The 115343-nt window shown below is 40.2% G+C and carries 106 protein-coding genes and 5 pseudogenes; 97 read left to right on the top strand and 14 right to left on the bottom strand.

Going from position 1 to position 115343, the window contains the following annotated elements; genetic code table 11:
* Positions 1 to 24: 24 nt before the first annotated feature.
* Positions 25 to 336: a hypothetical protein gene (locus HMPREF0848_RS07180; protein ID WP_002889294.1), complete on the top strand. Its 312-nt coding sequence runs from the start codon at positions 25 to 27 to the stop codon at positions 334 to 336.
* The gene (locus HMPREF0848_RS07175) at positions 333 to 875 is read left to right on the top strand and encodes a CvpA family protein (protein WP_008535618.1); all 543 of its coding nucleotides are present in this window, start codon (positions 333 to 335) and stop codon (positions 873 to 875) included. The genes HMPREF0848_RS07180 and HMPREF0848_RS07175 overlap by 4 nt, the downstream gene beginning before the upstream one ends.
* 101 nt (positions 876 to 976) lie before the next feature.
* Here HMPREF0848_RS07175 and HMPREF0848_RS07170 read toward each other — a convergent pair whose 3' ends face one another.
* On the bottom strand, positions 977 to 3325 hold the full coding sequence (locus tag HMPREF0848_RS07170) for an endonuclease MutS2 (RefSeq protein WP_008535617.1): 2349 nt from the start codon (positions 3323 to 3325) through the stop codon (positions 977 to 979).
* Between the two features lie 149 nt (positions 3326 to 3474).
* Here HMPREF0848_RS07170 and HMPREF0848_RS10260 point away from each other — a divergent pair, with 149 nt between their 5' ends.
* The 10 genes from HMPREF0848_RS10260 to HMPREF0848_RS10945 all read left to right on the top strand — a co-directional run bounded on the left by HMPREF0848_RS10260 (position 3475) and on the right by HMPREF0848_RS10945 (position 13161).
* Positions 3475 to 4125, top strand: coding sequence for an AfsA-related hotdog domain-containing protein (locus HMPREF0848_RS10260; protein ID WP_008535616.1), 651 nt, complete (start codon positions 3475 to 3477; stop codon positions 4123 to 4125).
* The gene (locus HMPREF0848_RS07160) at positions 4118 to 5488 is read left to right on the top strand and encodes an MFS transporter (protein WP_008535615.1); all 1371 of its coding nucleotides are present in this window, start codon (positions 4118 to 4120) and stop codon (positions 5486 to 5488) included. Before HMPREF0848_RS10260 ends, HMPREF0848_RS07160 begins: the two co-directional genes overlap by 8 nt.
* A complete protein-coding gene (locus tag HMPREF0848_RS07155) occupies positions 5485 to 6462 on the top strand; it encodes an NAD(P)-dependent alcohol dehydrogenase (protein ID WP_008535613.1) in 978 nt (325 codons plus the stop codon). The genes HMPREF0848_RS07160 and HMPREF0848_RS07155 overlap by 4 nt, the downstream gene beginning before the upstream one ends.
* Before the next feature lie 68 nt (positions 6463 to 6530).
* Positions 6531 to 6968 (top strand): RrF2 family transcriptional regulator, encoded by a 438-nt coding sequence (locus HMPREF0848_RS07150; protein WP_008535612.1) that lies wholly within the window; start codon positions 6531 to 6533, stop codon positions 6966 to 6968.
* A gap of 11 nt (positions 6969 to 6979) precedes the next feature.
* Positions 6980 to 7651, top strand: coding sequence for an HAD family hydrolase (locus HMPREF0848_RS07145; protein ID WP_008535610.1), 672 nt, complete (start codon positions 6980 to 6982; stop codon positions 7649 to 7651).
* Positions 7651 to 8019 carry a carboxymuconolactone decarboxylase family protein gene (locus tag HMPREF0848_RS07140; RefSeq protein WP_008535609.1) on the top strand — a complete coding sequence of 123 codons (369 nt, stop codon included), beginning with the start codon at positions 7651 to 7653 and terminating at the stop codon, positions 8017 to 8019. Before HMPREF0848_RS07145 ends, HMPREF0848_RS07140 begins: the two co-directional genes overlap by 1 nt.
* Positions 8020 to 8023: 4 nt before the next feature.
* Positions 8024 to 8617: a histidine phosphatase family protein gene (locus HMPREF0848_RS07135; RefSeq protein ID WP_037609080.1), complete on the top strand. Its 594-nt coding sequence runs from the start codon at positions 8024 to 8026 to the stop codon at positions 8615 to 8617.
* A gap of 103 nt (positions 8618 to 8720) precedes the next feature.
* On the top strand, positions 8721 to 11360 hold the full coding sequence (gene polA, locus HMPREF0848_RS07130) for a DNA polymerase I (protein ID WP_008535607.1): 2640 nt from the start codon (positions 8721 to 8723) through the stop codon (positions 11358 to 11360).
* A 424-nt stretch (positions 11361 to 11784) separates the two neighbouring features.
* Complete coding sequence (locus tag HMPREF0848_RS07125) at positions 11785 to 12885, top strand: DUF6287 domain-containing protein (RefSeq protein WP_008535606.1); 1101 nt, start codon at positions 11785 to 11787, stop codon at positions 12883 to 12885.
* A 147-nt stretch (positions 12886 to 13032) separates the two neighbouring features.
* Positions 13033 to 13161: a hypothetical protein gene (locus HMPREF0848_RS10945; RefSeq protein ID WP_021152579.1), complete on the top strand. Its 129-nt coding sequence runs from the start codon at positions 13033 to 13035 to the stop codon at positions 13159 to 13161.
* Positions 13162 to 13182: 21 nt separating this feature from the next.
* Here the strand turns inward: HMPREF0848_RS10945 and mutY are convergent, their stop codons facing one another.
* Positions 13183 to 14334 carry an A/G-specific adenine glycosylase gene (mutY, locus tag HMPREF0848_RS07120; protein ID WP_008535605.1) on the bottom strand — a complete coding sequence of 384 codons (1152 nt, stop codon included), beginning with the start codon at positions 14332 to 14334 and terminating at the stop codon, positions 13183 to 13185.
* A gap of 1148 nt (positions 14335 to 15482) precedes the next feature.
* Between mutY and rpsF the strand changes: the two genes are divergently transcribed.
* From rpsF to rpsR, 3 genes are read left to right on the top strand one after another with little or no spacing between them, the layout of a single operon-like run.
* Entirely contained in the window at positions 15483 to 15773 is a 291-nt protein-coding gene (gene rpsF, locus HMPREF0848_RS07115) for a 30S ribosomal protein S6 (protein ID WP_002884188.1), read from the top strand.
* A gap of 21 nt (positions 15774 to 15794) precedes the next feature.
* Positions 15795 to 16313 (top strand): single-stranded DNA-binding protein, encoded by a 519-nt coding sequence (locus tag HMPREF0848_RS07110; RefSeq protein ID WP_002889274.1) that lies wholly within the window; start codon positions 15795 to 15797, stop codon positions 16311 to 16313.
* A 41-nt stretch (positions 16314 to 16354) separates the two neighbouring features.
* A complete protein-coding gene (gene rpsR / locus HMPREF0848_RS07105) occupies positions 16355 to 16594 on the top strand; it encodes a 30S ribosomal protein S18 (protein WP_000068664.1) in 240 nt (79 codons plus the stop codon).
* 155 nt (positions 16595 to 16749) lie between these two features.
* Here the strand turns inward: rpsR and HMPREF0848_RS07100 are convergent, their stop codons facing one another.
* The 3 genes from HMPREF0848_RS07100 to HMPREF0848_RS07090 all read right to left on the bottom strand — a co-directional run bounded on the left by HMPREF0848_RS07100 (position 16750) and on the right by HMPREF0848_RS07090 (position 19431).
* Entirely contained in the window at positions 16750 to 17634 is an 885-nt protein-coding gene (locus HMPREF0848_RS07100; protein WP_008535604.1) for a DUF4300 family protein, read from the bottom strand.
* 111 nt (positions 17635 to 17745) lie between these two features.
* Positions 17746 to 18417 (bottom strand): DUF1129 domain-containing protein, encoded by a 672-nt coding sequence (locus tag HMPREF0848_RS07095; RefSeq protein WP_002889271.1) that lies wholly within the window; start codon positions 18415 to 18417, stop codon positions 17746 to 17748.
* A gap of 69 nt (positions 18418 to 18486) precedes the next feature.
* The gene (locus HMPREF0848_RS07090) at positions 18487 to 19431 is read right to left on the bottom strand and encodes a magnesium transporter CorA family protein (protein WP_008535602.1); all 945 of its coding nucleotides are present in this window, start codon (positions 19429 to 19431) and stop codon (positions 18487 to 18489) included.
* A 303-nt stretch (positions 19432 to 19734) separates the two neighbouring features.
* Here HMPREF0848_RS07090 and uvrA point away from each other — a divergent pair, with 303 nt between their 5' ends.
* The 11 genes and pseudogenes from uvrA to nusB all read left to right on the top strand — a co-directional run bounded on the left by uvrA (position 19735) and on the right by nusB (position 29293).
* Positions 19735 to 22560 (top strand): excinuclease ABC subunit UvrA, encoded by a 2826-nt coding sequence (uvrA, locus tag HMPREF0848_RS07085; protein ID WP_008535600.1) that lies wholly within the window; start codon positions 19735 to 19737, stop codon positions 22558 to 22560.
* 94 nt (positions 22561 to 22654) lie between these two features.
* The gene (locus tag HMPREF0848_RS07080; RefSeq protein WP_008535598.1) at positions 22655 to 22897 is read left to right on the top strand and encodes a DUF3923 family protein; all 243 of its coding nucleotides are present in this window, start codon (positions 22655 to 22657) and stop codon (positions 22895 to 22897) included.
* Between the two features lie 241 nt (positions 22898 to 23138).
* Positions 23139 to 23339 carry a hypothetical protein gene (locus HMPREF0848_RS07075; protein WP_021146487.1) on the top strand — a complete coding sequence of 67 codons (201 nt, stop codon included), beginning with the start codon at positions 23139 to 23141 and terminating at the stop codon, positions 23337 to 23339.
* A 269-nt stretch (positions 23340 to 23608) separates the two neighbouring features.
* A complete protein-coding gene (locus tag HMPREF0848_RS07070; protein WP_008535594.1) occupies positions 23609 to 24469 on the top strand; it encodes a thioredoxin family protein in 861 nt (286 codons plus the stop codon).
* A gap of 60 nt (positions 24470 to 24529) precedes the next feature.
* Positions 24530 to 25352 (top strand): annotated as a pseudogene (locus HMPREF0848_RS07065) (ABC transporter ATP-binding protein).
* Entirely contained in the window at positions 25342 to 26064 is a 723-nt protein-coding gene (locus HMPREF0848_RS07060; RefSeq protein WP_232203284.1) for a hypothetical protein, read from the top strand. The pseudogene HMPREF0848_RS07065 and the gene HMPREF0848_RS07060 overlap by 11 nt, the downstream one beginning before the upstream one ends.
* A gap of 131 nt (positions 26065 to 26195) precedes the next feature.
* The gene (locus HMPREF0848_RS07055; RefSeq protein ID WP_008535588.1) at positions 26196 to 27257 is read left to right on the top strand and encodes a M24 family metallopeptidase; all 1062 of its coding nucleotides are present in this window, start codon (positions 26196 to 26198) and stop codon (positions 27255 to 27257) included.
* An 18-nt stretch (positions 27258 to 27275) separates the two neighbouring features.
* Positions 27276 to 27731 (top strand): deoxycytidylate deaminase, encoded by a 456-nt coding sequence (locus HMPREF0848_RS07050; RefSeq protein ID WP_008535587.1) that lies wholly within the window; start codon positions 27276 to 27278, stop codon positions 27729 to 27731.
* Between the two features lie 114 nt (positions 27732 to 27845).
* Positions 27846 to 28406 (top strand): elongation factor P, encoded by a 561-nt coding sequence (gene efp / locus HMPREF0848_RS07045; protein ID WP_002889261.1) that lies wholly within the window; start codon positions 27846 to 27848, stop codon positions 28404 to 28406.
* A 70-nt stretch (positions 28407 to 28476) separates the two neighbouring features.
* A complete protein-coding gene (locus tag HMPREF0848_RS07040; protein WP_008535586.1) occupies positions 28477 to 28866 on the top strand; it encodes an Asp23/Gls24 family envelope stress response protein in 390 nt (129 codons plus the stop codon).
* Positions 28859 to 29293 carry a transcription antitermination factor NusB gene (gene nusB, locus HMPREF0848_RS07035; RefSeq protein ID WP_008535585.1) on the top strand — a complete coding sequence of 145 codons (435 nt, stop codon included), beginning with the start codon at positions 28859 to 28861 and terminating at the stop codon, positions 29291 to 29293. Before HMPREF0848_RS07040 ends, nusB begins: the two co-directional genes overlap by 8 nt.
* A 90-nt stretch (positions 29294 to 29383) precedes the next feature.
* Here the strand turns inward: nusB and HMPREF0848_RS07030 are convergent, their stop codons facing one another.
* The gene (locus tag HMPREF0848_RS07030) at positions 29384 to 30349 is read right to left on the bottom strand and encodes a LacI family DNA-binding transcriptional regulator (RefSeq protein WP_008535584.1); all 966 of its coding nucleotides are present in this window, start codon (positions 30347 to 30349) and stop codon (positions 29384 to 29386) included.
* 8 nt (positions 30350 to 30357) lie between these two features.
* Positions 30358 to 31800 (bottom strand): sucrose-6-phosphate hydrolase, encoded by a 1443-nt coding sequence (locus HMPREF0848_RS07025; RefSeq protein ID WP_008535583.1) that lies wholly within the window; start codon positions 31798 to 31800, stop codon positions 30358 to 30360.
* A gap of 190 nt (positions 31801 to 31990) precedes the next feature.
* Here HMPREF0848_RS07025 and HMPREF0848_RS07020 point away from each other — a divergent pair, with 190 nt between their 5' ends.
* From HMPREF0848_RS07020 to HMPREF0848_RS06960, 13 genes are all read left to right on the top strand, one after another.
* Complete coding sequence (locus HMPREF0848_RS07020; protein ID WP_037609077.1) at positions 31991 to 33892, top strand: sucrose-specific PTS transporter subunit IIBC; 1902 nt, start codon at positions 31991 to 31993, stop codon at positions 33890 to 33892.
* Positions 33893 to 34068: 176 nt separating this feature from the next.
* Entirely contained in the window at positions 34069 to 34962 is an 894-nt protein-coding gene (gene scrK, locus HMPREF0848_RS07015; RefSeq protein ID WP_008535580.1) for a fructokinase ScrK, read from the top strand.
* A gap of 234 nt (positions 34963 to 35196) precedes the next feature.
* On the top strand, positions 35197 to 35547 hold the full coding sequence (locus tag HMPREF0848_RS07010; RefSeq protein WP_232203283.1) for a hypothetical protein: 351 nt from the start codon (positions 35197 to 35199) through the stop codon (positions 35545 to 35547).
* Positions 35548 to 35724: 177 nt separating this feature from the next.
* Complete coding sequence (gene secA / locus HMPREF0848_RS07005; RefSeq protein ID WP_008535577.1) at positions 35725 to 38274, top strand: preprotein translocase subunit SecA; 2550 nt, start codon at positions 35725 to 35727, stop codon at positions 38272 to 38274.
* Between the two features lie 23 nt (positions 38275 to 38297).
* Complete coding sequence (locus tag HMPREF0848_RS07000; protein ID WP_008535575.1) at positions 38298 to 39332, top strand: 3-deoxy-7-phosphoheptulonate synthase; 1035 nt, start codon at positions 38298 to 38300, stop codon at positions 39330 to 39332.
* An 81-nt stretch (positions 39333 to 39413) separates the two neighbouring features.
* Positions 39414 to 40439, top strand: a complete 1026-nt coding sequence (locus tag HMPREF0848_RS06995; protein WP_008535574.1) for a 3-deoxy-7-phosphoheptulonate synthase — start codon at positions 39414 to 39416, stop codon at positions 40437 to 40439.
* A gap of 9 nt (positions 40440 to 40448) precedes the next feature.
* A complete protein-coding gene (acpS, locus tag HMPREF0848_RS06990) occupies positions 40449 to 40802 on the top strand; it encodes a holo-ACP synthase (protein WP_008535572.1) in 354 nt (117 codons plus the stop codon).
* 27 nt (positions 40803 to 40829) lie between these two features.
* A complete protein-coding gene (gene alr, locus HMPREF0848_RS06985; protein WP_008535571.1) occupies positions 40830 to 41933 on the top strand; it encodes an alanine racemase in 1104 nt (367 codons plus the stop codon).
* Positions 41934 to 42057: 124 nt separating this feature from the next.
* Positions 42058 to 44076 (top strand): ATP-dependent DNA helicase RecG, encoded by a 2019-nt coding sequence (gene recG, locus HMPREF0848_RS06980; RefSeq protein ID WP_008535569.1) that lies wholly within the window; start codon positions 42058 to 42060, stop codon positions 44074 to 44076.
* Positions 44077 to 44087: 11 nt separating this feature from the next.
* Positions 44088 to 44594: a hypothetical protein gene (locus HMPREF0848_RS06975; protein ID WP_008535568.1), complete on the top strand. Its 507-nt coding sequence runs from the start codon at positions 44088 to 44090 to the stop codon at positions 44592 to 44594.
* A 649-nt stretch (positions 44595 to 45243) separates the two neighbouring features.
* Positions 45244 to 45636, top strand: coding sequence for a hypothetical protein (locus HMPREF0848_RS06970; RefSeq protein WP_008535567.1), 393 nt, complete (start codon positions 45244 to 45246; stop codon positions 45634 to 45636).
* A 193-nt stretch (positions 45637 to 45829) separates the two neighbouring features.
* Positions 45830 to 46438, top strand: a complete 609-nt coding sequence (locus HMPREF0848_RS06965) for a DUF2975 domain-containing protein (protein WP_008535566.1) — start codon at positions 45830 to 45832, stop codon at positions 46436 to 46438.
* Between the two features lie 9 nt (positions 46439 to 46447).
* Positions 46448 to 46660, top strand: a complete 213-nt coding sequence (locus tag HMPREF0848_RS06960) for a helix-turn-helix domain-containing protein (RefSeq protein ID WP_002884695.1) — start codon at positions 46448 to 46450, stop codon at positions 46658 to 46660.
* 50 nt (positions 46661 to 46710) lie between these two features.
* On the opposite strand, the gene HMPREF0848_RS10755 is transcribed toward HMPREF0848_RS06960, so the two are convergent.
* On the bottom strand, positions 46711 to 46854 hold the full coding sequence (locus HMPREF0848_RS10755) for a hypothetical protein (RefSeq protein ID WP_192805709.1): 144 nt from the start codon (positions 46852 to 46854) through the stop codon (positions 46711 to 46713).
* A gap of 3 nt (positions 46855 to 46857) precedes the next feature.
* A complete protein-coding gene (locus HMPREF0848_RS06955; RefSeq protein ID WP_037609073.1) occupies positions 46858 to 47826 on the bottom strand; it encodes an asparaginase in 969 nt (322 codons plus the stop codon).
* Positions 47827 to 47898: 72 nt separating this feature from the next.
* On the opposite strand from HMPREF0848_RS06955, the gene HMPREF0848_RS06950 reads away from it, so the two are divergent.
* The 18 genes and pseudogenes from HMPREF0848_RS06950 (at position 47899) to addA (ending at position 72395) form a co-directional block, all read left to right on the top strand.
* Positions 47899 to 49284, top strand: a complete 1386-nt coding sequence (locus HMPREF0848_RS06950; RefSeq protein ID WP_008535564.1) for a Cof-type HAD-IIB family hydrolase — start codon at positions 47899 to 47901, stop codon at positions 49282 to 49284.
* Positions 49285 to 49476: 192 nt separating this feature from the next.
* Entirely contained in the window at positions 49477 to 50619 is a 1143-nt protein-coding gene (locus HMPREF0848_RS06945) for a DUF6574 domain-containing protein (protein ID WP_008535561.1), read from the top strand.
* 49 nt (positions 50620 to 50668) lie between these two features.
* Complete coding sequence (locus HMPREF0848_RS06940) at positions 50669 to 52399, top strand: zinc ribbon domain-containing protein (protein WP_008535558.1); 1731 nt, start codon at positions 50669 to 50671, stop codon at positions 52397 to 52399.
* A 218-nt stretch (positions 52400 to 52617) separates the two neighbouring features.
* Complete coding sequence (locus tag HMPREF0848_RS06935; protein WP_008535556.1) at positions 52618 to 53064, top strand: LytTR family DNA-binding domain-containing protein; 447 nt, start codon at positions 52618 to 52620, stop codon at positions 53062 to 53064.
* 4 nt (positions 53065 to 53068) lie between these two features.
* Complete coding sequence (locus HMPREF0848_RS06930; protein WP_008535554.1) at positions 53069 to 53764, top strand: hypothetical protein; 696 nt, start codon at positions 53069 to 53071, stop codon at positions 53762 to 53764.
* A 96-nt stretch (positions 53765 to 53860) separates the two neighbouring features.
* Positions 53861 to 54304 (top strand): annotated as a pseudogene (locus HMPREF0848_RS06925) (LD-carboxypeptidase); the annotation flags it as partial.
* A gap of 99 nt (positions 54305 to 54403) precedes the next feature.
* The gene (locus HMPREF0848_RS06920) at positions 54404 to 54667 is read left to right on the top strand and encodes a SemiSWEET family transporter (RefSeq protein WP_008535551.1); all 264 of its coding nucleotides are present in this window, start codon (positions 54404 to 54406) and stop codon (positions 54665 to 54667) included.
* A 151-nt stretch (positions 54668 to 54818) separates the two neighbouring features.
* Positions 54819 to 55844, top strand: a complete 1026-nt coding sequence (locus HMPREF0848_RS06915) for a S66 family peptidase (protein WP_008535550.1) — start codon at positions 54819 to 54821, stop codon at positions 55842 to 55844.
* Positions 55845 to 56196: 352 nt separating this feature from the next.
* Complete coding sequence (locus tag HMPREF0848_RS06910; protein ID WP_008535548.1) at positions 56197 to 57795, top strand: Hsp70 family protein; 1599 nt, start codon at positions 56197 to 56199, stop codon at positions 57793 to 57795.
* On the top strand, positions 57792 to 58304 hold the full coding sequence (locus HMPREF0848_RS06905; protein ID WP_008535546.1) for a hypothetical protein: 513 nt from the start codon (positions 57792 to 57794) through the stop codon (positions 58302 to 58304). The genes HMPREF0848_RS06910 and HMPREF0848_RS06905 overlap by 4 nt, the downstream gene beginning before the upstream one ends.
* 9 nt (positions 58305 to 58313) lie before the next feature.
* Positions 58314 to 59099 (top strand): ATP-binding cassette domain-containing protein, encoded by a 786-nt coding sequence (locus HMPREF0848_RS06900; RefSeq protein WP_008535543.1) that lies wholly within the window; start codon positions 58314 to 58316, stop codon positions 59097 to 59099.
* A gap of 8 nt (positions 59100 to 59107) precedes the next feature.
* Positions 59108 to 59923: an ABC transporter permease gene (locus HMPREF0848_RS06895; RefSeq protein ID WP_008535542.1), complete on the top strand. Its 816-nt coding sequence runs from the start codon at positions 59108 to 59110 to the stop codon at positions 59921 to 59923.
* Complete coding sequence (locus tag HMPREF0848_RS06890; RefSeq protein ID WP_008535541.1) at positions 59924 to 60184, top strand: hypothetical protein; 261 nt, start codon at positions 59924 to 59926, stop codon at positions 60182 to 60184.
* A 9-nt stretch (positions 60185 to 60193) separates the two neighbouring features.
* Positions 60194 to 61948, top strand: coding sequence for a DUF6287 domain-containing protein (locus HMPREF0848_RS06885; protein WP_008535540.1), 1755 nt, complete (start codon positions 60194 to 60196; stop codon positions 61946 to 61948).
* A 512-nt stretch (positions 61949 to 62460) separates the two neighbouring features.
* The gene (locus HMPREF0848_RS06880) at positions 62461 to 63771 is read left to right on the top strand and encodes a membrane protein (RefSeq protein WP_008535539.1); all 1311 of its coding nucleotides are present in this window, start codon (positions 62461 to 62463) and stop codon (positions 63769 to 63771) included.
* Between the two features lie 36 nt (positions 63772 to 63807).
* Complete coding sequence (locus HMPREF0848_RS06875; RefSeq protein WP_008535538.1) at positions 63808 to 65181, top strand: GHKL domain-containing protein; 1374 nt, start codon at positions 63808 to 63810, stop codon at positions 65179 to 65181.
* Between the two features lie 250 nt (positions 65182 to 65431).
* Positions 65432 to 68752 carry an ATP-dependent nuclease subunit B gene (gene rexB, locus HMPREF0848_RS06870; RefSeq protein ID WP_008535537.1) on the top strand — a complete coding sequence of 1107 codons (3321 nt, stop codon included), beginning with the start codon at positions 65432 to 65434 and terminating at the stop codon, positions 68750 to 68752.
* A complete protein-coding gene (gene addA, locus HMPREF0848_RS06865; protein ID WP_008535536.1) occupies positions 68742 to 72395 on the top strand; it encodes a helicase-exonuclease AddAB subunit AddA in 3654 nt (1217 codons plus the stop codon). Before rexB ends, addA begins: the two co-directional genes overlap by 11 nt.
* A gap of 347 nt (positions 72396 to 72742) precedes the next feature.
* Here addA and HMPREF0848_RS06860 read toward each other — a convergent pair whose 3' ends face one another.
* Positions 72743 to 73474 carry a DUF554 domain-containing protein gene (locus HMPREF0848_RS06860; RefSeq protein ID WP_008535535.1) on the bottom strand — a complete coding sequence of 244 codons (732 nt, stop codon included), beginning with the start codon at positions 73472 to 73474 and terminating at the stop codon, positions 72743 to 72745.
* A gap of 275 nt (positions 73475 to 73749) precedes the next feature.
* On the opposite strand from HMPREF0848_RS06860, the gene HMPREF0848_RS06855 reads away from it, so the two are divergent.
* From HMPREF0848_RS06855 to HMPREF0848_RS10965, 32 genes are all read left to right on the top strand, one after another.
* Positions 73750 to 74481 carry an ABC transporter ATP-binding protein gene (locus tag HMPREF0848_RS06855; protein ID WP_008535534.1) on the top strand — a complete coding sequence of 244 codons (732 nt, stop codon included), beginning with the start codon at positions 73750 to 73752 and terminating at the stop codon, positions 74479 to 74481.
* A gap of 2 nt (positions 74482 to 74483) precedes the next feature.
* Positions 74484 to 76073, top strand: a complete 1590-nt coding sequence (locus tag HMPREF0848_RS06850; protein WP_008535531.1) for an ABC transporter permease — start codon at positions 74484 to 74486, stop codon at positions 76071 to 76073.
* Positions 76074 to 76190: 117 nt separating this feature from the next.
* Positions 76191 to 76994: a glutamate 5-kinase gene (proB, locus tag HMPREF0848_RS06845; RefSeq protein WP_008535530.1), complete on the top strand. Its 804-nt coding sequence runs from the start codon at positions 76191 to 76193 to the stop codon at positions 76992 to 76994.
* A 1-nt stretch (position 76995) separates the two neighbouring features.
* A complete protein-coding gene (locus HMPREF0848_RS06840) occupies positions 76996 to 78246 on the top strand; it encodes a glutamate-5-semialdehyde dehydrogenase (protein WP_008535529.1) in 1251 nt (416 codons plus the stop codon).
* A gap of 94 nt (positions 78247 to 78340) precedes the next feature.
* A complete protein-coding gene (locus HMPREF0848_RS06835; protein WP_008535528.1) occupies positions 78341 to 78733 on the top strand; it encodes a DUF805 domain-containing protein in 393 nt (130 codons plus the stop codon).
* 99 nt (positions 78734 to 78832) lie between these two features.
* The gene (locus tag HMPREF0848_RS06830; protein WP_008535527.1) at positions 78833 to 79231 is read left to right on the top strand and encodes a DUF805 domain-containing protein; all 399 of its coding nucleotides are present in this window, start codon (positions 78833 to 78835) and stop codon (positions 79229 to 79231) included.
* Between the two features lie 140 nt (positions 79232 to 79371).
* On the top strand, positions 79372 to 79782 hold the full coding sequence (locus HMPREF0848_RS06825; RefSeq protein ID WP_008535526.1) for a Wzz/FepE/Etk N-terminal domain-containing protein: 411 nt from the start codon (positions 79372 to 79374) through the stop codon (positions 79780 to 79782).
* A gap of 10 nt (positions 79783 to 79792) precedes the next feature.
* Positions 79793 to 80812 carry a hypothetical protein gene (locus HMPREF0848_RS06820; protein WP_037609070.1) on the top strand — a complete coding sequence of 340 codons (1020 nt, stop codon included), beginning with the start codon at positions 79793 to 79795 and terminating at the stop codon, positions 80810 to 80812.
* 114 nt (positions 80813 to 80926) lie between these two features.
* Positions 80927 to 81877 carry a 16S rRNA (cytosine(1402)-N(4))-methyltransferase RsmH gene (rsmH, locus tag HMPREF0848_RS06815; RefSeq protein WP_008535524.1) on the top strand — a complete coding sequence of 317 codons (951 nt, stop codon included), beginning with the start codon at positions 80927 to 80929 and terminating at the stop codon, positions 81875 to 81877.
* A gap of 2 nt (positions 81878 to 81879) precedes the next feature.
* Positions 81880 to 82200, top strand: a complete 321-nt coding sequence (ftsL, locus tag HMPREF0848_RS06810; RefSeq protein WP_008535523.1) for a cell division protein FtsL — start codon at positions 81880 to 81882, stop codon at positions 82198 to 82200.
* Between the two features lie 3 nt (positions 82201 to 82203).
* Positions 82204 to 84471, top strand: coding sequence for a penicillin-binding protein PBP2X (gene pbp2x, locus HMPREF0848_RS06805; protein ID WP_008535522.1), 2268 nt, complete (start codon positions 82204 to 82206; stop codon positions 84469 to 84471).
* A 1-nt stretch (position 84472) separates the two neighbouring features.
* Positions 84473 to 85495, top strand: coding sequence for a phospho-N-acetylmuramoyl-pentapeptide-transferase (mraY, locus tag HMPREF0848_RS06800; RefSeq protein WP_008535520.1), 1023 nt, complete (start codon positions 84473 to 84475; stop codon positions 85493 to 85495).
* A gap of 74 nt (positions 85496 to 85569) precedes the next feature.
* A complete protein-coding gene (locus tag HMPREF0848_RS06795) occupies positions 85570 to 86913 on the top strand; it encodes a DEAD/DEAH box helicase (protein WP_008535518.1) in 1344 nt (447 codons plus the stop codon).
* A 561-nt stretch (positions 86914 to 87474) separates the two neighbouring features.
* Positions 87475 to 88341 (top strand): ABC transporter ATP-binding protein, encoded by an 867-nt coding sequence (locus HMPREF0848_RS06790; RefSeq protein WP_037609068.1) that lies wholly within the window; start codon positions 87475 to 87477, stop codon positions 88339 to 88341.
* Between the two features lie 4 nt (positions 88342 to 88345).
* A complete protein-coding gene (locus HMPREF0848_RS06785) occupies positions 88346 to 89098 on the top strand; it encodes a membrane protein (protein ID WP_037609195.1) in 753 nt (250 codons plus the stop codon).
* A 37-nt stretch (positions 89099 to 89135) separates the two neighbouring features.
* The gene (locus tag HMPREF0848_RS06780) at positions 89136 to 89864 is read left to right on the top strand and encodes a LytR/AlgR family response regulator transcription factor (protein WP_008535514.1); all 729 of its coding nucleotides are present in this window, start codon (positions 89136 to 89138) and stop codon (positions 89862 to 89864) included.
* Complete coding sequence (locus HMPREF0848_RS06775; RefSeq protein WP_008535513.1) at positions 89861 to 91114, top strand: GHKL domain-containing protein; 1254 nt, start codon at positions 89861 to 89863, stop codon at positions 91112 to 91114. The genes HMPREF0848_RS06780 and HMPREF0848_RS06775 overlap by 4 nt, the downstream gene beginning before the upstream one ends.
* Positions 91115 to 91257: 143 nt before the next feature.
* Positions 91258 to 91488, top strand: a complete 231-nt coding sequence (locus HMPREF0848_RS06770; protein ID WP_008535512.1) for a hypothetical protein — start codon at positions 91258 to 91260, stop codon at positions 91486 to 91488.
* Positions 91489 to 91758: 270 nt separating this feature from the next.
* Positions 91759 to 93132 (top strand): bifunctional metallophosphatase/5'-nucleotidase, encoded by a 1374-nt coding sequence (locus HMPREF0848_RS06760; protein WP_037609062.1) that lies wholly within the window; start codon positions 91759 to 91761, stop codon positions 93130 to 93132.
* Positions 93133 to 93161: 29 nt separating this feature from the next.
* Positions 93162 to 93890 (top strand): YutD family protein, encoded by a 729-nt coding sequence (locus HMPREF0848_RS06755; RefSeq protein ID WP_008535510.1) that lies wholly within the window; start codon positions 93162 to 93164, stop codon positions 93888 to 93890.
* Between the two features lie 63 nt (positions 93891 to 93953).
* Positions 93954 to 95063 (top strand): 23S rRNA (adenine(2503)-C(2))-methyltransferase RlmN, encoded by a 1110-nt coding sequence (rlmN, locus tag HMPREF0848_RS06750; protein WP_156780999.1) that lies wholly within the window; start codon positions 93954 to 93956, stop codon positions 95061 to 95063.
* Position 95064: 1 nt separating this feature from the next.
* The gene (locus HMPREF0848_RS06745; protein ID WP_008535508.1) at positions 95065 to 95592 is read left to right on the top strand and encodes a VanZ family protein; all 528 of its coding nucleotides are present in this window, start codon (positions 95065 to 95067) and stop codon (positions 95590 to 95592) included.
* Between the two features lie 102 nt (positions 95593 to 95694).
* Positions 95695 to 96141 carry a hypothetical protein gene (locus HMPREF0848_RS06740; protein WP_008535507.1) on the top strand — a complete coding sequence of 149 codons (447 nt, stop codon included), beginning with the start codon at positions 95695 to 95697 and terminating at the stop codon, positions 96139 to 96141.
* Positions 96142 to 96190: 49 nt separating this feature from the next.
* On the top strand, positions 96191 to 97948 hold the full coding sequence (locus tag HMPREF0848_RS06735; protein ID WP_008535506.1) for an ABC transporter ATP-binding protein: 1758 nt from the start codon (positions 96191 to 96193) through the stop codon (positions 97946 to 97948).
* Positions 97941 to 99686, top strand: coding sequence for an ABC transporter ATP-binding protein (locus HMPREF0848_RS06730; RefSeq protein WP_008535505.1), 1746 nt, complete (start codon positions 97941 to 97943; stop codon positions 99684 to 99686). The genes HMPREF0848_RS06735 and HMPREF0848_RS06730 overlap by 8 nt, the downstream gene beginning before the upstream one ends.
* Before the next feature lie 159 nt (positions 99687 to 99845).
* Positions 99846 to 100025 carry a Blp family class II bacteriocin gene (locus tag HMPREF0848_RS06725; RefSeq protein WP_002891738.1) on the top strand — a complete coding sequence of 60 codons (180 nt, stop codon included), beginning with the start codon at positions 99846 to 99848 and terminating at the stop codon, positions 100023 to 100025.
* A 15-nt stretch (positions 100026 to 100040) separates the two neighbouring features.
* Positions 100041 to 100208 carry a hypothetical protein gene (locus HMPREF0848_RS10750; RefSeq protein WP_008535503.1) on the top strand — a complete coding sequence of 56 codons (168 nt, stop codon included), beginning with the start codon at positions 100041 to 100043 and terminating at the stop codon, positions 100206 to 100208.
* Between the two features lie 174 nt (positions 100209 to 100382).
* Entirely contained in the window at positions 100383 to 100637 is a 255-nt protein-coding gene (locus HMPREF0848_RS06715; protein WP_002951792.1) for a Blp family class II bacteriocin, read from the top strand.
* Between the two features lie 542 nt (positions 100638 to 101179).
* A complete protein-coding gene (locus HMPREF0848_RS10940; RefSeq protein WP_008535498.1) occupies positions 101180 to 101440 on the top strand; it encodes a hypothetical protein in 261 nt (86 codons plus the stop codon).
* 17 nt (positions 101441 to 101457) lie between these two features.
* Positions 101458 to 101856: a hypothetical protein gene (locus tag HMPREF0848_RS06700; RefSeq protein ID WP_008535497.1), complete on the top strand. Its 399-nt coding sequence runs from the start codon at positions 101458 to 101460 to the stop codon at positions 101854 to 101856.
* A gap of 717 nt (positions 101857 to 102573) precedes the next feature.
* Positions 102574 to 102741 (top strand): hypothetical protein, encoded by a 168-nt coding sequence (locus HMPREF0848_RS10745; protein WP_008535496.1) that lies wholly within the window; start codon positions 102574 to 102576, stop codon positions 102739 to 102741.
* 333 nt (positions 102742 to 103074) lie between these two features.
* A complete protein-coding gene (locus tag HMPREF0848_RS10965) occupies positions 103075 to 103476 on the top strand; it encodes a hypothetical protein (RefSeq protein ID WP_008535494.1) in 402 nt (133 codons plus the stop codon).
* A gap of 84 nt (positions 103477 to 103560) precedes the next feature.
* Here the strand turns inward: HMPREF0848_RS10965 and HMPREF0848_RS06675 are convergent, their stop codons facing one another.
* Entirely contained in the window at positions 103561 to 104301 is a 741-nt protein-coding gene (locus HMPREF0848_RS06675; protein ID WP_008535493.1) for a LytR/AlgR family response regulator transcription factor, read from the bottom strand.
* Between the two features lie 236 nt (positions 104302 to 104537).
* On the opposite strand from HMPREF0848_RS06675, the gene HMPREF0848_RS06670 reads away from it, so the two are divergent.
* From HMPREF0848_RS06670 to HMPREF0848_RS10475, 5 genes and pseudogenes are all read left to right on the top strand, one after another.
* Positions 104538 to 104762 (top strand): leucocin A/sakacin P family class II bacteriocin, encoded by a 225-nt coding sequence (locus HMPREF0848_RS06670; protein ID WP_008535492.1) that lies wholly within the window; start codon positions 104538 to 104540, stop codon positions 104760 to 104762.
* Positions 104728 to 104979, top strand: a complete 252-nt coding sequence (locus tag HMPREF0848_RS10480; protein ID WP_008535491.1) for a bacteriocin immunity protein — start codon at positions 104728 to 104730, stop codon at positions 104977 to 104979. The genes HMPREF0848_RS06670 and HMPREF0848_RS10480 overlap by 35 nt, the downstream gene beginning before the upstream one ends.
* A 37-nt stretch (positions 104980 to 105016) precedes the next feature.
* A complete protein-coding gene (locus tag HMPREF0848_RS06665; protein ID WP_008535488.1) occupies positions 105017 to 105196 on the top strand; it encodes a hypothetical protein in 180 nt (59 codons plus the stop codon).
* A 185-nt stretch (positions 105197 to 105381) separates the two neighbouring features.
* Positions 105382 to 106314: a thioredoxin family protein gene (locus HMPREF0848_RS06660; RefSeq protein WP_008535486.1), complete on the top strand. Its 933-nt coding sequence runs from the start codon at positions 105382 to 105384 to the stop codon at positions 106312 to 106314.
* 99 nt (positions 106315 to 106413) lie between these two features.
* Positions 106414 to 107539: pseudogene (locus HMPREF0848_RS10475) on the top strand (transposase); the annotation flags it as partial.
* A 36-nt stretch (positions 107540 to 107575) separates the two neighbouring features.
* Here HMPREF0848_RS10475 and HMPREF0848_RS06645 read toward each other — a convergent pair.
* Positions 107576 to 107845, bottom strand: a pseudogene (locus HMPREF0848_RS06645) (bacteriocin secretion accessory protein); the annotation flags it as partial.
* A 15-nt stretch (positions 107846 to 107860) separates the two neighbouring features.
* Complete coding sequence (locus HMPREF0848_RS06640) at positions 107861 to 110014, bottom strand: peptide cleavage/export ABC transporter (protein ID WP_037609054.1); 2154 nt, start codon at positions 110012 to 110014, stop codon at positions 107861 to 107863.
* A 481-nt stretch (positions 110015 to 110495) separates the two neighbouring features.
* Here HMPREF0848_RS06640 and HMPREF0848_RS10685 point away from each other — a divergent pair.
* Together HMPREF0848_RS10685 and HMPREF0848_RS06620 are read left to right on the top strand one after the other, a co-directional pair.
* A pseudogene (locus HMPREF0848_RS10685) lies at positions 110496 to 111232 on the top strand (IS3 family transposase); the annotation flags it as partial.
* 329 nt (positions 111233 to 111561) lie between these two features.
* On the top strand, positions 111562 to 111858 hold the full coding sequence (locus tag HMPREF0848_RS06620; RefSeq protein ID WP_008535478.1) for a bacteriocin immunity protein: 297 nt from the start codon (positions 111562 to 111564) through the stop codon (positions 111856 to 111858).
* 198 nt (positions 111859 to 112056) lie between these two features.
* Here the strand turns inward: HMPREF0848_RS06620 and HMPREF0848_RS06615 are convergent, their stop codons facing one another.
* Positions 112057 to 114324 (bottom strand): Xaa-Pro dipeptidyl-peptidase, encoded by a 2268-nt coding sequence (locus HMPREF0848_RS06615; RefSeq protein WP_008535477.1) that lies wholly within the window; start codon positions 114322 to 114324, stop codon positions 112057 to 112059.
* Between the two features lie 123 nt (positions 114325 to 114447).
* Here HMPREF0848_RS06615 and gla point away from each other — a divergent pair, with 123 nt between their 5' ends.
* The gene (gla, locus tag HMPREF0848_RS06610) at positions 114448 to 115314 is read left to right on the top strand and encodes an aquaglyceroporin Gla (protein WP_008535476.1); all 867 of its coding nucleotides are present in this window, start codon (positions 114448 to 114450) and stop codon (positions 115312 to 115314) included.
* Positions 115315 to 115343 lie beyond the last annotated feature (29 nt).

Below are 115343 nucleotides of genomic sequence, written 5' to 3'. Positions count from 1 at the left end.
ATTAATTAGGCAGTTAATAAGCAAATGGCAAGTAAAAACCGTTACAAATTTCATTTTGGAGAGAAAAAACTGACGCTAACGACTGACAAGGATAATCTATTCATGGAAGAAGTAGAGCGTGTTGCTCATGAAAAATATAATATTATCAAGGAGCAGATGAAAAAGGCTGACAATGAAACCATCGCTATTTTAATGGCTATTAATTCATTGTCAACGCAATTAGAACGTGAAATCCAAGTGGAAGATATGGAAAAAGAGTTGGAAATCCTAAGAGCTAAGCAACTCGAACAACTAAAAGGCAAAGCAACGGCTAAGCGTAATGGGGATGACGCATGATTGGGCTTCTTGTCTTAGCCATTGTAGCTTGGAATTTTTACATTGGCTACCGTCGTGGTCTCTTTATGCAAGCCTATTATGTGGTTTCAGTCATTATCGCCATGGGTGTGGCTGCTTATTTTTATCAACCGCTAGGCGAGGCTATTAATCTTTGGGTACCTTATACCAATCCGACTAGGGATGCTAGCATAGCTTTCTTTACAGACCAGAATATTTTTTCACTTGACCGTGTCTACTATGCTGGTGTCGCTTATTTCGCCATTTACTGTGTGGCTTATTATGGTTTGCGTTTTCTTGGGATTTTCTTTCATTTTGTGAGAATTGAGCGACTTGACCAGAGACGTTACCAAGTGGTAGGTGGTGTTTTGGCTTCATTGGTGAGCCTTGTTCCCGTGACCATGTTAGGTAACATTCTTGCAACTGTGCCTATGAACAACATCCAAACACTCCTGTCATCAAGTTGGGTATTACGTTTTTTGATTAATTACTATTTTCCAGTGAGTCAAATTATCCAGCACTTGTGGACCAGTGTGATATAGAAAAAAGAAGTCTTCCTTGATTGAGGGAGCCTTTTTTTGTTACTGGATTTGGAGCGTATGAAAAAGACTGGACATAGTGTCTCAGTCTTTCTTATATTTGCTTACCCTAGAGTTGCAATGGTACATCCAGAACCACCGGCACTTTGTGGGGCATATTCAAAACTTTTAACATGGCGATGACGGCGGAGATATTTGGTAACAGCATCACGGATGACACCTGTACCAATACCGTGGATGATGTCCACCTGACTCATGTTATTAAGTAGGGCTTGGTCAATAAAGGCATCAAGCTCTTGCATAGCTTCTTCGTAACGTTTCCCACGAAGGTCTAGACGGGCACGAGGACCACCAGATGCCTTCTTGGCTTTTTTAACCACGTTAATCTGTTTCTTCTTAGGTTGTTGGGCTTCAGCTTGGGCACGAGCCAGAGTGAATTCATCCGCTTTGAGTGTCATCTTGATGAGACCTACTTGAGCTTCCCAGTTACCATTTTTGGTCTGACTGGTAAGAGTACCACGTTGACCATAGGCGGTAACGATGATATCATCTCCAACACGAGGAGCACGCGCAGCCTTTTCTTTCTTGGCCTTACGAAGGACCTTATTCTTAGAGAGGTCCACTTGTGGGGCAAGTTTCTTGAGTTTTCCTTTGGCATCGATAACTTCATGAGGCTTGAGTTGACTCTTATCATGAAGATTTTTGAGAATACTATCGCTCTCAGCCAAAGCGGTATCAATCATATCCTGAATTTCTTTTTGAGCTTTTTCGAGTTCCTTGTCGTACTCATGGGAGAATTCATTATAGAGTTTCTTAACCGCACGGTTGAATTTAAGGTTCTCTTGCTCAACGTCCTTGATGTGTTCCAGACGTTTTTGTGTTTCCACAGTTTGGGCTTCAAGTTGCTCGATGATACGGTTGACATCACTATCAGTATCCGTGAGGTTTTCTGCCTCCTTGACAATGATCTCATTCAAACCGAGGCGTCGAGCAATTTCAAAGGCATTAGAACGACCAGGAACCCCTTGCATAAAACGATAGGTTGGGCTTAAAGTCGCTGTGTCAAACTCCATGCTGGCATTTTCCACATGTTGCGTCTCAATCCCATAGGCCTTAAGTTCAGGATAGTGAGTGGTAGCCATGGTCTTAATCTGACTTAAACGGAGGTGCTCTAAGATTGCCATGGCTAGACTAGCCCCTTCCTGAGGGTCGGTACCAGCCCCAAGCTCATCGACCAAGACCAGACTGTTACTGTCGGCAGCATTCAGAATCTCAACAATGTGGGTCATGTGACTAGAGAAAGTTGACAAACTTTGTTCGATAGACTGTTCGTCTCCGATGTCCGCAAAAATCTCTTGGAAAATGGCAACACGGCTGCCCTTATCAGCCAAAATTGGCAGACCAGATTGAGCCATTAGTTGTGCTAGTCCTAGCGTTTTAAGCATGACCGTTTTACCACCAGTATTGGGACCTGTGATGACAATGGCCGTGAGGTCCTCATCAAAGCGCAAATCGTTGGCTACTGGATTGACCAAGAGAGGGTGACGAACGTTAAGCAGTTGTAGTGTTTGGTTGTCACTAATCTTTGGAATAACCGCCTTTTTATCATGGAGATAGAGATATTTTCCTCGAATGAAGTCCATGTGGCCCAAAATCCAAGCGTTGTTAGCGATAGCAGCAGCTTGTGGGCGCAGTTGAACAGACAGTTCATGCAGGATACGAGCCATCTCGTGGCGTTCGTCTGCACGTAATTGTGTAATTTCTTCGTTAAGCTGGATAACGGCACGTGGCTCGATATATACTGTGTTTCCAGAGCTTGAGATGTCATGCACAACCCCTGCGATACGGTTACGGTAGGTGTTTTTGACAGGAAGCACCGAACGACCGTTACGACTAGCAATCAAACTCTCAGCCAACATGTGGCCAGATTTCTTGAGAATGTCTTGTAAGGTCTGGCGAATGGCATCATCGCAAGATTTAAGTTGACGACGAATATTTTGCAACTCTGGGCTAGCAAAATGCTCAATAAAACCACCGTCATTGATGCTCTGAAGACTGCCTTGTAGACTTGGGAAGGCTTCAATCTTATCAAAAAGACGTTTAAGGGCGATGAGCTCTACATTTTCAAGGTCAGCGTAGAAGCGACCAAGGTCAGCAGAAGCTTGCAGCACCTTCTTGATGGCAATGAGCTCCTGGATGTTGAGGTCAGCATCTAGCTCTAAGCGACGCAAGGGCTCAGAAATATCTCGCAAGCTACCAATGGCAAAGCCATGGTGCTCTACGAAAATCTCAGCCATTTCTTGAATTTCTGTAAATTGATTTTGAATTCTTTCTGGATTGGTCATAGGCACCAAGTCACGTAACTCTGCCTGAGCCTGTTCAGTCTGCAGGTATTCTGTGAACTGGTCCTTGACCTTGTTAAATTCTAATTGGTCTAAAATCTTTGTGTTCATAGCTTCTATTATAGCATATTTGGATATGGGGGAGTGGTGGTGGAATGATGTTGATATTCTAATGACATATAATAACTTTACAAAACATAAAATTTTATTTGACACATTAGTATAAAAGATATATACTAATAATCCGAAAGGAGTTGGAAATGAAACAAATGATTGAGTCTGCTTTTTCTTTTGAAATGAGCAAGCAGCAGGATGATTTCTCTGAGTTGTTTTTTTACTATGTATCAGGTCAAGATTACCTGACAAATGGAAAGAGATTAAATGATTTCTTGACGACTAAAAATATTGTTGAGAATCAAACTAGATTCATGGAATGCTTGGAGTCTGTCCGAATTGATGATTTATCCGTTTTTCCAAAGGTCAAGGTGTCTAAAGAAGAGGTTCATAAGGAAAAACAAAATAACGTAATGATTGACATGATAAAAGTTCCGAACAAAACACGTTTATCTTTTTTTGAGGGTGATTCTGTTTCCACAGAAGAAATTCATCTTGATCGTTTAAATAAAGAACATGTAGAAGCAATTTTCTTAACAGAGCTTTGTAGACAATCTTGCATGGTTTGTGTAAATAATTTCTTAGGTGAAAATTCTGATTACTATATTATCGAAGAATTCAAGAAGTTTAAGAATATTGTAAAAAGAAATGAACCTGTGCAAATTCAAGTCTTACCGGTAGTTGGTAATAAAAGACGAGGAAGAGGAATTTGTGTATTTGTTGTCTTTCAGGGCGATGTAGTTTGCTTGACTGGCTTTTATCAAATGATTTATACAAAGAGGAGAGACGATGTTTAATAGGAAAAAATTGATTGTGTTTGCAATGTGTCTAGGAGTCTTTTTGACACTTATTGATACAACAGTGATGAATGTTGCCATGCCAAATATTCAGGCTTCGATTCATACAACAATGGTTGGCATGAACTGGGCTCTAAATATTTATAGCTTACTGTTTGCAGCTTTAGCAATTCCTCTAGGCCGCTTTGCTAGTCGTTATGGGGTTCATAGGTCTTTTGTTATTGCAAGTGTTGCTTTTTTAATAGGGTCAGTGGTTTCAGGAATCACAGGTTCTATTCAGTTACTAATTGTAGGACGCATTATGCAATCAATAGGTGCAGCTATCATCTTACCTTTGGGGATGGCTATTGCCTATAGTACTGCTGATTCTGTGGAGGAGCGAGCTCCTATTGTTGCAACTGTGGCATTGACACAAGGTTTAGCAGGGGCATTAGGACCTAGTTTGGGTGGTGCCTTGACGCAGTATCTCAATTGGCGCTGGGCATTTTATATTAATATTCCATTTGTTATTGTCATTATTGCCATTTGTCTGACAGCACTGGATTTGAAAAATGAACCGGTTAATAAGCAAAAAAATGATCTTATAGGTTCGTTCATTTCGATGGTTGGTCTTTTTTCACTGACACTCGCCCTTATTCAAGGTCGAACTTGGGGCTGGTTGAGTATACTAATTATCAGTTTATTTGTACTTGCAGTCCTTACCCTTATTTTCTTCATTCTGTATGAAAGAAAGATTGACTCACCTATGATTCCAATGGAATTATTTGGTTTTCGCAATTTCAATGCAGCTTCTTTAGTAATGGTCTGTTCAACAGTGTTTCAGGTAGGGCTCTTTATTGTTCTCCCTACTTATTATTCACAAGTTCTTGGACATACGACGGTAGCTTCGTCATTGCTACTTATGATTGTATCTATTGCACTGACGATTTGTTCACCTCTCGCATCCATGACTCTATCTAAGATTGGGCCACGTTTCACTGTCATGCTTGGTTTTGTACTGATGGGTATTTCTTACCTTCTTTTTGGAACAATTACGGCTACGAGTACGTTGCATCTTTATTTGGCTTGCTTGTTCTTAGGAGCGGGATATGGGCTATTACTTGGGCCTTCTCAAGTGCTGGGAGCTAGTGATTTTGAAGGAAATTTATTGAACGCATCTCAGTCTGTTCTCTTTGTTTTTCGTCAAGTAGGACTGGTATTGGCTTTCGCTATTTTCTTGTCTCTCTTTAATGGGCATTTACAGGAGTTGGGACATATTTATGATAAAGTAACAGTATTTACGTCAATTTATAAGCTGTCTACAATCTTAGTTTTTGCTTGTGTCTTACTAGGTTTTTTGTTTAAGAAAAAAGGAAATAAATGAAATCAGTCCACTATTTAAAGACTTCTACAAAAAAATACTGTCTTGAATATTGTTCCACCCCTGTACCTAAAATAAAAAGTAATGAAATTTTAGTGAGAATTAGATGTTCTTCTTTGAATATCAATGATTATGAAAGATATAAACCGCAAAAAACTATCTTAGCGAGATTGATTAATCTATTTCAGGGACGAGAAAGTCATCCGTTAGGGGGAGAATTTTCAGGAATTGTCGAATCTGTTGGTGTTGATGTAACCAATTTTAAAAAGGGCGACTTCATTATGGGGATGTCTGAAGGCGTATTTCCATACGGTTGTTGGGCAGAGTATGCTGTATGTAAATCAGATAGAGTTGTGAAGAAACCTTCATATCTTTCATTTTATGAAGCAGGAGTAGTTTCGTTATCAGGTGTGGCAGCTATATCAGGTTTATTAGTTTGTGATATCAAACAAAATGATAGTCTCCTTATTATTGGAGCTAGTGGAGGGGTTGGTTTATTAACTTTGCAATTGGCAAAAGCCCTAGGATGTCGAATCACTGCAATATGTAGTTCTAGAAATATTCCATTAGCTTATAAATATGGAGCAGATAGAGTATTTGATTATAATTCAATAGAGGGATTATCTTCTGTGGGAGTTTTTGACAAGATCATTGGTATCAACGGTAACTACAAACTTAAGGATATAGCTAACTGTTTAAAAGTAGGTGGAGTTTATACGGTGGTGGGAAATGTAAAACAATTGTTTTCAACAATCCCTTGGCTTCTTTTAAGCAAAGTAATTAGAAAAGATTTTCGCATTAGCTCAGTGGCACTTTCACGATGTGAACGTGAATTAAGTGAATTAATCAGAGTTATGAGTGATTCTTATATTATTCCATATATTGATAAAATATATACTTTAGAAAATATTGAAGAGGCATTAGATTATATTCTTAAAAATCATGCTCAAGGGAAAGTTGCTATTTCTGTGAACTGATTTAGTGTATTTATCGATATTTTATTGATATAATTTAAATATATCAATAAGGTTAATGGAGGTATACTATGTCATATTCAGCGGCCTTTTCTCAAGCGGTAGAAATCGTACTATATCTAAGTATCAAACAAAAAGAAGATAAATTGAAATATTTATCAATTCAGGTCATTTCAGAGAAATTGGAAATTCCTATTCCTAGTGTTAAGAGATTGGTGTCATTATTGAAAAAAGAAGGTATTATTTCGTCAAAAACAGGAATAGCAGGTGGTTTATCTATTCAAAAAGATGTTGAAACCATAACTTTATTTGATATTTTCCAATCTATTGAGGGAAGTAAAAAGCCACTTTTCAATTTTTATGATAGCTTTGATTTATCTCAATTTGAAAATAGTAGCGATGTAGAATTATATCTCAATAATTTTCAAGAAATTTTGACAAATGCTGAAAGTGCCATGGTTAAAGAGTTGAAATCATGTACTATATCAGATTTGCTTTATAAAGCATAGAATGGATAAAAATGAAAAATATAAAAATGATAGCTGTAGACATTGATGGTGTTTTGTTGGAAGATACTTTTAGTCCTATATTGTATAGGTTGGCTAAAAAATATCATAAAACTTATTCTCAAGAGTTAGAGGTAAATACCTTCTCACAAAATAGACAAGAAGCTGCAATTTTTTTAAAAAGCTATTTTGAAAAAGATAGTAGTTTAGAAATGATGATACAGGAATATTTTGAAGAAAGAGATCGGTATCTGAATGGAAGGAATACTACTATCAATTCAGGTGTTCCCCAATTTTTAAATATGTTAAAGGCCCTTGAGATACCTTTAGTATGTTATGGTGGGCTTGAAGAAGGAGAAATTGACCCAAGTTTTACAGTTTTTTTATCAAATTTTCAAGAGTATATCTGTACTAATGATTTTCGTCCTGGTCTAAAAGAAATTATTTCAAAATATAATTTGGATTTTACTGATGTTTTATTCATTGATGACGTAGCTAAGGTTGCACTGGAAGCAAAAAAATTTGATATTCCATTTATTGGAGTACCAAGTTCACATGAATGGGGCTTCCAAAAACAATTGATGCAGAAAGCAGGTGTTAAATATATGGTTTCCTCTATAGAAGAAATTACAGAAGACTATTTAAGACTTGTAGATGAAGATATCAATTTGTGGGGGGAGAAATAATGTTTAACGACTCAAAAAATGAAGGTAGTTTTCTTATAGATAGGCTGTTTGGTAATGATGCTGAGGCAACTAGAATTTTATTGAATGGTGATTTTGCAGATGTTGAGCGTTATATTACTGAGTTCTCATTTGGAGAAGTGTATATGCGAGAAGGTTTGAACCTTGAAGTAAGAGAAATTATAACTTTGACAGTACTAATTGCAATAGGGGCTTCTAAAGGTCAGTTAAGAATGCATATTAAAAGTTTATTGAAATTAGGCCTATCAAAGAAAGATGTTGCAGAAGTAATTATTCAAACGCTACCGAATGTTGGTTTTCCCAAGGTTTTGGATGCGATTGGAGTGGCTAAAACTGTTTTTAGTGAGTAATTATATGGAAGTTATTGTTGTTCGTCATGGCGAGACAGCTGCAAATAGAGAAAATCAGATTCAGGGACAATCTTTACAAGGGTTGACTGAGAGAGGACGAGAAGAAATCAAGTTAGTTGGTGATAAATTACGTTCTAAAAATGTATCAATTAGTTGTACTTACACCAGTGATCAAAATAGGGCGATTGAAACAATGGAGATATTGAAGAAACAGCTATTTTGTAAATCACAGACTATTGTTGATAATCGTCTTAGAGAATGGGATTTTGGAAAACTTGACGGTCAGGATATGGATAGAGTGTTAGAAAAGTTTGAGTCTATTTTGTCAATTTCAAGTTCAAGTATAAAACTAGAGGAGATTGCTAACTATATTTATTTAGTAAATAAAGGACAATCTGTTAATAGCTGGAAAATAATTCAACAAAATATTACCTCTTTTTTAGATGATTTAAAGAAAAATGACAAGGATAATGAGGTAGTTCTAATCGTCAGTCATGGTCTTACTATATTAACTATTATTAGTGTAATCAATCAAAGTATCGGTTACTTTAAGAATTGCCGAACGGATTTTTGTTTACATTTACAATCTAAATTTTAAGCAGAAATTTATCAATCACATAACATTTAAAGAGCACTAATTTTAGGTGCTTTTTAAATACTCTCATACCATCCATCTCTCCCATCTATGCTATAATAAACCTATGACTAATCAGAAAAAATTACTATTAATCGACGGTTCATCCGTTGCCTTTCGTGCCTTTTTCGCACTTTATAATCAAATTGACCGTTTTCGTAACAATAACGGCCTTCATACCAATGCCATTTACGGTTTTCACCTCATGTTGGACAACCTGCTTGAGCGAATCCAGCCGACCCATGTCTTGGTAGCCTTTGATGCTGGTAAAACAACTTTCCGTACAGAGATGTTTGCGGACTATAAGGCTGGCCGTGCCAAGACCCCAGAGGAATTCCGTGAGCAGTTCCCTTATATCCGTGAGATGTTGGCTGCACGTGGCATCGCCTATTATGACTTGGCTCAGTACGAGGCAGATGACATTATCGGTACCTTAGCTAAGATGGCTGAAAATACCAGTGAGGACTATCAAGTTACGATTGTCTCTGGGGATAAGGACTTGATTCAGTTGACTGATGTCAATACCGTGGTTGAGATTTCTAAAAAGGGTGTGGCAGAGTTTGAGGCCTTCACCCCTGAATATCTCATGGAGAAAATGGGGATTACTCCAACGCAATTCATCGATCTCAAGGCCCTCATGGGTGATAAGTCCGATAATATTCCAGGAGTTACTAAGATTGGTGAAAAGACTGGTCTCAAGCTCCTCTTGGAACACGGTTCCCTTGAAGGTATCTATGACCATATTGATGAGATGAAGAAGTCTAAGATGAAGGAAAATCTCATCAACGACAAGGATCAAGCCTTTCTTTCTAAGACCCTGGCGACTATTGATACCCAGTCTCCTATTGAAATTGGCCTAGATGATACGGCCTTTACGGGACCTGACCTTGAAAAATTGGCAGCCTTTTATGACGAGATGGGCTTTGTTCAGTTCAAAAATGCCCTTGGTGGAGAGGCTGTGCCACAAGATTTTGATGTGGCCTATGAAGAGCCTAGCCAAGTAACAGCGGACCGCTTCAGCCCTGACGATTTCTTCTATTTTGAAATCCTTGGTGACAATTATCACACTGAGCCTATCATCGGTTTTGCATGGGGTAATGATAAGCAGATTTATGCGTCTACAGATACTGACCTACTCAAATCAGACGCCTTCCAAACAGCTCTTTCTAAAGCTGTTAATATCTACGATTTCAAGCGTAGTAAGGTGCTCTTGAGCCATCTAGGTATTGACTTGCCTACGGCTAATTTTGATGCCCGTCTGGCCAAGTATCTCCTCTCAACCGTTGAAGACAATGAATTGTCAACCATTGCCCGTCTCTATACGGACCTACCGTTAGAAACAGATGAAGTGGTCTATGGCAAGGGTGCTAAGCGTGCGGTTCCTGAAAAAGAAGTCTTGCTCAGCCACCTAGCTAAAAAAGTCAAGGTCCTGCAGGTTGCTAAACCGGTCATGCTAGAAAAACTAGCTGAACACAGCCAATCAGAGCTTCTTTTTGACATGGAATTACCACTGGCAAATGTGTTAGCCAAGATGGAAATCGCCGGTATTAAGGTCAAGGGACAAACCCTTAATGAGATGGCAGTGGAAAACCAAGTGGTTATCGATAAATTGACCCAAGAAATCTACGAAATGGCGGGCGAGGAGTTCAATATCAACTCGCCTAAACAGTTGGGTGTTATCCTCTTTGAAAAGATGGAACTGCCTTTAGAGTACACCAAGAAAACCAAGACCGGTTACTCAACAGCTGTGGATGTCCTTGAACGTTTGGCACCAATTGCTCCAATCGTAGCTAAGATTTTGGAGTACCGCCAAATCACCAAGCTTCAGTCTACCTATGTCTTGGGGCTTCAGGATTATATCCTTGAGGATGGTAAGATCCATACCCGTTATGTGCAAGATTTAACACAGACAGGTCGTTTGTCATCAGTGGATCCTAACTTGCAAAATATCCCTGTTCGCTTGGAGCAAGGCCGTCTCATCCGTAAGGCCTTTGTCCCATCGACTGAGGATGCAGTGCTTTTAAGCTCGGATTACTCACAGATTGAGTTGCGCGTGTTGGCCCACATTTCGGGAGATGAGCATTTGATTGCTGCATTTAAAGAAGGAGCAGATATCCATACCTCTACAGCCATGCGTGTTTTTGGCATTGAAAAGCCAGAGGATGTCACACCTAACGACCGTCGTAACGCCAAGGCTGTTAACTTTGGTATCGTTTATGGCATTTCTGACTTCGGACTTTCTAATAACCTTGGCATTAGCCGTAAAAAGGCTAAGGAGTATATCAACACCTACTTTGAGCGCTATCCAGGTATTAAGGCCTATATGGAAAATGTGGTTCGTGAGGCCAAGGATAAAGGCTACGTAGAAACTCTCTTCCACCGCCGTCGTGAGTTGCCAGATATCAACTCTCGTAACTTTAATGTCCGCAACTTCGCAGAGCGAACAGCCATCAACTCTCCTATTCAAGGAAGTGCCGCTGATATCCTCAAGATTGCTATGATTAACTTAGACAAGGCTCTGGTAGAAGGTGGCTATAAAACTAAGATGCTCCTCCAGGTGCACGATGAAATCGTCCTTGAGGTGCCAAATGACGAACTTGTAGCCATGAAAGCCTTGGTTAAAGAAACTATGGAAGCTGCAGTAGAACTCGCTGTCCCACTCATTGCAGATGAGAATGACGGCCGCACATGGTATGAGGCAAAGTAAAACATGAAAGAAAATTTTCCATTTACCTACTTTCTCTTGCGTTACATGCTAGGATTTCTGGCCGTTGTCCTAGGTATTGTAGCAGTATTGGTGATTATCACCTACTTTATGACCAAATAGAAATAGACAGATGAAAGCTGGACTGAGGTCTGGCTTTTTTTGATAGAGATACTTGTAATTTTAAGGAAACGTCCATCTAATATCTAGATATTTTAATCAGATTTCTAATTTAACTGAGGATAAAATCACTGAATAATAGTATCAATAACACTAGATTTTATTATATAAGCAATTATCGATGTATAGACTTAGATTAATTTTTCAAAAAATACTTGACTTTTTAACTATGCAATTGTTAATATAATGTCAGAGAAATTTAAATGGTTTAATGTTTATATTAGGTCGTTTCTTATGAAAGGATAGTATGAAAAAGAAATTAACAGGATTTGCGCTTCTATCAAGTTTATTCTTGCTGACAGCTTGTAACGCAACAAATACGGGTGGCTCAGGCTCAGGCGACAGCGCTTCTAAGTCTGAGCAAGTGAGTGGCGATTCGTCCGAAACCGAGGAAGTGAGCTACGATGATCTCTATGCTTCAGTCTTGGATCTCTATCGCCCGATTGCTCTGAACGGCGATACATCAGCTGTTCCAAGCAACCTCTCAACTGAGGAAGCTTATTCAACTAATACGATTTTTGAAGCCAATAGAGTGGGTGAAAAAGTCCAATATAGCTATGTAGACATCAACGATGATGGTTCGGCTGAGCTTTTGATTGGTACTCCTGACAGTGTTCATGCGCTATATTATCTTGATAATGATGATAAGCCAGTATTTGCCAAAAGCGCTGGAACCTTTGCCAAGGGTGGTTACTTGAATACATTGCGTTTTTATAAAAATGGGATTATTTATTGTCAGTTATTTCATAGAATGAAGCCTGAAGCAAAGGCTGAGACCTATGAAATCAAGGATGGAGTCTTTAACCAACTTCAATCGGTTGATTTCAGTATGTCTGAGACAACTGATGGTGCCAGTAAGGTTGGCTTAGGTAACGAACAGACTTTGGATTTATCTTCCGAAGATTGGTATGACTTTGACGACTCAAGTAGCGACGAGACAAAAGATAGTAGTAGCGACAGTAAGTCTAACAAAGAGACTGGTATGGACATCAATGCTATTCAGAATGGTGATTTCTCAAGTATCGCTGGAACTTGGAAGAATGGCAAAGGCTATACAATGACCTTTGATAAGAATGGGTTAGTGAGTGATACTGAGAAGGTAGCAATTGAATATGGTAAAATTACTGATGGCTACCTTAAATCGAGTACAGGTCCGAAATCTGGTGTTGGAGTTGGCGGAGGAGCAATAGCATTCTTACCAAAAGGAGTGTCTTTGACTGGTTCTGTAACATCATCACCAAATGAGAAAGCTGATGACCAATCTGATAAGACCAAGGAGCGTCTTTGGGTAGGGCAGTCACTTTATGGCACCACTGACGACAGTTACTTCTTCTACAAAGTAGACTAAAAATTCACAAGCTGAAATTTAATCGTTTCGGCTTTTTTGTTTTCTCCATAGTGACATTTATGTCACTATTTTTTATTGGCTATCTTACCTATAATAAAAGCATAACTGAGGACAGCGACAGGAGTTCTTAATCAAAAGGAGCGTCGTATGATGATTGCAATTTTGATGTCAAAAAATGTGACTTATTTGGACTTGTTTGATATTTTTTCGGGAGTAGTTCTTTCAAAAGTATACCTTGCCTTGCGTGGTCGTAAGCACGCTAAACTTGACGCATAAGAAAAAGGGTAGCACTCAATGCTATCCTTTTTTGCTGTCTTCATAAGTTTTAATCATTTTCTTTTGTGGAGTGGCCATTGGGAACTGGTCGAAGTCTTGAGCTGCTACCCAGCATAACTCCTTGTCGGTAGGGAGTTTGTCGTCTGTAACGATACCTTCCACCATCTCGATGGTCCATTTTTGGTGGCTGAAGGTGTGTTTTACAGGTGTAAAACCATTGTCTGTCCAGTCTGGTTTGAGGGCATAATTTTCCTCGAAAATAGCTTTTTGTGAAACGGTTTCGAGGACATAATTATCGTTTTCAAAAAGACTGAGTTGTTGGCCAATAAAGTCGGTTTCCATGATAGGGAAGGACCAGAACCCACCTAGTAGGCGCCCCTCGATATTTTTTTCGAGAAGAAATTCACCCTTCATATTTCTGATAACAAAAGCCTGAATTTGCATTGGCTTGGGCTTTTTCTTAGGTAATTTGATGGGGTATTTGTCATAGGTTCCGTTGAGATAGGCTGCACAGAAAAAGCGAATAGGGCTTTCGTCTGGTCTTGGATTTTTAGCTGATTCGATATCGGTCCCGAGGTCCATAAGGGCCTGATTAAAGTCGCCGGGTCGGTTAGGGTCAATCAAAATGTCCATAATCGCTTGGAAAATCTTACGATTTTTGGCATCTCCGATGTCATAGTTAACCTCAAAGAGACGGGCCATAACCCGCATAACATTACCATCTACAGCAGGTTCAGGCAGGTCAAAAGCGATGCTAGAAATAGCACCAGCAGTGTAAGGGCCGATGCCCTTGAGTTTGGAGATATCGTCATAGGTGTCTGGAAATTGGCCGCCAAAATCCTCCATGATTTGCTGGGCAGCCTTTTGCATGTTTCGGACACGTGAGTAGTAACCTAATCCTTCCCAGGCCTTGAGGAGTTTCTCTTCTTGAGCTGCAGCCAGATCTCTAACGGATGGAAACCAGTCTAAGAAGCGCTCGTAATAAGGAATGACAGTCTGTACCTGGGTTTGTTGTAGCATGATTTCACTGACCCAGATATAATAAGGATTTTTGGTCCTACGCCAAGGTAAATCACGTTTTTCACGATCGTACCAGTCGAGGAGCGTGCGACGGAAGGAAGCAATCTTCTCAGCATCCCACATGATGATGCCGTAATCTTTTAAATCTAACATGTCTCTATTGTAGCAAAGAAATCTTTTTTCAAAAAATCTTGCGTTTTCGAGTAAAAAGATTGACAAAAGTAAGCGTTTACATTATAATGAAATTGTAAGGAAGATAAGGGTTCATCAAGGAGGTAGTAGCCATGGTGACGATCAATATTTCAAGGTATAAGAATGGAGACTGAGCTCTCTAATAAAACAGTAGGCAAAACAAAAACTTTATAATTGGTCTCTAAGGAGTGTAGCAGTATGACAGTAGGGCGTTACAAGAACGGAGATTAAGAGAGTCGCATAAAATAGCTACAAGGGAGTGATACCACCAGAAATCGTAAGTTAAATTCAAGAAAATAACGTCAAAAAGTGAGGTAAAGCTCATGAGAAATGTTAGTAGATATAAAAATGGAGATACTTAAGTTGTTGTTTAAGATGGCTTAAGAAGTGATATCCATGCGAGTAGAATAATTTATCGGAAGCATTTAATACTTAAATCTTGTTACAAAGTACCGAGGTGACGCTTATGTTGATGTTTGATGTGAGTCGTTATAAGAACGGCGATAAGTAAGTCTCATTGAGTGGTCAATAGGAAGATGGGTCCCAGATGATAAGAATCAGGGGTGATGGCTATGATGATGAATCTAGGACGTTATAAAAATGGAGACTCTTCAAGTTATTGCACAAAATAGCTTAAGGAGTGGTACCAATGTAATAGAAAATCGTGACTTAGTTACAATTCTTTTGTAAGTTAATGGAGGTAATCTATGATTGCTAGATTGAAAAATGGTGACACACAGTGACACCTCCTTATGAAAAAATATTTTTACAAAAATTCTAAAAGGAATAGTCTGATGACAATAGAAGATTCTTAAAAAGCTCATTCTAGCGTGTAAGGATGAGCTTTTTGTTAGCTCTCATTTCAGTTTTTTATGACGCTTGTTGGAAGTTTTTAACGTTATTTGAGGTGCCATACGATAGAAAGGTAAGGGGGCTGTGTTCCTACTCTCTTGGTGATTTTAGTTTCTCCCAAAAAAGGACACATACTACTTACTTTTTTTCCTTGCATTATCCTTTAATCTTTGGTAGAATTATATCTTGTGAGTGCACCTCACTTACTCGTGGCGAAAGACCATGAGTCATTAGACCAAAAGAGGAGGAAAATATCAATGGCTAAATACGAAATTCTTTATATCATTCGTCCAAACATTGAAGAAGAAGCTAAAAACGCTTTGGTAGCACGTTTCGATTCTATCTTGACTGACAACGGTGCAACTGTTGTTGAATCAAAAGATTGGGAAAAACGTCGTCTTGCATACGAAATCCAAGATTTCCGTGAAGGACTTTACCACGTTGTTAACGTTGAATCTGATAACGATTTTGCTCTTAATGAGTTTGACCGTCTTTCAAAAATCAACGGTGACATTCTTCGTCACATGATCGTTAAACTTGACGCTTAAGAAGGTAGATGAAGGTAGATTATGATTAATAATGTCGTACTCGTTGGTCGCATGACCCGTGATGCGGAACTTCGTTATACACCAAGTAATGTTGCAGTAGCAACTTTTAGCCTTGCAGTTAACCGTAACTTCAAGGGTGCTAATGGTGAACGTGAAACAGACTTTATTAACTGTGTTATCTGGCGCCAGCAAGCTGAAAATTTAGCTAACTGGGCTAAGAAAGGCGCATTGATTGGCATTACAGGTCGTATTCAGACTCGTAACTATGAAAATCAACAAGGTCAACGTGTTTACGTAACAGAAGTTGTCGCTGACAATTTCCAAATGTTGGAAAGCCGTGCGACACGTGAAGGTCACAGTGGTGGTTCATACAACGCTGGAGGATTTGATAATTCAAACTCATTCGGTGGTGGAGCTTCAGCTGGTGGTTCATTTGGTGGATCACAACCTGCACAATCTACACCAAACTTCGGTCGTGATGAAAGTCCATTTGGAAACTCAAATCCGATGGATATTTCAGATGACGATCTTCCATTCTAAGGATGGACAAAACGAATTAAATATATAAAGGAGAAATAAACATGGCTCAACAACGTCGTGGCGGATTCAAACGCCGTAAAAAAGTTGATTACATCGCAGCTAACAAAATCGAATATGTTGATTACAAAGATACTGAGCTTCTTAGCCGTTTCGTTTCAGAACGTGGTAAAATTCTTCCACGTCGTGTAACAGGAACTTCAGCTAAAAACCAACGTAAAGTAACAACAGCGATTAAACGCGCTCGTGTTATGGCACTTATGCCTTTCGTAAACGAAGACTAAACATAATGCTCTCGCTTGAGAGCATTTTTTTATGGCTGAATTTAGGTAATCACTTCATGATTTCGAGATGTTATGGCTCGAAAAGTTTCATTTTATTCAATTTTTAAGCCTTCTTAGCTGTATGGAAATAAAGAAAAACCAACTGGTCTTTTCAATTACTCTTGAAAAGCTAGTTGGTTGTTTTTGGGTATGAGGACAGAGTCTTTTAAGAAATCATCAAATTTCTGGTCGTTAACGAGGATATCAAGGTTATCTTTGAAGACCTTGAAACGGTTAGACAACCAGTGTGTTTTGATGTCTGCCCAGGTGTTGAAGCGACTCCAGCGGTAAGGAAGTGTGGGATCTTGTTTTTCAAAGACATAAACGTTACCGTCTTTCTCATAAGCTATAGCAGTATAGATATTGCTAACATTATCGGAGCTATTTTGAAAGACTGATAGGAGTTTAACCTTTTCTGGAAACTTGAGTCCAGCTTTTTTCCAGGCTTTGAGGAGTTCATCTGTAGATTGGTAGTTGGGGTTATCCCCAAATAGGAGACTATAGAGGGCTTGGTCCTTGGCAGTTAACTCCTTGTGGTGAGATTTTAAATTCAAGTACTCATTTTGCAGGGGGAGATCTCGTTTAGTAAGATCGCTTGAGCTAGTCAGGAGGCTATGGAGGAGAAGAAAGGATGCTTGTCGGTAGTTTAAGTCATCGGTGAAGTGAGACTTATTGTCTTCAACTATTTTCTCATCTAGGGAGGTGACAAACTGATTCTTATCCTTGCCAATTTTACTTTGCGTCCATTTTTTGACAACTGGTTGAATGCCTGTGTTTTCCTGGTTGTAGTGGCTGATATAAGGTTCTAGAGTATCCCAGTTTTTTGTGGGAATACCTTTGCTTCTTAAGTCTTTGACTAGTTGCTTTTCCTGAGATGAAGTAGTTACGTTATTGAAGCTATAGTAAGCTTGATAGTTTTTTAGAGTAGTCTTGTGCTTGTGGCTACAAGCCGTCAGTAATAGGCAACAAGCGATGATAAGTAGGGGGAATTTGATACGCATTTATTGGGGTTCTTTCTTTTGTCTGTTAGCTTTAATATTTTAGTATAGAAGAGCCAACTGTGTCAAGATTTCTGGTACAAAAAGACACCCCTCAGGGTGCTTAAATACTGCTTAAGATGCAGGTGCGTAAGTGCTTTGTACGTTGTAGCGACGTTTGAAGAAATATTTAGCAACACCTGCGACAATACCAATGATGAGAACGACAATTGGTGACAGTCCTGGATTGAGATAGCTAGGAAGAAGTGCCGTAAGGCTGAAGAGAGCAAACCATGCGATGAAAGAAAGTGTGATGATGGTCATGCTGAACCACCATTTTGGACGTTCTTCTTTTGGTTTGTTACTGTGGCGGTAAATATAGTGGTAAGGGGTATACATAGCTAGACCACCGATGAATGATACGGATAGAAGAGTTGTGAGGCCGTAGCTTGTTTGCGTACCAGAAAAACCAAAGACTGCATTCATGATGGCAACAATGGCGAGAAGGAAAAGTGAGGTATCAAGCCACATCTTCCAAGGTGTTTTGTCTGTTTCTGGGACTTCTTTGCTGGTCTTGTCTGAGTTAGGTTGTGGATGTTTTTCAGGAGAGAAACTAGCTGCCCAGACCGTTGGAGCACCAAGGAGACTGCGTCCTGTGATTCCTTTTTTCTGATTTTCAAGGAGTTCAGGAATGACATTGCCAAGGATGTCTTTGATTTCTTGGTCTGACTTACCGTCTTTGATAAGCTGATTGGTTGCGATGTGGATGAATTCTTGGTTTTTCTTGGTGAGTTTTTGGATGTCCATGAGATGACCTTTCGATAAATAGTATTAATTTTTTAGTTTAGCAGTTTAGGGAAAAGAAGAGGTTCTATGTTAGAACCATTTTTTCCTGATAAAGTAGACAACAACGCAGGATGACCCGAGGGCTGCCATGAAGAAGATGACCCAAAAGGCGTTATCTAAATCGTTTAGGGGCATAGAATTGTTTTTAAAGTTCATACCGTAAGCGGAGAAGATAACGGTTGGGATGTCCAGGGCCATCGTCATAAGAGCCAGTGTTTTCATGATAGTGTTCTGGTTATTACCGATGATAGAGGCAGAAGTTTCGGCCATGGCATTCAAGACATTTTCATAGATGCCTGCCATCTCAATGGCCTGTTGGGTTTCGACCAAGGTGTCTTCCAAGAGGTCTTCGTCCTCGATGTATTTTTTCAAGCTAGAGGCGTTACCTGTTAGCTTTTTGACAATTCGTTCATTCATCTTAAGTGAGGCTTTTAGATAGACAATGGATTTTTCCAATTCCATCATGTCAATCAGATGCTCGTTCTTTGTCGCATTTTCCAATTGAGCTTCCAATTTATCGCTCTGACGGTCGATAGAACGTAGGGCAGTTAGGTAAAGTTGGGCATTGCGGTAAAGAATCTGAAAGACGAAGCGTGTCTTCATGAAGGTGTAGAAGTTGCGCACACGGTGATTGAGGAAATTATCCATGAGACTGATGTCCTCGAGACAGGTGGTAACAACAACTTCATCCGTAACGATGATACCCAAGGGAATGGTGACGTAGTAGCTTTTGTTATTACGCTCTTCCTGGGTTGGAACGTCGACCAGAATCAAGGTATAGTCGTCTTCGACATCAATACGTGATGTTTCTTCTACGTCCAGAGGGGCGCGGAGGTCTTGGATATCAATGTCAAATCGTTCAGCGACCTTCATGGCCTCTTCCTGGGAAGGGTTTACCAAATGAATCCAAGCACCCGGCTCGAATGTCTCAATTTCTTTGAATTCTTTTCCAGTGGATAAGAACATTTGTTTCAATGGGAACCCCTCCTTTGTCATTCGTTAAGTGTTGGCATGTTTATCTCAAAATGTCTGGTCCTTCCTTGGACCAGAAAAAGTCAGATAAATCAGCAGCACTTAGCTTTTTAGTGATGTCAATTGAGGCCTAGAGACGACGTTCTTTGCCTATTTTACATACTCAACCATTATACTACATTTGAAACATTTTTGGGCTGGATAAATTGAAATTTTGTTATAATATGAGAGAAAGTCGGGATGGCGTTTCCATCCGTCTGTAGAAAGGAGTGGCAGTGGCTTTAGGGCTGGGGCCTCTTGAAAAATATGCAAGATAAGTTAGTGATTCATGGAGCAAGAGCTCACAATTTAAAAAATATTGATGTGGAGATTCCTCGTGACAAGCTCGTCGTCGTGACGGGGTTGTCGGGGTCTGGTAAGTCTTCTTTGGCTTTTGATACCATTTATGCAGAGGGTCAACGCCGTTATGTGGAGAGTCTTTCAGCTTATGCCCGTCAGTTTTTGGGAAATATGGAGAAACCTGATGTGGATTCGATTGACGGGCTTAGTCCTGCCATCTCCATTGACCAGAAAACAACGAGTAAGAACCCTCGATCAACTGTAGGGACAGCAACGGAGATTAATGATTATCTTCGTCTTCTTTATGCTCGTGTGGGTGTTCCCTATTGTCCTAATGGACACGGAGCTATTCAGTCATCCTCTGTGGAACAGATTGTAGATGAGGTTTTAGCCCTTCCTGAACGGACACGTATGCAGATTTTGGCGCCGATTGTTCGTCGCCGAAAGGGGCAACACAAGTCCATTTTTGAACGTGTGCAGAAGGATGGGTATGTTCGTGTTCGTGTGGACGGTGAGATATACGATGTGACGGAAGTCCCCGAATTATCTAAGTCTAAGATGCACAACATCGAGGTGGTTGTAGACCGTTTGGTCAATAAAGATGGTATCCGTAGCCGACTCTTTGATTCAGTAGAAGCAGCGCTGCGATTAGCGGATGGCTACTTGATTGTGGACACTATGGATGATAACGAATTGCTCTACTCAGAGCATTATTCTTGTCCGGTTTGTGGCTTCACAGTTCCTGAGTTGGAGCCTCGTCTCTTTTCATTTAATGCGCCATTTGGCTCTTGTCCGACCTGTGATGGTTTGGGCAATAAACTAGAAGTTGATATGGATTTGGTTATTCCTGATGCTAGTAAGACCTTGCGTGAAGGTGCTCTGGCGCCTTGGAATCCGATTTCATCCAACTACTATCCAGCCATGCTTGAGCAAGCCATGGAGCAGTTTGGCGTGGATATGGATACGCCATTTGAAAACCTGAAAAAAGAAGAGCAGGATTTGATTCTTTATGGGTCTGGAGATCGTGAATTCCATTTCCATTATGTTAATGATTTTGGTGGGGTGCGTGATATTGACATTCCTTTTGAAGGGGTTGTGACTAATATCAATCGTCGTTACCACGAGACCAATAGTGATTTCACTCGCAATGTTATGCGTGGTTATATGAATGAGTTGTCATGTCCAACTTGTCATGGCTATCGTCTCAACGAAGCGGCTCTCTCGGTTCGTGTTGGTGGTGAGCATGGCTTAAATATTGGTCAAATCTCTGATTTGTCTATTTCAGATCATCTTGAGGAAATCGATAGCTTGGAATTGGGTGAAAATGAAGGAATGATTGCCCGTCCAATTATCAAGGAAATCAAGGATCGATTGACCTTCCTAAATAATGTCGGCCTTAATTACTTGACCCTTTCTCGTATGGCTGGTACCCTCTCAGGTGGTGAGAGCCAACGTATCCGTTTGGCGACACAGATTGGTTCTAACCTTTCTGGAGTCCTATATGTTTTGGATGAGCCTTCTATCGGGCTTCATCAGCGTGATAATGACCGCTTGATTTCAAGTCTTAAGAAAATGCGTGACTTGGGCAATACCTTGATTGTGGTAGAGCACGATGAAGATACCATGCGTGAAGCTGACTGGCTCATTGACGTGGGACCTGGTGCTGGTGCCTTTGGTGGACAAATCATGGCCTCGGGAACCCCAGAGGAAGTGGCTAAAAACAAAAAATCAATTACTGGTCAGTACCTGTCAGGTGCTAAATCAATTCCTGTACCGATGGAACGCCGTGTAGGGAATGGTCGTTTTATCGAGGTTAAAGGTGCTAGTGAAAATAACCTTAAAAATGTGTCGGTCAAATTCCCACTTGGGAAATTAATCGCAGTGACAGGTGTCTCTGGTTCAGGAAAATCGACTTTGGTTAATGGTATTCTCAAGAAAAAGATTGCCCAAGAGCTGAATCGAAATAGTGAGAAACCTGGAAAACACAAATCTGTGACTGGCATCGAGCATATCGAGCGCTTGATTGACATTGACCAAAGTCCAATTGGCCGTACACCTCGTTCTAATCCAGCCACTTATACAGGCGTCTTTGACGATATCCGTGACCTTTTTGCTCAAACCAATGAGGCCAAGATTCGTGGTTACAAGAAGGGGCGTTTCTCTTTCAATGTCAAGGGTGGCCGTTGTGAAGCCTGCTCTGGTGATGGTATTATCAAGATTGAGATGCATTTCTTGCCCGATGTTTATGTCCCTTGTGAGGTTTGCCATGGCACACGCTATAATTCTGAGACCTTAGAGGTTCGTTATAAGGGAAAAAATATTGCTGAAATTCTGGATATGACAGTTGATGATGCGGTTGATTTCTTTGCGGCTATTCCTAAGATTGCTCGTAAGGTGCAGACTATCAAGGACGTGGGACTTGGCTATGTGACCTTGGGACAACCCGCAACAACCCTATCAGGTGGTGAAGCCCAACGTATGAAGCTGGCTAGTGAGTTGCACAAGCGCTCTACTGGGAAGTCTTTCTACATTTTAGATGAACCTACGACTGGTCTTCATACCGATGACATCGCACGTCTTTTGAAGGTGCTTGAGCGTTTTGCGGACGATGGTAACACAGTTCTCGTGATTGAGCATAATCTGGATGTTATCAAGACTGCAGACCATATCATTGATTTAGGTCCTGAAGGTGGTGTTGGTGGCGGTACCATCGTAGCTACAGGTACCCCCGAAGAAGTAGCAGCTGTTCCAGAAAGCTACACAGGACAGTATTTGAAAGAAAAATTGAAATAAAAGAAGAAGGCTCTCTGAGTCTTTTTTGCTTTAGGCTGGTTTAAGTTGAGTTTGCTATTCTCTTGTTAAGAAAAAAACATACAGGAGTCAGACTATGGTAAAAAAGCGTTTTTTCATAGGGTTTAACGGTATTCTTCTAGCTCTATTTTTGGATATTTGTCTTTTAATCAGTATTCGCACAGTGGATCATCATGGTCATTTTCAATCAACTACGGATAAATGGGAAACCTTACTTTATGTTATAGGTATTTATGTTAGTTTCCTCCTTTTTGAGATGATTTTGTTTCTTATTATGAGACACCGTAAAAGTAAACACATTTTAGGACAAGTCTTATAGCGACTGGTCCTTTTCATGTCTAATTATGGTGACATTTATGTCACTATTTTTTTGAGACAGGAGATTCTATAATAGAGGCAAGCCCTGTAAAGCTAACTACTAAAGGTTAGAAAATTAAGAGAGTAGCCGTATCTTTCGGCCTCAAATCTTATCTAAAAAATTGCTCAAGAACAGCTGTTTTTAGAGTTATTAGGGGTTAGAATGACCAGCTTTGAAAGGACCAGATATGGAGAAGAAAAATATGGATAAACAAAAAGCAAATCTTATTAATGGGTTGACCCTTGTTATTGTGATTGTATGGCTATTTATTGTAATGATGAACGCTACTTTAAGTTTTACAGAAGGCATCGCTTTTATTGACCATAGCCTTGTCTGGGCAACTCTTTCATTGGCTGTCTCTTTGTTTGCACTTAGACTAGCTAGTAAGGACAAAGAAAGATGATTTTCGCTAGTTACCTCTATAAGCTTAGACTGAGCTCATTGGCTCAGTTTTTTTGTGTCTTGCATTATTCTAGTGGGATGGTGACATTTATGTCACTATTTTTTCTTTGGATTCGCTTATATAATGAATTCATAGCTTAAACAAGGTTGTAAAGGCCTTGATTTTTTAATAACGAAAGGAGACGGATATGGTTATCAGTGTAATGGTTCCCTTGTTATTGTTTTTGGGTAGATAGAAAGGTTTAATACAGTCTTAAAAAAGGAGAATAGATGAAAAAAATACAATTTGTTTTGATGTCAAGCTTCGTTTTGGGAGCTTGTCAACTAGCGGTAATTAGTGGATCAGCAGATGAGCTAAATGCTAAGGAGGCGACTACCGAACTAGCCAGTGGTTCTGTTGAGAATGGTGAAGCGGGCAATGTAGAGGTTTCTTCTGAGAAAGCTTCCGAGCAAGTGTCTGAGAAGGTTGATTCTAGTAGTGAAAGCAAGGAAAATTCACTCTCTCACTCAGAACAGACAGAAGTGATTGAGGAGAAAGTTAGCTCCGAAGAGATTTCGGTCGAAACTTATGAAAAGAATCTTGAAAATGTGACACAAATCTCTTACAGCGACGTCACCAATATGCTAACTGAAGATGGTGGTGATCATATTCTGTATATTGGTCGTCCAAGCTGTTATTATTGTCGCCAAAATTCTCCCGTTTTAAAGGATTTTAATGCTTTAATCAATGGTCAACTCCTTTATTACAACACGGATTCGGATCATTTGGATCGTGATTCTCGTAAGGTTTTGTTTGATAAGTTGGGAATTCCGGGTACTCCGAGTGTGATTCACCTAAAAAATGGTCAATTGGTTTCTGGTTACTTGGGTAGTGCACCAGATGCTCAAGCTATTTATCAGGCCGTTTTTGCTGGCGAAAATGATAAAACTGAGTTGTCAGAGGTAAGGGAAGTGGCAGCAAAATCGGAGAATCCATTGCCCGAATCATCACCTGAAAGTCTAATTAAAGAGGATGATAAGTCTTTAAACAGTATTTCTGAGCCATCAGTTACTAGCGTGGTGTCTCAACTTAAACAGGTATTTTGGAGCCTGACAACTCTTCTTAAAAATTTTCTAGGAAAAATATTCTAATTTATATCTTATTTTCCTTAAAGTTTGGACTAGCAATTTAGCACAAAGAAAGGTAAATACATGACAGTACTAGAGGTGATAGGGTTAAACTATAGTTTTGGGAAGCAACCTGTCTTGGATGATATCTCGTTAACCTTGGAAAAGGGGGATATTACTGGGCTGATTGGCAATAATGGTGCAGGAAAGACGACCTTAATGAAATTAATTTCGGGTATCTTAGAGAGGACTAATGGAACTATTGACTTAAAAACCCAAACTGTGGGTGCCTTGATTGAGGCTCCAGCCTTATATCCCAACATGACGGTTGAAGCTAACCTTAAGTTTTATTGCAGACTTTATCATAAAGATTATTCATTGATTGATTGCTATAAAGAAGATTTGGAGGTAGCAACCTATCTCAAGCGTAAGGCTTCAAAGTTGTCCTTGGGGATGAAGCAACGTGTAGGTTTGTTTATCGCTTTAATTGCATCAGACGAATTTATCCTTCTTGATGAACCTACTAACGGTCTGGACCCTAATGGTATCAATAGTCTTCTGGCCTTGATTGAAAGGTTAGCTAAAAATCATGGTCTAACTTTTATCATTTCTAGCCACATCCTATCCAATCTAGAACAGGTTTGTACAAAAAAACTATTTGTTGAAGAATCACAAATTGACTTGTTTGGACGATGATGCAAATGCCAAATATAAAATTTACACTGAGGATTTGAGCATGAAGTCTTTGATGACCTTACTAAAACTAAATGACCTTGCTTTTGAATGTCAAAAGCATGACATTCTGGTTAAAGGAATAGAAAAGATTAAACAGGTTTTGGGACAAGAGGGGATTCCTTTCACATATGAAAAAGCAGGATTGAGTGAGGTACTTTTTAATGGCAACTAAATTGAGAACGGTATTTTTAAAGCAAGAATGCGTGACAAAGAGTGCCTTTATTTGTCTTGTATTGCAAGGGCTGATTGGTGCGATTGTTATCTTATGTGATGGCTATAAGGAGTCTTATCTTGGTCCATCTGCGATTATAGCTAGTTATTCTTTTATAGTGGATATCGTCTTTGCTTACTTAGCTGTATCCAGTTTGGGAAGAGAATTTCAGAATCGAACGATTAATATGATTCGGGTGAGTGACTTATCTGGTCTAGAGGTAATTCTCAGAAAGCTTCTGAGCTTCCTTATTTTATCCATAGTTGCAGCTACTATCTTGGTTTTAGAGTTGATTTTTTACAAGTACTCTGTGCAACATGTCGATTTTCCTTTGTGGGACTATATCAGAAAAATCTATGTTGATTTCCTAGCTTATGGAGCTTTTATTTATATGGTTTCAACTTTGGTTATCTTACTTTTAAAGAATACCTTAACAGCCTTTGTAACAGTCTATTTTGGGGTAACAGGAATGACCTTCTTTACACTCTATTTGGCTAGTTTAGGGGCTACCATGACTAAGCTGATGACTTACGTGCCGTTTAGTTTTATGAGAGCAGTCTTTACTAGCGGTCAACAGTTCTTTAATCTTCGTGAAGCCTTTGTTTTGTTTTCTTGGACCCTGTTTTTGCTCCTTTTGACGCCAGCGATTTACAAAAAGCGAGCCTATGTGTAATGCTTATAAAGTCAGAGTTTTATCTGGCTTTTTCTTTATACAATCAAAAAAACAGGCTAAACTGTCGATTTCATCCTTTAGAATCTGAAAATTTGGTATAATTAATCTAAAATACCTAAGGAGTCATTCAGATGCAACATAGACTTGATCGATTTGATGCGAAACTTGCTCAATCAGGGCTTGATGCCTTGCTTGTGACAGGACAAAATAACATTTACTATTTGACGAATTTCTGGGGAACAAATGCGACTGTTTTCATTACGAAAAATCGTCGTCTCTTTTTAACAGATTCACGTTATACGCTTATTGCTAAACAATCTGTGCATGGTTTTGATATTATTGAAAGTAAAGACCCTCTTAAAGATATTGTTAAACTGATTGAAGCTGACAAACTTGAAACAATCGGTTTTGATAACCAGGTGTCATTCGCTTATTATCAAGGGCTCCAAGCTATTTTTGAAGGTTATACTTTGTCACCACAAAATAACTTTATGGAAGAGTTACGTATGATTAAGGATGATAAAGAATTGGCGACTATACGTAAGGCTTGTTCTATTTCAGACCGTGCTTTCACAGATGTTCTTGATTTTATTAAGCCGGGTCAAACGACTGAACTCCAAGTGGCTAACTTCCTTGATTTCCGTATGCGTGAGTATGGGGCTTCTGGAACTTCCTTTGAGTCTATCATTGCCTCAGGCTACCGTTCAGCCATGCCTCACGGTGTAGCTTCAGAAAAGGTTATCCAGTCAGGTGAGACCTTGACGATGGACTTTGGTTGTTACTACAAGCACTATGTTAGTGACATGACTCGTACCATCCATATTGGGGACACGACTGATGAGGAGCGTGAGATTTACGATATTGTTTTACGTTCTAATCAGGCTTTGATTGATGCTGCTAAGGCTGGTATGACACGTCGTGACTATGATAAGGTTGCGCGTGACGTTATTGTTGAAGCGGGCTATGGTGCCCACTTTACACATGGTATCGGACACGGTATTGGTCTTGACATTCACGAAATTCCTTACTTTGGGAATTCTGATGAGACCATTGAGGCTGGTATGGTCTTAACGGATGAACCAGGTGTTTATTTGGCTGATAAATATGGTGTTCGTATAGAAGATGACATTATTATCACTGAGAATGGTTGCGAGTTGATTACACTTGCACCTAAGGAATTGATTGTGCTCTAAGATTTGGAGGAAAGATTTATGCCAAACCGTCTTTCTTGGCAAGACTATTTTATGGCTAATGCTGAGCTAATTTCTAAACGTTCTACTTGTGATCGTGCTTATGTTGGGGCTGTTTTGGTCAAGGATAATCGTATTATTGCTACTGGTTATAACGGTGGGGTTTCTGAGACTGATAACTGTAACGAGGTAGGTCACTATATGGAAGATGGCCACTGTATCAGAACGGTTCACGCAGAGATGAATGCCCTCATTCAGTGCGCTAAAGAAGGTATTTCAACTAAAAATACAGAGATTTATGTGACGCATTTTCCTTGTATTAACTGTACTAAAGCTCTCTTGCAGGCTGGTATCGTTAAGATTACTTATAAGGCCAACTATCGTCCTCATGGCTTTGCTATGGAACTGATGCAGCAAAAGGGTGTTTCTTATGTCCAACATGATGTTCCAGAGGTTCGTTTGGGAATGGATGACTAGTTCTTTTCTTTGTAAAGAGCTTAGGGCTAGGGCTGATTCTATAAAACATTTGAGCCCTACTGTCATTTATGGTAGAATAAACTGATAATAATTTTTACAAAGAGGTATTTAATAATGATTGAAGCAAGTAAACTCCGTGCGGGTATGACTTTCGTAACTAATGATGGCAAATTGATCAAAGTTCTTGAAGCTAGCCACCACAAACCTGGTAAAGGTAATACTATCATGCGTATGAAATTGCGTGATGTGCGTTCTGGGTCAACATTTGACACTAGCTACCGTCCAGAAGAAAAATTTGAACAAGCAATCATCGAAACAGTACCAGCACAATACTTGTACCAAATGGATGATACTGCATACTTCATGAATACTGAAACATATGACCAATATGAAATTCCAGTAGCTAACGTTCAAGAAGAATTGAAATACGTCCTTGAAAACTCAGATGTCAAAATTCAATTCTACGGAACAGAAGTTATCGGTGTTCAAGTACCAACAACTGTTGAATTGACTGTTACTGAAACACAACCATCAATCAAAGGTGCGACAGTTACAGGTTCAGGTAAACCTGCAACACTTGAAACTGGTCTTGTGGTTAACGTTCCAGACTTTATCGAAGCTGGTCAAAAATTGGTTATCAACACAGCTGAAGGTACTTACGTATCACGTGCCTAAGCCTAACTAAGTCTTTCAAATCACTGGTTTGAAGGCTTTATTTTCCAAACTAACGGAAAGGAAACATGGGATGACTACAGAAAATATCGGTGAAATCGTTATTGCCCCTCGTGTGCTTGAAGTGATTACAGGTATCGCTGCAACTAAAGTGGAAGGTGTTTACGCCCTTCAAAACAAAAATGTCACTGACAGCCTTAGCAAAACAAGCTTGGGCCGTGGTGTTTACCTCCAAACGGAGGAAGATGGTACAGTAAACGCTGATATCTACGTTTCTCTTCAGTATGGCGTTAATGTTCCTGCGGTTTCGATTGAGATTCAAAAAGCAGTCAAAGCTGCTGTCTATGATATGGCCGAAGTGGCAATTTCAGATGTTAACGTCCACGTTGAGTCTATTGTCACTGAGAAATCACAAAAACCAGACTTGGCTGAATTGTTTAACGAGGATTTTTTGAATGACTAATATCTTTAAAGATTCACGTCGTGACCTTCGTGAGCGTGCTTTTCAAACGCTCTTTGCTCTGGAATTTGGTGGTGAAGTCCTAGAACAAGCGCATTTTGCTTATACCTTTGACAAACCGATTGGGGAAGAAACTGAAGTTGATGTACCAGCCTTTCTTCTTAGCCTAGTAACAGGTGTCCGTGAAGAGTTGGCCCAACTTGATAGTCAAATTGAAGAAAAGTTGAAAGAGGGTTGGAGCCTCTCACGTTTGATTGTGACAGATCGTACTCTCCTTCGTTTGGGACTTTATGAAATCACGTCATTTGAAGAAACACCAGGACGTGTAGCTATTAACGAAATCATTGAAATCGCTAAAAAATATTCTGATGAAACATCTGCTAAGTTCATTAATGGTGTACTTAGTCAGTTTGTGATAGATGAAGCATAAGTAAAAGAAGTTGAGCGTTGTTTCAACTTCTTTTTTTCTACAAATGTAACAAGAAAAAAGTCGCAAGCGGAGATTTCTTGCGACTTTCATTTATATACTGCCACCAGCAATCAGACTCACTGGAAGTACATAATCACGATTAACTGTTTTGCCTTTAATTTTCTTGAGAAGAATTTCGACACAAAGCTTAGCAATTTCATCCAAAGGTTGTTGGATAGTTGCTAACTCTGGGTAGAAGTGACGGATAAAGGCGGTACCGTCATAACCGATGATTTTTAGGTCATCTGGGATAGAAAGTCCCAATTGTCTAGCTATCTTCATAACCAAGATAGCTGTTAAATCGTCCGAAACAAAGATGCCATCTGGTTTTTCACGAGAGATAATAGATTTGATTTCTAATTCTCGTCGCATGAGAGACAAATCGTTTGGAACAGGACAAATAATACCTTTCTTGTCCAATTCATAATTAAAACCTAGTTGACGAAGTCCTGTTGGAGAATCCGAATTATCATAGCCTGTAATCATGACAATGCGTTGACAGCCAGCCTTGACCATAGCTCTTGCGGCTAACTTGCCACCTTCAAAGTTGTCAGACGAAACAATAGGAATCTTTGGGGCGAGATTACGGTCGAAGGCAACGATGGGAGCTTCAACCTTCTCATAATCCTCAATACCAAGATTGTGACTAGACGAGATGATGCCGTCACATTGGTTGGCGGCAAGCATCTCCAAATAGTCTCTCTCCTTGTTAGGATCATGCTCACTATTACAAATAATGGTTTTATAGCCTTGCTTAAAGAGTTCATCCTCAAGACGTTCAATAAGTTCGGCATAAAATACATTGGAAATATTTGGGAAAATCAAGCCAACGAGTTTGGCCGACTTTCCTTGGAGGCCTCGAGCTAAATTATTTGGTTTATAGTTGAGTTCTTGCATAGCAGCGTGAACTTTGTCAATGGTCTTTTGTGAGAGGTAGCCCTTTTTGTTTATGACGCGAGAAACTGTGGTTGGGCTCACACCAGCCAGTTCGGCAACGTCAGTAAGCTTTGCGACCATAAATCACCTTAGTATTTCAAGTCGAAGTAGTGTCCAGAAACGTTTCCTGACGTTACTTTGATACCAGTTTGTTCTGCACTTGGGAAAACACGACTAGTGAAGACTTTCTCACCTTTGTTGAAGAAAATTTCAACGATTGAGTTATCTACAAAGATGTTAGCTGTAGCAGCTTGACCGGCCTCAAGAGTACATTCACGGCTTGTGCCAAAGTCTGTAGCATACTGTTCACCAGCTTTAGAACGGTCAAGAATAACTTTTCCGTTTTCAGTATCAACGGTAAGTGACAAGCCATTTCCTTCTTGGTCCGCGAAAAGAACAAGCTCGGTTTGACTATTAGCTTGGAAGTTAAGTTCAAGCTCGTAAGTGTTAGTTGTAGCTGTTTTTTCAGCGAAATCTTCTTGGTTAGCACGTAAGCTTGTAATAGCTTCTACTGGGTATTGGTAAAGTTTGCCATCTTTAATAGACAACTCTTTAACCAAGCTCATAGCACCTTGGTAGTCGTATTTGTCAGTTGGGTAATCCACGTCTGGAAGACCAATCCAGCTAACAATAAGGGCACGACCATCTGGAGTGTTAAATCCTTGAGTAGCATAGGCTTCGAACCCGTAGTCTAAGTTGATAATTGACGTACCATCAACAAGGGCAGGTTTCTCAGGATCGAAATCTTGGAAAATCTTATAAGTGTTAGGGTAGATATTACCGTAGTCAAGTTCAGCTTTATCAAGACCTTGAGGGCTATAGAGAAGAACAGGTTTGCCATCTACAAAGACGAGGTTAGGACACTCAATCATGTATTCTGAGCCAGTACCACCAAAGTCGAGGTCGCCAACTTCAACCCAATTTTCAACGTCATTATCAACTGCCTTGTAAAGTTTAATGAAGCCTTGTTTATCGTGGTTTTGGGCTCCTACGATAGCGTAGAATTGACCCTTGTAATCGAAGATTTGAGGGTCACGGAAGTGTTCAGTAGCATCAGCGGGTTGTTTGATAAGAACTTTATCGAATTTTTCGATGTTGCCGTCTTTATCCATCCAAGCACCGATTTGGCGAGGGTCACGAACCCAATTGTCATCACGAACGTTCCCAGTATAGAAGATAAAGAGTTTATCACCGATTTGATAAGCAGAACCTGAGTAGGCACCGTGGCTATCATTTTCATGGTCTGGCAAGAGTTTGACACCAGTTTCTGTGAAATGTACCAAGTCTTCTGATTCAGTATGAACCCATTGTTTCAAACCGTGAGCTGCTCCAAATGGCCAACTTTGGTAGAAAAGTTGGAACTTACCATTAAAGTAAGAAAAACCATTTGGGTCATTAAGAAGCCCTGTTTTTGGTTCAATATGATAACTGGCACGCCAAGGTGATTTGGCAACATTTTCTTTAATATGTTTTTTCTCTTCATTTGTCCAATCTTCATATGGACGGTAACGAACTTCTGTTGGTAGATTCATATAAAGTGATCTCCTAATCTATTTGTTAGTAATATAGTAAACGTTTTACATAGAAAAATCAATGATTTACCACAAAAAAATAAAAAAATATGTTAAACGGTTGACATATTACAAAAACATGATAAAATAAATATCGTAAAGAACAGCGAAACGCTTTCAAAAACAAATTTTATTAAGGAGAATTTTGCAAATGGATAACAAACAAATTGCAAAAGAAGTCATCGAAGCCCTCGGTGGACGTGAAAATGTTAACAGTGTTGCTCACTGTGCAACTCGTCTACGTGTGATGGTTAAAGATGAAAACAAAATCAATAAAGAAAAAGCTGAGAACATCGAAAAAGTTCAAGGTGCTTTCTTTAACTCAGGTCAATACCAAATGATCTTTGGTACAGGTACTGTTAACAAGATTTACGACGAAGTCGTTGCTCAGGGTCTTCCAACAGCATCTAAAGACGAACAAAAAGCAGAAGCTGCTAAACAAGGGAACTGGTTCCAACGTGCTATCCGTTCATTCGGTGACGTTTTCGTTCCATTGCTTCCAGCTATTGTAGCGACTGGTCTTTTCATGGGTATCCGTGGAGCCATCAATAACGATACAGTTCTTGGATTGTTCGGTACGACTTCTAAAGCCTTCGCTGCTACTGATTTCTACACTTACACAGTTGTATTGACAGATACAGCCTTCGCCTTTTTCCCAGCCTTGATTTGTTGGTCAGCTTTTAACGTATTTGGTGGCTCACCACTTCTTGGTTTGGTTCTTGGTTTGATGATGGTTAACAACGCTCTTCCAAATGCTTGGGATGTTGCATCAGGTGCTGCAAAACCAATTTACTTCTTTGACTTTATTCCAGTAGTTGGTTACCAAAACTCAGTCCTTCCAGCCTTCTTCGTAGGTTTGATTGGTGCTAAGTTTGAACAATGGGTTCGTAAATGGGTTCCAGATGTTCTTGACCTCCTCTTGCGTCCACTTGTTGTCTTTGCTGTAATGTCAGCCTTGGCCCTCTTTATCATTGGTCCTGTCTTCCACACAGTTGAGAGTTACGTACTTGCTGGTACAGAGTGGATTCTTAACTTGCCATTTGGTCTTGCAGGTCTTGTTCTCGGTGGTATTCACCAAGTTATCGTCGTTACAGGGGTTCACCACGTCTTCAACTTACTTGAAGCTAACCTTATTTCTAATACAGGTAAAGACCCACTTAACGCTATCATCACAGCTGCGATGACTGCCCAAGCTGGTGCAACACTTGCAGTTGGTGTTAAAACTAAAGACTCTAAGTTGAAAGCTCTTGCTTTCCCTGCAACTCTTTCAGCGGTACTTGGTATCACTGAACCAGCTATCTTCGGGGTTAACCTTCGTTTCGGTAAACCATTTATCATGGGTCTTATCGCTGGTGCTGCTGGTGGTTGGTTGGCTTCAATCCTTAACCTTGCTGGTACAGGATTTGGTGTAACAATCGTTCCTGGTACTCTTCTTTACCTTAACGGTCAAGTGCTTAAGTATGTGATTATGGTACTTGTTACCCTTGCTCTTGGTTTCACCCTTACATGGCTCTTTGGATACAAAGAAGAGGAAGTTGAAGCTCTTGAAGAAGTTGTAGCTGAAGATATTGCTTCAGCAGGTTCAGCTCCAGTTGAATTGCAAGCTGAAACAATCGCTGCTCCACTTAAAGGTGAAGTTGTAGCTTTGGAAAATGTTAATGACCCAGTCTTCTCATCAGGAGCTATGGGTAAAGGTGCGGCTATCAAACCTTCAGGTAACCAAGTGGTTGCACCATTTGATGGTGAAGTGCAAATCGCCTTCCCAACGGGTCACGCTTATGGTCTTAAATCTGATAAAGGTGCTGAAGTGCTTATCCACGTCGGTATTGACACTGTCTCACTTGATGGTAAAGGATTTGATGCTAAAGTTAAAGCTAATCAACGTGTTAAAAAAGGTGATGTCTTGGCTACCTTCGATAGCTCAGTTATCACAGGTGCAGGACTTGACGATACAACTATGGTAATCGTTACAAATACTGCAGACTTCGAAGATGTTTCATCAGTAGCAACTGGATCAGTTGCTGAAGGTGCAGACTTCATCGCAGTTAAATAATAATCTAGAAAAGTCGAAGCTATTTCGGCTTTTTTAGTTAAATATCAGATAAAGAAAAGAGATAAGTTCGGGTGTCTAAGACTGGTGAATCAAACGGAATATAGATTGTCTTTTACGCCACTTTTCTTTATAATTAAGATAGTAATTTATAGATCACAAAAGGAGATAGCTTGCATATGGCTAAACTTTACGGAAGCTTGGAAGCTGGTGGTACAAAATTTGTTTGTGCTGTTGGTGATGAAAATTTCCAAGTCGTTGAAAAGACCCAATTCCCAACCACTACACCATACGAAACAATCGATCGTACCGTTGCCTTCTTCAAACGTTATGAAGACCAATTAGCTGGAATTGCCATTGGTTCATTCGGTCCAATTGATGTTGATCCTAACTCAGAAACATACGGTTATGTTACCTCAACGCCAAAACCACACTGGTCAAACGTTGACCTTCTTGGTTTGATTGCAAAAGAGTTTAATATTCCTTTCTATTTTACGACGGATGTTAACTCATCTGCCTATGGTGAGACACTTGTTCGTAAAGGTGTTAAGAGTCTTGTTTATTACACTATCGGAACTGGTATCGGTGCTGGTGCCATTCAAAATGGTGAATTCATTGGTGGTGTTGGTCACACGGAAGCAGGTCACGTTTATGTGCCTCTTCATCCTAATGATGTTACTAATGAGTTTAACGGAACTTGTCCTTTCCACCGTGGTTGTTTGGAAGGATTGGCTGCTGGTCCATCGCTTGAAGCTCGTACAGGTATTCGTGGAGAGTTGATTGAGCAAAATTCTGAAGTGTGGGATATTCAAGCTTACTATATTGCTCAAGCTGCTGTTCAGGCAACTGTTCTCTATCGTCCTGAAGTTATCGTCTTTGGTGGTGGAGTAATGGGTCAAGAGCATATGCTTCGTCGTGTTCGTGAAAAATTCACGGTTCTTTTAAATGGTTACCTTCCAGTACCAGATGTGACTGAGTATATTGTGACACCTGCTGTTTCAGGTAATGGTTCTGCGACACTTGGTAACTTTGCCCTTGCCAAAGATGTGGCAGATAAACAAGCAAACAAGTAAGAATTGTCAAATCGCTTTAAGAGATATTCTTAAGGCGTTTTGCGCTATTTAGGAAGATCTATAGGGTCGGTGGTTTGACACTTGCCCAGGTTTAGAAAATCTAGGTAGGGTCGTCTGAAGACGGCCGTGGTATATGATATTTTAAGTGATTATATCGGTTAATAATGATGTTGCAGGTTGGAGAATTGATGGTCGAATGGAGGGTGCTGTCAATCAACCTAGCGAGGCTTAAATATGAGTAGAGAACAAATTTTAGCAGACCTTTTTAAAGGCATTGAAGTTGGAGAGACCTATTATTTTGAAGGGGCTTATTACCGTTTGAAAGATTATGGCGACCACATTTATGGCTTGCAACGAGCGATTCCAGGCATGTGTGGTGAAAAGACGGCCTCTCCCAGCCTTAAATTTCACTGGGAAAATGGGGCTTTGGACTATCAATTTTATGTGGATTTTGAAGCTAGTCCAATGCATATGACGGCTTATAGCAGTTCTGACCGAGCTTTCTTTGATCAAGCCTTTGATAAGCTCTTGCAGGATTTTCAGAAAATCCTAGAGAAGCAAGAACTATCTGAGGAAAAATTCTAAAGTGATATTGTCGTTATTTTCAGTGAATCTAATAAAAAAGTTTTAGTTTATTTGTCAATCCGTTGTGAAAGGCTTTAAACTAGGGCTTTTTTCTTTTGTCAATCCTTGTGTGATTTCTTGTTTAAAGGGTGTTTTTGTGGTAAAATATGGAGATAAAGACTGTCGAAAGGAAATAAGATGGCAAATATATTACGCAAAATCATTGAAAATGATAAAGGCGAAATTAAGAAACTAGAAAAAACTGCCAAGAAAGTTGAGGGCTATGCAGATGCAATGGCAGCCCTTTCAGATGAAGAACTTAAGGCAAAAACAGATGAATTTAAAAAACGATATCAAAACGGAGAAAGCCTAGACCAACTCTTGCCAGAGGCATTTGCGGTTGTTCGTGAAGGGGCAAAACGTGTCCTTGGACTTTTCCCATACCGTGTGCAAATCATGGGTGGTATTGTTCTTCACCATGGTGACGTACCAGAGATGCGTACAGGGGAAGGGAAAACCTTGACGGCGACAATGCCTGTTTACCTTAACGCTATTTCAGGTGAAGGTGTACACGTTATTACCGTTAACGAATACCTTTCAGAGCGTGACGCAACTGAAATGGGTGAGCTTTATAGTTGGCTTGGCTTGTCAGTAGGGATTAACCTTTCTGCCAAATCACCAGCTGAAAAGCGTGAAGCCTATAACTGTGATATCACTTACTCAACCAACTCAGAGGTCGGTTTCGACTACCTCCGTGATAACATGGTTGTTCGTAAGGAAAACATGGTACAACGTCCTTTGAACTATGCCTTGGTCGATGAGGTTGACTCGGTTCTTATTGATGAAGCCCGTACACCATTGATTGTATCAGGTCCTGTAAGTTCAGAGACTAACCAGTTGTATCATCGTTCAGATGCTTTTGTTAAGACATTGACTGAAGATGATTATGCCATTGATGTTCCAACCAAAACCATTGGTTTGAATGACTCTGGTATTGATAAGGCCGAAGAATTCTTCAACTTGGATAACTTGTACGATATTGACCATGTAGCCTTGACTCACTATATTGATAATGCCCTTCGTGCCAACTATATCATGTTGCATGATATTGACTATGTGGTAAGTCCTGAGCAAGAAATCCTTATCGTTGACCAATTTACTGGTCGTACCATGGAAGGTCGTCGTTTCTCTGATGGACTTCACCAAGCTATTGAAGCTAAAGAAGGCGTACCAGTTCAAGAGGAAACCAAGACATCTGCCTCAATCACTTACCAAAATATGTTCCGTATGTACAAGAAATTGTCAGGTATGACTGGTACAGGTAAGACTGAGGAAGATGAGTTCCGTGAAATCTATAACATGCGAATCATTCCGATTCCAACCAACCGTCCAATTCAACGTATTGACCATGATGACCTTCTTTACCCAACCTTGGATGCCAAATTCCGTGCGGTAGTGCAAGATGTTAAACGTCGTTATGAAAAGGGTCAACCAGTTCTTGTTGGTACCGTTGCCGTTGAAACATCTGACTTGATTTCTAAAATGTTGGTTGAAGCAGGTATTCCTCACGAAGTGCTTAATGCCAAGAACCACGAAAAAGAAGCCCATATCATCATGAATGCGGGTCAACGTGGTGCCGTTACGATTGCGACCAACATGGCCGGTCGTGGTACCGATATCAAACTTGGTGAAGGTGTTCTGGATCTTGGTGGACTTTGTGTCATTGGTACAGAGCGTCACGAAAGTCGCCGTATTGATAACCAGTTGCGTGGTCGTGCGGGACGTCAAGGGGACCCAGGTGAATCTCAATTCTACCTCTCACTTGAAGATGAATTGATGCGTCGTTTTGGTTCTGATCGTGTCAAACATGTCTTGGAACGCTTTAATGCTGATGATGAAGATATTGTCATCAAATCACGTATGTTGACTCGTCAAGTGGAATCAGCTCAAAAACGTGTTGAAGGGAATAACTACGATACACGTAAACAAGTCCTTCAATACGATGACGTTATGCGTGAGCAACGTGAAATCATTTACGCTGAGCGTTATGATGTTATCACAGCAGAGCGTGATCTTGAACCTGAAATTAAGGCTATGATTAAGCGTACAATTAATCGTACGGTCGAAGGTCACAGTCGCAATGATCAAGATGAAGCTCTTAGGGCAATCTTGACGTTTGCCCGTCAGGCCTTGGTTCCTGAAAATGCCATCTCACTTAAAGACTTGAAAGAAGTGGGTGAAGTCACTAAACGTAGTGTTAATTATGAAGCTATTAAAGTTTACTTGAATGAATTAGCAGATGATGTTTATGATCGCCAAATCAAGAAATTACGTTCAGAGGAAGCTATCCGTGAATTCCAAAAAGTTTTGATTTTGATGGTTGTTGATAACAAGTGGACAGATCACATTGATGCCCTTGACCAATTACGTAACGCTGTTGGTTTACGTGGTTATGCGCAAAACAATCCAATTGTTGAGTATCAATCTGAAGGGTTCAAGATGTTCCAAGACATGGTTGGAGCGATTGAATATGATGTGACACGTACCATGATGAAAGCACAAATCCACGAACAATCTCGTGAAAATGTGAATGAACGTGTTTCAACAACAGCAACAGGTAATATCCAAGCACAACAGACAGATGCGAATGGTCAGGATATTGACTTTAGTAAAGTTGGTCGTAATGATTTCTGTCCATGTGGCTCAGGTAAGAAATTTAAAAATTGTCACGGTCGTAAGCAATTTTAGGAAAAAAGAAGTAGGTAATTATTATGGTTTTTAAAGCAGTAAGTAAAAAAATTGATTTTGATGCAGTTAAAGAATCAACTACATTGACAGGTGAAGCTCTTGCCAAGAAACAAGCACGTGATAAAGAACTTGAAGCAATCATTAAGGGTGAAGATGATCGTACGCTAGTGGTTATCGGTCCATGTTCATCTGATAATGAAGAAGCCGTTCTTGATTATGCTCACCGTTTGGCTAAACTTCAAGAAGAAGTTAAAGACAAGGTCTTTATGGTGATGCGTGTGTATACAGCTAAACCTCGTACAAATGGTGATGGTTATAAAGGGCTTGTGCACCAACCTGATGCTGAAGGAAAACCAAACCTTATTAACGGAATTAAAGCTGTGCGTAACCTTCACTACCGTGTTATCACTGAAACTGGCATTACGACTGCCGATGAAATGCTTTATCCAGAAAACCTTACATTGGTAGATGATCTTGTATCCTACATTGCCGTTGGTGCACGTTCTGTGGAAGACCAACAACACCGTTTTGTGGCTTCAGGTATTGATGTTCCAACTGGTATGAAGAATCCAACATCAGGTAACCTTAACGTGATGTTTAACGGTATTTATGCTGCACAAAACAAACAAGACTTCCTCTTTAACGGTGAAGAAGTGAAAACATCAGGTAACCCATTGGCACACGTTATCCTTCGTGGTTCAACGAACGAATATGGTAAAAACGTGCCTAACTTCTACTATGATGATGTTCTTGATACAATTGAACATTATGAAAAAATGGGTCTTGAAAATCCGTTCATCGTTATTGACACAAACCATGATAATTCAGGTAAACGTTACTTGGAACAAATTCGTATCGTTCGTCAAACCTTGATTAACCGTGATTGGAATGAAAAAATCAACAAAGTTGCACGTGGCTTCATGATTGAATCTTACCTTGAAGATGGTCGTCAAGATGCACCAGATGTTTATGGTAAATCAATTACAGACCCATGTCTTGGTTGGGCTAAGACAGAAGAATTGGTTCGTGAAATTCACGACACTTTGTCAAAAAAGTAAGATAACAGAAACCATATTTGGGGAGTGAGCCGTTTGGGTGACCAAACGGTTCGCTCTCTTTTCGCAAAGAGAGGGAATTAAATGGGAATTCACCAAAATAGTCCGCTTATTGATGCGGCGGAAGTTAGAAAATTGCATGCCCTTACAGGAGATGCCTTAGCAGCCAAACAAGCTAATGATGAGACTTTGGCAAAAATTATCAAGGGGGAGGACAAACGTCTCCTCTTGGTTATCGGGCCATGTTCATCTGATAATGAAGAGGCTGTTCTTGATTATGCCCATCGTCTGTCTCAGCTTCAGGAAGAAGTGAAAGACAAGATTTTCATCGTTATGCGTGTTTATACAGCTAAACCACGTACTAATGGAGATGGTTATAAAGGTCTTATTCACCAACCAGATGCAGAAGGTGACGTAGATCTTCTTGCGGGAGTTAAGGCTGTTCGTCACCTGCAATCACGTATTATTATTGAAACAGGTTTGCCTATTGCAGACGAGATGCTTTACCCATCAAACCTTGACTTTTTTGAGGATTTGCTTAGCTACCATGCTATTGGCGCACGTTCGGTTGAAGACCAAGAACACCGTTTCGTGGCTTCTGGTATTGACGTGCCAACTGGCTTTAAGAATCCAACATCAGGTAATTTGAATGTGATGTTTAATGGTATCTATGCTGCGCAAAACCAACAGCACTTCATTTTTAATGGAGCTGAAGTCAAGACAGATGGGAACCCATTGGCGCATGCTATTTTGCGTGGGGCTAACAATGAAAATGGTCAGAGTCTTGTCAATTACCACTATGAGGACTTGGTTAAGGCTTTGGATAAATACAGTAATTTTAGTTTGGAAAATCCATTTATTCTTGTTGATACCAACCATGATAACTCTGGTAAAAACTTTATTGAGCAGGTTCGAATTGTGCGTGAAGTCCTTCTTAACCGTGAGTGGGATGAGCGTATTGCAGATACTGTGCGTGGCTTCATGATTGAATCTTATCTTGAGGATGGTCGTCAAGATACGCCTGAAATTTACGGAAAATCAATCACAGATCCGTGTCTTGGTTGGGCTAAGACAGACAGTCTTATTCGTGAAATTCACGACCGACTATAGTAAGTAGCTATGATTATTGGACATGGTATAGACTTGCAGGAAATTTCAGCTGTGAAAAGGGCTTATGATCGCAATCCGCGCTTTGCAAAGAAGGTTTTGACGTCGAAAGAATGGGAGCGCTTTGAGTCTCTTTCTGGGAGTCGTCAGATGTCCTATTTAGCAGGGCGCTGGGCCGGTAAGGAAGCTTTTTCAAAAGCCTGGGGAACTGGAATTGGAGCGGTCGGTTTTAAGGATATTGAAATTTTGAACAATGACAAAGGAGCTCCTGTGGTAACCCAGTCACCTTTTGAGGGGAAAGTCTTCATCTCGATTTCCCATAGTGGTGATTTTGTTCAGGCAAGTGTCATTTTAGAAGAAAATTAAAAGATAGGTGTTGGAAGAGGATAGCTTATGATTTCAAGTTTACATCGACCAACCTTGGCAAAGGTTGATCTATCAGCAATTTCAGAAAATATTGAACAAGTGGTTAGTCATATTCCTAAAAAGGTAAAGACTTTTGCAGTGGTTAAGGCAAATGCTTACGGTCATGGAGCAGTCGCAGTGGCTAAGCAGGTGTCTGAACGGGTAGACGGTTTTTGTGTGTCCAATCTGGACGAAGCGCTTGAACTCCGTCAAGCTGGCTTAGAGCAGCCAATACTCATTTTAGGAGTAGTCTTGCCAGACGAGGTTCCTTTGGCTATTCAAGAAAATATTACTCTAACGGTGGCTTCGCTAGAGTGGTTGGAAATGACTAAGAATCAAGGGCTTGATTTGACTGGTTTAACCTGTCATATTAAGGTTGATTCAGGTATGGGCCGTATTGGGGTGCGTAGCCAAGGGGATGCAGATAGCTTGATTGCTGGTCTGAAGACACTTGGTGCCGATGTCGAAGGTATTTTTACCCATTTTGCAACTGCTGATGAGGCGGACGATAGTAAATTCAAGCGCCAATTGGCCTTCTTCACAAATTTGGTGGAAAATTTGGCTGACCGTCCTCGTCTGGTACACGCAAGCAACTCAGCAACAAGTATCTGGCATGCCGAAACCGTCTTTAATGCGGTACGTTTGGGTGTTGTTATCTATGGTCTCAATCCTAGTGGTAGTGCTTTGAATCTTCCTTATAAGATTCGTCCTGCCCTAAGTTTGGAAACAGCTCTTGTTCATGTTAAAACCCTACCAGCAGGTCAAGATGTCGGTTATGGTGCCACTTATACGACGACGACTGACGAGGTTATTGGAACGATTCCAATCGGATATGCGGATGGTTGGACTAGAGATTTACAAGGTTTCCACGTTATTGTGGATGGTCAATTTTGTCCTATTGTTGGGCGTGTGTCTATGGACCAAATTACCATTCGCTTGCCTAAAGTCTATCCCCTAGGTACTCCTGTTACGCTTATTGGCGAAAATGGGAGAGCAAGCATCACTGCGACAGAGGTGGCTGAAAAACGTGGTACTATCAACTACGAAGTTCTTTGTTTACTTAGTGATCGTGTCCCTCGCAGTTATGAGTAAAAAAGAGGAATCCAGCTTTCGGCTGGATTTTTTGCTTTTCGTGAAGACTCATCCCATGTGATATAATAGCTGGTAAGACTTCCTCTTTTACGAGGGACAGAACACGATAGAAATGATAGAGGATATGATTCAATTAGATTCACCAATTGCGGATTTGAAAGGGTTTGGGCCTAAGTCCGCTGAAAAATTTACCAAATTAGATTTGCACACGGTTGGGGACCTCTTGCTTTATTTTCCTTTCCGATATGAGGATTTTAAGAGTAAATCTATCTTTGAACTGATGGATGGCGAAAAGGCTGTTATTACGGGAACAGTGGTGACGCCTGCCAATGTGCAGTATTATGGCTTTAAACGGAATCGTCTGAGTTTTAAAATCAAGCAAGGAGAGGCTGTGATTGCCATTAGTTTCTTCAACCAACCTTATCTTGTGGATAAGATTGAGATGGGGGCAGAAGTGGCTATTTTTGGCAAATGGGACCAGAAGAAGTCTGCTGTGACTGGTATGAAAGTTCTGGCTCAAGTTGAGGACGATATGCAGCCAGTCTACCATGTGGCCCAGGGTGTTAGTCAGGCCCAACTGATAAAGGCCATAAAGGCAGCTTTTGATAGTGGGGCCCTTAATTTGTTGGAGGAAAGTCTCCCTCAGGTGCTGCTGGACAAGTACCGTCTCATGGGACGTCAAGAGGCTGTGCGTGCCATGCATTTTCCGAAAGATTTGGCTGAATATAAGCAGGCTCTACGTAGGACCAAGTTTGAGGAGCTCTTTTATTTCCAAATGAATTTACAGGTGCTGAAGGCTGAAAATAAGTCCGAAACCAATGGTCTAGCAATTGCTTACGATGAAGCCAAAATCAAAGACAAAATTGCAGCATTACCATTCCCCTTAACAGAGGCCCAACAGCGTAGTTTATCGGAAATCCTAGCTGATATGAAATCTGGGGCTCATATGAACCGTCTCTTGCAAGGAGATGTGGGCTCAGGGAAAACAGTTATCGCTAGCTTGGCTATGTATGGGGCCTATACGGCAGGATTTCAGTCTGCCCTCATGGTACCGACGGAAATCTTAGCAGAGCAGCATTATCAGAGTTTACAGGGGCTTTTTCCTGAGTTAGAGGTAGTGCTCCTAACTTCTGGAATGAAGGCGGCGGATAAGAAAGTAGCCCTTTCCAAAATCGAGTCTGGGGAGGCTCAGATGATTGTGGGAACCCACTCGTTGATTCAAGATGCAGTGACTTATCATAGTCTTGGGCTAGTCATTACTGATGAACAGCACCGATTTGGAGTTAATCAACGTCGTATTTTCCGTGAGAAGGGTGACAATCCTGACGTCCTCATGATGACAGCTACCCCTATCCCTAGGACTTTGGCAATCACTGCCTTTGGGGAGATGGATGTATCTATCATTGACCAGATGCCAGCTGGACGTAAGCCCATCATCACACGTTGGGTTAAACATGAGCAGTTAGATACTGTATTGACTTGGATTAAGGGGGAGTTGGAAAAAGACGCTCAGGTCTATTTTATTTCTCCTCTGATTGAAGAGTCTGAGGCTCTTGATTTGAAAAATGCGGTGGCCCTTCATCAGGAACTCACAGAGTTCTTTGGGGATTCAGCTACAGTAGCTCTGATGCACGGTCGTATGAAAAATGATGAAAAAGACCAAATTATGCAAGATTTCAAGGACAGAAAATCTCAGATTTTAGTATCAACTACAGTTATCGAAGTAGGTGTTAACGTGCCAAATGCTACAGTTATGGTCATTATGGATGCGGATCGTTTTGGACTTAGCCAGCTTCACCAGCTTCGAGGGCGTGTTGGTCGTGGCGATAAGCAGTCCTACTGTGTTTTGGTGGCTAATCCTAAAAATGATACTGGTAAAAAACGCATGCAGGCCATGTGTGAGACCACGGATGGCTTTGTTCTAGCTGAGGAGGATCTTAAAATGCGTGGCTCAGGTGAAATCTTTGGGACACGTCAGTCAGGTATTCCTGAATTTCAGGTGGCCGATATTGTGGAAGACTACAATATCTTAGAGGAAGCCAGACGGGTGGCTAGCCAAATTGTATCTGACCCTAACTGGCGAGAGAATCCTGAATGGCAGGTGCTAGGAGCACATTTGAGAAGCCAAGGCGAGTTTGATTGAGGAGGAAACTAATGAACAAAAGACAGTTAAAACTCGATTTTTTTGCTATCTTGCATCCCTTGTTTCTTATGATGTTAGGTCTTATATTTTATTTTTTCGCCTTCATCTTGATTTGGTTTATTACCGAATTGACAAAGCTGATAGAAGGAAAGACAGACTTTCATACCCTATATCTTTATTCACTTCTTATCTCTCTAGCTTGTTCGATATTACTGATTATGTACGTCGCGGGTTTTATAGCTCAACTGATTATCCATATACAGCATCAAAAGGAAAGAACGCTTTTGCCGGTCTGGTGCATGCTTACGGCTGTACTGATGCTTGTGCCCCTATTCGAAGATTTTAGTATCTTAGGCTCGTCTTGGAATTTTAAAGGGTATTTTCTTTCCATAGTTGCTTACCTTGCCTATCTCTTTACAAAGCTACCCAAGGTTATTGAAAGTTACCGCTATCATGCGACAATTCGTTATGCTGTTTGGGTGGCTCTGGTCTTGGGAATTATTTTATCCATGCTTTAGACAGAAAAACTCTCAGTGAAAGCACTGAGAGTTTTAAGTTTCCTTCAAGTTTATTACAAGCTTTCTTTAAGTTAGAGACCCTATAATAAAACCATCAAAACGAGATAGGTTTTGATAATAAAACGTTTTGGCTAGGCCGAACCATTCCTACGAAGGAGGACAAAACAATGACAGTAAAAATCAAAGTAACCTACAACCCAAATTTCCAAAAGGATCCTCAAGACTTTAAGGTTTATCAAAACTAGTATTGATGCTAGGAAGAGGCTAAATTTACCCATATTCTACAACTTTCATTCCTCATTTTCCAAAATCCCTTTTTCCTTTTTTTCATAACGTAGAATCCCTCTTCTTAAACTCATAAAAAGTCTAGACGGAAGGATGACCAGTCTAGGTGATTAACATAAGTAAGCTAACCAGTTGAGATTTTCTTGACTGGTTTTTATTTTTTGAAATTTAGATAAAAAATATCGAAAAACGATAAAAATGTGTTGACAAGGAGAAATAAAGAGTGTAATATATAATTATCGAAAAACGATAATAAGTTTTCGATAAAGATAATCTTATTCGCGAAAAAGAGAAATTATATATTAAAAACTATTTAATAAAGGAAATACTTAAACCAATCATCAACGCTCTTCTTATTCTTCTTATGGCAATCTACGGTTTTGCAATGCTTGCTTTACTTATCCTTCCTTTTGTGAACGTGGCCAATCTTTTCCCAGGTGCAGAGGTTCAATACCTTTCTGGTTGGGGTTACTGGCTGGTCGCAGAGCTACAATTTGCCTTCTATCTTGCCTTGATTTGGCTCCTTCGTAAAGAGCTTAAAGACTTTACTTGGAAGGCACTTTGGACAGAAGATTTCTCTCTTTTCTTGAAAAAGGCTGCCCTTCTAACCTTTGTGCCATCAGCCTTGAATATCTTCTTGCAGTTGGGAACGACAGATCACCTAGTAATGGACTTCAGCACATCAGTTTGGCTCTTCTTGGTCTCTCTAGCTTGTGATGCTATCCGTCTTCGTAAGGGACAAACAGCTGTCAAATAATTGAATGTATCTTAGTTGAAAAGTAGTAAAATCTTATCTATAAACTAGTATTTTATATTGATATTCGATATAATTGATACTGTTAATAGTTAGCTGCTGATTTAGTATAAGGTCAAGGGCTCCTAGAGGCACCTTGGCTTTTTCTAGTCTATACTCCCAAAAAATCAAAATGTATTTACAATCGAGGTAACACATGTCAACTATCTTATTCTATTTTTTAATCGTCCTAGCCTTGGCTGGCTCTAGTTATTATGGTTGGAAATCGGCTAAAAGTGCTAAAAATCGTCAGGAGACGCAAGAACAGAAACGTCTGCGTAGTGTTCTCCTGTTCGTTAATGTCCTCCTTTTTGCGGGCTTTTTAAGTCTTGTTATTACCATTCTTAATGACGCCTTTATTCTGACTGGTCATGAAGGACTCTTACAACAAGGTTTGCGTATGCTTCTTGGGTCGGGAGTTACCGTGAAAAGCAAGGGTCCTAGTTTGACACTTTTTGCAGCAACCATTGATTTCCTTCGTATGGTAGTCAACATAGGTTTCTTGTTGTGCCTACATGCCTTTCTGATTAACCTTTATCGTTCTGATATTTTCATCGCTAAAAATGCTAAGTTGGTTCGTTGGTCAGCGCATTTGCTCGTTCTTGGGGCTTTTATCAATAATGGTATCTTTACATTTGGAACTGGCAACCAGAGTTATAGTTTCTTTAATATCAGTTATTTGCTAGTTAGCTTTGTCCTCTATGCTGTCGCTATGATTTTGACTAAGGCTAATGCCATTGCTGAGGAAAATGAGTATACGATTTAGGAGGGGCTTATGATTATTGTCAATTTGGACGTTGAACTTGCCAAGAAGAAGATGCGCTCGGGTGAGCTGGCAGAACGGATTGGTATTACCCCAGCCAATCTCTCGGTTCTTAAGACAGGCAAGGCCAAGGCAATCCGTTTTACAACACTGGATGCTATTTGTAAAGAGTTAGATTGCCAACCAGGAGATATTCTTGAATATAGACCTGACGAAGAAAACTAAAAGCCTGAAGCAGTTCAGTCACCTTTCTAGTGACCATGCTTCAAGCTTTTTTATTTTTTCTTCATCCATGCAATTAGGGCTAGACTGGCTAGCACAGTACCACAGACCATGGCGACATGTGTTTGTGAGACGGTTAGTTCATAGTGGAAATCTTTATTTTCCAATTTATCGGTTGCTTCAATGCTAAGTTTCATGTCTTATCCCTCAATATAATCTTTCAATTCTTGGCCTTCTAGTCCTGCACTAAGTGCAATGAGGAGTTTGAGGCGAGCCTTTGGTGCATTGAGTTCTTTAACAAACATAACGCCTGCTTCTTGGAGTTTAACGCCACCACCTTCATAGGCATAGACAGGTTCGGCGATACCGTTAAAGCAACGGGATACGAGTACAACTGGCACTCCCTTGTTCATAAGTGACGTAATTTCTCTTGCAGCTAGTGGTGGGAGGTTTCCAGCGCCTAGTGCCTCAATGACTACCCCGTCAATTTTTTCAGGATCTAGGAGGCTGATGATGCCATCGCCAATTCCCATACCAGCGTAGGCCTTAATGATTGGCACAGTTCCTGAAATTTGTTGCAAGTCAAAGCGAACACGAGGTTCAGCCGTCTTGAACCAAAGAATGTCGTGTTTCATGATGATTCCTAGAGGGCCATGAGTGGGCGTGTGAAAGGTTGCTACGTTTGTGGTATGGGTCTTGGTCACATACTTGGCTGCATGGATTTCATCGTTCATAACGACTAGGACGCCTTTATCTGCAGCCTTGTCATTGCTTGCGACACGAAGGGCTGAGAGATAGTTGTAAACGCCATCGCTTCCCAGTTCGTTTGATGAACGCATGGCACCTGTTAGGACGACTGGAATCTCAGGAACAGCCATAGTATCTAGAAAATAGGCTGTCTCTTCAAGGGTGTCTGTGCCGTGGGTAATGACCACACCATCATATTGTCCAGCTGTTTCCTTGATTTTTTTGTAAATATCAAGCATGTGGTAGGGGGTGATATGTGGACTAGGAATGTTAAGAAAATCCAGAACGGTAAGTTCTAGGTTGTCCAAATCAAGTCCAACATGGTTCATGGGATTATCAGCGTTTTGACTGACCTTGCCATCGTCATCTGCGGACATGGAAATGGTTCCTCCAGTATGAAGGACGAGAATTTTTTTTGTCATTTGGATACTACTCACTATCATATTTATGTTATAATTTATTTTAGCATAAATGTTAGACGGAGGGGGAGCCAAGTGGCGATTAAAGCAGTCTTTTTTGATATTGATGGGACTTTTTTAAATGACCGAAAACGTGTGTCAACTTCAACCAAAAAGGCTATCAGTCAGATGAAGGAAGATGGCATTTTGGTTGGTTTGGCGACAGGCCGTGGGCCAGGATTTGTTCAGCCTTTCATGGATAATCTAGGTCTGGATTTTGCGGTGACGTATAATGGTCAGTATATCCTTACTCATGACAAGATTCTCTATCAAAATCAACTCCCTAAATCAACGATTTACAACTTAATTCGTTATGCGACCAAGCAACGTAGAGAGATTTCTCTAGGTACGAGTACGGGGCTTGTCGGTTCTAACATCATCAGTATGGGGACTAGCAAGTTTGGTCAAATAGTGAGTCGTATCGTGCCCAAATCTTGGGCTAAGATGGTGGAACGTAGTTTTAAGTCTCTCATTCGTCGTTTTAAACCACAGAGCATGGAAGCTCTCAAAACCATTATGCGTGAACCGGTCTACCAAGTAGTTATGGTAGCGACAGTGGGTGAGACTCAAGCTATTGAGGAGAAATTCCCACACGTTAAGATTACTCGCTCAAGTCCTTATTCTGCGGATATTATTTCTGCTGGGCAATCTAAGCTCAAAGGGATTGCTCATTTAGGTGAGGTATTTGGTTTCGAGCTCAGCGAGGTTATGGCCTTTGGAGATTCGGAAAATGACCTGGAAATGTTGTCTGGTGTCGGTATCGGTGTTGCCATGGGAAATGGTGAAGATGAACTGAAGGATCAGGCAACCCATGTCACGGACACCAACAACCAGAATGGGATTGCCAAAGCTCTATCACACTATGGCCTAATTCACTTTGAAACAGAAAATTCATTTACCAGTGATGATGACAACTTTAACAAGGTTAAGGATTTCCATCACTTGATGGATGGCTCTACCAATGATATGCCTCGTGTCTATAGTATTGAGGAAGCTAGTCATCGTTCGGACTTCAAGTTGGAAGAAATCGTCGAATTCCTTTATGCTTCATCAGGTGGGGACAAGCGTGTCTTTGGACAGGCTGTTTTGGACCTACATGCTGCTCTTGATAAGGCAGCTCTCAAGGTTAGCTCTAAAGAACATTCAGAGTCAACGATGGTTGGTCAGGTCGATGCTTTGACAGATTTGCTTTACTTGACTTATGGCTCCTTTGTCCTTATGGGTGTGGATCCTAAGCCTTTCTTTGATACGGTTCATGAGGCTAATATGGGTAAAATTTTCCCAGATGGTAAGGCTCATTTTGATCCAGTGACCCACAAGATTCTGAAACCAGATGATTGGGAGGAGCGCTTTGCGCCAGAACCACATATTAAACTGGAGTTGGATCGTCAGATTCAAAAATCTCTCCAAAGAAACAAGTAAAATGATTGAGTCTTAGTAGAGGTCTACAGATATTTTTGCCTGTTCTAATAAGGTTACATAAAGAATTTTATATCGTATTTAATAAAGGTTTGGACAACTTGTACCAAACCTTTTTCTAATGAAAATGGCATTTAATAATGTTGCTATTTGTGATAAAATAGAATCATTCTATGTATTTCTAAGGAGATTATTATGACTAAAGCAGATTGGTTAGATTTTTTTGAAGCCATCAATGGTCGTTCAGCGACTGAAGAAGAAATTGCGGCAGCACTTGCAGCTGGAGAATTCCAAGACGATGCCCCAGCTCAGGGAGCTCCAGCGCAACCAGTATTTGCCAATGTACAAGAAGCTCCAGCTCAACCAGGCTTTGCAGCTGCTCAAGAGACTCCAGCTCAAGCAGCGCAACCACAACCAGCCTTTGCTGGCACTCAGGGAGCTCCAGTTCAAGGAGCTCCAGCTCAACCAGGTTTTGCAAGTGCTCAAGCAACCCCAGGACAAGCTGTACCGAATCAAGCATTTCAACCTCAAGCAGGTTTTGCGAATGCGCAAGCTGGTCAACAAGCAGCCTTTGCTAACGGTCAACCTCTTCAACCAGGTCAAAATGTTCAATTCATTAATGGTCAAGCAGTAGTTGTTCCAGCCCAACCATCAGCATTTGGAACAACTTTCAAAAACTATTGGACATGGTTGCTTAATGCATGGCGTCGTCCAGCAGATATGACAGATTATGGTAAGCACAATGGTTGGCTTAACTACATCTTCTTGTCACTCTTGACTGGACTTGCATTCTTTGCAATTTTGAGCGCAATGGCACGTAAAGTGGTTAATACTTTAGAGTCAACAGCGGGTGTATTCAGTAGTGTCTTTGGATCTTTCGGATCAAATGATTACTCATCATCTGTTTCAAGTCATGCCTCTAGTATTGGTTTTGCGGCTTTCTTTGCAAGTATTTTAGCTGCCTTCCTCTTTATCTTCGCCTTCATCTTGGCAGGATTTGTGACACGTAAGGCCATCTTCCGTGACCCTGCAACAACTTTCTTAAATAGCTTTGACCGTTTTGGTCGTTTGACATCATTAGCCTTGCCAGTATTGCTTGTAACTATCTTGTTAGGAGCTATTGGACTTGTTGTCTTCCCAGGCTTCTTGTTCTATGTTGTTTACTTCTTATTTGCACTTGCTAACCTCTTTACAATTGTTCCTGTAACAACTGCGTGGAAGGCTGATAAGTTCTATCAAATGATCTTAGCAGCACTTTTGAATGGTGTTATTTTGTCTATCTTGTTTGCAATCGTATTTACTATCATGTCTTCATTTACGGTAGGTCTTCTATTCTAAGTAAACCTTTAGCATTTTTTGAAAAAGCAAGTTTATAGGAGTAGTCCTTATGGCAACAAAAGAAAAGTGGATTAATTTATTTGAAAAGGCAGTTGGTCGTTCGCCTCATGTTTTGGAAATTGAAGAAGGCCAAAAAGCAGACTTTGATTTAAAGGCTATTAAAGGCATTGCGGCTATGGGTCTAAATCAAGAAGTTGCCGCTCCCGAGCCAACAGAAGAAGTTGATGAGTTCGACGTTGCTGAGGAAGTGTTTGATGATGTCTCACTTGACGACCAAGAGGAAGCGTCTCCTTCAGAAACGGAAGAGTTTACACCAGTATCTCAAGTAGGTCAGAATCAATCTGAAGAAAAGTCAGCGTCTGCTTCTAAAGAAGCACAAGCCATTTGGATGAAGGCTTTTAAGACCTATGTTGGTCGTCAGCCTCTTCCAGAGGAATTTCTTCTAGGTAAGTCTTCGGGATATGATGTGTCAACCATCCATAAATTCATCTCAGATGGCAAGGCAGCCAAACCAGCTAAGCCAGCCATGGCTAAGAGTAAAAAAATCTTGATGATTGCTGGTATTGTTGTTGCAGTCTTGGCCCTTACTGGCTACAGCTTTGGATCTTATTATTACTCACGAGGTCAAGTAGCAGAGCGTTATGAAACAGCTGCTAAGAAGAGCTTCAAGGATAGTTTGGAATACCAGGTGTGGTCTGATACTAAAAAAGAAATTAAAACATCTGAAGTTAAGTATACAGACACCAAAAATACAACAACCTATAGCAAGAGCCAACTCATGTCTGGTGAACGTATGCAAAAGGTTGGACGCCAGTTCCTTATCTTTCCAAAGTGGAGAGTCGTGGTTGATCCTGGAACAGTTGATTTGACGGTTAATACAGCTGATTTGAATCTGACAATCAATGGTGTTTCTTATGCTACTACAGATGGAAATAACTACACCGCTGAGCTGAAACACCTCTATCCAGGAACTTACAATTTTGTGGCTTCTGGTAAGGTCAATGATCAGGATATCACGGTGTCATCTGAAGAAAATGTCACATCTAGGACCGAAGTTAACCTTTCAGTGAAGTATCTCAGCTTTACTGTTAAATCTAATCTTAAAGATGGGGACCTTTATGTTGGTGGTACCAAGGTTGGAACCCTCAGCTCAGGAAAATTGGATGTCAACAAGGTAGCAGTAGCCGGCTCTTCAGCTGTTTACGTTAAGAAGAATTTTGACGATGGTAGCTCTATCAAGACTGAGACACTGTCTATTAAGAAAATCTCTGAAGGTCAAACAGTTACTCTTGATGCTGACGGAGTTCTTGACCGTGATACGGCAGACCGTCTTTTGACAGCAGCCTACGGTAAATTTGGCAGTTATGCCTCAAACCATAACACGACTCCAGATGGTGTTTCCGACATTTTCCTTAATGGTACTGATGATACCATGTATAAGGATGTTATCGCTGATATTGATAAAAATACTACGGGAGCCAAAAACCGTTCCGCTGATAGTATTACCTTCTCAGATGTTGATGTGACCGATGTTGTTCAGACTGGTGAAAAGACCTTTAAAGTAACTTTCACAGCAGTCTATGATTTCTATTACGGCTATGATTCGAAATTTAAGTCATCAGGAGATATTAAAGATAAAATCTCTTGGACTTGTAATGTGGAATACGTTGGCGATGATGATAGTGATTCTAGCAGTAGTAGTTCAGACTACAGTGATTATCGTATCAACGGTAAGGCTGGCGAATCACAACATGTGAGCCGTGAAGATACCGTGAAATAGCAACTTCTTTTGCGGTTTACTAGTCAACCGTGAACTAGAAAATGATTAAGGGGTTCGAACCTCAATCTAACAAGTGGAGAACTTGGCTATTGCCAAGTTCTTTTTGCTTGCCTTAACTAACCTCTTAGGGCTAAAACTGAGCCACTTACCTGAAAAGCCTTGTTTTGTTTAAAGCAGCTGCTATAATAAAACCATTAAAAGTACAGGAAAGGAGTATTATGAAAGTTAGCATCGAACTGGACCCATCCATGGATGAGCCTGAAATCTTGATTCGAGCTCCTCAATTAACAGAAGAAATAGCGCGGCTCCAGGAGTCCATTTTAAAGCAAAAGTTGACCCCTTTAGCCTTTTACAAGGATCGTAGTGAGTACTTTCTAGATTTGGAAACGATTCTCTTTTTTGAAACAGATGGGGAGAAGATTTATGGGCATACCAGGGACGAGGCCTATGAGGTCAAGCAGAAGCTCTATGAGCTAGAAGAACTGCTTCCGATTGCCTTTTGTCGGATTTCCAAATCAACCATTGTCAACGTAAAGCAGATTTATTCTTTAGAGAAGTCTTTTTCAGGGACCAGCACGGTTAATTTCTATCAGACCCATAAGCAGGTTCATGTATCAAGACGCTACTATCCGGTCTTAAAAGAACGATTAAACGAAATGAGGTAACATGATGAGAAAAAAATTAATTGGGGTTTTCTTAATCCTTTTAGCAGCTTTGGTAGTTTTACAGGGCTATTTTGTAACATGGGAAATTAGCATTTGGATGCTGGCTTGGGTGGTCTTGTTGGCCGTTCTTTCCCTTTCTAGTTTTTTGAAACGCCATTTTGGTTGGGGCTTCATCTATGGTGTTTTGGCCCTATTTTCACTCAATGGACAGTTTCATTTTCTTCCAGTATCCAACTCTGTCGTTATCCTTTCTTCTATCCTTGCAGTTATTGGCTTGAATATTCTCTTCAAACCTTCAGGTAAAGCGAAAAACCGTTTTGGTTCTTATGCTGCCGGCTCAGACGCTCAAAATGGTGGTAATGATATTGATGTGACTTTTTCAACGGTGACCAAATATCTCAATGACCAACACTTTACTCATGGAAGTGCGGATGTAAGTCTGGGAGAAGCATCGGTCTATTTTGATAACTGCCGTATTGAAGGGCCGTCTGCCCAGTTTGATGTGGACGTTTCTCTGGGAAGTCTTAGTCTCTATGTGCCTAGTGATTGGCGAGTTCATGTTAATGTGGACAACTCGCTTTCGGCTATTCAGCACCAGGAAAATCCAAGCAATTTGACTAGCAAGGATTTCTATATCAAAGGAGATGTTTCCTTAGGTAATCTAGAAATCATCTATGTTGGAGAGAATGTGATTGATTAAGTTAGTGGAGGGAACCTCTGATTAATACAATACCTATTGTTTTATCTCATCTCCTGTGATAAGATAGGCTCAATCTATTTTCAGGAGGGATAAGACATGGTTTCCACTATTGGTATTATAAGTTTATCTAGTGGGATTATCGGTGAAGACTTTGTCAAACACGAAGTGGACTTGGGGGTCCAACGTCTCAAGGATCTGGGACTCAATCCTATCTTTTTGTCCCATTCGTTAAAAGGCTTAGATTTTATCAAAGAACATCCTGAAGCTCGTGCGGAGGATTTGATTCAGGCCTTTTCTGATGATAGCATCGATATAATCCTATGCGCAATCGGTGGAGACGATACCTATCGTTTATTGCCCTATCTTTTTGAAAATGACCAACTAGAAAACGTTATTAAACAAAAGATTTTTCTTGGCTTCTCGGATACGACCATGAACCATCTCATGTTGCATAAACTAGGAATCAAGACTTTTTACGGCCAATCCTTTTTAGCCGACATTTGTGAGTTAGACAAAGAAATGTTGCTACATTTTCTAAAAACATTCTAATGTAAAGTCTTTCCTTAGAATCCCGAGGTTTTGTCCTTGAATCCAAGTTGTTTTTCTGTTATACTAATAAAGTAATAAGGAGAAATATATATGACTAAACAGAGAATTAATCAAGTTGTTGGTTCAATTGGTGCCTTTATCGGGATTATTGTATTTATAGCCTACATCCCTCAAATTTTTGCCAATTTACAAGGGAACAAAGCTCAACCATTCCAACCTTTATCAGCAGCTGTCTCTTGCTTAATCTGGGTCATTTATGGATGGACACAAGAGCCTAAGAAAGACTGGATTCTAATCATTCCAAACTCAGCCGGGGTTATCCTTGGCGGACTGACTTTCCTTACTGCTCTATAAGAATACAACTACTATAAAAAGCAACCACATCGAGCGGTTGCTTTTTTACTATTTTCTCGATCTAAAAGTCTTCTTCTGACTCTAATTCTTGTTGTTTTATCTCATCTCCTGTGATAAGATAGGCTCAATCTATTTTCAGGAGGGTCAAGACATGGTTTCTACTATTGGTATTGTGAGCTTATCTAGTGGAATTATCGGTGAAGACTTTGTCAAGCACGAAGTGGACTTGGGTATTCAACGTCTCAAGGACCTGGGACTCAATCCTATCTTTTTGCCCCATTCACTAAAAGGCTTAGATTTTATCAAAGAACATCCTGAAGCTCGTGCAGAGGATTTGATTCATGCCTTTTCTGATGATAGCATCGACATGATTCTATGTGCCATTGGTGGAGACGATACCTATCGCTTGCTACCCTACCTCTTTGAAAATGACCAACTACAAAAGGTTATCAAACCAAAGATTTTTCTCGGTTTCTCGGATACAACCATGAACCACCTCATGTTGCATAAGCTAGGGGTCAAGACTTTTTACGGCCAATCCTTTTTAGCAGACATTTGTGAATTAGACAAGGAAATGTTGCCATACAGCCTCCACTACTTCAAAGAATTGATTGATACGGGAATCCGCCCTAGTAACGTTTGGTATGAGGAACGGACTGATTTTAGTCCCAAAGCCTTGGGAACACCTCGTGTCAGCCATGCAAATACAGGTTTTGACTTGTTACAAGGCAATGCTCAGTTTGAGGGAGAAATCCTCGGTGGTTGTCTTGAGTCTCTCTATGATATTTTTGACAACTCTCGATACCTAGACAGCACGACTCTCTGCCAAAAATACAAACTTTTCCCTGACTTGTCAGACTGGGAAGGAAAGATTCTCTTGCTAGAGACAAGCGAAGAAAAGCCTAATCTTGAAGATTTCAAAAAGATGTTGCGGACTTTAAAGGAAACTGGTATATTCGAGGTCATCAGTGGACTATTAGTCGGAAAACCTATGGATGAAACTTTCTATGACGACTATAAAGAGGCACTATTGGATATCATTGACAGCAATATCCCAATTGTCTATAATCTGAATGTCGGACACGCAACTCCAAGAGCGATTGTTCCCTTTGGAGTCCACGCGTATGTAGATGCAACGGAGCAAGTCATTCGCTTTGACTATAACAAAGAAAGCTGAGGTGAGATTCTCAGCTTTTTTTAGAAAGTAGGAGTATCTTAGTTGCTATAAAGCAAGACAATTAGTGAGATAATATCTCCTATATTTCTAATTTCATCCAGTCTATCAGATTAATTGACACTCAAGGGAGTGGGACAAGGAACAATTTTTGAAAAGTTGTTCGGTCTCACTCCCCTTTTCCTATTTTATAGTCTCTTTATTTGTGATAATATAGTATAGTGAAAAACTAGACTGGAATGACTATACTCTATTGGCGTTTTATGTGACGAAAATGACATTAAAAAATCTAGGCGAATACCTGCTAAGACTGACAGTCAGATAAACTCAAGATGAGACTAGAAGGGAAATTGTTATGAGAAAAAAAGCAATTGGTATTGATTTGGGAACAACCAACTCGGTCATGGCTGTTGTTCGTGAAGATGTACCAGAGATTATTCCGATGGGAACGAATGACGATCAGGTCTTGCGTTCAGCGGTCTACTTCTCAAATATCGGTGGTAAAAACCATGTGTCCTTTGGTAAGGAAGCTATCGAGCGTGGAACAGAAATCGGAAGTACAGAAAACTTTAAATTTGACTTCAAACGTGATATTGGTCGTCCGATTGCCAGTGACACACCGGATCACACACGTGTTAATTCTATTATTCTTTCAGCCTTGGTTTTGAATGAATTCCGTAAACGTGCTTATGTGGTTGGTCAAGAAATAGGTCAAGCAGACGGCATCAAGGATGCTGTCATCACTGTTCCTGCCTACTTTACGTCAGATCAACGTGCGGCCACTAAGAATGCTGGTCGTATTGCAGGATTTAACGTCTTGCGTATTATCAATGAGCCTACGGCTGCGGCTATTGCCTATGCCCACACTAAAAATGCTCAAGGAAATGTCTTGGTCTTCGACCTTGGTGGGGGAACTTTTGACGTTACCATCATGCGCGTGGCTGATCATGCTTATGATATTTTGGCAACTGACGGGAATTCACGTCTTGGTGGGATTGACTTTGACAAACGTCTTGTTGGCTACATCATGCAGGAGTTGGAAAAACAAGGGGTCAATATGACCAACCTTTCTGAGAAGGAAAAAATCCAACTTCAGTATAAGGCTGAGCAAATTAAGACTAGCCTATCTGTTAATGCCCAAGCTCTCTATGAGCACTATGTCAATGGTCAAGGTTATGGTGTCTTGATTACCCAGGCGATTTTCAATGAACTTACCTTGGACCTCCTCAAAGATACTGAAATTAAGGTACAGTCTACCCTTCAAGCGTCCGGTTTGAAGTGGGAAGAGATTGACCATATTCTCCTTGTGGGTGGGTCAACACGGATGCCAATGATTCGTCAAATGATCCGCTTAATGAGTGGTTTGGAACCTAAGTTTGACCTGAATCCAGATACTATCGTGGCACAGGGAGCATCTATTCTAGCCGATCTTATTGTCAACAATGAGGTTAGTTTCTCTGAGCATCAGGACGGTAAGACAACTGAGACAGATAGGGTTGTTGTCAAGGATGTGACCTCTCAGGGAATCGGTCTGCTCTTCAAGAAAAACCCTAACAGGAACTATAGCTTTGTGGGTGACTACTACAATAGTGTCGTGGTTCCTCGTAACTCTGTCTTGCCTTTGGCCGTTACTAAGGACCTCTTTGCGGTTGTAGATGGACAGAATAAGTTCAAGCTACGTATCACAGAAGGTAATTATGAAAATCCTTTTGCCGTTAAGATTTTAGGAGAAGTGAAAGGCCAGGTTGCACAGCCACGTCAGAAAGGTGAGCTCTTGGCTCAAGTTACTTATGCCTTTGACTCAGAACAAATTGTTACAGTGACAGTGTCTGATCCGAGAAGCAAGGTTGTTGTGGCACGCTTCTCAGTCAACGCACAAGTCAGTCAAACCCAAGAAGTGGTTAAGGAAGACTTGTCAGAACTTCAAGCTATTTTTGCTAAATTCATCTCATGATAGACTATTACAAAGCAATCGATACAGAGACAGGACAAGAATTGTCCTATTTGAGAGCGGTCAGCAATCGTATTTCTCCCGAAATGTCGGCCCAAGACTGTTTCGTGGCCCTATCCTTTCTACGTGAGGAACTAGAGGAGCTTTGGACCAATGGAACCCTGGACCAAGAAGGAGAACGTCTGCGCAACGAACTTTACACGATTCGCCAGCTCTTTTTCTCAGATTATGAAAAATTTCAATACGATCGAAAACTCAAAGAAGCTAGAAGAAAGGTTTTAGAAGTTGAGCAAAAGCCGATTTCTAAGAGGGTAGAGGTGTCTGCTAAAAAGGAAATCCCTTTTGCACCTGTTAGGGTGACTCAGGCTAAAGAGTCATCTTTAAACAATTACCTATTTGCGGCCCTATCTTTTGTGATTCTATTAAGCTTGATTCTCTTCTTCAACATCAATGTTATCGTTCTTATCATCGGAGCCGTCCTTATTGTGGCCCTGATGTTACTTATGTCTTAGGAGATTTTAATGGAAACCAATCAATTAACATTTGAACATATTTGTTTTAAATATAAGGGAAATGATAACCAGCTCTTTACAGATTTGGATGTTACGATGGAGACTGGTCAAGTTGTCGGCATCCTTGGGGCTTCTGGTTCTGGGAAGACAACCTTAACGGAGATTCTCCTTGGTCAGCTCAAACCGACTTGTCAACAATTTCGTATCTTGGAAAATGGAAAACCTGTGACAGCAGGCTCACGTTCCTGGTCTTATGTGCCCCAACAGAATCTGCTTCGGGAGTATCTTAAGGTGTCCGAGACTTTTGATTTTTATGCGGCCCACCATCTTAAAGGAAGCAGTAAATCGACTAAAAGGCAACGCATCGCTGGCATCATGGAAGATTTGGGCTTAACGGAATTTGCCAACAAGAAAATTTCCGAGCTTTCTGGTGGGCAAAAACGCCGTGTATCCATTGGTATCGAGCTTCTTAGCCCTAGTCCTTACTTTATTCTGGATGAGCCGTCTTCCGGCTTGGATGCCCTTAGTGACCGTAATCTCTTACGGACCTTGAAAATCTTGGCTAAATCAGCCCACAAGTCTATTGTGGTTATTACCCACAATACGGAAAATTTGGCTATTTTTGACAAAATTATTTTCTTGTCTAAGGGTCGTCCGACCTTTGCAGGGACTTATGAAGAGTTGCTTTTGGAATATAAGACCAGCGATCCTTACATGATTCGTAAATACATGGACATGAATATCGCAGATGTCTATCAAGAGCTCAATGCTTCAACACGCATTTACAAAATTTAGGGAGACTTATGAACGCAGCATTACGATTAAGTTGGTATAAATTTAAACACCACTACATGGATTTTGTTAAGGTTCTTCTAGGCATCATTGCTTTTGAAGGGCTAATCCTCTACATTCAAGATAAGGGATTCTTGAAAGATTTCGAAACAACTCGAATGACGCTCTTTCTCTTACTTTTTTCAACCAGTCTTTTGATTGTGGTTCAAAACAGTATTTATATTTCCAAGGAGCGATCGGTTCTCAACCGTGACTTTTTCTCAGGCCTGAGTCGTTCGGCCCTTGCCATAGCCAGCATGGGGATTCATACTTTCTTTGCTGTTTTGGAAACCATTGTCTTTATCCTTTCTTACTCTATCTTTAGTAAGTACTTTGACAAGGAGTTTCCAGATGCTGGTCATATCTTTTCTTCCTATCGTTGGGAAGTTGGCATTACAGTGCTCCTGGTTTTCTTGGCCTCGCACTTTATTGCCCTCTTCATCTCAGCCTTAGTTGGAAAATCTGAAATTACCTCTGTTATCCTAGCAGTTGTTGTGGGTATCATGCAATTTTCATTGTCAGGGACTATCCTATCATTGCCCAAAGCCATTGATTGGGTGCAAAAATTTATCTATCTGGGTTACGGCCACAAGCTGTTTGGGATTTCTAGTGATTTGTCAGACCTGCCATCTAGTTTGGCTAAGTACGGTGTCCCTGTACCCAAGAGTCAGCTAGAGGCCTTTCAAGGGTCTACAGGTGATTTCTGGGGTCAATGGTGGGCTTTGGTGCTTCATTGTCTGGTTTATGCCCTACTCTTTTTCGTCACACTTCAGAAGAAGGAGAAATAAATGCAACAATATGATGAATGGCTGATTGATTTCCAAGTGCAGCATGGTCGCAAGCCAAGTGATAAGGAAGTGGCAGAAGCTGCTAAGTCTGGCTTTGCCCTCTCTAGTGGTTTGAGCAGACAGAAACAGTCCAAATTCAGACAAGTCTTGTCTAAGCTTGGTTTGGGGGATCTCAAGTTTAGTTGGTTTTTAGTTTTAGAAATTTTGCTTTTGATTTGTATCGCTCTTTTTGGCTATGTTGTCGGCTATCTGTTTATCTAGGAGGACCTCATGAAACAATTTAAACATAAAAAGTTTATCGGTTTGGCCTTACTTGTCTTTTTGGTCTTCATGGTACTTGGAAAATACACTCAGAGCACGGCTTTTACGTCCTCTTCTAGGGTTTATGCCACAACCGTGGTTGACAAGAAGACAGGAAATAAGGTACGTTTTGAAGTTCGCAAGGTCAAGGGGGACAAATACGAAGTCAAAAATACGGAGACTGGGGATACCTACCAGGCTAATGCCCAAGCTGGCGAAGACCGTTCTTTGAGCTTTAAGTTGGCCGGAAATGACGGAAATTCAGACGGCACTATCCGTATCACACCAAGTATGGTGCCTGGGGGTGATGCCAAGGTTGAAATGACCGATTCAGATACCTATACTCAGGTCGAAGGAGGCTCTGAAGTCATTCAGTCTAGCGAGGCTTCATCAACTTCTTCAAGTAGTGAGGTTAAGAGTATCATTAAGGATATTTTGGAATCAAGCAGTTCCTCTTCAGGTAGTGATGCCAGCTCAAGTACGTCTTCGAACGATACCAACAAGCCAGATGCAGATATCAAGACCAAGACTGATGTCAACGGTGATAAGGAAACCACTTATGTTGCGGACTATTCGACTGAGGATATTAAGTCCATCACGGAAGCTTTTGGGAAATGGCTCTATCAGTCTGACTATGCTAAAGATGCCGTCTTGGTTCAAAGCAGTTTTGATAGCATCACCAAGGTCAACGAGGGTAGCCCGACCTTCCTTTCGTTTAAGGCACCTAAAGAAGAAGGCAGTAGCCAAAACATCACTATTTTAGCCAACCTCATTAATGCGGATGGTTATGAAAATATCTCAGGTGTTCCTAGTGGTATCGTCAATGGTAAAGAAGCTTCAAACTATGATTTCAAGGACTATAAAAATAGGGTTGATTCCTTTGCCCTTGGAATTAATGAAAATAGTGGTAAGACTGCAGACTATAGCCCAACGTCATCCTTCCGTCTCTATACCTTGAAGGATAAAAAACATGCCATGTATGAGGACAATGATGCGGAACAAAAAGCCCTCTTCAAGGACTTTTCAGCTGATGACAAGACGGGTGGCAATTATAACGGCTACAACAAGCTCTATAAGGATTTGGTTGATCAAGACAAGGACTCTTACCAAATTGTTCTAGGTTCTAATGGTACCGTTTATTATGTGACTAATTACTGGATTGGCAATTACGATAAGAAGGCTGTTCAGACCTATAAGGTAGCACCAGATGATATGCAAGAGGCCTACCAAGAGTTGCTCAAGCATTATTCTAGCGCTGGTAAGTCTGAAAGCTCAGAGTCATCAAGTTCTTCACAAAGTTCAACAACATCATCAACATCAACTTCGTCAAGCTCCTCAGAAGCTAAGACAGAATCAAAGACAGACGCTAAGACTGAGCAAACTGGTATGGATGTTACTGCTATTAAGGACAATAACTTCCAAAGCCTTGAAGGTACTTGGAAGAATGGAAATGGTAACACTTTGACGTTTTCGAAGGATAATTTAACAGCTCCTGAAAATTATGTTGTTGAAAATACGAATGTTAAACTTGAGAATGGCTATGTGACATCAAGTTTGAGGATGGGAATCTCGGGCGCAGCAATTGTTTTTGTTCCTAAGGGGGTAACTCTACCGACAGTACAGGGATTTGTGGATGGTTCGGACAAAACTAAGGATCGTATCTTGATTACTCAGTCAGCCTCACCACAATCAGATGCCAAACAATTCTACTATAAAGCTGACTAGGTCTATTAAGGCTACAAGCTTGAGATAAGATTGAAAACGTAGACTGACTGTCTATTAATTACAATTGGCGATGACACATGATTGAAAAACGTAAATTATTATGGTTTATGCCAGCAAAGCAAGCATTCTAAGAAATTTTCTGCTGTGAGTAAAGTGGCTGAAATTAGATTTTTTCAGCCACTCGGAATTTTTGAGACCTTAGGCTCAAAAATTAGTCTTGGAACTTCTAAGAAGGTCGCAGACGTCCGTACTCATTTAAAAAAGTTTCTAAAGGAATATGTCAGGGATTAACAAGTTGGGATAAAATTATCTCAACTTTTTATGTTACATTTGTAACTTTAATTTAATAAGCCAGCTCTTTTTACATGAATAATTGGATTATTAGATGTTTCATAGACTTTCTTTAAAAATTAATTATTGTGAAAACTTCTAAAAAGCTATATAATGAGTAGTGTTGTATAGATGCTTTCTGAGAAAGTTTCTTAATTCATGTTAAGGGAGGGGGAAAAAGAATGACTTTTATTGTCGAATGGCTGCTTGCTGTCTTAAAAGACTTACAATGGTTGATAATTATTGATGCACTCTTGATTTTCTTGGTGAATTACCTGATGTTCAATGCGGCCGGTCGAGTTAAGGTCTCTTGGCGGCTACTTTTGGTGGGTGGCCTTATTTCAGTTGTTCTGACACCAATTCTTCCTATAGGATTCAAATTTTTGCTTAATCCTCTCATTCTATTTTGTTTTAGTTATTACAAACGTCCTGATTTGCCGTGGATTGAGCCAGTATTTAACAGCTTCTATGCCTGGGGAACGACTAACATCATCATGCGAGGACTCTCGTTTTTTATCCTCCCTCTGCTGTTAGGGGATGATTTTGTCAGTCGCATTCCAGAGCCTCTAACGACTTTCATGTGTGTGGTAGCTACCTACCCACTATATCTTTTGATTCACCGTTTTATTGGTTATGACTATTTGCAAGTTGAAGACAAGGAACGCTTACGTTTGCACTTTACTCCGATTGTTATCGGGATTAGCTTTGCTTTTCTGTCATATGGCCTTTTAAATGATTTTTTGCCTTATTTCGCTACTATCTGGCCTGTGGAAGTGGTTAACAATTATGCTAAGCTGGTTGTTTTATTAGCTACAGGGGCTTTCTTCCTAGTCGTGTCTTATGCCAACCAATGGGTTAAGGATGAACTTTTTATAGAGTTGAAGGAAGAACAGGAACGTCATTTCCAAAGTTTGCAGGAGTCTAGTAGGCATATCCTTCACCTTTATCAGGAACTTTACCGTGATGGTGTTCCAAAGGTAGCTGTGCCTAAGAAGGTTAAGACTGTTCTGGCAACTAGTCAAGAAGGGGATTCTCAGAGTCTATCTGAGGAGGAAGTTCCTTTCAAAAAAGTTATACCAGATATTTCCAATATCCATTCTCAACTGCTACGGTCTGTGATTGAGAGTAAGTATATGGAGTTTCACGCTGTGGGACTTGAGTTTATCCTAGAAATTCCGGATCCTATCTCACCAGTTCATATTGATGTGGTGGATTTATCGGGGGTTTTGTCAACTTTCTTGGACAATGCCTTGCTAAAAGCGCATGGTCAAGAAGAGTGCTTAGTTCGCCTGTCGTATTTTCAAAGAGGTGAGGAGCAGGTTCTCTCTGTAGAGGTGACTCTTGGTCAAGGTGAAGCAAGGGGAGCTTATAAGGAAGGTGAAGAAGGCTTGTCAATGAATGAACAACTTGAGGATATTATGGAACGTTATCCTCAATCTAAGTTTAGTTTTAAGGATGACAAGTTGATTTATAGACAGCAATTTGAATACTAAACGAGTCATTGGAAATTTTTTTGGGGAAGAGATTAAATGTTTGAATCGTTTTTAGGAATTAATTTTTTAAATCTTTATGATACAGATGCCTTTTTGGCTGTCCAGATTATTCTGACGCTGACAATTAACTGTATCATTTTCAGGCGGATGACGGATATTCGTATCTCCTGGACGGTATTTTTGACTTTGGCCCTGCTTGATGTGGCTATTCAATACAATATTGCGAATCTGACGACTGTTGTGGATGTCTTTCTTCTGATGATTTTGGCAGTTCTTGCCAAGGGGAAGACCTGGTCGTTAACGCAGTATGCCTTTCATACCTTGTTTCCGGTGGTGACATCGGATTTACTCTTTCGTTTATTGGGACTTTTCTTTTTCCCTCTTCTCTTGAATATTCCTGTAGCTGAGGTGGGGAGTAATGCTCTCTTTTATCTCTTGACCTATAGTATGATTCTGCCACTCTATTTCATTTTTAACCGTTTTTTGGGCTTGGATTTGAAACGTTGGAAGGTCTATAGCGATGATTCTCTCCACAATATTCAGATTTCTCGACGTGTTGCCTTGGCAATGGCGATTTATTTGTTGGGTATCTATCTTTGCATGAATTTGGATGTTTGGTTTCCGTTCTATTCTCCAGAGTTGGAATTGCGGCTGCGTATGTTCTGGGTTCTCTTGTCAGCAATAGCCTTTATTTTTCTTATTGCCCACCTCAATCAATTGTCTAGGCAATATCTGGAAGAGAGCTTGGCTATGGAGGAAAAAAGGCATTTGAATAGTTTGACCAAGGCTAATCAGAAAATCGATGTTCTCTATAATGAGTTGTTACAATACAGGCAGTCTTATCAGACGGTTGTGGAACAATTTTCGGAAGAAGTACGTGACCAGGAAGAGGCTCTTGCTGAACAGGTTTATCAAAATGTTTTAAGAGAGAGTGCCAAGGAGTTTGAACGTTTCCGTGTCGTTGAGAATCCTAAGCTGGAAAATATTCATTCTCTACCTCTGCGTAGCCTTCTTTCGGCTCGTATGATGGAGGCTAAACGTAATAATATTCCAGTGACCTGTGACATTCCTGAGGAAATCAAGGGATTTGCTATGAATGTGGTTGATTTAACCTTGCTAGTGTCTATTTTCTTTAGTAATGCGATTGACGAGAGCAAGCAAGTACCAGCCGCTCAAATCAGTTTTAGTTTTCATCAACACGATAAGGATGGAAGCTACCACTTCGTTATGGAAAATCGAACGCAAGAAGAAAGAGTTGACCTTGACGCTATTATGCAGGAGGAAAATCAGAAGAAGACCTCTGGACTTAACCTCCACTCGGCCAAGGATATTCTTAAGAAATATGGGGATGCCAACTTGGTAACAAGTAGTGGTGATTACCTCTTTAAACAGGAATTAATTTTTAAATAAAGATCTCGAGTCAAATCAAAGGATTTGGCTCTTTTTTTGGCTATAGGACCATAAAGGAGGGCTCTTTGCTGTCGTGCTTGTGTTTATGTCTGAAGCTTAGGACATTGGAGGAGAAAGGTGACAAGGGAGGGTTCTGATTGTTGCTTGATTCTGTGTTATAATAGCAAGGATTAATGGTTGTTAGTGCTAAGTAAATGATAATTTTTGCTTAGCCCCAACGACTGGCAGATAGATAAGAAAGGGACGTCTTATGAAATTACTTTATACGGATATGTCTCAGGATTTAACAGAAATTCTGACGGAGCAGGCGACCAGCCATGCTCAAAAGGGAAAGAGAGTCTTTTATATTGCTCCTAATGCCCTGTCATTTGAGAAGGAGCGTAAGGTCTTGGAGTACCTGCCTCAATCAGCATCCTTTGAGATTACGGTGACTCGTTTTACACAGATGGCTAGGTATTTTATTCTCAATACGAGTAATCCTAAAACCCAGTTGGATGATACCGGTCTGGCCATGATTTTTTATAAGGTGCTGTCGCACATGGGTGATGATGAGCTCAAGGTTTATGGTCGTTTGCGTAAGGATAGTAATTTTATTAACCAATTGGTGGATCTTTACAAAGAGTTGCAACAGGCCAATATGACGATTCTGGATTTGCAGTATTTGGACCAAGCAGAGAAGCAGGAGGATTTGGTAAAGATTTTCAGTGCGGCTCAAGACCTTTTGTTGGCAGGAGATTTTGATAATCAATCCAAGCTCAGCGTCTTCTTTGAGGAAATTAACTCGGGACATTTAGATAAGGCATTGAGCCATACGGTTTTGGTCATTGATGGCTTTACCCGTTTCTCAGCTGAGGAGGAAGCTCTGATTGCCCTCTTGAATGAGAAGTGTCATCAGATTGTTATTGGGACTTATGCCAGTCAAAAAGCCTATAAGGCTAACTTTGTCTATGGCAATGTTTATCAGGCCTCAGTGGATTTTTTGAGGACTTTAGCTCAGACCTATAAGGTGACACCAGATTATGTAACGACGGACAAGGAGGGCAATCCTTCTTTTGCACGTATCAGTCACCTTTTGGAGAGTCGTCATGATTTTAGTACCATAGATGAACAGCTGACTGATCAGGACAAAGAAGCTCTGCAAGTTTGGGAAGTGGTCAATCAAAGGGAAGAAGTGGCTCAGGTTGCCAAGAGTATTCGTCAGTTACTAGCGGATGGCAAACGTTACAAGGATATCTTAGTCTTGCTTGGTGATGAGGAGAGTTACAAGCTTCAAGTGGGTCAGATTTTCCGAAAATTTGACATTCCCTATTATTTTGGTAAGGAAGAAACCATGTCCAGCCATCCTTTGGTGCAGTTTGTGGATTCGCTAGAGCGTATCAAGCGCTATAATTATCGTGCTGAGGATTTGCTTAACCTTGTAAAATCTGGTCTTTATGGTGGATTTACTCAGGAGGACTTGGACCTTTTTGAATATTATGTCAATTTTGCAGATATCAAGGGGCGTCACAAGTTCTTGTCTGATTTTACGGCCAATAGTCGTGATAAGTATGATTTGGATCGTATCAATGCCTTGCGCTCACAACTGGTAGAGCCCTTGGACAAGTTACTTAATAGTCGTAAACAAAAGGGTTCTAGTCTACTCAAGAAACTTGTGGCCTTTTTAGAGACTGTGCAAGTGCCAAGTCAGATGGCTGCTTTGACTGCCAAAGCCAGTGAGGCTGAAAAAGAACAGAATGAACAGGTCTGGAAGGCTTTCACCCAACTCTTGGAGCAGATTGAGACTATTTTTGGAGACGAATCGCTGTCAGTGGACGACTTTTTGTCTATTTTGCGTTCAGGGATGTTGGCCTGTGATTACCGTACAGTCCCAGCCACAGTCGATGTCGTCAATGTGAAGAAATACGATTTGGTCCAGCCACATTCAGCTCCCTATGTCTTTGCTTTGGGCATGACCCAGTCACATTTTCCTAAGGTCGGGCAAAATAAGAGTCTCTTGTCTGATGAGGAACGCAGTCGTATCAATGAGGCGACGGATGAGCACAGGAGTTTGGATATTGTCACGCAGAGCAACAATCAGCGGGGGCATTTTGTGGCTATGTCGCTTTTCAATGCGGCTAGTGAACAATTGGTGCTCAGTCAGCCACAAATTCTTAATGAGACGCTGGATGACATGTCGGTTTATTTGAAAGAGCTGCTTGACCTTGGTATTTCTTTGGTTGAGAAGGGACGCAACCGTTTTGAAGCTAAGGGTGACCAGATTGGGAACTACAAGGACCTCCTATCAACTGTCATTGCCCTTAACAGCAGTCAGCTAGATGCTGATTTGGATAAGGAAACCCAGACTTTCTGGTCAGTTGCCGTGCGTTATCTCCGTAAGCGACTTGATAAGGATCAAGTCTTGATTCCAAATGTCATTGACGATGTGACGACGACCAAGGTGGATGATCAGGTTATGCAGCTGGTCTTTCCGGGGGAAGAACCACTGAAATTATCAGCTTCGGCTCTGACGACCTTCTATAATAACCAATATCTTTATTTCTTGCGTTATGTTTTGGGGCTTGAAGAGTTGGAGTCCATCCATCCAGATGCTCGACACCACGGGACTTATTTGCACCGTGTCTTTGAGCGTGTTATGGGGGATTCTTCGTTAGAAAACTTCGATGATAAATTGGAAAAGGCTATTGCTCAGACCAATCAGGAACAACCCTTTGAACTTCTCTATACAGAGGACCAAGAGAGTCGCTTGTCTCGTCAGATTTTGGAAGATATCGCCCGTTCAACTGCCAGTGTTTTGCGTGACAATGCGTTTGTTAAGGTTGAGCGTGAGGAAGCCAAGTTTGATTTGCTCTTAGCAAATAGCATCAAGATTACAGGGATTATTGACCGTGTGGACCGTTTAACGGATGGGGCTCTGGGTGTCGTTGACTACAAGTCAGGTAAAAATGTCTTTGACATTCAAAAATTCTACAATGGCCTCAGCCCACAGTTGGTAACCTATCTGGAAGCCCTCCGCCAGACCTATAAGGTTGATGCTAATCAGCTTTTTGGTGCCATGTATCTTCACATGCAGGACCCACAGCTTAACCTAGCTCAGTTTGGTCTGGATAAGCTAGCAGCTCATGCTCATAAGGAATTAACCTATAAGGGACTTTTTGTGGCTTCAGAAACAGAGCATCTAGCTGGTGGAAACTATGATTTACAAAAGACTGTCACCTATGACAAGGAGGACCTAGAAACCTTGCTCGATTACAATATTAAGCTCTTTACAAGTGCTGCTGAAGTTATTCGAAGCGGGAATTTTGCTGTCAATCCTTATACTGAGGATGGCAAGTCTGTTCAAGGGGATCAAATCAAGGCTATTACTCATTTTGAGGCCGACCGCCACATGGGACAGGCGCGAAAACTCTTGCGTTTACCAAGCAAGGGCAAGAAGGAAGCCTATTTGGAGCTGATGGCAAAAGATGAGGACGATAATGAGATGCAAGTTGCTGAAACTATCGTCCCCTTTCCAGTCACTGATCAAGCTGTGACAGCAGACAACAAAGACCAGGAGGACAACCATGTTGACTAAAGCTTTTTTAAGTCCAACAGAGATTAAGGAACGTATTGCCCAAGAAGCAGCTTCTGACAAGGAACGCAAGTTAACACCAGAGCAGATTGAGGCCATTTACAGTAATGGTAGCAATATTCTTGTGTCAGCTTCGGCTGGATCAGGAAAAACCTTTGTCATGGTTGAGCGTATCCTTGATATGATTGGACGTGGCGTTGGCATTGACCAACTCTTTATCTCAACCTTTACGGTAAAGGCTGCAGGTGAGTTAAAAGAGCGTCTGGAAAAACGTCTGACAGAGCAGCTTGGACAAGTTGAGACGGATGAAGAGCGTGCCTTTCTTTCAGATCAGATTGCCAAGATTGGGACGGCAGATATTGGAACTATGGATGCCTTCACCCAGAAATTGGTCAATCAGTATGGCTATCTCTTGGGGGTGTCACCTATTTTCCGCATCATGACGGACCCTGCCGAGCAGACACTTATGAAAAATGAGGTTTATGCTGATCTCTTTAACGATTTTATGCAAGGGAAGGATGCCCAGCTTTTCCAAAAATTGGTCCGCAACTTCGCAGGAAATGGCAAGACTAGTAAGGCTTTTCGTGATTTAGTTTACGATGTCTATAACTTTTCTCAGGCTACTGCAGGTCCTGAAAAATGGCTACGTCAAAATCTTTTAAAAGGGCAGGCAGAGGCCAATCCAGACAAGGCTAAAGCTGAGCTTTTAGAGGGTCTCAAAGATGGCTTGTTGGCTGATTTCTTAGCCTTTTTAAGAGACCATCTAGGCCTAGCTCAGCGTGAATTTGCCAAGGCCAAGTATCTGAATAATGTGTCAGATGCCATTATCCTTCTTGAGGGAGCCTTGGCCAATGACCAAACGGATATGGAGGACTTGCTCAAACAACTCTTGACTTTGTCAGGAGGTACTGGTTTGACCAATATGACCCGTCCTAAAGACGAGGAACTCAAGGCCTACAAGGAAGCTTACAACAAAACCAAAAATGAGTTTGTGACCCAGTTGCGGGAGGTTGATACCCAGCTAACGGTCCTCGAGGTTTTGACCAAGCATAATGATGACATCCTACCTCTGTTGGAGTTGCTTCAGGCCTTTGTACTTGATTTTTCGGACCAGTATTTACAGGCAAAGATTCAGGAAAATGCTTTTGAATTCTCAGATATTGCCCATTTTGCCATCCGTATTTTGGAGGAAAATCCAGAGGTGGCAGCCAGTTACCGTGACCGTTACCATGAAGTAATGGTAGACGAGTATCAGGATAATAGCCATACCCAAGAACGCATGTTGGAGCTCCTCTCTAACGGTCACAACCGATTCATGGTGGGAGATATCAAGCAATCCATCTATCGTTTCCGTCAGGCAGACCCTCAGATTTTTAATGGCAAGTTTCAGCTCTTCCTTGACAATCCAGATGCTGGTAAGCTGATTCTCCTAAAAGAGAACTTCCGTAGCCAATCTGAAGTTCTTGATGCGACCAATGGTGTTTTCAGCCACCTCATGGACCAGGAAATCGGGGATATCCTTTATGACAAGACGCACATGTTGGTAGCGGGTAGCGAGAAGCAAAAAGAGCCTCATCCTGAAAATGAGACTGAGGTTCTGATTTACAATAGTGATGAAACCGGTGCAAATCCTGACGAGGAAGGTCCAGATCAACCTATCAGCAGTGGTGAGATTTCTTTGGTTATCAAAGAAATCATTAAACTTCACGAGCAGGGAGTCCGTTTTGAGGACATTACCCTCCTAGCACCAACCCGTAACACCTATCTGGACTTGATGGCGAGCTTTGAGGAGCACGGAATTCCCTTGGTTCCTGACGAGTACAAGTCAAGTTATCTTGAGTCACTAGAAGTCATGATTATGTTGGACACCCTTCGTGCCATCAATAATCCTCTTAACGACTATGCCTTGGTTGCCCTCCTTCGTTCACCGATGTTTCATTTCAACGAGGATGATTTGGCTCGTATCGCTGTCCAGGCTGATGAGGGGCAATTCTATGACAAGCTTCTTGTAGCTTGCACTAAAACAGGGCTTCATCCGGAAGTTGTCACACAAGGACTTGATGCCAAGTTGACTCTTTTCACTGAGACTCTGGCAGATTGGCGTGATTACAGTAAGTGGCACTCGCTCTACGACCTCATTTGGAAGATTTACAACGACCGTTTCTATTACGACTATGTTGGTAGCCTTCCACGAGCTGAGCAACGCCAGGCCAATCTCTACGCCCTTGCCTTACGTGCCAATGCCTATGAAAAGACCGGCTTTAAGGGACTTTCTCGCTTTATCGGTATGATTGACAAGATCATTTCTAGCGGTAACGACCTAGAGGAAGTGACAGACTTGGTTCCTAAAAATGCCGTTAGCCTCATGACTATTCACAAGGCTAAGGGACTGGAGTTTAAGTATGTTTTTGTCTTGCAGATGAATCGCAAGTTCATCGGTCACAGCAAGGATGGACTGAGTGGTAAGTACATTATCAACCGTGAAAAAGGGATTGGCATTAAGTATCTAGCTGACCTCAAAGACCAGATAAACACCAATTTGCCTAAGTTGAATGTTGTTCTAGAGACCTTAACCTTCCAGGAAAATCGTAAGGAAGAGCGCCGAGCAAGTATCTCTGAAGAGATGCGTTTGCTCTATGTTGCAATGACTCGTGCAGAGCAAAAGCTCTACCTTGTTGGGAAGGGCAGTAAGGAAAAATTAACCCAGCAATATGGCACTGATGTTGAAAATAATCGTCTACCAGTAGTTCTGAGAGACCAACTATCTACTTATCAGGACTGGATTATGGCCCTGGATACCGCCTTTATGAGAAAAGACCTCAAGTTTGCTGTTAGCTTTGTTGAGGCTGAGGAGTTGACCCCAGAAGCTATTGGGCAGGTTGAAGTTCAAGCAACAGTAAATGCTGATGATTTATCTAACAATCGCCAGACGGAAGACATTAAGCGTGCCCTAACGGTCTTAGAAAGCGTTGAAAAACTCAACCAACTCTATGCATCAGCAATTGACCTACCATCGGTGCGTACTCCAAGTCAGCTGAAGACTTTCTACGAACCAGTTATGGATACAGAAGGTGTAGATATCATGGACAAGAAAGAGGAAGTCCAACCTCTTGAAACATCCACTACTTTTGAGCTACCAGACTTTGGCCAAAAAACGAAAGTTACAGGAGCTGCGGTTGGTTCTGCTACCCATGAACTCATGCAACGCTTGATTCTTTCTGATACTGTGACCCTCCAAGATTTGACTCAAGCTCTTGGGCGAGTATCTGCTGATGACCAAGTCAAGGCGCGTGTGCAGTTAGAAAAGCTTTTAGGCTTCTTTGACACCGAACTTGGAAAGCTCATTCTAGCTAATAGAGATAAGCTACGCCGTGAAGCACCGTTTGCCATGTTGGCAGAAGACCCAGCTAGTAAAGAAAACTTTGTCGTCCGTGGTATCATCGATGGCTACCTCCTTCTTGAAAATCGAATTGTCCTCTTTGATTACAAGACGGACCACTTTACTCACCCAAGTGAGATTAAAGAGCGCTACACAGGACAAATGAGCCTCTATGCCAAGGCTCTCAGTCAAGCCTACCAGGTGGACAAGGTCGACAAGTACCTCATTCTCCTAGGTGGAAAAGACTTGGAAGTCGTAGAAGTATAAGTTATCGCATAACCATTCTTTCATAGTGAGAGAATGGTTTTTGTCTCCCAAACCAAGTAAAAAAGACCGGTGTATCCACCAGTCTTTCCGATAAATTTCCATCAGTATTGTAAGTTCATTAAAATATTAGAGGATGGAAACGGTTATGAAAAAAGTATCTTGTAGGTCGCTTAGACCTACGAAGGTTATTATAACAAACTCATCTTAATCTAAACAAGGTTAGAAAAATTAGAAATAGACAGCATAAGTGTTACTAGTTTTTAATAGATGAACTCCGTAACGACAGTAAATACAGACAAAAACCGCCGGCACTAGACTGACGGTATTTGTTCCTTTTAATCGTAACATCAACTAATCAAAGGCACTACCCAATTGACCCAGACCCAGGAAATCGGCATGACCAGTATCATGGCTGGAATCATATCAGCGGTTGGAAATTGACGAAGTTTCATAATACGAAAACCAGTCGCAATCATAAGGAAGCCTCCACAAGCTTTAAAATCTCCAATCATGGCTTTTGTTGTTAGAGGGAGAATGAAACCAGCACTCACAAAGAGGAGGAAGAAAACGATAAATTGTGGAATGGCAATCATGGAAACAATGTAACCCAGACTACAGGAGAAGATCATAGCCGTGAAGAAATCTAGGATAGACTTGGAAATTAAGATAGAAGCATCGCCTGTCATCCCAGACTCAAGACTCCCGTAAATTCCTGTACCACTCGCACAAAAAAGGACGATAACTGTCAAGAGTTGCGCATAAAACTCATCGTGAGCCAGTCCGGTTTGCTTACTTGGCGTAATTTTGGACAAGCCTTTTTCCATAAGCCCAGCTCCCTTGTTGATGAGGTTTCCGAACTTTAGGGCCAGTCCAATAATAGTACCAATAACTACTGCAAAGATAACGGCAGGCATGTTAACCATATTCATAATAGCACTAATCCCCATAACCATAGAGGCTAGACTGAAGATGAGATTAAGGTTTTCCTTGAAGTCTTCTCTGAGATAGTCGCCGAAGAGCCCTCCAGAGATTCCTCCTAAGATAATTGATAGCGAATTGATGATAATTCCAGTTGGCATTAGTGCTTTACTCCCTCTTGATACTAAATACCATAAGTCTATCATTATCAAAGGATGAATGCAAAAACAGGAAGTAATATCAAAGACTTTCTTGAAATTGTACCTTTGAAATGATACAATAAATGAGAAATTAGTAGAAAACACTATCCAATCTTTTATTTAGCGGTTTTTAAGTTATTGTTTATGAAAAATAAGCTTACGAATCTAATTTTAAACCTAATAAAAAACAACAAAATGGCATTATAATTAAATAAGTGCTCAAGGAAGGAGAAAAGATGATTCGATTTGAACATGTGACTAAGCGTTATGAGGATAAGGATGCCCTCTCAGATCTTAATCTAGAGATTCGTGATGGGGAAATTTTTGGTCTGATTGGCCATAATGGTGCTGGTAAGACCACGACCATTTCTATTTTGACATCTATCATTGAGGCCAGCTACGGAGAGGTTTATGTTGACGATATGGCTCTTAGTCAGCACCGAGATGCTATTAAGAAAAAAATCGCTTATGTGCCAGATTCACCAGATTTATTTTTGAATTTGACTGCCAATGACTACTGGTATTTTTTGACACGTATCTATGATTTGGAAGCTAGTCAGGTTGAGGAACGTTTAACAGCCCTCATGACGACCTTTGATTTGACTGAAAATCGCTATAACCTCATTTCTTCCTTCTCACACGGTATGCGTCAGAAAGTTGTCGTTATCGGTGCTCTTTTGGTTAATCCACAGATTTGGGTTTTGGATGAGCCTCTGACAGGTTTGGACCCACAGGCATCCTATGATTTGAAAGAAGCCATGCGTCATCATGCCAAGGAGGGAAATAGCGTCCTTTTCTCAACCCACGTCCTGAGTGTAGCTGAGCAACTCTGTGACCGCATTGGTATTTTGAAGAAAGGAAAACTCATCTTCCAAGGTTCCTTAGCTGAGCTGAAAGCTAAGTACCCTGACAAGGATTTAGAATCCATCTATCTAGAAATGGTTGGACGCAAGGTCGAGGAGGTGTAGTCATGAACTGGAACCACGTTTGGGAGCTTTTCAAAATCAATCTCCTCTATGCGAATCCTCAAGCTGTCACTAGCCTTCAGAAACGTCAGGAGAAAAAGAAAAAAGCTAATTTCTCCATTGTAAATGCCATGCTCAGGCAGCAACTCTTGATTTTAATTCTTTTTACGGTGCTCTATAGCTACCTTTTTATCGGTGTTGATTACAAGGCCAACCCTGGTGTCTTAACCTTATATCTTCTGACCTTTACGGTTATGGGACTAGTTCAGACTTTTACCGCCCTTTATAGCACCTTTTATGACAGTAAGGATAGCAAGGTCTATCTGCCCTTACCTTTGAAACCATCGGAAGTCTTTTTAGCCAAGACCTTATCAGGTTTTATGACTGGGATGACTTTTATGGTTCCACTTCTTAGCTTGCTCATCTTAGCTTACTGGCAATTTATTGGTCCACTGGGGATACTTGTAGGGCTATTTGCCTTTGTCCTTTGTCTTTTTGTCAATCTCGTTCTATCAGTCCTTCTCTCCAACAGCATTGGGACTTTGATTGTTCGTAGCTCTCGTCAAAAGCTCTATTCGACTATCCTGATGACCCTATCAACCCTATTACTCATGCTGCCTATTATGTTGGTTAGTTTTATAAATGGTTATATTAAGGGTGCTGGACATGCCGATTTTCCTTTATTCCCTTACTTGCGAGGTTACTATGATCTCGTAACTGCCCCGCTGTCTATGGAGGCCCTCCTAAATCTTTACCTTCCTCTTGCCTTGGTGCTCCTCTTAGCCTATTGGTTTTATAAGGTCAGAATGCCTCGCTATTTCCACGAGGCCCTCTATAGTCAAAAAGCTAGTAAGGTAAAGGCCAAGGCTGTGACTCGTAGCCAGCGACAGGTCCTGGTTCGTCACCATTTATCTACCTTGGGAAATCCAACCCTTATTATTAATACCTATATGGTGCCAATCTTATATATGGTTATGATGGGTGGTGGAGCAGTCTTTTTGAAAGATTTAGGACCGGATTATTTTGGACTCCTGCTTTTAATCGGGATGGCCTTTGGCTTCTTTTCAGCACAACCAACCAGTTTTCTAGGGGTGGCGACTTCCTTAGAGGGGACAAACTTTGATTTTATTCGTAGTTTGCCAATCAATACGGGTGACTACCTTCGTCAGAAATTTTGGCTATTTTATAGCTTGCAAGTTGGTATTTCCCTCTTGTTAGGAGGACTTGGCTTGCTTTTCCTTGCTCACCTTCATCCCGTTTTAGTCCTTAGTTTCATCCTTGGATTCCTTGTCTCAACCTATCTGCTAGGAGGTTATTTCTTCGAGAGGGACCTTAAACTGTTGGAATTGAATTGGCAGGAAGTCACCCAACTCTTTAATCGAGGTGGTGGACAGTGGCTTTTTGTGGGAATTTTCATTTTTACCCTCATCGTTGCTGCCTTGCTAGGAGGTATTGTCTTCTTTGTCAGCAAGGTTTGGATAGCCTTTGTCGTTAATGCGATAACAGCTGTGGTTCTAACCTTAATTGCTCTAATGGTTTACCTTTTTGGAGATCGCAAGCGTTGGAAACGCATTAGAGCTATGTTTTTTGCTTAGACCAAATTGTTTAAAGAGTTTCTCCAAATAGGAGGGACTCTTTTTATGACAATTCCTTATATGCAAACTTATACATTAATATGTTAAAATACCTGAATTTAGTGTATAATCATAAATATGAAACGAAATTTTGACTCAGTAAAACGCCTGGTTATCAAAATCGGGACTAGCTCTCTGGTTTTGCCATCAGGAAAAATTAATCTTGAAAAAATCGATCAACTGGCTTTTGTGATTTCCAGCCTGCATAATAAGGGGATTGAAGTCGTCTTGGTATCTTCTGGTGCTATGGGCTTCGGTCTTAATGTCCTAGACCTTGACAAGCGGCCGGTAGAAGTCGGTAAGCAGCAGGCCGTCTCAAGTGTTGGACAGGTTGCCATGATGAGCCTCTACTCTCAGGTTTTTGCACATTACCAGACTAAGGTTTCTCAGCTTCTTTTAACTCGAGATGTGGTTGAGTATCCTGAGAGTCTCTCTAATGCCATTAACGCTTTTGACAGCCTTTTTGAACTGGGAGTGGTTCCAGTCGTGAATGAAAATGACGCTGTCAGCGTAGATGAGATGGATCATGCGACTAAGTTTGGTGATAATGACCGCTTGTCAGCTATCGTAGCTAAGATTGTAGGTGCAGACCTTCTGATCATGTTGTCAGATATTGATGGGCTTTTTGATAAGAATCCTAATATCTATGAGGATGCAACCCTTCGTAGCTATGTACCAGAGATTACAGAGGAAATTCTGGCCTCGGCTGGTGGTGCTGGTAGTAAGTTTGGTACGGGTGGTATGATGAGTAAGATTAAGTCTGCCCAGATGGTTTTTGAGAATCATAGCCAAATGGTTTTGATGAATGGTGAAAATCCACGTGACATCCTTCGTGTCCTTGAAGGAGCTAAAATCGGTACACTCTTTAAACAGGAGGACTAAGATGACATATATCGATACACTTGGCCAACAGGCCAAAGTAGCAGGTCGTCAGATTGCTAAATTATCAACAGCAGCCAAAAACGACCTTCTAAACCAGGTAGCTAAAGCTCTAGTGGCTGAAAGTGCCTATATTATCACTGAAAATGCTAAGGATATGGCTAATGCCAAGGAAAATGGTATCTCTGAAATCATGCAAGACCGCTTGCTCCTAACGGAAGATCGTATTGCAGGGATAGCGGAAGGTGTCCGTCAGGTCGCAGACCTCCAAGATCCTATCGGTCAAGTGGTGCGTGGCTATACGAATCTCGATGGCCTTAAAATCGTTCAAAAGCGTGTCCCTATGGGAGTTATCGCCATGATTTTTGAAAGCCGTCCAAATGTCTCAATTGATGCTTTTAGCTTAGCCTTCAAGACCAATAATGCCATCATTCTCCGTGGGGGACGTGATGCCATTAATTCGAATAAGGCTCTAGTTACAGTAGCCCGTAAGGCCTTGGAAACTGCAGGAATTCCAGCAGATGCCGTTCAGTTAGTTGAAGATACCTCTCACGAAGTAGCAGAAGAACTCATGGCGGCGACTGAGTACGTAGACTTGCTCATCCCTAGAGGTGGGGCCCGTCTCATCCAAACGGTTAAAGAAAAAGCCAAGGTTCCAGTCATTGAAACAGGTGTCGGTAACTGTCATATTTATGTGGATAAATATGCTAATTTGGATATGGCGACACAGATTGTCATCAATGCAAAAACGCAGCGACCAAGCGTTTGTAACGCTGCAGAATCGCTGGTCGTTCATGCTGATATTGCGGAAGACTTCCTACCTCAATTGGAAAAGGCTATTTCTAAAGTTCATGCTGTTGAATTTCGTGCAGATGAGCGTGCTTTGAAAGTAATGGACAAAGCTGTTTCAGCCTTACCAGAAGACTTTGCGACAGAGTTTTTGGACTACACAATGTCTGTTAAAGTGGTAGATAGCCTTGACGAGGCTATTGGCTGGATTAACACTTACACGACATCGCATTCAGAGGCTATCGTGACTCAAGATATTAGTCGTGCTGAGCAATTCCAAGACGATGTTGACGCTGCAGCTGTTTATGTTAATGCCTCAACTCGCTTCACAGATGGTTTCGTCTTTGGACTAGGTGCTGAAATCGGAATTTCAACTCAGAAAATGCATGCCCGTGGTCCAATGGGACTGGAGGCCCTAACGTCAACCAAGTTCTATATTAACGGACAAGGACAAATTAGAGAATAACCCATCAAGCTCCATGAGGAGCTTTTTTAAGTTAGTTTGCTAGACGACAGGTCTTCTGATATACTGGTGGTATCAAGAGTGAGGAGATTTTGCCATGTTTAAAGCTTATAAGAAGTATTGGATGGGCTATTTCGATTTTACGGGACGTTCAAGCCGCTCAGATTATTGGTTGGCAGTTTTAGCGAATACGATTGTAACTATCATTTTATTTACCGTGGTTATAGTTGCCATTGTATTTGATAGTCCAGATAGTCATTATCATATTATTCTTAAATTATTGTATGGGCTTGCAATGGTATATTTCTTTGCTAACTATATTCCATCTATTGCCCTTCAGGTACGTCGCTTGCGTGATGCTGGTTTTCATTGGGCATTGATTTTCTTACGCTATGCGCCTGTTATAGGCGATATCGTTCTGTTGGTTTTGTTTTGTCAACCCACAAAAGTAGAATTTCCTTTCAACCAGTTCAATAATCCACAACAATAATAATGACATAACAGCCTTGCGAGGCTGTTCTTTAGTCAATTTGTCAAATTCTTTTTTTATTGCTATACTATAAGTATCAAAAAATGAGGAGATTTTATTATGATCGAAGCTTATAAGAAGTTTTGGAAGGGCTACGTAGATTTTGAGGGACGTTCAACACGTTCAGATTATTGGTTTGCGTATTTGGCAAATATGTTAACAGTTATTGCTTTTTATGTGTTGCTCGCAATCTTTGGAGGCATTGCAAATGCGACAGAATCAAGCTTTTTAGCTGTTATTTCATTTATCATCCTATTTATCTTTTTTGCCTTTGGTATTGCTGCGCTTTTACCTGGTATTGCTGTAACAGTTCGCCGTTTACGTGATGCTGGCTACAATTGGGCATTTATTTTTATTCCTTTAATTCCATTTGTCGGTGGTATTATCTTCATTGTTTTGCTCTGCCAACCAACGAAAGTAGAAGTGCCATTTAACAACTTCAATAACCCACAGCAATAATGACAACCAACCAACTCTTAGAGTTGGTTTTTTTATGCCAAAAAAGTTTTATGTTAATGTTGCACATTTTAATATTTCTGATATAATCTTATCTGAGACTAATCAATACTAAAATATAATTTAAGAAATGTGAATAACTTATGAAACTATTTCGTCACTTGAAAGAAAAACGTTACCTTATTTTGGCATTTACCCTACCAGCTCTTTTATTGGCTTTGGCTATTGTCTTTTTCCGTCCTACTCATCATCATGCCGAGGTAGGAGTGAGGGTCAGCACCAAACAGTCGTCATCAAAAGCTAAGGCTTCCTCTAAATCATCTAGCTCTAGCTCATCATCAGCATCAACGTCTAGCGAGTCATCAAGCTCTAGCACCGCATCCGTAGCAGCTAGTCAGGCACAGGCAGCCACAACGACTCCTTCTTCAGTCCAAGGGACTTACCAAGCGCCACAGTATAATTATGCTCCCCCAACAACTTATACCGAATCACAAAATGATGCTTCAACATCTACGATTTATAACGGGGATGTTAACTCTACTGTAGCCGAATAGAAAGATTATTATGAAAAAGAAATTATTGTTATTAGTAACTGGCTTATCTAGCCTAGCCCTATTAGCTGCTTGTTCAAATCAGTCTAATCATTTATCATCTACCAATTCTTCCTCATCAGTAGAGCGATCCCAATCAGATAGCAGCGAAAGCTCAAGTGAAGAGGAAAAAGTGGATACCTCTGCTTATGATGACATCATTAGTAAGTATCAAACAGCTGTAGCTGACAATCAAACTGACTCTTCAATTAATCCTTTGGTGGTGGGATATGCTCATTCTCAAATGAATCCTGCCTCAACGGTCTATACTTACCGTGATTTGGATGGTAATGGGGTTGACGAGTTGGTGTTTGCTTTTAAGCCTGGTAAAGTCTTTCAAGACTATATGATTACGGATATCTATACTATTTCTAAGGATGATGGTCAGGTCATTCGTCTGACAGAAGGTCAACAACTGGGTATGTTGGGTGAGCGTATGACCTTGGCTTACCTCAAGGATAAGACGTTTAGCTACTATGGTAGTGCCGGTGCCACAGCAGGTGGCGGTTCAGGTTACCACTTTAATAATGACGGTCAGTCTCTTGTCAAAGACGACAGCGATTCAGGTGCTGAAAAAGCAGATCTTTCTGATTGGGATTGGAAGGACTTGGACAGTGCTTCAAGTAATAGTAGTTCTAAAACATCGTCGGAAGGTAAAACAAGCTCAAGCTCACTTAAGCCTGATGAACTGAAAAATGGTAACTACAAGTCAGCTGTAGGCACGTGGAAGTCCTCAGATGGAAAGACCATCACCATTACTTCGGACGGACAGTTGGATTTCTGGGGACATACTTACCCTATCGACAAAGTCTCAGCCAATCAGTATGTGTCTGGGATATATACTTTAACTTATGTTGATTCTAGTCCAGTAGGTAATACGCCAATTCAGCTATGTCCTAAGGGAGTTAGTGATGCTGGAGACAGTAGTAAGGACCGTATCCTAGCGACGAATGGGATGCCTTCAGAGGAAGATTATTATTACAGAGTAGACTGATTTTTGATAACCAATCTATAATTTATAAAGCCAGGCCCTGGGTCTGGTTTTTTTGCCGTCCTAACAACTTTCAAGGCGAGACAATTTCTCTATTCTTGTGCTATAATAAAAGTTATGACTAATGAATTTCACCATGTAACCGTTCTTTTACACGAAACTGTTGATATGCTTGATATCAAGCCTGATGGCATCTATGTCGATGCGACTTTGGGTGGCGCAGGACATTCGTCTTATCTATTGTCACAATTGTCTGAAAAAGGGCATTTGTACTGTTTCGACCAAGACCAAAAGGCTATTGATAACGCCCAAGGACGTCTGAAAGACTATATTGACAAGGGAATGGTGACTTTCATTAAGGATAATTTCCGTAACCTCAGGTCTAACCTTGAAGCTCTGGGAGTGTCTGAAATTGATGGCATTCTCTACGATTTGGGTGTGTCTAGCCCACAGTTGGATGAGCGTGAGCGTGGTTTCTCCTATAAACAGGATGCCAAGCTGGATATGCGTATGAATGAGGAAGCTAGTTTAACGGCCTATGAGGTGGTTAATACTTATCCTTACAACGATTTGGTGCGTATTTTCTTCAAGTATGGTGAAGACAAGTTCTCTAAACAGATTGCACGTAAGATTGAGCAAGCACGTCAGGTCAAACCTATCGAGACGACGACGGAACTGGCGGAAATTATTAAATCTGCTAAGCCTGCCAAGGAACTAAAGAAAAAGGGCCATCCAGCCAAACAAATTTTCCAAGCCATCCGAATCGAAGTCAACGATGAGCTTGGTGCTGCGGATGAGTCTATTCAGGAGGCTTTGGACCTATTAGCTGTGGATGGTCGTATCTCGGTCATTACCTTCCATTCTTTGGAGGATCGTTTAACCAAACAGCTTTTTAAGGAAGCCAGTACGGTAGATGTGCCTAAAGGCTTACCCTTTATTCCCGAAGACCTCCAACCTAAGGTAGCATTAGTAAATCGCAAGCCTATCCTGCCTAGCCAGGAAGAATTAGAAGCAAACAACCGCTCGCATTCTGCTAAATTGCGTGTGGCTAAAAAAATCAGGAAATAACTATGGAAAATCAGGAACATCAGGTTGTTAATAGAGCCCTTAGAAACCATATTCGTTTTATGACACGTATGGAAAAGGCCTTCTATTCGGCAATTGTTTTGACAGCTGTTGTGATGAGTATCTCGGTTGTCTTTTTACAGGGACGTAATCAGGCCATCAAGCAACAAATCACAGACCTTAATAGCAAGATCAGTGATAAGAAGACAGAGCTTAACAATGCAAAACAGGCAGTGAATGAGTTGACTAACTCTGATCGTATCAAAGAGATTGCTAATAAAGCAGGCCTGTCTATTAATAACGATAGTATTAAGAGTGTGAAATAGCCAATGAACAGACTAAGAAAACTTAAACATTTATTTCTAAATTATGTCGTAAAGGATAGGCGAAAACCTGCCCAGAATCGACAGCATGTTGGTCAGAACCTTATGGTTCTCAGTATCTTTATCTTTTTCGTCTTCATTATCAACTTTGTGGTAATCATTGGGACAGATAGTAAGTTTGGTGTTGATTTATCTACACAAGCTGCTAAGTCATATAACACTAAAACCACAGTGGCTGCCAAACGTGGGACGATTTACGACCGAAATGGAAATGTTTTGGCTGAAGATTCAACCAGTTACGCCATTTACGCTATTGTGTCAACCAGCTATGTCTCAGCAACGCAGGAGAAACTCTACGTTCAAGAAAGCCAGTTTGATAAGGTTGCCGATATTTTAAAGGACAAGCTAGGAATTAAGAAAAGCGATGCTCTAGCTCAATTGCGTACTAAAGGTGCCTATCAGGTTTCCTTTGGTCTAAAGGGTAAGGGTATCACCTACTCAGTTAAAGAGGAACTTGAAAAGGCTTTTAAGGATGCAGATATCAAGGGTATGGCTTTTGAAGCGACAACCTCACGTATGTATCCTAATGGAACCTTTGCTTCAGAGTTTCTTGGCCGTGCCGAAGCTGTTGAGAATAAAAAAGACGGATCTTATTCATTGGTCGGTCAAACCGGTTTAGAGCGTTCGCTGAATAGCCTTTTGACAGGGAAAGACGGCGAAGCCATCTACGAGAAGGACAAGGACGGTAATACTCTTCTTGGAACGGAAACTGTTACCAAGGAAGCTATTGATGGTAAAAACATCTATACGACCTTATCAGCGCCTCTTCAAACCTTCTTGGAAACGCAGATGGATACTTTTATGGAGGAAACTCAAGGGGTTAATGCTTCAGCGACAGTTGTCAATGCAAAAACAGGTGAAATTCTTGCGACGACACAACGTCCTACCTATAACTCTGATACCCTCGAAGGACAAGCCAAGAAAAGTTATGACTGGGTTAACCGACTTTATGAGGCCCAATATGAACCAGGGTCAACCATGAAGGTGATGCTCTTGTCATCGGCTATCAATAACGGAAGTTTCAATCCTAATGCGACCTATAGCAATGCCAATGGTATCAAGGTTGATGATGTTGAAATCAATGACTGGTCTATTAATGAAGGTATCTCGTCAGGTCGAACCATGTCATTTGCCCAAGGCTTCTATTATTCAAGTAACGTTTTGATGACCATGTTGGAACAAGAGATGGGAGACAAGGTTTGGTCAAACTACCTATCACTCTATAAGTTTGGACTTCCAACCCGTTTTGGGATGGTAGGTGAATCTTCAGGGGTTGTCTCAAGAAACTCTGTGAATATTGCTCAATCATCCTTTGGACAAGGGATTTCAGTGACTCAGGTTCAGATGCTTCGTGCTTTTTCAGCTATTTCTAACAACGGTGTTATGCTGGAACCTCAATTTATCAAACAAGTTGCGGATGTCAACCAAGGCACTGTTCGTACGGCTAAGAAAGAAGTTATTGGTAAGCCAGTTTCTAAGCAGGCTGCTTCTGAGACCCGTAATTATATGATTTCTGTTGGTACAGACCCAGAGTTTGGTACCCTGTACAACAAGTCTGAAGGTTCGCCAATCATTAAGGTTGGTAACTATGATGTTGCGGTTAAGTCAGGAACAGCCCAAGTGGCCGATGAAAAGACAGGAACCTATAAGGTTGGGACCAACGAAACGCTCAACTCAGTTGTAGCTATGGTTCCTTCTGATGATCCACAATATGTTATGTATGTAACAGTTCAGGAACCTAAGACCTGGGATAATAATTTTTATGCGACGGTGGTTAACCCTGTCCTAGAAGAAGCCATGTCCATGGGTGATACGCTTGATAGCTCTGTTTCTGAAGGTAGTGGAAAGACCGATGAAACGAGCTATCAAACGGGTGACATTATTGGAAAACGCCCAGGTGAGACGGCTAATACCCTTCGCCGAAACTTGACTCATCCCATTATTCTGGGTGTTGGTGATAAGATTGAAAAGGTTTCTGTAGGTGCTAAAGAAAATATTAAAGCTAATCAGCAAATCTTAATCATGACCAATGATTTCACCGAACTTCCAGACATGTATGGATGGACCAAGGATAATGTTGAAACCTTTGCTAAATGGAAAGGTATTAAGATTACATACAAGGGTGGCAAGTCAGGAACTGTTACCAAACAAAGCGTTGCGGCAGGAAAAGCCCTGTCTAAAACTAAGAAGATTACCATTACTTTAGGAGATTAAGATGACTATGAGTCTGATAGCGGGCGTGATTGCCTTTGTGTTAACGGTACTAGCCATGCCTCACTTTATTACTTATTACAAGATCAAAAAAATTGGTGGCCAACAGATGCACGAAGATGTGAAACAGCACTTGGCCAAGGCTGGAACACCAACCATGGGAGGAACGGTCTTCCTCGTAGTTGTGATTTTGGTTAGTTTGATTTTTAATTTCCATGTCTTTAGTAAGGGACACCAAGCCTATGGTGCCCCAGTAGGGATACTCTTTGTACTCTTGATTTATGGTATCATTGGATTTCTGGATGACTTCCTTAAGATTTTCCATCAAATCAATGAGGGGCTTAAACCTTGGCAAAAGATGGCCTTGCAAATTATTGCCGGTTTGCTTTTCTACTTTATTCATGTCCTTCCGAGTGGTACAGATAGTCTAGCTATTGGTGGTTTGACCATTCATTTAGGTGTTTTCTATATCATCTTTGTCCTCTTCTGGATTGTTGGTTTTTCAAATGCGGTCAACTTGACAGATGGTATTGATGGTCTGGCTTCCATCTCTGTGGTTATCAGCTTGATTGCCTATGGGATTATCGCTTTTGTTAAGGGTGAGTTCGCTATTTTAACAATCATCATCACTATGATTGGTGCCCTTCTTGGTTTCTTTGCCTTTAACCACAAGCCAGCCAAGGTCTTCATGGGAGATGTCGGTTCCTTGTCACTTGGTGCCATGCTTGCCGTTATCTCTATCGCCCTACGTGTAGAGTGGACATTGCTTTTGATTGGTTTGGTTTATGTCTTTGAGACAGCTTCTGTCATGTTGCAAGTCAGCTACTTCAAATACACTAAGCGTAAGTATGGTGAAGGTCGTCGTATTTTCCGTATGACACCATTCCACCATCATCTTGAATTGGGTGGTCTCTCAGGTAATGGAGAGAAATGGTCAGAGTGGAAGGTTGATGCTTTCCTTTGGACTGTTGGAGCTCTTGCAAGTGCCCTTACCCTTTGGATGGTTCTTGGAAACGTTATGAAATAAACGAAAAAGAGCAGAAATGCTCTTTTTCTGTTATAATGGTAAGGATAGACTAGATAGAAAAGAAGTAAGTAAAGATGTCATTTAAAGATTTTAATTTTAAAACATTTATTCAGGAGGCCCTTGACGAGATTAAGTTTAAGGAGCCAACGCCTGTTCAGCAGAAATTGATTCCCGTAGTCCGTTCAGGTCGTGATTTGGTGGGTGAATCAAAGACGGGGTCAGGGAAGACCCATACCTTCCTCTTGCCAATTTTTGAAAAGCTCAGCCCAGAGAGTGGGGATGTGCAAGTAGTGATTACTGCGCCGTCACGTGAATTGGCAACACAAATTTACCAGGCGACAAAACAGATTGCCAAACACTCTGCGACAGAAATTCGTGTCGTTAATTACGTAGGTGGTACGGACAAGCAACGTCAGATTGAGAAACTTAAGGTAGCCCAACCTCATATCGTTATTGGGACACCTGGGCGTATCTATGACCTCATTAAGTCTGGTGACTTGGCAATTCATAAGGCCCATACCTTTGTTGTTGACGAAGCTGACATGACTATGGACATGGGATTCTTGGATACTGTAGATAAGATTGCGGCAAGCCTGCCTAAGGAAGTTCAAATCTTGGTCTTTTCTGCGACGATTCCTCAAAAATTGCAACCGTTCTTGAAGAAATACTTGACCAATCCGGTCATGGAACAAATCAAAACTTCAACGGTTATTGCAGATACCATTGATAACTGGTTGGTATCTACTAAGGGGCGTAACAAGAATGAACAGATTCTTGAGATGCTTAAGGGGATGCAGCCATATCTGGCAATGATTTTCGTTAATACCAAGGAACGTGCGGACGATTTGCACAGCTATCTAGTGTCAAATGGTCTTAAGGTTGCGAAAATTCATGGCGGTATCCCACCACGTGAACGTAAGCGTATCATGAATCAAGTCAAGAAGCTTGATTTTGAGTATATTGTAGCAACTGACCTTGCAGCGCGTGGGATTGATATTGAAGGGGTTAGCCATGTTATCAATGACGCCATTCCTCAAGATTTGTCATTCTTTGTTCACCGTGTGGGACGTACAGGGCGTAATGGTTTGTCAGGAACAGCCATCACCCTATATCAACCAAGTGACGATTCCGATATTCGTGAGCTTGAAAAGATGGGAATTACCTTTGAGCCGAAAGTCTATAAGGACGGTGAGTTTCAAGATACCTATGACCGTGACCGTCGTGCCAACCGTGAAAAAGCCTATCAAAAACTTGATACAGAAATGATTGGTCTGGTTAAGAAGAAAAAGAAAAAAATCAAGCCTGGCTATAAGAAGAAAATCCAGTGGAAGGTTGACGAGAAACGCAAACGTGAACGCCGTGCGGCCAACCGTGCTAAGGGCCGTGCTGAGCGTAAAGCTAAGAAGCAAAGTTTCTAAGTTTGGCTTTTAGGTAACAGTAAATTTTGATTGCAAAAAATTCAAGAGGTTGAAACTATAAGGTTTCAGCCTTTTTGATTATTATCAAATTTTTGAGAAAGTCAAAAGACCTTATTTAGTTTGAAGATAAATTCTTCTTTTGAGCCTAAGGTCTCAAAACTTCCCAACGCTTATGACTACAAAGTTTTAGGTGTGTTTATCACAGGAGAAAGTCTTAGTATATGCTCACTACACTCGCAAAATAATTGGCTGTCTTAAGGACTGGAAATGTGATGAATAAATAGTTTTCTACTATTTACTACAAAAAAACCAACAAAATGATACAAAAGAAAGTTGATTTTGATAATTTAAGCTAAACTAAAAACATATAGAATGCCTTATTAATAATAGTTGACACATTTTAAATAGCTTTATTAAAGCCATTTTTAAAAAGATTTGATTCTATAATTTTTATGGAAAAATGGAAAATTATTGCAAAAGACAAGTATGAATTATTACTTGAAACTTGTGATAATTTCAATGATTTTTTAATATATACTGCAACTGATGGAGGTAATCACCATGAATACAATATTACGAGCCTGTCATTTGAATAAATCATTTGGAAAACAAGAGATATTAACCGATCTCAATTTCGAAATTCATAGAGGTGACATTGTTGGCTTAATTGGGAAGAATGGCTGTGGAAAGACTACTTTAATGAAGATGATCTTAGGACTTACTCCACTCACAAAAGGGAAAATTCAATTTAAAGGGGATTCAGAATATACTACTAAAAGAAATAGTTTAAATAAAATAGGTTTTCTTCTAGATTATAAATTATTTGAAGATTTTTCTGCAAATGATAATTTGAAATTATTCTCTATGTATTCTTCATCATTTGATAAAAGTGAACTAGATAAACGGATTAATAAGTTGTTAAAATTTGTGGGTTTAGATAGTAGCAAAAAACTAGTAAAATCTTACTCGTTTGGTATGAAACAGAGATTGGGTTTGGCACTGGCATTACTAGATGATCCTGAATTTTTGATTTTAGACGAACCGTTTGTTGGTTTGGATCCCACCGGAGTTAGAGTTCTTCTAGATTATATTGTGAAGTTACGCCGTGAAAAAAGGGTTACAATATTAATCTCATCACATCAATTACATGAAATTGAAGAAATTTGTGATTATTTCTTATTTATAAATGAAAAGAGTATTGAAACACATACTAAACTAGGAAAAAATAAAATAATTATTACTTTAGAATATGCAGTGCCAGAGTTGGAACAAAGTCTTAGTAAATTAGTTACCCTAAAAGAAGGTCAGATAATCTTACCACATGATATGATGTTATTGAATTTGATTCTGAAGCTCATTTATAAATATAATTGTGAGATAAAAGGAATCGCGATGAGTGACTCTATTGAAGAATTATTTAGGGGGTGAAAAAATGCAATCAATCGTTTTAGCAGAACTATATAAATTATTGAAACGGAAAAATTTTATTATATTAGCTATACTATCATTGTGGTCTTTGATTTATGGTTTTGGTGCCTTTTTACATTGGGACTTTGTAAAAATAGGGGCTAAATTAGATTTAGTTACCTTTATCTCCACGATGTGGACATTTTTATTAATATTAACTATCCCGTTATTATTAATTTTATATACTTCTTCCTTTATTTTAGGAGGAGAGATTCAAGGAGGACAAATTTTATTAGAGGTAAATAGAGTCACTAGTAAGAAAATATTGATAGTCTCTAAGTATATTGTTGTTATCCTATCAATATTATTTTTATACATCTTAAATTGCTTGACGTCGTTAGTCACTTATATTTGCTTTATATCTCATACTGAGTTCGGTTATACACGATTTTGGGAGCTACATGCTACAAATGTACAATCAATAGTAGTTAGTTTAGTGAATTTAGGATTTATTATTTTGCTTGCTAGCATTGCTTTTTATCTATCACTAAATATTTCGGCAATAATGGCTTCGTTTGCAAGTCTAGGTGTTTACTTTTTATGTCAACTTCTATCAAATATTACTATGATTTCTAAATTTATTCCTGGATATTTTTTTGTTGTGCCTAATTATCACTTTACAATTGGATTATCTCTAATTCATTTACTAAGTTATTTTTTGCTTTGTATACTGTTATTGATTGCTACCATGAAAGGGTTTGAAAGTAAGGCGTTTTGAATGATATAATATTAGAAAAAGGAATTTATAGAGACAGATGTATAAAGTAGCAATTTGTGATGATGATAGCTTACAAGTGAGTAATTTAGAAACTCATATTTCAAAATACTTTGATGAAATCAATGTCCAATATGAAATTGATGGCTATTACAAAGGAGACCGTCTGGTAAACACCATGAGTGGACAGAATGACAACTATCACTTGATATTTTTGGATATTGAAATGGAGGGTCTAAATGGTATAGAGACTGCTAAGTTATTGAGAAATATTGATAAAAATTTTATACTCATTTATGTCACAAGCTATGAGCAATATGCTTTAGAAAGCTTTGAAGTCTCTCCATTTCGTTATCTAATAAAACCTGTATCTATTGAAAAATTAAGAGAGGTTCTCAGAGATGTTCTGGTAGAATTAACTGCAAAACAAAAATTTATGTTTTATCAGATAGGTACGGAACATTTCCAAATAAACTTAGATAATATTGTGTGTCTATATTCTGAGTTTGGTAGGAAAATCCACCTTGAATTAGTTAGCGGTAGTGATACATCATTTTATGGGAGGATATCAGCAATTGAAAAAGAATTACCTCCAACGCATTTTGTTAGGGTTAATAGTGGAACAATGATTAATTTAAATCATATAGCTTCATTTAATCGGAATGATGTAACTATGATAAATGGCAGTTGTATTGCTATTAGTAGAAGTCGGAAGAAAGTCGTGAGAACAGCATACAGCCATTTTATTGAGAGGAGTTTCGGTTTATGATTGATGTATATAAATCAGTGGGACTGCTCTCTCTTTTTTTATTCCAAAGCTTTGTTGTTTGGTTTTATTTACAACACTTTTTTGTGATCAGAATTCCCAAAAGCAAGTTTTATTGTTTGATCTTATTTGTTTATTTTATTGGGCACACATCAATAACAATAAATCATAATACATTGTTAGATTTTAAACTCTTATCTTTGCTATTAACTTTCTTGATTCTTTTCCTCTTTTTATCGGGAGATGTGATGAAAAAGGTATTTCATTATTTATTCCTGATCTTTTGGTTTTTGATTCAAGAAGATATAACAATATTGCTATTACATCAAGTTCAACAAACAAAAGAAATCGAAATCTTTTTCGCTCAATTCTTTTTGATGTTTTTAACCCTTTTATTTGTGTTAGGCTTAAAACACTTTAAAATAGATAATTTATTTGAGCTGAACAAAATAGAATACGGTATCTTATCGTTGCCTCCATTTTTGTCAATTATTTTACTGTTATATAAGATTCCACTACCTTTAAGTCGAGTTTTGATATTTGATAGTTATTTATTATTGATAAACATTGTTATAATTGTGCTTTACAATTATTTAAGTGAAAAAAATTTTGATATTATCAAAGGCAAAATTGCTTTTGATGAAAATAGCATGACCAGTGAAATCATTCAACAAGAAGAAGAACTAGCAATTCTCAGACATGATTTAAAAAATATTGTTTCCTCAATAGATTTTTATGCAGATAGTAATGATTTTGAAAACATCAAAGCAATAACTCAGGAGATACTGGGACAGGAGGTTTTTAATCGCAAGATTACAGGATGTATACCAATTGACGCTATATTAAATCAAAAAATATCTAAAATGAAAAAAGATGGAGTCCAGTTTCATCTAGATTTGCAAATCCCCTACAACTTAGATATAAGTTCGATTGCTATAGATTCTTGCGCTATTCTTGGAAATATTATCGACAATGCAATAGAGGAGATTGAACGTAATGGATTAACGAATCCAATCGAAATAGTATTACGTTTTAAGAATAATAAATTAGTCTTTAGAGTGGCGAATCCTATACTTACTTCTGAAATAGATATCAATTATGACGGAATGAAATCTATAAAATTACCTAATAGACGTGGTCTAGGAATAAAAAGTAGTTATGATAGAATCATGAAACTGAAAGGACATCTGAATATTAATATACAGTCAAATCAATTTGTGGTACTAGTTGTTATTCCGTTAAAAATAAAATAATTTGTAATTCCAAAGATGAATCCACCCCCAACAAAAAAGTAGTGACATTGATGTCACTATTTTTTTGTTGGCTTCTGACTTATAATCAAGTCAAAGCTTGAAATAAAGAGCTATGATTTGATTTTTTTGAGGAGGTTGTTTTAATGACAATACAAACTATTGATAAGATTGACATGCTTGATTCCAAAGATCTTTCTACCATTGTGGGTGCAGCATGTAGTTTTTGGGGAGCTACAGCTGCCGTAGGTGTCGGGGCTGTTGGGAGAGCCGTTAAAGGTGGTATTCAAACAGGTACTTGGCAAGGTGCAGCCTTAAAGGGTATTGGTTATGGTATTAAAGGTGGGATTACTTATGGCCTTACTTGTGGTTTTTAGACGACTAGTGAGTCAATTTTTTGGCCAAATAGTACTTGCTCTCCTAATTTATGGGCTTATATTCCTTGCTTGGCAACACTTTAGAGGAGAAGTTTTCTCAATTGTGTGCATCTATGTCAGTATATCCCTGGCAGATGACGTCTATCATCTCGCAGAAGAATATTTAAAAAAGAAAGTTAACTAGGAATACCTTCCTGTTTGAAAAATAGTTAAAGGCTTGGCGGATTGAATGTCAAGTTTTTTTATGGTAAAAGTGCTAAAATAGGAGTCATGAAAGACACGATTCGAATTCTCCATATTAACGATTTACATTCTCATTTCGAACAGTATCCACAACTTAAGCGAGCTGTGGATGATTTGAGTCAGACGGATAGAGAGCTGATTAAGGTAGATCTTGGGGACAATGTGGATAAGTCCCACCCCTTATCCGATGCGACAGCTGGACGTTTTAATGTCGCCCTGATGAATGAGTTGGGAATAGATTATGCGACTATTGGAAATAATGAAGGGATTGGACTGGCTAAGGCTGAGCTAGACTGTCTTTATGAGCAGGCTAATTTTCAGCCTATCATAGGAAATCTCAAGGACAAGGGCCGACAACCTGACTGGGCTAAGCCTTATCTGATTTATCAGACTAAAGCGGGGACAAAGATTGCTTTTCTAGCTTATACTTTTCCATATTATGTCACCTATGCTCCAAATGGTTGGGAGGTTTTGAATCCACTTACGCAGTTGGAGGAGGATTTGGCTCGTCCTGAGGTTCTGGATGCAGACATAGTCGTGCTGCTTAGTCATTTAGGAATCCGCTATGATGAGCAGATTGCAGAGACTTACCCTCAGGTGAATCTTATTATCGGGAGCCATACCCACCACCTGTTTGAAGAGGGCAAGTTGATTAATGAGACTTATTTGGCGGCTGCAGATAGGTATGGTTATTATATCGGCTGCATTGACTTGACTGTGGAAGACGGGCAATTAAGGGAGTGTCAGATTGTAGCTATTCCTACCAAAACCTATCTTTTAGATTTGGACAAGGAAGACCAAGTCTTTATTCAGGCCATGCGAGAGGAAGGCTATCGTCGATTAGCTCAGGAAAAGGTGGTTGATTTAGGTCGAAAATTGAGTTTTGATGAGACTTGTCAGGTGGTGCTAGAAGCTGTTTGTCAAGAGACGGATAGTCAGTTAACGGTTTTAAATACTGGACTCATCATGAAAACACTAGGTCCTCAAGTGAACATGGCAGACCTACAAGAAGCTCTGCCCCATCAAATGCGAATGGCCCGTCTGGTAGTGACCGGCCAAGAGCTCAAAGAAATTTGTCAAGAAGTTTTCACCAAGGCAGAACTCCTCAGAAATCAAACCATTAAAGGCATGGGCTTTCGTGGAAAAACATTTGGTCAGGTAATCACAGGGAATTTTGCTTACAAAAACGGTAATTTATTGTATAATGGTAGGGTTGTAGATTCTCATGAAAAGTTTAGTTTGGTCCTTGTGGATCAGTACTACTATGCTGCTTATTTCCCTACCATCAAGGAAAAGGATGCGACTCTTCTTTTTCCAGACCTGTTAAGGGAGCTTGTGGCCAAATATTTGAGAAAAAATGGTGCCAATTGGGATAAGAGCATTATCACAGCATCAAGATAGAAAATAAGAGTCAGCAGAAAGGATGGCACATGCGTAAAGAAATCTTGCCAGAAATGTTTAATTATAATAAATATCCAGGGCCAGACTTTGTGTATGTGGCCGACCTTCTGAAATCAGATGCCTGTCAGTTTACGGTTCTTGAAAATCATAAGGATGCCTTAGACGCGACCCGTTTTGGGCAACGTTTTTCTGAAATCATGCTCAAGTATGATTATATTGTTGGAGATTGGTCGAATGATCAGCTTCGTCTTAAGGGATTTTACGAGGACGAACGCCCAAATACTCGAAAGACGGAGCGTATTAGCCGTTTGTCAGAGTATTTGCGTGAGTACTGTGCCTTTGGTTGTGCCTATTTTATTTTGAAAAATGAAGAGCCACAGCTAATTGTCTTTGAAGAGGAGAGTGAGCCTCGACGCAAGCGTCGTCGTTCGAATAGTCGTCGCAACTCTTCTCAAGAAGCCAGAGAGAAAGATCGTAATGCTTCTCAAAAGAATAAGAGTCAAAAGGCTTCTGGCAAGCAAAAATCGGACAAGCCCAAACGAAGAGACAGGGATCAAGAGGGGCCAAGCTTTGAGAAAATCAAGCGACGTCCTAAGTTTAAATCAAGACCAGAGGATGGCGCCCGTGAGCGCAAGTCAAACTTTAAGAAAAGTCAGAAGCAGGCCTCAAAGTCTAAAATCCCCAATAACGTATCGAAGAAACCAAGCAAGACCAAGTCAGATGGTCATCATTTTACAATCAGAAAAAAAGGAAATTAAAGGATGTCAGAAGTAACAAGACAAGCAAAGCCAGAACGTCGTAAACGCCAGAAGTTGGAAGATATGGAAGGTTACAAACCATCTATCTATGGTCTCACTCGTGAGGAGTTGATTGACTGGGCTATGGAACACGGTGAAAAGAAATTCCGTGCCACTCAAATCTGGGATTGGCTCTACAAGAAGCGTGTGCAGTCTTTTGAAGAAATGACCAACATTTCTAAAGATTTCATTGCCAAGTTGAATGAGAATTTCTGCGTAAACCCATTGAAACAACGTATCGTCCAAGAATCTAAAGATGGTACCGTTAAATATCTTTTTGAATTGCCTGACGGTATGTTGATTGAGACCGTTTTGATGCGTCAACACTATGGTTTGTCTGTCTGTGTGACAACTCAGGTTGGCTGTAACATTGGTTGTACTTTCTGTGCCAGTGGTTTGATTAAGAAACAACGTGACTTGACTGCTGGTGAGATTGTTGCCCAAATCATGTTGGTTCAAAAATACTTTGATGACCGTGGCGATGGTGAACGTGTCAGCCACGTGGTTGTTATGGGTATCGGTGAGCCATTTGATAACTATGACAATGTGCTTCGCTTCTTGCGTACTATTAACAATGACAATGGTCTTGCTATTGGAGCACGCCACATTACCGTGTCAACATCTGGTTTGGCACCAAAAATCAAGGAATTTGCCAACGAAGGAGTTCAAGTGAACCTTGCGGTATCACTTCACGCGCCAAACAATGACCTTCGTTCAAGCATCATGCGCATTAACCGCTCATTCCCACTTGAAAAACTCTTTGAAGCGATCGAGTATTACATCCAGACAACCAACCGTCGTGTTACTTTTGAGTACATCATGCTTAATGAGGTCAATGACCACCCTGAAAATGCTCAAGAGTTGGCTGATTTGACTAAGAAAATCCGTAAGTTGTCGTACATCAACTTGATTCCATATAACCCAGTATCAGAGCACGACCAATATAGTCGTTCAACCAAGGAACGTGTGGCAGCCTTCTACGATGTGCTCAAGAAAAATGGGGTTAACTGCGTGGTTCGTCAAGAGCACGGTACAGATATCGATGCTGCTTGTGGACAATTGCGTTCAAACACCATGAAACGTGACCGTCAAAAGGCTGTGGCAGAAGCTTCCGGTAAATCAGAAGGTAAGTAAGATGTTTCAGCTTAAGACTTGGGTAGATAAGGATGGAGAACTAACACCAAAAGGAAGACAGGTAAGCCGAATGTTGGTTTGTGCCTATCTCCTTTGTTTAGTGTTCCTATGTTGGACACCCCAGTATGGGCTAGTTGAAGGTGTTGAAACTCCTGGTATTCAACATTTTGGTCGTGTAGTGGTGCTCTTGACACCCTTCAACAGTCTAACAAATTTTAATCAATTGGATAGTCTTAAGGAAATTGTCTTTGTCCTTGGGCAAAATGTGACCAATATTTTCTTGCTGAGTCCGCTGATTTTAGGACTCCTAGCCTTGCACCCAAGATTTAGGTCTTGGCAAAAGGTCCTTGTAGCGACGCTTGCCATGTCTTTGACGATTGAGGTCGGACAAGTCATTCTTGACCTTCTCATTGATGCTAATCGTGTCTTTGAGCTAGATGATTTATGGACCAATACTTTGGGAGGTTTGGTGGCACTAGGTGTCTACCGCCTCCTTGTAAAACTGATTCAAATGCATTTTAAAGAGTAAAAAACCTGGGAGCTTACGCGTCTCAGGTTTCGCTTATTTTCTATCATACAAAGATAACACATTCAAAAGAGGGAAAAATGAATAAACACTTTTGGAGAAACAATGAAACACTTAATGATGACACTAGTCACCGTATTAACACTAGGAGCAACGATGCCAACGGTTAAAGCAGATACTTATCAAAGCGGACGTGATTCCGATATTATGCGAGAAAGAGGGCAGGTTTGGAATTTTCCTGAGATAAAGAGAGAGCGTCAGGTTGCTAATTATAACACCGATGGTCGCTATCTCAGTGAGGCAACCAACTTTGAATTGTACAATTTCGTCAGAGAATATAAGACGTCTGATGACATCAGACGCATTTGGAACCCTAAGAAGGATGAATCAGTTATCCATGATAAGGAGAGTTACTCTATGGATGGTGGGAATAGAGTATATAATTTTGATTCCTTTGCCTATCAATTGCCAGAGTCTACTGACTTTGGGAAACTGACTTTTATTGGCTATTTTGAGCTAGAAGATGGGACAATCTACCGTTATTGGAAGTAAGCTGTCGTTAGACTAATAATCACCCATTTGTAAAGATAGGAGGAGTAATTTGTTTTTTAAGCAATCAATCATTGCAAAACTTTGGTGGTTTTTCAAGTTAGAAAAACGCCGGTATATTGTCGGGATTTTGGCACTGAGTCTGGTTTCGGTTCTCAATCTGATTCCTCCTATGGTTATGGGGCGGGTCATTGATGCTATTACATCGGGAAAATTGACCAATCAGATCTTGCTTTTGAATCTTGTGTATTTGCTTTTGGCAGCTTTAGGAATGTACTATTTGCGCTATGTTTGGCGCATGTATATCTTAGCGACCTCTTATCGCTTGGGTCAGATTATGAGGTCACGCCTTTTTGAGCATTTTACCAAGATGTCGCCTTCTTTTTACCAAAAGTACCGAACTGGTGACCTTATGGCCCATGCGACCAATGATATTAACTCTTTAACCCGTTTGGCTGGTGGGGGTGTCATGTCAGCCGTGGATGCATCTATCACAGCCTTGGTAACTTTAATCACCATGTTCTTCAGTATTTCCTGGCAGATGACCCTGGTGGCTGTCTTACCCCTCCCCTTCATGGCTTTTGCGACCAGTCGTTTGGGACGTAAGACCCATAAAGCTTTTGGAGAATCCCAGGCAGCCTTTTCAGAACTTAATAATAAGGTCCAAGAATCGGTGTCAGGTATCAAGGTAACCAAGTCTTTTGGCTATCAGGAGGCTGAGCTTCAGTCCTTCCAAGAGACCAATAAGATGACTTTTAAAAAGAATATGCATACCATGAAGTATGACAGCCTTTTTGATCCCTTGGTCTTGCTCTTTGTTGGTTCATCTTATGTTTTGACCCTTCTTGTCGGGGCCTTTATGATTCAGGCTGGTCAGATAACAGTCGGAAATTTGGTAACCTTCATTACCTATTTGGACATGCTGGTTTGGCCCCTGATGGCTATTGGCTTCCTCTTTAATATCACACAGAGGGGAAATGTGTCCTACCAACGTATTGAGACTCTTTTAGAACAGGAATCAGATGTTCAAGATCCTGCGCATCCTCTTCCAAGCATTGAAAATGGTCGTTTAGAATATGCGATTGACCGCTTTGCGTTTGAGGATGAGGATACTTTGCTAGATATTCATTTCACCTTGGACAAGGGACAAACCCTTGGTTTGGTTGGACAGACTGGCTCAGGGAAGACGGCTCTTGTCAAGTTGCTCTTGCGAGAGCACGATGTCAATCAAGGAGCCATCTATTTGAATGGTCATGACATCCGAGACTATCGCCTATCAGACTTGCGTAGCTTGATGGGTTATGTTCCTCAAGACCAGTTTCTCTTTGCTAGTTCTATTTTAGACAATGTCCGTTTTGGTAATACTGACCTCGCCCTTGATAAGGTGGAAGAAGCGACTAAGTTAGCTCAAGTTTATGATGATATCAAGGATATGCCTGAGGGATTTGAAACGATTATTGGTGAAAAGGGTGTCAGCTTATCAGGCGGTCAAAAACAACGTTTGGCTATGAGCCGAGCCATGATTTTGAATCCAGACATTTTGATTTTGGACGACTCCCTATCGGCAGTTGATGCCAAGACAGAACATGCTATTATTGAAAATCTCAAACATACCCGCAAGGACAAGACGACGATCATTACCGCCCATCGTCTGAGTGCGGTGGTGCACGCTGACCTCATCCTAGTCATGCAGGATGGTCGCATCATTGAACGTGGCCGTCATGAGGACTTGCTAGCCCAGGGTGGTTGGTATGCCAAGACCTATGAGTCTCAACAGTTAGAAATGGAAGGAGGAGAAGTCGATGCCTAATCAAAACCAATGGTCTGTGTTTAAGCGTCTCTTGACTTATCTCAAGCCTTACAAATTCTTGACCTTTCTAGCTTTGACCTTCCTCTTGTCCACAACGATTATTAAGAGTATCATTCCCCTTGTGGCCTCTTATTTTATCGACCACTATCTTCATGATATGAATCAGGCGGCAAGCTTGATTCTGATTGGTTACTATGGTCTTTATCTCTTGCAGACCCTAGTCCAGTATTTGGGAAATCTCTTTTTTGCGCGTGTGTCCTACAGTATTGTCAGGGATATTCGCCGAGATGCCTTTGCCAATATGGAAAAACTGGGGATGTCCTACTTTGACAAAACTCCAGCAGGCTCTATTGTTTCCCGCTTGACCAATGATACAGAGACTATTAGCGAGATGTTCTCAGGGATTCTGTCTAGCTTTATTTCGGCTATCTTTATCTTTGTGACCACCCTTTATACCATGATGATTTTGGACATTCGTCTGACAGGGCTTATTGTGCTCTTTCTTCCTCTGATTGTTCTTCTGGTTAACCTCTACCGCAAAAAATCAGTGGTTATTATTGAAAAGACCAGAGCCTTGCTTTCAGATATAAATGCCAAATTGTCAGAGAGTATCGAAGGGATTCGCATCATTCAGGCCTTTAACCAAGAGAAACGCCTCAAAAAAGAGTTTGATGCCATTAATGAGGAACACTTGATTTACGCCAGCCGGTCCATGTCACTGGATTCTCTCTTTCTACGCCCAGCCATGAGTTTACTGAAGCTCCTTGGCTATGCTGTTCTCATGGCCTATTTTGGCTACCGAGGTATCTATCTGGGCATCACAGTGGGGACCATGTATGCCTTTATCCAGTACATTAACCGCCTCTTTGATCCCTTGATTGAAGTGACGCAGAATTTTTCAACCTTACAAACCTCTATGGTCTCAGCAGGTCGGGTCTTTGCCTTGATTGACGAGCGTACCTATGAACCTGAACAGAGAGACACAGATGCCAAAGTTACTGAGGGGAACATTCGCTTTGAAAATGTCTCCTTCTCCTATGATGGTAAACACCAGATTTTAGATGACATATCCTTCTCTGTCAATAAAGGTGAGACCATCGCCTTTGTCGGTTCTACAGGTTCCGGAAAATCCTCTATTATCAACGTCTTCATGCGTTTTTATGAGTTCCAATCAGGACGAGTTCTTCTTGACGGTGTGGATATTCGTGATTATAGTCAAGCAGAGCTGCGTAAGAACATTGGTCTTGTCCTTCAGGAACCCTTTCTCTATCATGGTACAATCAAATCCAATATTGCCATGTATCAAGATTTAACTGATCAAGAGATCAGAGCCGCTGCTGAGTTTGTGGATGCCAACCACTTTATTGACAAACTTCCAGAAGGTTATGATGCTCCAGTTTCTGAACGAGGTTCAAGTTTTTCAACTGGTCAACGTCAGCTTCTAGCCTTTGCTAGGACCGTTGCTAGCCAGCCTAAAATCTTAATTTTGGATGAAGCTACCGCTAATATTGATTCGGAGACAGAGGCTATTGTTCAAAACTCTCTAGCAAAAATGCGTCAAGGACGTACAACCATTGCCATTGCCCATCGCCTATCGACTATCCAAGATGCCAACTGCATCTATGTCTTAGACAAGGGCCGCATCATCGAACACGGTAGCCACGAGGAACTTCTAGCCCTCGGTGGTACTTACCACAAGATGTACAGCCTACAAGCAGGTGCAATGGAAGGAGAGTAAGTTAGTCTAGACCATAGATTCTATATTCGAAAAGATTTCTTAAAAATCAAAATCGAGTAGTGACATTTATGTCACTACTTTTTTGTCGGCTTGCAACCTATAATAAAACCATAGCTTGAGAGAAAAAGCTAAAAAATAATATTTTAGGAGGTTGTTAGAATGACAACACAAACAATGAACAATTTTGAAACACTCGATCTTGAGGCACTTGCAAACGTTGAAGGTGGTGGATGGGTTAAGTGTTATGCCGGCACAATCGGATCTGCTCTAGTAGGATCAGCAGGAGGCCCAGTAGGTTACTGGGGAGGAGCTTTGGTTGGTTATGCCACATTCTGCTAATATTTAGGTGACTCTATGCTTAAAGATAAAAAAATGTATCTACTAGCCATTTTCCTTTTAGGATTTGGTATTGCTAACCTTTTTAGAAATTTAGATTTTGTTCATCATATCATTAATTTGGTGGGGTTGGCATTAATCACTTATAGTCTGATTTTTAGCAAATGGGAGCAACTCAAAAAATAGGAAGATTCCTGTGAGTACTCATCAGAATTTTTAAATCTAATAGGAACTGGATAAGTTGTGTCAATTGAGAAATGATATTTTTGAATATTGTTTCTCTGACATCACAACTCTCCGAGTACTATACTAAAAGTGTGATTGAGAGATCACACAATAACATTTAAGGAGGTAGTTGCCATGGCAACTCAAACAATTGAAAACTTTAACACCCTCGACCTTGAAACACTTGCTAGTGTTGAAGGAGGTGGATGTAGTTGGAGAGGCGCAGGTGGAGCGACTGTTCAAGGAGCTATCGGAGGAGCTATCGGAGGAGCGTTTGGAGGTAATGTAGTTTTACCAGTTGTAGGCTCAGTTCCTGGTTATCTAGCTGGTGGTGTTCTAGGTGGTGCAGGTGGTACTGTTGCCTATGGAGCAACCTGCTGGTGGAGCTAATCTATGGTATATTTTATTATAGGTTTTGTTGTTGCTTTGTTAGGTAATATCTTTTTCAACAAGGTCAATAAAAAATAAACATAAAAAATCATCTTGAACATATACGGGTATTTTCATAACAATTTTTAATAATTTGTTTATAAGATAGTGTTATTTTCTTTGAGCAAATAGTTTATTTTTATGTAGATGGGGAGTTAACTAATGATTACAGAACTAACGTATAACGACCTTGAAACCATCCAAGGTGGGGTATCTTGTATTATGCCTAGAACAAATAATAAAGCTGGTGGTAGCTACGACCCCTTTATAGACGGTAGGGTATCGCCACCTAGATATCGAAGTGGCGAAGCCTATCCGATGGTATATCTTCCTATCTGTGTTCTTATGTAGGAAGTTGAAATCAAGGTTCTTATTCGATAATGACTATTAAGATCACTTTATCATCTTAAAGTGGTCTTTTATATTTTTTTACCGTTCGGGACATATAGCCACTTTTTGGGACGCTAGCTTCTAAACAACTCCCCGAGTGCTATACTAAGGATGTGATTGAGAAATCACTTAAGGAGGTCTTGTCATGGCAACTCAAACAATTGAAAGCTGTAACACTCTTGATCCCTTCAACACTTGCTAGTGTTGAAGGGGGAAAAGTGGATTGGGGACGTTTACTAAGTGGGGCTAGTGGTGTTGCTGAGGGAATTTATTTCTGTGCCGCATCAGGTGCTCCACTCTTTACGCTTGCATCTTATGCTATTGTAGGGTGTGGAGTTGTCGGAGCTGGTCTTGGTTATGCTTTCCCACATTAATTAAAAATTTACTAATCATGAAACTACAAAATAATGCAGTAGCATTACAGTTATTAAGACTAGGTAGTGCTGCAATAGTTGTTTTTCTCATTAATTTAGGTTTTTACCTTTATGAGAAAGAGACTCCGGTATGGGTTCTGTTTGGATTAGGCTTGCTTACTATATTTGTAGGAGTGATCAACATTATTTTTTACCGGTTATCAAAAAAACAATCAGTAACAAAAAGCTATTTGACGCTAAAACAATCATTTGGTATTTTCCTTAGTGTTTCATTGTTTGTCTTGTGTGTCGAGTTTTTCAAACTACTAACACTAACGGACTTTACGGATCGTATTGTATTATTTATTTTAATGCTTTTATTGATTTTATTTGATATTCTTACTTATTTTCAAGTTAAAAAATATTTCAAAAGGTAAAAGGTATCCATACTCATGACCAAAAAACGTCTAGTGTCTCTAATAATGTCTATGGGCTTCATCCTTGTCGCTGTACATAATTTGGGAGAAAAACTGAGTTTTGGACTTCAATGCCTAAATCTTATTGGGTTATGTCTTTTTCTCTTTCTTATGTGTACAATTATCGAGGACATAAGGTCAGACAAGTAGTGACATTCATGTCACTACTTTTTTATCGGCTTCAAATCTATAATAAAATTCATAGCTTGAGATAAAAAAGCTAAAAAATAATATTTTGGAGGTTATTAGAATGACTACACAAACAATTGACACTTTTGAGACACTCAACCTTGAGTCATTTGTAACCGTTGAAGGTGGTGATGAATGATGTTTGATTTGAAGAGTTATATTTTAGGGATGGTTTGCATGGCCTTGATGACTTTTTTAGATAAGCCTATTATGTCATTTCTTGAAAAATACAAGGCTACCAATTCCGCTAAAAAGAAATCTTAATTAAGATACCTTGTCAATTGCTGGTCTGTGAATAGCATGTGAAAAATGGTTGAAAATTTCGATATAAGAGAAGAGGTATTTGTAATCATGACTAAAATACGATTATCAAGTACATAAGGTCATGCGAGTAGTGACATTTATGTCACTACTTTTTTTTCGGATTCCAGCCTATAATAAACTCATAGCTTGTGCACAGAACGCTAAAAACACTTTAAGGAGAAAAGTATGTTCAAAAACTCAAAACCGTATTTACTGGCTACCATTCTCATAGGAATGGGCCTCGCTAATCTATTTAGAAGCTTGGATGCAGTTCACCATACCATTAACTTGCTAGGGCTAACGGTGCTTCTTTATAGCTTACTTTTTAAAAAATGGGGACAGTTTCAAAAGTAACCTTTGTCCCCTTTGAACGTGAGGTGCTTGCAAATGCTTATTTTTGATGTTCCCGAAGTGAAATTATTCTTGCTAATAATAGCGGAGATTATATTATATTTGATTGCATATCTTAGAAATAGAAAAAACAAAGATATGTATATTCGCCTATTTAAAGTATCAGTACTAATGACGCTACTGTATTACATCTCCAGTAGAATGTAATCGCTAAGGGCTTACTTGAGATCTTACAGCAGTATAATAAAATACAGAAAGGAATAGAGTTAAATGTAATAGCTTATTCGGTTTACAAGACTGACTGAGGTTATTCATTCATAGCTTAAGTGTTTTATCATGAAGTTAAAGAATATTAGTTCTAGAGTATTGCAATTTTCTAGGGTCGTCACTGCTGTATTGGCAGTTTTCCTTATAAGTATCAGTATTTCTCTCTACAAAAGCAAGACCTCGCCAGGAACTTGGTTAGCAGTCGGAGTGCTAGCTTTAGTAGTCATTTTAGTAAATGGACTGCTTTACCGTATGCTTAAGAAGCGTCCAGATTCAGAGAGTCGATTAACAATAAAGCAGTCCTTCATCGTCTTTCTTGTCATCTCATTTCTAGTGCTTTGTGTAGAGTTTTACACATTACTGACATTCAGTGATACCACAGACCGTATAGTACTAGCCGTATTAATGCTTTTATTAATACTTTGTGACTTTCTAGCTTACCTTCAAGTCAAAAACTATTTTAAACAATAAACGCATCTGCTTGATGATTCTGTAAGCAATCTAGAAGATACTTTCATAAGTGGTAAGATGGAGTAACAGAAAAAAAGCTTGAAACTAGTCAAGCTTTCTTCGATTAAAAGTATCCATCAGCATCTTAGCTTTGGTACGTGAAAAAGGACAGATACTGCCATTAGTCATTTCGACTTCACGCTTTAATTTGTTGATTCTTATAATGTTGTATGGGTTAATAAGATATGAACGGTGGCAAGATACGAGTGAAGGACTAGCTTTTTCAAGGTCCTTTAGATTTGCACGAAAGGTCATTTGGTTGTTTGTACCATGAAGTATCACATAATGCTTTTGTGGAGAAGTTTCAATATAAATAACTTGATTTAAAGGGATGCGAATAGCTGTATGTTGTGTTTGAAAATCAAAAATCTCATCATTTTCTATCCCAAGTGGTTTCATAGTTATAGCTAAAGCTCTGGTTATCTTTTTTCTAAATTCTATTTCAGAGAGACTTTTGTCGATATAGTCTAGGGCAGATACTTGGTAATCAAAAACTAGTGGCATATACTCTGAGTGAGTAGCGACAAAGATAATAGTAGCATAGGGATTTTTTCCTCTAATGATTTTGGCAATGTCAAGCCCTTTTAATTTCTCTCCTTTAATTTCAATATCCAGAAAGAAAACCTGATCGCTTATATTTGAGGTGATAGCAGATAGTAGTTGATCTGGCTTGTCAAAAGAGTGAACACACGATAGATTTTTTCCGAAGGTCTTAAGTTCCTGAGCTATAGCATTTTCTAAACGTCCCATCTGAATAGGATTATCTTCTAATAAGTAAATCTTCATGGTTTAGTCCCACCTTTCATGATGCATACTGTTTACTGAAAAATTGTAACATAAACCAAAAGAATTTTCAAATTTTATGAGAATAAAATTATTTTTTTATGAGTTTAATGTATTAAAAATTACAATTCGGGACGTATAGCCACTTTTTGGGACGCTAGCTCTGATAGAAAGACTTGAATGCTATACTAAAGATGTGATTGAGAAATCACACGATAAAATTTTAGGAGGTAGTTGCCATGGCAACTCAAACAATTGAAAACTTTAACACCCTTGACTTCGAAACGCTTGCAAGTGTTGAAGGGGGGAAAGTCATTTATTACGGTAATGGCCTATACTGTAAATCAAATGGTGGTTGTTGGGTAGATTGGTCACAAACAATTAATTCTATTCTAACGAATTCTGCAATGAATTGGGGGACTCAAGGACATGCTGGATGGCATACAGGTGGTGTTGCTCCATAATTTTGGAGATGACTTACGTTTTAGCGGATTGAAACAAGTTTTATTATCCTATAGAGGTGAGCTTGCAAAATCCCAATCTTCAGCTCCTTATATTCTAAGTAGAATGTCGATAGAGATATCAACAATTGTTAGGAAAGACAAGTTAATATTGACTCCCTATGTTGAGGAGAGTATGGCTGAGTTAAGAAAATTACTAAGCATTCGCTACGGATATTGACTCTGTTGATGATGATATTTATTAAGGAGGCAGGCCAATGCTTACAGAACTAACATATAACGACCTTGAAGTAACCCAAGGTGGCGCTGTTTGTCGTATGCCAAATGTGAATAGCAAAGAGGGGGCCCCTCTCAAAGACGGTTGGGTATCACCACCTAAATATCGAAGCGGTGAAGCCTATCCGATGGTTTATATACCTATCTGTGCTATTATGTAAGAACTTGAAATTAAGGTTCTTATTTGATAAGAATTTTAAAAGTCCCTATTATTATCTGAACTTTCAGGTGATAGTGGGATTTTTATATTCTTACCATTTGGGACGTATAGGCCCTTTTTGGGATGCTTGCTTCTATGAGAGTTGTAAATTGTTAAACTAGACTAAGTAATCGAAAGGAGTTTATGATGAAAAAACGTGCATTAACGCTTTGGTTGATGAGTACATCTATATTACTGAGCTTATCAGTTGGTTCAGCTTTAGCTGATGAGGTGATAGAAACGGGAGTTGATAGCTCACCAAAAGTTGAAGTAACAGCACCTACCACAGTAGAACAAGCATCAGATAGTCAGGAGCAGTCAAAACCTGAGGATAGTCAGACATCACCTGCCACTGAATCGGTAGCCTTAACTAAGTCCGAGGAGGAGACCGCAGATGATATTCCTGAGGTCTCTCGTGAGGAATACGAGACCAATGTTGCAGATTTACCTAAGATAAGCTTAGATGATGTGCGTAATGCTTTCACTGAGGATGGACAAGCCCATACCATTTATTTTGGACGTGGCACTTGTTATTATTGCCGTCAATTTTCACCCGAGTTGAAGGTCTTGAATCAACTGATGGATGGACGTTTAGAGTATTATGATACAGATCGTGAGGATTTTGACAGAAACTATGTGTTTGGTGTGATTGGTATTCCAGGAACACCGACACTACTCTATTTAGAAAATGGTCAATTATTATCAGGCTGGGTTGGTGGTGGAACTGTCCAAACAGTTTACGACCATTTAGCCAGTTCAAGTCCACGATTTATGACCTTGAATCAGGGGCAACCAACCATCTCTGAACTTCAACCCCAAACTGAAACTGTCCGTCCGACAGAACTAACCAAAGAGGGTACGAAAGAGAAATCTTTGCCAACTGTTCAACCACAGCCGATGTCAACGGTTCAGAAGGAACTGATCGCTCAAACAGGTCAAAGGCCACTAAAGGCTGGCAAACTAGTAGACGCTAAAGTTCTTCCAAAAACAAATGATGGTGAGCAAACATCGGTATCTTTTGTAGGAACATTGGCAATTTTAACGTCACTAATGTTGGCATTAAGATATTATTATAAATAAGTAAAAAGATTGAGTATCTCGGAACTAGCCCCAAAAAATGAGACACAAGAAAAACACTTCTGTTGAAGTCTAGTAAACTAGAAACAGGAGTGTTTTGTTATGGTCAAAAAAGCATATTCATTAGAAACTAAGTTAGCCTGCATCGAAATGAAAAAGGCTGGTAAGTCCAACAAGAGCATCATGGAGACCTTGGGAATTAAGAATGTCAGTCAAATCTACACCTGGATGAGAGGTATGAGAATGATGAGCTACATCGTTTTCATCAACCTCTGGGGAAACAATATACCTATGGTAAAGGAATGGAACAGCTATCCGAAGTAGAACAGTTACGCCTACAAGTGGAACTACTAAAAAAGTATCGCAGCTTGGTAAGACAATCGATAAAGTAAGTCTTATCAAGTTTGTGGAAGAATATAAGAAAATCTATCCTGTCTCAGCTATTTTGGACTGCTTCGGCGTCAAACGCTCAACCTTCTACCGTTGGAAAAAGGACAGTAAGAAGCCTGAGAAGAGAGATGAAATGGTCGAGAAAATAGATCAACTCTGTATGCAAAACCAGTTTATCTACGGCTATCGTAGCATCACCCGATTGCTCAAGAAAATTCATAGTCTTGTCGTTAATCGCAAGAAAGTTTATCGTATCATGAAGGAGAATGGATGGCTCTGTCGGACACGTCCTAAGAAGGAACCAAATCTAGGTAAACCTTACCATGTAACAAACAATAAGCTGGATCGTGATTTTCAAGCAGATAAGTCTATGGAGAAGCTTGTCACTGACATTACTTATTTATACTTTGGTAAATGTAAGCTGTACTTGTCCTCCATCATGAATCTCTATAATCGTGAAATAGTAGCTTATACCATCTCGGATTGTCAGGATACGGACTTTGTGTTGGATACGCTCCATCAATTGGAATTACCTCAAGGAGCGATCTTACATAGTGATCAGGGATCGGTTTACACCTCAAAAGCTTACTATCAGGCTTGTGTAGAAAAAGGCATCACCCACTCCATGTCCCGTAAGGGAACACCAGCAGATAATGCCTGTATCGAATGGTTTCATTCCGTCCTAAAGTCTGAAACCTTCTATCTCCATAATTGGAGAAACCTAACCAAAGATAGTATAACAGATATTGTTAAAAATTACATCATATTTTATAATGAAACTAGAATTCAACAGAGATTAAATGACCAGTCTCCTGTAGAATACAGAAAACCGGCCTCATAAATATGTTTTCTTGTGTTCCATTATAAGGGTACAGTGCCGAACTAAGGTGTTCCCTTTTTTAACAACCTTATTAGCAACCAGTTGATTATCTATGATGGTATTGTCACTGGTTGATTGGATTACTGCGATAACCTTGGTTGGCTCTATACTTCCTCTAGACATGACTGTGACTTCCTTCTTAGCAAAAAAAGCGAAAAGAAAAAGGAAAATAACTAACAAAATCAAGGGAGTAATCAAGACAGTAGACATATTGTGGTAGCGACGATGGTAAAACTCTGTGCTTTTAAACAACTGTGGATTCATCGTGTTTCCTTTTCCTCACTTTCTAAATAATTGATAATAGAAACCTGGATAAGACATCAGGTCTTGATGAGAGCCTGTCTCCACTACGCGTCCCTGATCAATGACTACGATACGGTCGGTCCGCTCAGCGATACTAAGCCTGTGTGCTACAAATATGATTGTTTTATCTTTTAGTGCTAGGAGGTTATCAATAACCTTCTTTTCTGTCAAAACATCCAATCCACTAGTTGCTTCATCTAGGATTAGTACAGGAGATTTCGTTAGTAGTGCACGCGCCAAAGCGATACGTTGCTTTTGCCCTCCAGACAGACCTGCTCCATCAGACAGCTCTGTCTGAAACCCCATAGGCATGTTTTCAATATCTTGACGAATTTCTGCTATTTCACAAGCATTCAAAATACCGGCTTGCGTAATACCCCGTGCTGCACCTAAAGTAAGATTTTCTAAAACACTACCACTAAATATATAGGATTGCTGAGGGAGATAGTTAATATGTTGACGAAGAGTTTTCTTGTCTATGCGACTAATATTTTGACCATTAAAATCTATGTGCCCCTTATATGGTTGATAAAAATTGACTAACATTTTAGCTAGAGTAGTCTTACCAGATCCACTGACACCAACAAAACTGATCTTTTCTCCTTGTCTAATCGTCAGACTGACATCAGTCAAAGTATCACGACCAAAACCATATTTATAGGACAAATCCGTAACAGTGATGTCTCCATCCGCAATGCCTTCTTGATAGGTATCATCACTTTGTCCAAACTCTGATTCAATCAGATAGACCTCATTGAGCCTAGTATTAGCTACCGTAGCAGACTGTAACTTGGTTTGCAGGTTAATGATATTTTCCAAAGGATTCGTGAAGTAGGAAAGCAACATATTAAAAGTAATCAATTGTCCTATCGAAATGGTATTTCCCATCACCATCTGAGCACCTGTCCAGAGGATAAGTACATTTAAAATAAGTTGAGCACCTTGTTTCAATGATGTTTGTAGTATAGATAACTTAGAAAGGCGAAGAGAGTTGTCTAGATAGTCAACAAACTCACCATCAATCTTTTGATAGCGTACTTCTTCGCTGGTTAGTGATTTTATGGTTTCAATCCCATTAATGTCCTCAATGATAGCTGAACTAACCATAGCATTACTCTGCATGACGTCATGATTCATTCGCTCAAAAGGTTTCATAAAGGTAAAAACGATAAGGGTATAAATTGGAACCGAACAAAGAACTAGCCAGAAGAGATTGCTATTTTGTATCAGTAACACGCCTCCTACGATAATCACAATAGAGAAATCAAGGAAAAGTGATAATATCGTCGAAGCCATAGCATCGATAATAGTATTAGCATCACTAAAACGTGAGGTAACCTCCCCTGTACGTCTTGTGGCAAAAAAAGACATTGGGAGTTCAAAGATATGTCGTATGTAAGACAAGATAACGTCAATGGTCAATCGCTGACTCAGTATGGTTAAGAGATAATCTCTTGCAAAAGTTATCATTTGTTGTAAAACATAGGTCACAACTAATCCAATTGAGATAATTCCCAAGGTAGACTTCATTTGATTAGGGACATATTCGTCTAGAATACCTTGTAAATAATAGGAACCTAAAATATTTATTAAGGTAACCAAGAGACTGGCCAAGACAATAGTAGCTATCAAGGACCTTTGTTTAAAGATCAAAGGGAGAAAGTCCCAGAGTCCATTTTTCTCATCCTTATGTGGTTTATAACTGGGTTCCGGTCCCATAAAAAGAGTAACACCTGTCCACTCTTTCTCAAAACGCTCTTTAGTCATTTTAGTTACTTTTACACTTGGATCAGGGTCTCCAATTATCAGATGATCCTTGGTGCTTTTATAAATAACATAATAATGTTGAAGCTTCCCATCTTTATTAACATGAGCAATAAAAGGATAAGTAACATCTTCCATCTCAAAGAGCGACATATCAGCCTTTATAGCTCTCGTTTCAAAGCCCATTTTTTTAGCAGCCTCTACAAGACCTAAGGCAGTTGTCCCTTCTTTATTGGTCTTCGCCAACTCACGCAGATGTGCTAATGAATAATCTGAACCATAGTACTTGGCCACTGATGCCAAGGCAGCAACTCCACAATCCCTCATGTCTATTTGAGGGACAAAAGTCCTACGAAAACGAAACATACCAAACCCTTTCATCACAAATTATCATATGATTAGTATGTCATATTTTCAGGATAAAAAGAGCCAGCGTCCCAAAAAGTTGCTATACGTCCCAAACGGTAAAAAAAATCTTAAAGTCATCTCCACTATTACCATTTAAGCCGTATTTTGGGTCATTTAGGACAAGTTCATTGTAATCGATTTCAAAGTGATACAATAGTTATTATAAGGAAACATTCTAAAATAGTCCTACAAGCATACGTATTTGATCTAACCATTATTACTGTGCCAGCCCTGGTATTTCCAAAGGCAACCATGACTGCTGATAGCCTCGGAGCCTATCTCTATCATATGATGTCATAAATTGATTATTTTTATTCCGAAATGGGATAACATTATGAAAAACGTCAATCCATATCTCAAAAAATCCTATCAAAAAAGGCTAAATTGAACTGCACCCCAAAAGTTAGACAGAAAAAATCTAACTTGGGGTGTTTTTATTATGAAATTGACTTATGAAGATAAAGTTCAAATATACGAACTGAGAAAGCAAGGAGAAAACTTAAAACGACTTTCAAATCAATTTGGGGTGAACGTTTCTGGTCTAAAGTACATGGTGAAATTAATTGACCGTTATGGAATAAACATCGTCAAAAAGGGAAAGAATCGTTACTATTCTCCTAAATTAAAACGAGAAATGATTGATAAAGTTCTATTTGAAGGTTGTTCTCAACAAAGTGTTTGCCTGGACTATGGCCTCTCAAATCAAGGATTGCTCAACAATTGGATAGCACAATACAAGAAAAATGGGTATACTATTGTTGAGAAAACAAGAGGGAGACCGCCTAAAATGGGACGTAAGCCAAAGAAGAAACCTGAAGAGATGACAGAGCTAGAGCGACTTCAAGCAGAAAATGAGTACTTAAGAGCGGAGAACGCTGTTCTAAAAAAGTTGAGAGAACTCCGATTGAGGGACGAGAAAGAGCAAAGAGAAAGACAGAAATTGTTCAAGAATTAATCACTGAGTTTTCGTTAGATATTCTTCTAAAAGCCATTAAACTTGCTCGTTCGACCTACTATTATCACTTGAAACAGCTAGACAAACCAGATAAGGATCAAGGGCTTAAAGCTGAAATCCAATCTATTTTTACTGAACACAAGGGAAATTATGGTTATCGTCGGATACATTTAGAATTAAGAAATCGTGGCTTTTTGGTCAATCATAAGAGGGTTCAGAAGGAACTGAACGCTCAAACAGGGCAAATGGCCCCAATGACTGATAAAGTAGCAGACACAAAAGAATTCCCTAAAACAAATGACGGTGAGCAATCACTTGTCTCTTTTGTGGGGGCATTAGCAATCTTAGCTTCACTCATGTTAGCACTGAGATATTATATTAAATAGGTAAAAAGATTGAGTATCTCCCTCAATTTTTTTCATTTTGTATATGAATGACCATTCAGGACATATAGCCACTTTTTGGGACGCTGGCTTTTAAATGACTATCAGTGTGCTATACTAAAGATGTGATTGAAAAATTAGTTGAAAGAAATAAGGAGGTTTTCTTAATGACAGGACTTAAATGGTTTGCAGGAGGTAAAGAGAGACGAAAACAAGCAGTAGCTATCATCGATGAAGTAATTGAAACTATTGGAGATAAGCCAGATTATGCTGATTTGAAGCAGGTCCTCCACTCCTACCGAACGGAACTTGCAGACTCTCGTTCAGCCACTCCCTATATCTTAAGCAGGATGTCACTAGAAATATCCGAAGTGGTCAGAAAAGACCAGCTAACCTTGTCTCCCTTTATCGAGGAGCGAATGGCAGAGTTGCGAAAATTGCTAGCGATTCGTTATGGCTATTGATGTCATTAGGGAGGATTTCTTGGTTTTAAGGTTGAGTTGTCCATTGAGAATTTGTGTTGTTCCACTGTCTTGGATATATCATTTGTTTAAATAACATTAAAATGAATCGTAAAAATTGAAGCCTAAATCTTGTTTATTTCTAAACAATCAAAAAATCCCATGGGAGTTCTCATCCTATGGGATTTTTTGCGATAAAGACTAATAAGGCAGTGTCATCTGACTTTGGCTTAGGTCCACAGTCACTTCATAGTCACTATTGTCCCGAATAGTGTGCTCAAAGTCTGTGGTATAGAGAACAAGTCGGAGCTTGTCACCCTTGTTGAGTTTGTAGATGGTTGGCTGCAAGTCTAAACCGATAGTCATCCATTCATTTGGAGTGACATTCTCAATGCTAAGGAGGTTCTTGCGATTTTGCAGGTTAAGGTGTCCTTTGGTAATGACACGGTATTTGGCCTGCTTGAATGGCAGTTCACGTAAGGCTTCTTCCTTGAAGAGGCGGCCATTGTCTAAACTCATGCGTTTGAGTGCGGGAATAGGTGCGAGATATTTCTTGTCCCCCATTTCTAGAACTTGGGCCGAAATGAGACCACGGTTTGTGCTAGACTTAACCTTGAGCTCTAGGTGGACACGGCCATTAATCTGGATGTCTTGGTCCAGTTCAAAGTCCAAGGTAATGGCATTGGCTTTGTCTGCAAAGAGGTCGTCTTTGAAGCTTTGGTAAGCTTTACCGTATTTGGCAAAGGTTTCCTCTTCATAATGGTTAGCGATACTAGCTTCAGTCTCACCAAGATGAATGTGTTTACCATTGTCGTGCCCAAAGTTATCGAGAACCTCCCAAGTCTGATCAGACTGGTTGTTTTGCCAGATAATAGTAGGCAGTGTGTAGCCATTATCTAAGCCAAGGAGTTTCTGACAAATCAAGGCATTCATGCTTTCTCGGAAGTCAATAGACTGCCAAGCATTCATGTAAACGTGGGCACCATTGTGGAAGAAGAGGTGTTTTTCAAGAGAGTCTGGAAGAGCATTGAACATTTGATAGACGTTAATCGGCTTGACGTTCCAATCCTGGCTACCGTGTGTAAAGACTACAGTAGCTTTGACCCGGTCTGCAAATTGCACATAGTTGCGGTCGTGCCAAAATTGGTTATAGTCCCCATGCTTACGATCAATAGCTGTGCTTAGCTCCTTAAGGTAGGCCTCGTAGTTTTTTTGGTGGCGTAGGTATTCTCCAGCTAATAGGGCACGAGAATAAGTGAATTCAGTCAAGGTATCGAGATCCTCACCAGGGTAGCCTCCAGGACTAACGAGGAGTCCATTTTCACGATAGTAGTCGTACCAAGAAGAAATACCTGCTTCAGCGATAACCATCTCCAAACCGTCAACGCCAGTTGTAGCAAGGGCGTTGGACATGGTACCCAAGTATGATAGTCCAGTAGTAGTCACTTTACCAGAAGCCCAATCTGCAGTGATTGTATGCTGTCTGTTGCGGCTAGTAAAGGCGCGTGCACGACCATTGAGCCAGTCGATGACAGCTTTATAGGCCAGAACTTGTTGATAGTCTCCAGAGGTCATGAAGCCTTCGGAATTGAAGGTACCGACACCTGATACATAGATAGAAGCCACGCCACGAGCTAGCATGTAATCGTTAAGTGTGTAGGTATCTGTGTGAGCAAAACGCTCTTGTGTCTTTGTGACAGGATTGATAGGCGTAAGGTCTGCTTCAGGTGCCTTGATTTCAGGGTGGCTAAGAGAGATATCACCAGCTGTTTTGACGAGCAAGTCTCCCTCCATCTTATGGGTGAGCTTATCTGAAGCAGGTTCATTAGTCCCTTGTTGATAAGGACTTGCGGTCATCATGACTGGAACTGGGAAGTCCACATTAGGGCGTAAGATAGTTACTTTGACCAAGTCTAGCTGCCCATCTTTGTCGGTATCTACTGGTGCTTCCACATAAACCACCTCACGGTGAAGCTGATTAGTGTCAAATGTTGCCAAGCTCTTACCATTAAAGAAGACGTAATCATTACTTACAGGGATTAAATCCTGAGCTACTAACTGATCAACTAAGGTATTGCCAGACTGTGTGCGTGTTGCCAGTAATTGATGCAGGTTATTAAGGCTACCATCAAAAGTGATTGGAAAAGCCATTTTCTCTAGAAAAGCAGCACTGTCTGTAAAGTCCACATTAGGGACAAATCCTAGCATTTGAAGAGCTACCAAACCAAAGACGTCAGCAGTCAAAGGACGGTCTGACTGGAAGAAGGTTAGGAGGTCAGTCTCCTCATCAGCAATCCAATTTTTCAAAGCTAAGTCGGTGTCTTCAAAGAAGAGGAAGGACTTACGAACAAAGGCTTCAAAATTATCCTTGGCACTAGCATTTAGAGAGACTTCAAAGCCCAAAGAACGGAGTTCCTGACAAGCCATTTCAGGACTTACTGGGATGTAACTAAACTGATTAAATTTCATACTTTAAAACCTCAAAAAAAGAATACGTAAACATTTCAGAAATATCTTTACATCAGACATTATACTTGATAAAATGATAGATGTCTAAATTATTGTAAAATGTGAAAGGAAATAAAGAGACAAATGAATGATTTTCTAAAAGAAGCGCTCAGTCATGATTGGATTATAAAGTACATCACTGAGTTTATTGGGACAGCTTTGATGGTTGCACTTGGTAATGGTTCGGTTGCCAATGTTGAGCTTAAAGGGACTAAGGGTAATAAGTCTGGATGGCTTGTTATTGGTTTTGGTTATGGTTTTGCGGTAATGATGCCAGCACTTATGTTTGGTGATGTTTCTGGTAACCACATCAACCCAGCCTTCACAATTGGTCTTGCGGTTGCAGGTATCTTCTCATGGGTAGCTGTTCCAGGTTACTTGATTGCTCAACTTCTCGGTGCTTTCTTAGGACAAGCTATCGTGGTTTGGGTACACCAACCTTATTATCTTAAAACTGAAAATCCTAACAACATCCTTGGTACTTTCTCTACAATCTCTGCTGTTGATGATAACTCAGACTCAGAGGAAAATCACAAACGTGCTTGGCTTAATGGTTTTGCCAACGAGTTCGCTGGTTCATTTATCTTGTTCTTCGGTGCGCTTGCTATGACAAACAACTATTTTGGTCATAAGTTGATTGCACAAGCTACACAACTTGGCTATGATAAAGAAGCTATCGCAGGTCAAATGGCTAACGGGGCACTTGCAGTTGCCCACATCGGTGTTGGTTTCTTGGTTGCAGCCTTGGTTATTTCATTTGGTGGTGCAACAGGTCCAGCTCTTAACCCAGCCCGTGACTTGATGCCACGTCTTCTTCACCACCTCTTGCCAACATCAGTTCTTGGTGAACACAAAGGTGATTCTAAATGGTGGTATGCTTGGGTTCCAGTTGTAGCTCCAACTGTTGCGGCGATTTTGGCTATCTGGTTGTTCAAATCACTCTATCTTTAATCAATACAAAAAAATCTGAAGTTTAAGCT

This window comes from Streptococcus sp. C150 (assembly GCF_000187445.1).
Classification (GTDB): domain Bacteria; phylum Bacillota; class Bacilli; order Lactobacillales; family Streptococcaceae; genus Streptococcus; species Streptococcus raffinosi.
This window is presented reverse-complemented; position numbering and strand designations above follow the sequence as displayed.

Bases quoted from the DNA above. Each gene is read 5' to 3' on its own strand.
- HMPREF0848_RS07150 (WP_008535612.1), top strand. From the start codon at position 6,531: ATGTCATATTCAGCGGCCTTTTCTCAAGCGGTAGAAATCGTACTATAT.
- HMPREF0848_RS07125 (WP_008535606.1), top strand. From the start codon at position 11,785: ATGAAAAAGAAATTAACAGGATTTGCGCTTCTATCAAGTTTATTCTTG.
- HMPREF0848_RS07010 (WP_232203283.1), top strand. From the start codon at position 35,197: ATGAGTAGAGAACAAATTTTAGCAGACCTTTTTAAAGGCATTGAAGTT.
- HMPREF0848_RS06615 (WP_008535477.1), bottom strand. From the start codon at position 114,324: ATGAAATTTAATCAGTTTAGTTACATCCCAGTAAGTCCTGAAATGGCT.
- rpsF (WP_002884188.1), top strand. From the start codon at position 15,483: ATGGCTAAATACGAAATTCTTTATATCATTCGTCCAAACATTGAAGAA.
- HMPREF0848_RS10945 (WP_021152579.1), top strand. From the start codon at position 13,033: ATGATGATTGCAATTTTGATGTCAAAAAATGTGACTTATTTGGACTTG.
- HMPREF0848_RS06700 (WP_008535497.1), top strand. From the start codon at position 101,458: ATGAAACTACAAAATAATGCAGTAGCATTACAGTTATTAAGACTAGGT.
- HMPREF0848_RS06880 (WP_008535539.1), top strand. From the start codon at position 62,461: ATGACTTTTATTGTCGAATGGCTGCTTGCTGTCTTAAAAGACTTACAA.
- mutY (WP_008535605.1), bottom strand. From the start codon at position 14,334: ATGTTAGATTTAAAAGATTACGGCATCATCATGTGGGATGCTGAGAAG.
- HMPREF0848_RS07170 (WP_008535617.1), bottom strand. From the start codon at position 3,325: ATGAACACAAAGATTTTAGACCAATTAGAATTTAACAAGGTCAAGGAC.
- HMPREF0848_RS07110 (WP_002889274.1), top strand. From the start codon at position 15,795: ATGATTAATAATGTCGTACTCGTTGGTCGCATGACCCGTGATGCGGAA.
- proB (WP_008535530.1), top strand. From the start codon at position 76,191: ATGAAACGAAATTTTGACTCAGTAAAACGCCTGGTTATCAAAATCGGG.
- HMPREF0848_RS06840 (WP_008535529.1), top strand. From the start codon at position 76,996: ATGACATATATCGATACACTTGGCCAACAGGCCAAAGTAGCAGGTCGT.
- HMPREF0848_RS07095 (WP_002889271.1), bottom strand. From the start codon at position 18,417: ATGGACATCCAAAAACTCACCAAGAAAAACCAAGAATTCATCCACATC.
- HMPREF0848_RS06760 (WP_037609062.1), top strand. From the start codon at position 91,759: ATGAAAGACACGATTCGAATTCTCCATATTAACGATTTACATTCTCAT.
- polA (WP_008535607.1), top strand. From the start codon at position 8,721: ATGACTAATCAGAAAAAATTACTATTAATCGACGGTTCATCCGTTGCC.
- HMPREF0848_RS06885 (WP_008535540.1), top strand. From the start codon at position 60,194: ATGAAACAATTTAAACATAAAAAGTTTATCGGTTTGGCCTTACTTGTC.
- HMPREF0848_RS07140 (WP_008535609.1), top strand. From the start codon at position 7,651: ATGTTTAACGACTCAAAAAATGAAGGTAGTTTTCTTATAGATAGGCTG.
- HMPREF0848_RS07080 (WP_008535598.1), top strand. From the start codon at position 22,655: ATGGTAAAAAAGCGTTTTTTCATAGGGTTTAACGGTATTCTTCTAGCT.
- nusB (WP_008535585.1), top strand. From the start codon at position 28,859: ATGACTAATATCTTTAAAGATTCACGTCGTGACCTTCGTGAGCGTGCT.
- secA (WP_008535577.1), top strand. From the start codon at position 35,725: ATGGCAAATATATTACGCAAAATCATTGAAAATGATAAAGGCGAAATT.
- addA (WP_008535536.1), top strand. From the start codon at position 68,742: ATGTTGACTAAAGCTTTTTTAAGTCCAACAGAGATTAAGGAACGTATT.
- HMPREF0848_RS10750 (WP_008535503.1), top strand. From the start codon at position 100,041: ATGCTTAAAGATAAAAAAATGTATCTACTAGCCATTTTCCTTTTAGGA.
- HMPREF0848_RS07055 (WP_008535588.1), top strand. From the start codon at position 26,196: ATGCAACATAGACTTGATCGATTTGATGCGAAACTTGCTCAATCAGGG.
- HMPREF0848_RS06915 (WP_008535550.1), top strand. From the start codon at position 54,819: ATGGTTTCTACTATTGGTATTGTGAGCTTATCTAGTGGAATTATCGGT.
- HMPREF0848_RS06795 (WP_008535518.1), top strand. From the start codon at position 85,570: ATGTCATTTAAAGATTTTAATTTTAAAACATTTATTCAGGAGGCCCTT.
- HMPREF0848_RS06965 (WP_008535566.1), top strand. From the start codon at position 45,830: ATGTCAACTATCTTATTCTATTTTTTAATCGTCCTAGCCTTGGCTGGC.
- acpS (WP_008535572.1), top strand. From the start codon at position 40,449: ATGATTATTGGACATGGTATAGACTTGCAGGAAATTTCAGCTGTGAAA.
- HMPREF0848_RS06825 (WP_008535526.1), top strand. From the start codon at position 79,372: ATGAAACTATTTCGTCACTTGAAAGAAAAACGTTACCTTATTTTGGCA.
- HMPREF0848_RS07175 (WP_008535618.1), top strand. From the start codon at position 333: ATGATTGGGCTTCTTGTCTTAGCCATTGTAGCTTGGAATTTTTACATT.
- HMPREF0848_RS06905 (WP_008535546.1), top strand. From the start codon at position 57,792: ATGATAGACTATTACAAAGCAATCGATACAGAGACAGGACAAGAATTG.
- scrK (WP_008535580.1), top strand. From the start codon at position 34,069: ATGGCTAAACTTTACGGAAGCTTGGAAGCTGGTGGTACAAAATTTGTT.
- gla (WP_008535476.1), top strand. From the start codon at position 114,448: ATGAATGATTTTCTAAAAGAAGCGCTCAGTCATGATTGGATTATAAAG.
- HMPREF0848_RS06730 (WP_008535505.1), top strand. From the start codon at position 97,941: ATGCCTAATCAAAACCAATGGTCTGTGTTTAAGCGTCTCTTGACTTAT.
- HMPREF0848_RS06860 (WP_008535535.1), bottom strand. From the start codon at position 73,474: ATGCCAACTGGAATTATCATCAATTCGCTATCAATTATCTTAGGAGGA.
- HMPREF0848_RS06835 (WP_008535528.1), top strand. From the start codon at position 78,341: ATGTTTAAAGCTTATAAGAAGTATTGGATGGGCTATTTCGATTTTACG.
- HMPREF0848_RS06785 (WP_037609195.1), top strand. From the start codon at position 88,346: ATGCAATCAATCGTTTTAGCAGAACTATATAAATTATTGAAACGGAAA.
- HMPREF0848_RS06665 (WP_008535488.1), top strand. From the start codon at position 105,017: ATGCTTACAGAACTAACATATAACGACCTTGAAGTAACCCAAGGTGGC.
- HMPREF0848_RS06820 (WP_037609070.1), top strand. From the start codon at position 79,793: ATGAAAAAGAAATTATTGTTATTAGTAACTGGCTTATCTAGCCTAGCC.
- uvrA (WP_008535600.1), top strand. From the start codon at position 19,735: ATGCAAGATAAGTTAGTGATTCATGGAGCAAGAGCTCACAATTTAAAA.
- HMPREF0848_RS06930 (WP_008535554.1), top strand. From the start codon at position 53,069: ATGAGAAAAAAATTAATTGGGGTTTTCTTAATCCTTTTAGCAGCTTTG.
- HMPREF0848_RS06850 (WP_008535531.1), top strand. From the start codon at position 74,484: ATGAACTGGAACCACGTTTGGGAGCTTTTCAAAATCAATCTCCTCTAT.
- HMPREF0848_RS06755 (WP_008535510.1), top strand. From the start codon at position 93,162: ATGCGTAAAGAAATCTTGCCAGAAATGTTTAATTATAATAAATATCCA.
- HMPREF0848_RS06745 (WP_008535508.1), top strand. From the start codon at position 95,065: ATGTTTCAGCTTAAGACTTGGGTAGATAAGGATGGAGAACTAACACCA.
- HMPREF0848_RS07135 (WP_037609080.1), top strand. From the start codon at position 8,024: ATGGAAGTTATTGTTGTTCGTCATGGCGAGACAGCTGCAAATAGAGAA.
- HMPREF0848_RS06895 (WP_008535542.1), top strand. From the start codon at position 59,108: ATGAACGCAGCATTACGATTAAGTTGGTATAAATTTAAACACCACTAC.
- HMPREF0848_RS06780 (WP_008535514.1), top strand. From the start codon at position 89,136: ATGTATAAAGTAGCAATTTGTGATGATGATAGCTTACAAGTGAGTAAT.
- rpsR (WP_000068664.1), top strand. From the start codon at position 16,355: ATGGCTCAACAACGTCGTGGCGGATTCAAACGCCGTAAAAAAGTTGAT.
- HMPREF0848_RS07040 (WP_008535586.1), top strand. From the start codon at position 28,477: ATGACTACAGAAAATATCGGTGAAATCGTTATTGCCCCTCGTGTGCTT.
- HMPREF0848_RS06770 (WP_008535512.1), top strand. From the start codon at position 91,258: ATGACAATACAAACTATTGATAAGATTGACATGCTTGATTCCAAAGAT.
- HMPREF0848_RS06995 (WP_008535574.1), top strand. From the start codon at position 39,414: ATGGGAATTCACCAAAATAGTCCGCTTATTGATGCGGCGGAAGTTAGA.
- HMPREF0848_RS06975 (WP_008535568.1), top strand. From the start codon at position 44,088: ATGAACAAAAGACAGTTAAAACTCGATTTTTTTGCTATCTTGCATCCC.
- pbp2x (WP_008535522.1), top strand. From the start codon at position 82,204: ATGAACAGACTAAGAAAACTTAAACATTTATTTCTAAATTATGTCGTA.
- efp (WP_002889261.1), top strand. From the start codon at position 27,846: ATGATTGAAGCAAGTAAACTCCGTGCGGGTATGACTTTCGTAACTAAT.
- HMPREF0848_RS06775 (WP_008535513.1), top strand. From the start codon at position 89,861: ATGATTGATGTATATAAATCAGTGGGACTGCTCTCTCTTTTTTTATTC.
- HMPREF0848_RS07030 (WP_008535584.1), bottom strand. From the start codon at position 30,349: ATGGTCGCAAAGCTTACTGACGTTGCCGAACTGGCTGGTGTGAGCCCA.
- HMPREF0848_RS06790 (WP_037609068.1), top strand. From the start codon at position 87,475: ATGAATACAATATTACGAGCCTGTCATTTGAATAAATCATTTGGAAAA.
- HMPREF0848_RS10260 (WP_008535616.1), top strand. From the start codon at position 3,475: ATGAAACAAATGATTGAGTCTGCTTTTTCTTTTGAAATGAGCAAGCAG.
- HMPREF0848_RS06910 (WP_008535548.1), top strand. From the start codon at position 56,197: ATGAGAAAAAAAGCAATTGGTATTGATTTGGGAACAACCAACTCGGTC.
- HMPREF0848_RS06960 (WP_002884695.1), top strand. From the start codon at position 46,448: ATGATTATTGTCAATTTGGACGTTGAACTTGCCAAGAAGAAGATGCGC.
- HMPREF0848_RS06830 (WP_008535527.1), top strand. From the start codon at position 78,833: ATGATCGAAGCTTATAAGAAGTTTTGGAAGGGCTACGTAGATTTTGAG.
- HMPREF0848_RS07070 (WP_008535594.1), top strand. From the start codon at position 23,609: ATGAAAAAAATACAATTTGTTTTGATGTCAAGCTTCGTTTTGGGAGCT.
- HMPREF0848_RS07060 (WP_232203284.1), top strand. From the start codon at position 25,342: ATGGCAACTAAATTGAGAACGGTATTTTTAAAGCAAGAATGCGTGACA.
- HMPREF0848_RS06940 (WP_008535558.1), top strand. From the start codon at position 50,669: ATGGCAACAAAAGAAAAGTGGATTAATTTATTTGAAAAGGCAGTTGGT.
- HMPREF0848_RS06725 (WP_002891738.1), top strand. From the start codon at position 99,846: ATGACAACACAAACAATGAACAATTTTGAAACACTCGATCTTGAGGCA.
- HMPREF0848_RS06660 (WP_008535486.1), top strand. From the start codon at position 105,382: ATGAAAAAACGTGCATTAACGCTTTGGTTGATGAGTACATCTATATTA.
- HMPREF0848_RS07000 (WP_008535575.1), top strand. From the start codon at position 38,298: ATGGTTTTTAAAGCAGTAAGTAAAAAAATTGATTTTGATGCAGTTAAA.
- rlmN (WP_156780999.1), top strand. From the start codon at position 93,954: ATGGAAGGTTACAAACCATCTATCTATGGTCTCACTCGTGAGGAGTTG.
- HMPREF0848_RS07155 (WP_008535613.1), top strand. From the start codon at position 5,485: ATGAAATCAGTCCACTATTTAAAGACTTCTACAAAAAAATACTGTCTT.
- HMPREF0848_RS07145 (WP_008535610.1), top strand. From the start codon at position 6,980: ATGAAAAATATAAAAATGATAGCTGTAGACATTGATGGTGTTTTGTTG.
- HMPREF0848_RS06920 (WP_008535551.1), top strand. From the start codon at position 54,404: ATGACTAAACAGAGAATTAATCAAGTTGTTGGTTCAATTGGTGCCTTT.
- HMPREF0848_RS06855 (WP_008535534.1), top strand. From the start codon at position 73,750: ATGATTCGATTTGAACATGTGACTAAGCGTTATGAGGATAAGGATGCC.
- HMPREF0848_RS06640 (WP_037609054.1), bottom strand. From the start codon at position 110,014: ATGTTTCGTTTTCGTAGGACTTTTGTCCCTCAAATAGACATGAGGGAT.
- HMPREF0848_RS06675 (WP_008535493.1), bottom strand. From the start codon at position 104,301: ATGAAGATTTACTTATTAGAAGATAATCCTATTCAGATGGGACGTTTA.
- rsmH (WP_008535524.1), top strand. From the start codon at position 80,927: ATGACTAATGAATTTCACCATGTAACCGTTCTTTTACACGAAACTGTT.
- HMPREF0848_RS07020 (WP_037609077.1), top strand. From the start codon at position 31,991: ATGGATAACAAACAAATTGCAAAAGAAGTCATCGAAGCCCTCGGTGGA.
- HMPREF0848_RS06900 (WP_008535543.1), top strand. From the start codon at position 58,314: ATGGAAACCAATCAATTAACATTTGAACATATTTGTTTTAAATATAAG.
- HMPREF0848_RS10965 (WP_008535494.1), top strand. From the start codon at position 103,075: ATGAAGTTAAAGAATATTAGTTCTAGAGTATTGCAATTTTCTAGGGTC.
- ftsL (WP_008535523.1), top strand. From the start codon at position 81,880: ATGGAAAATCAGGAACATCAGGTTGTTAATAGAGCCCTTAGAAACCAT.
- HMPREF0848_RS07100 (WP_008535604.1), bottom strand. From the start codon at position 17,634: ATGCGTATCAAATTCCCCCTACTTATCATCGCTTGTTGCCTATTACTG.
- HMPREF0848_RS06955 (WP_037609073.1), bottom strand. From the start codon at position 47,826: ATGACAAAAAAAATTCTCGTCCTTCATACTGGAGGAACCATTTCCATG.
- HMPREF0848_RS06740 (WP_008535507.1), top strand. From the start codon at position 95,695: ATGAAACACTTAATGATGACACTAGTCACCGTATTAACACTAGGAGCA.
- HMPREF0848_RS07180 (WP_002889294.1), top strand. From the start codon at position 25: ATGGCAAGTAAAAACCGTTACAAATTTCATTTTGGAGAGAAAAAACTG.
- HMPREF0848_RS10745 (WP_008535496.1), top strand. From the start codon at position 102,574: ATGTTCAAAAACTCAAAACCGTATTTACTGGCTACCATTCTCATAGGA.
- HMPREF0848_RS06935 (WP_008535556.1), top strand. From the start codon at position 52,618: ATGAAAGTTAGCATCGAACTGGACCCATCCATGGATGAGCCTGAAATC.
- mraY (WP_008535520.1), top strand. From the start codon at position 84,473: ATGACTATGAGTCTGATAGCGGGCGTGATTGCCTTTGTGTTAACGGTA.
- HMPREF0848_RS06970 (WP_008535567.1), top strand. From the start codon at position 45,244: ATGGCAATCTACGGTTTTGCAATGCTTGCTTTACTTATCCTTCCTTTT.
- HMPREF0848_RS06715 (WP_002951792.1), top strand. From the start codon at position 100,383: ATGGCAACTCAAACAATTGAAAACTTTAACACCCTCGACCTTGAAACA.
- HMPREF0848_RS10755 (WP_192805709.1), bottom strand. From the start codon at position 46,854: ATGAAACTTAGCATTGAAGCAACCGATAAATTGGAAAATAAAGATTTC.
- HMPREF0848_RS07050 (WP_008535587.1), top strand. From the start codon at position 27,276: ATGCCAAACCGTCTTTCTTGGCAAGACTATTTTATGGCTAATGCTGAG.
- HMPREF0848_RS07025 (WP_008535583.1), bottom strand. From the start codon at position 31,800: ATGAATCTACCAACAGAAGTTCGTTACCGTCCATATGAAGATTGGACA.
- alr (WP_008535571.1), top strand. From the start codon at position 40,830: ATGATTTCAAGTTTACATCGACCAACCTTGGCAAAGGTTGATCTATCA.
- HMPREF0848_RS06945 (WP_008535561.1), top strand. From the start codon at position 49,477: ATGACTAAAGCAGATTGGTTAGATTTTTTTGAAGCCATCAATGGTCGT.
- HMPREF0848_RS07075 (WP_021146487.1), top strand. From the start codon at position 23,139: ATGGATAAACAAAAAGCAAATCTTATTAATGGGTTGACCCTTGTTATT.
- HMPREF0848_RS06875 (WP_008535538.1), top strand. From the start codon at position 63,808: ATGTTTGAATCGTTTTTAGGAATTAATTTTTTAAATCTTTATGATACA.
- HMPREF0848_RS07160 (WP_008535615.1), top strand. From the start codon at position 4,118: ATGTTTAATAGGAAAAAATTGATTGTGTTTGCAATGTGTCTAGGAGTC.
- HMPREF0848_RS06890 (WP_008535541.1), top strand. From the start codon at position 59,924: ATGCAACAATATGATGAATGGCTGATTGATTTCCAAGTGCAGCATGGT.
- HMPREF0848_RS06670 (WP_008535492.1), top strand. From the start codon at position 104,538: ATGGCAACTCAAACAATTGAAAACTTTAACACCCTTGACTTCGAAACG.
- HMPREF0848_RS10480 (WP_008535491.1), top strand. From the start codon at position 104,728: ATGCTGGATGGCATACAGGTGGTGTTGCTCCATAATTTTGGAGATGAC.
- recG (WP_008535569.1), top strand. From the start codon at position 42,058: ATGATTCAATTAGATTCACCAATTGCGGATTTGAAAGGGTTTGGGCCT.
- rexB (WP_008535537.1), top strand. From the start codon at position 65,432: ATGAAATTACTTTATACGGATATGTCTCAGGATTTAACAGAAATTCTG.
- HMPREF0848_RS06620 (WP_008535478.1), top strand. From the start codon at position 111,562: ATGACAGGACTTAAATGGTTTGCAGGAGGTAAAGAGAGACGAAAACAA.